96 protein-coding genes, 1 tRNA gene and 2 pseudogenes (2 of these 99 only partly in view) are annotated in these 115,343 nt (G+C 62.4%); 45 read left to right on the plus strand and 54 right to left on the minus strand.

Annotated elements, in window-relative coordinates; translation table 11 throughout:
- Positions 1-1,274 carry the 3' portion of a winged helix-turn-helix domain-containing protein gene (locus IHQ72_RS03535; protein ID WP_258121197.1) on the plus strand. It extends 760 nt beyond the left edge of the window, so 1,274 of the gene's 2,034 nt are visible here — the last part of the coding sequence; its start codon lies off the left edge, out of view; its stop codon occupies positions 1,272-1,274.
- 17 nt (positions 1,275-1,291) lie between these two features.
- On the opposite strand, the gene IHQ72_RS03540 is transcribed toward IHQ72_RS03535, so the two are convergent.
- Positions 1,292-1,618, minus strand: coding sequence for a hypothetical protein (locus IHQ72_RS03540; protein WP_258121198.1), 327 nt, complete (start codon positions 1,616-1,618; stop codon positions 1,292-1,294).
- 144 nt (positions 1,619-1,762) lie between these two features.
- Positions 1,763-2,647: a LysR family transcriptional regulator gene (locus IHQ72_RS03545; protein ID WP_258121199.1), complete on the minus strand. Its 885-nt coding sequence runs from the start codon at positions 2,645-2,647 to the stop codon at positions 1,763-1,765.
- Between the two features lie 177 nt (positions 2,648-2,824).
- Between IHQ72_RS03545 and IHQ72_RS03550 the strand changes: the two genes are divergently transcribed.
- Both IHQ72_RS03550 and IHQ72_RS03555 read left to right on the plus strand, forming a co-directional pair.
- Complete coding sequence (locus IHQ72_RS03550; RefSeq protein ID WP_258121200.1) at positions 2,825-3,883, plus strand: class I SAM-dependent methyltransferase; 1,059 nt, start codon at positions 2,825-2,827, stop codon at positions 3,881-3,883.
- 150 nt (positions 3,884-4,033) lie between these two features.
- The gene (locus IHQ72_RS03555) at positions 4,034-4,255 is read left to right on the plus strand and encodes an antibiotic biosynthesis monooxygenase (protein ID WP_258121201.1); all 222 of its coding nucleotides are present in this window, start codon (positions 4,034-4,036) and stop codon (positions 4,253-4,255) included.
- Positions 4,256-4,378: 123 nt separating this feature from the next.
- On the opposite strand, the gene IHQ72_RS03560 is transcribed toward IHQ72_RS03555, so the two are convergent.
- Positions 4,379-5,185 (minus strand): undecaprenyl-diphosphate phosphatase, encoded by an 807-nt coding sequence (locus IHQ72_RS03560; protein ID WP_258121202.1) that lies wholly within the window; start codon positions 5,183-5,185, stop codon positions 4,379-4,381.
- A 162-nt stretch (positions 5,186-5,347) separates the two neighbouring features.
- Between IHQ72_RS03560 and IHQ72_RS03565 the strand changes: the two genes are divergently transcribed.
- The 10 genes from IHQ72_RS03565 (at position 5,348) to IHQ72_RS03610 (ending at position 14,933) form a co-directional block, all read left to right on the plus strand.
- Positions 5,348-6,040 carry a glutathione S-transferase family protein gene (locus IHQ72_RS03565; RefSeq protein ID WP_258121203.1) on the plus strand — a complete coding sequence of 231 codons (693 nt, stop codon included), beginning with the start codon at positions 5,348-5,350 and terminating at the stop codon, positions 6,038-6,040.
- Complete coding sequence (gene queG, locus IHQ72_RS03570) at positions 6,021-7,181, plus strand: tRNA epoxyqueuosine(34) reductase QueG (RefSeq protein WP_258121204.1); 1,161 nt, start codon at positions 6,021-6,023, stop codon at positions 7,179-7,181. The genes IHQ72_RS03565 and queG overlap by 20 nt, the downstream gene beginning before the upstream one ends.
- A complete protein-coding gene (locus tag IHQ72_RS03575; protein WP_258121205.1) occupies positions 7,178-8,083 on the plus strand; it encodes an SDR family oxidoreductase in 906 nt (301 codons plus the stop codon). Before queG ends, IHQ72_RS03575 begins: the two co-directional genes overlap by 4 nt.
- A 59-nt stretch (positions 8,084-8,142) precedes the next feature.
- A complete protein-coding gene (gene mepA / locus IHQ72_RS03580) occupies positions 8,143-9,234 on the plus strand; it encodes a penicillin-insensitive murein endopeptidase (protein ID WP_258121206.1) in 1,092 nt (363 codons plus the stop codon).
- 368 nt (positions 9,235-9,602) lie between these two features.
- Positions 9,603-10,622 (plus strand): glucokinase, encoded by a 1,020-nt coding sequence (locus tag IHQ72_RS03585; protein WP_258121207.1) that lies wholly within the window; start codon positions 9,603-9,605, stop codon positions 10,620-10,622.
- Positions 10,623-10,749: 127 nt separating this feature from the next.
- Positions 10,750-12,603: an ABC transporter ATP-binding protein gene (locus tag IHQ72_RS03590; protein WP_258121208.1), complete on the plus strand. Its 1,854-nt coding sequence runs from the start codon at positions 10,750-10,752 to the stop codon at positions 12,601-12,603.
- The gene (gene dapB, locus IHQ72_RS03595) at positions 12,600-13,442 is read left to right on the plus strand and encodes a 4-hydroxy-tetrahydrodipicolinate reductase (RefSeq protein WP_258121209.1); all 843 of its coding nucleotides are present in this window, start codon (positions 12,600-12,602) and stop codon (positions 13,440-13,442) included. Before IHQ72_RS03590 ends, dapB begins: the two co-directional genes overlap by 4 nt.
- A gap of 32 nt (positions 13,443-13,474) precedes the next feature.
- Positions 13,475-14,095 carry a 2,3-bisphosphoglycerate-dependent phosphoglycerate mutase gene (locus IHQ72_RS03600; RefSeq protein WP_258121210.1) on the plus strand — a complete coding sequence of 207 codons (621 nt, stop codon included), beginning with the start codon at positions 13,475-13,477 and terminating at the stop codon, positions 14,093-14,095.
- 81 nt (positions 14,096-14,176) lie between these two features.
- Positions 14,177-14,261 (plus strand) — tRNA-Leu (locus IHQ72_RS03605).
- Between the two features lie 249 nt (positions 14,262-14,510).
- A complete protein-coding gene (locus tag IHQ72_RS03610) occupies positions 14,511-14,933 on the plus strand; it encodes a site-specific integrase (protein WP_258121211.1) in 423 nt (140 codons plus the stop codon).
- A 1,060-nt stretch (positions 14,934-15,993) separates the two neighbouring features.
- On the opposite strand, the gene IHQ72_RS03615 is transcribed toward IHQ72_RS03610, so the two are convergent.
- The 7 genes and pseudogenes from IHQ72_RS03615 to IHQ72_RS03645 all read right to left on the minus strand — a co-directional run.
- Positions 15,994-17,268, minus strand: a complete 1,275-nt coding sequence (locus IHQ72_RS03615) for an RNA polymerase sigma factor (RefSeq protein WP_258121212.1) — start codon at positions 17,266-17,268, stop codon at positions 15,994-15,996.
- Between the two features lie 31 nt (positions 17,269-17,299).
- Positions 17,300-17,650 (minus strand): YciI family protein, encoded by a 351-nt coding sequence (locus tag IHQ72_RS03620; protein WP_027156019.1) that lies wholly within the window; start codon positions 17,648-17,650, stop codon positions 17,300-17,302.
- A gap of 404 nt (positions 17,651-18,054) precedes the next feature.
- The gene (locus IHQ72_RS03625) at positions 18,055-19,125 is read right to left on the minus strand and encodes an adenylate/guanylate cyclase domain-containing protein (RefSeq protein WP_258121213.1); all 1,071 of its coding nucleotides are present in this window, start codon (positions 19,123-19,125) and stop codon (positions 18,055-18,057) included.
- Between the two features lie 3 nt (positions 19,126-19,128).
- A complete protein-coding gene (locus IHQ72_RS03630) occupies positions 19,129-19,620 on the minus strand; it encodes a Rab family GTPase (protein WP_258121214.1) in 492 nt (163 codons plus the stop codon).
- Positions 19,621-19,636: 16 nt separating this feature from the next.
- The gene (locus IHQ72_RS03635) at positions 19,637-22,702 is read right to left on the minus strand and encodes an OmpA family protein (RefSeq protein ID WP_258121215.1); all 3,066 of its coding nucleotides are present in this window, start codon (positions 22,700-22,702) and stop codon (positions 19,637-19,639) included.
- A gap of 7 nt (positions 22,703-22,709) precedes the next feature.
- On the minus strand, positions 22,710-23,375 hold the full coding sequence (locus IHQ72_RS03640; protein WP_258121216.1) for a coiled-coil domain-containing protein: 666 nt from the start codon (positions 23,373-23,375) through the stop codon (positions 22,710-22,712).
- Between the two features lie 607 nt (positions 23,376-23,982).
- Positions 23,983-24,134, minus strand: a pseudogene (locus tag IHQ72_RS03645) (IS110 family transposase); the annotation flags it as partial.
- 157 nt (positions 24,135-24,291) lie between these two features.
- Between IHQ72_RS03645 and IHQ72_RS03650 the strand changes: the two are divergent.
- A complete protein-coding gene (locus tag IHQ72_RS03650; protein ID WP_258121217.1) occupies positions 24,292-27,264 on the plus strand; it encodes a trifunctional glycosyltransferase/class I SAM-dependent methyltransferase/polysaccharide deacetylase in 2,973 nt (990 codons plus the stop codon).
- A 45-nt stretch (positions 27,265-27,309) separates the two neighbouring features.
- Here the strand turns inward: IHQ72_RS03650 and IHQ72_RS03655 are convergent, their stop codons facing one another.
- From IHQ72_RS03655 to IHQ72_RS03675, 5 genes are all read right to left on the minus strand, one after another.
- Positions 27,310-27,990, minus strand: coding sequence for a redoxin domain-containing protein (locus IHQ72_RS03655; RefSeq protein ID WP_258121218.1), 681 nt, complete (start codon positions 27,988-27,990; stop codon positions 27,310-27,312).
- An 18-nt stretch (positions 27,991-28,008) separates the two neighbouring features.
- Positions 28,009-31,308, minus strand: a complete 3,300-nt coding sequence (locus tag IHQ72_RS03660; RefSeq protein ID WP_258121219.1) for an ATP-binding protein — start codon at positions 31,306-31,308, stop codon at positions 28,009-28,011.
- A 288-nt stretch (positions 31,309-31,596) separates the two neighbouring features.
- On the minus strand, positions 31,597-32,982 hold the full coding sequence (locus tag IHQ72_RS03665) for a hypothetical protein (protein ID WP_258121220.1): 1,386 nt from the start codon (positions 32,980-32,982) through the stop codon (positions 31,597-31,599).
- Between the two features lie 193 nt (positions 32,983-33,175).
- Positions 33,176-33,700, minus strand: coding sequence for a GNAT family N-acetyltransferase (locus tag IHQ72_RS03670; RefSeq protein WP_258121221.1), 525 nt, complete (start codon positions 33,698-33,700; stop codon positions 33,176-33,178).
- Between the two features lie 74 nt (positions 33,701-33,774).
- The gene (locus IHQ72_RS03675) at positions 33,775-34,599 is read right to left on the minus strand and encodes a hypothetical protein (RefSeq protein WP_258121222.1); all 825 of its coding nucleotides are present in this window, start codon (positions 34,597-34,599) and stop codon (positions 33,775-33,777) included.
- A gap of 205 nt (positions 34,600-34,804) precedes the next feature.
- On the opposite strand from IHQ72_RS03675, the gene IHQ72_RS03680 reads away from it, so the two are divergent.
- Complete coding sequence (locus tag IHQ72_RS03680; protein WP_258121223.1) at positions 34,805-36,220, plus strand: adenylate/guanylate cyclase domain-containing protein; 1,416 nt, start codon at positions 34,805-34,807, stop codon at positions 36,218-36,220.
- Positions 36,221-36,272: 52 nt separating this feature from the next.
- Here the strand turns inward: IHQ72_RS03680 and IHQ72_RS03685 are convergent, their stop codons facing one another.
- The 8 genes and pseudogenes from IHQ72_RS03685 to IHQ72_RS03720 form a co-directional block, all read right to left on the minus strand.
- Entirely contained in the window at positions 36,273-36,752 is a 480-nt protein-coding gene (locus tag IHQ72_RS03685) for a class I SAM-dependent methyltransferase (RefSeq protein ID WP_258123720.1), read from the minus strand.
- 211 nt (positions 36,753-36,963) lie between these two features.
- Positions 36,964-38,145, minus strand: coding sequence for an ABC transporter permease (locus IHQ72_RS03690; RefSeq protein ID WP_258121224.1), 1,182 nt, complete (start codon positions 38,143-38,145; stop codon positions 36,964-36,966).
- Positions 38,142-39,140: an ABC transporter permease gene (locus IHQ72_RS03695; RefSeq protein WP_258121225.1), complete on the minus strand. Its 999-nt coding sequence runs from the start codon at positions 39,138-39,140 to the stop codon at positions 38,142-38,144. Before IHQ72_RS03695 ends, IHQ72_RS03690 begins: the two co-directional genes overlap by 4 nt.
- Before the next feature lie 2 nt (positions 39,141-39,142).
- The gene (locus IHQ72_RS03700) at positions 39,143-41,041 is read right to left on the minus strand and encodes an ABC transporter substrate-binding protein (RefSeq protein ID WP_258121226.1); all 1,899 of its coding nucleotides are present in this window, start codon (positions 41,039-41,041) and stop codon (positions 39,143-39,145) included.
- Positions 41,038-42,933, minus strand: a complete 1,896-nt coding sequence (locus tag IHQ72_RS03705; RefSeq protein WP_258121227.1) for an ABC transporter ATP-binding protein — start codon at positions 42,931-42,933, stop codon at positions 41,038-41,040. Before IHQ72_RS03705 ends, IHQ72_RS03700 begins: the two co-directional genes overlap by 4 nt.
- Before the next feature lie 148 nt (positions 42,934-43,081).
- Positions 43,082-44,422 carry an adenylate/guanylate cyclase domain-containing protein gene (locus IHQ72_RS03710; RefSeq protein WP_258121228.1) on the minus strand — a complete coding sequence of 447 codons (1,341 nt, stop codon included), beginning with the start codon at positions 44,420-44,422 and terminating at the stop codon, positions 43,082-43,084.
- 206 nt (positions 44,423-44,628) lie between these two features.
- A pseudogene (locus IHQ72_RS03715) lies at positions 44,629-46,012 on the minus strand (nucleotide sugar dehydrogenase).
- Positions 46,013-46,081: 69 nt separating this feature from the next.
- Positions 46,082-47,242 carry a DUF3095 domain-containing protein gene (locus IHQ72_RS03720; protein WP_258123721.1) on the minus strand — a complete coding sequence of 387 codons (1,161 nt, stop codon included), beginning with the start codon at positions 47,240-47,242 and terminating at the stop codon, positions 46,082-46,084.
- A gap of 92 nt (positions 47,243-47,334) precedes the next feature.
- On the opposite strand from IHQ72_RS03720, the gene IHQ72_RS03725 reads away from it, so the two are divergent.
- Both IHQ72_RS03725 and IHQ72_RS03730 read left to right on the plus strand, forming a co-directional pair.
- Positions 47,335-48,423 (plus strand): glycosyltransferase family 4 protein, encoded by a 1,089-nt coding sequence (locus tag IHQ72_RS03725; protein ID WP_258121229.1) that lies wholly within the window; start codon positions 47,335-47,337, stop codon positions 48,421-48,423.
- On the plus strand, positions 48,420-49,184 hold the full coding sequence (locus IHQ72_RS03730) for a polysaccharide deacetylase family protein (protein WP_258121230.1): 765 nt from the start codon (positions 48,420-48,422) through the stop codon (positions 49,182-49,184). Before IHQ72_RS03725 ends, IHQ72_RS03730 begins: the two co-directional genes overlap by 4 nt.
- A gap of 1 nt (position 49,185) precedes the next feature.
- On the opposite strand, the gene IHQ72_RS03735 is transcribed toward IHQ72_RS03730, so the two are convergent.
- From IHQ72_RS03735 to IHQ72_RS03745, 3 genes are all read right to left on the minus strand, one after another.
- Positions 49,186-50,040, minus strand: coding sequence for an MBL fold metallo-hydrolase (locus tag IHQ72_RS03735; RefSeq protein WP_258121231.1), 855 nt, complete (start codon positions 50,038-50,040; stop codon positions 49,186-49,188).
- Between the two features lie 122 nt (positions 50,041-50,162).
- On the minus strand, positions 50,163-50,612 hold the full coding sequence (locus IHQ72_RS03740) for a cyclic nucleotide-binding domain-containing protein (protein ID WP_023675957.1): 450 nt from the start codon (positions 50,610-50,612) through the stop codon (positions 50,163-50,165).
- A gap of 305 nt (positions 50,613-50,917) precedes the next feature.
- The gene (locus IHQ72_RS03745) at positions 50,918-53,632 is read right to left on the minus strand and encodes an ABC transporter transmembrane domain-containing protein (RefSeq protein ID WP_258121232.1); all 2,715 of its coding nucleotides are present in this window, start codon (positions 53,630-53,632) and stop codon (positions 50,918-50,920) included.
- Positions 53,633-53,661: 29 nt separating this feature from the next.
- Here IHQ72_RS03745 and IHQ72_RS03750 point away from each other — a divergent pair, with 29 nt between their 5' ends.
- Positions 53,662-54,099 (plus strand): hypothetical protein, encoded by a 438-nt coding sequence (locus IHQ72_RS03750; RefSeq protein WP_258121233.1) that lies wholly within the window; start codon positions 53,662-53,664, stop codon positions 54,097-54,099.
- Entirely contained in the window at positions 54,099-54,770 is a 672-nt protein-coding gene (locus IHQ72_RS03755) for a class I SAM-dependent methyltransferase (protein ID WP_258123722.1), read from the plus strand. The genes IHQ72_RS03750 and IHQ72_RS03755 overlap by 1 nt, the downstream gene beginning before the upstream one ends.
- Positions 54,771-54,892: 122 nt before the next feature.
- Here the strand turns inward: IHQ72_RS03755 and IHQ72_RS03760 are convergent, their stop codons facing one another.
- The 3 genes from IHQ72_RS03760 to IHQ72_RS03770 are packed head-to-tail and all read right to left on the minus strand — an operon-like array spanning position 54,893 to position 58,546.
- Positions 54,893-56,089 carry a glycosyltransferase family protein gene (locus IHQ72_RS03760; RefSeq protein ID WP_258121234.1) on the minus strand — a complete coding sequence of 399 codons (1,197 nt, stop codon included), beginning with the start codon at positions 56,087-56,089 and terminating at the stop codon, positions 54,893-54,895.
- Positions 56,086-57,330 carry a glycosyltransferase gene (locus tag IHQ72_RS03765; RefSeq protein ID WP_258121235.1) on the minus strand — a complete coding sequence of 415 codons (1,245 nt, stop codon included), beginning with the start codon at positions 57,328-57,330 and terminating at the stop codon, positions 56,086-56,088. The genes IHQ72_RS03760 and IHQ72_RS03765 overlap by 4 nt, the downstream gene beginning before the upstream one ends.
- A 1-nt stretch (position 57,331) precedes the next feature.
- The gene (locus IHQ72_RS03770) at positions 57,332-58,546 is read right to left on the minus strand and encodes a glycosyltransferase family protein (RefSeq protein ID WP_258121236.1); all 1,215 of its coding nucleotides are present in this window, start codon (positions 58,544-58,546) and stop codon (positions 57,332-57,334) included.
- Positions 58,547-59,022: 476 nt separating this feature from the next.
- Between IHQ72_RS03770 and IHQ72_RS03775 the strand changes: the two genes are divergently transcribed.
- From IHQ72_RS03775 to IHQ72_RS03790, 4 genes are all read left to right on the plus strand, one after another.
- A complete protein-coding gene (locus IHQ72_RS03775; protein WP_258121237.1) occupies positions 59,023-59,985 on the plus strand; it encodes an ABC transporter substrate-binding protein in 963 nt (320 codons plus the stop codon).
- Positions 59,986-60,000: 15 nt separating this feature from the next.
- Positions 60,001-60,714 (plus strand): L,D-transpeptidase, encoded by a 714-nt coding sequence (locus IHQ72_RS03780; protein WP_258121238.1) that lies wholly within the window; start codon positions 60,001-60,003, stop codon positions 60,712-60,714.
- Between the two features lie 152 nt (positions 60,715-60,866).
- Positions 60,867-61,085, plus strand: a complete 219-nt coding sequence (locus IHQ72_RS03785; protein WP_374120331.1) for a hypothetical protein — start codon at positions 60,867-60,869, stop codon at positions 61,083-61,085.
- Between the two features lie 245 nt (positions 61,086-61,330).
- The gene (locus IHQ72_RS03790) at positions 61,331-61,570 is read left to right on the plus strand and encodes a PA2433 domain-containing protein (protein WP_258121240.1); all 240 of its coding nucleotides are present in this window, start codon (positions 61,331-61,333) and stop codon (positions 61,568-61,570) included.
- 106 nt (positions 61,571-61,676) lie between these two features.
- Here the strand turns inward: IHQ72_RS03790 and IHQ72_RS03795 are convergent, their stop codons facing one another.
- Positions 61,677-63,734 carry a BTAD domain-containing putative transcriptional regulator gene (locus tag IHQ72_RS03795; RefSeq protein ID WP_258121241.1) on the minus strand — a complete coding sequence of 686 codons (2,058 nt, stop codon included), beginning with the start codon at positions 63,732-63,734 and terminating at the stop codon, positions 61,677-61,679.
- 230 nt (positions 63,735-63,964) lie between these two features.
- On the opposite strand from IHQ72_RS03795, the gene IHQ72_RS03800 reads away from it, so the two are divergent.
- Both IHQ72_RS03800 and IHQ72_RS03805 read left to right on the plus strand, forming a co-directional pair.
- Positions 63,965-65,053 carry a PLP-dependent cysteine synthase family protein gene (locus IHQ72_RS03800; RefSeq protein WP_258121242.1) on the plus strand — a complete coding sequence of 363 codons (1,089 nt, stop codon included), beginning with the start codon at positions 63,965-63,967 and terminating at the stop codon, positions 65,051-65,053.
- Positions 65,054-65,074: 21 nt separating this feature from the next.
- Complete coding sequence (locus IHQ72_RS03805; protein ID WP_258121243.1) at positions 65,075-66,571, plus strand: pyridoxal phosphate-dependent decarboxylase family protein; 1,497 nt, start codon at positions 65,075-65,077, stop codon at positions 66,569-66,571.
- Positions 66,572-66,832: 261 nt separating this feature from the next.
- On the opposite strand, the gene IHQ72_RS03810 is transcribed toward IHQ72_RS03805, so the two are convergent.
- From IHQ72_RS03810 to IHQ72_RS03865, 12 genes are all read right to left on the minus strand, one after another.
- Positions 66,833-68,137 carry an IS4 family transposase gene (locus IHQ72_RS03810; RefSeq protein WP_258117880.1) on the minus strand — a complete coding sequence of 435 codons (1,305 nt, stop codon included), beginning with the start codon at positions 68,135-68,137 and terminating at the stop codon, positions 66,833-66,835.
- Positions 68,138-68,346: 209 nt separating this feature from the next.
- A complete protein-coding gene (locus IHQ72_RS03815) occupies positions 68,347-69,987 on the minus strand; it encodes an ABC transporter substrate-binding protein (RefSeq protein WP_258121244.1) in 1,641 nt (546 codons plus the stop codon).
- 314 nt (positions 69,988-70,301) lie between these two features.
- Positions 70,302-71,279 carry an alpha/beta hydrolase gene (locus IHQ72_RS03820; RefSeq protein WP_258121245.1) on the minus strand — a complete coding sequence of 326 codons (978 nt, stop codon included), beginning with the start codon at positions 71,277-71,279 and terminating at the stop codon, positions 70,302-70,304.
- A gap of 19 nt (positions 71,280-71,298) precedes the next feature.
- Positions 71,299-71,979 (minus strand): isochorismatase family protein, encoded by a 681-nt coding sequence (locus IHQ72_RS03825; protein WP_258121246.1) that lies wholly within the window; start codon positions 71,977-71,979, stop codon positions 71,299-71,301.
- Between the two features lie 268 nt (positions 71,980-72,247).
- Positions 72,248-73,552, minus strand: coding sequence for a M24 family metallopeptidase (locus tag IHQ72_RS03830; RefSeq protein WP_258121247.1), 1,305 nt, complete (start codon positions 73,550-73,552; stop codon positions 72,248-72,250).
- A gap of 296 nt (positions 73,553-73,848) precedes the next feature.
- On the minus strand, positions 73,849-74,826 hold the full coding sequence (locus IHQ72_RS03835) for a GlxA family transcriptional regulator (protein WP_258121248.1): 978 nt from the start codon (positions 74,824-74,826) through the stop codon (positions 73,849-73,851).
- 200 nt (positions 74,827-75,026) lie between these two features.
- Entirely contained in the window at positions 75,027-75,215 is a 189-nt protein-coding gene (locus IHQ72_RS03840; RefSeq protein WP_258121249.1) for a DUF1059 domain-containing protein, read from the minus strand.
- 128 nt (positions 75,216-75,343) lie between these two features.
- On the minus strand, positions 75,344-76,525 hold the full coding sequence (locus IHQ72_RS03845) for a cystathionine gamma-synthase (RefSeq protein ID WP_258121250.1): 1,182 nt from the start codon (positions 76,523-76,525) through the stop codon (positions 75,344-75,346).
- Positions 76,522-77,961, minus strand: coding sequence for a pyridoxal-phosphate dependent enzyme (locus IHQ72_RS03850; RefSeq protein WP_258121251.1), 1,440 nt, complete (start codon positions 77,959-77,961; stop codon positions 76,522-76,524). Before IHQ72_RS03850 ends, IHQ72_RS03845 begins: the two co-directional genes overlap by 4 nt.
- Positions 77,962-78,332: 371 nt before the next feature.
- Complete coding sequence (locus IHQ72_RS03855; protein WP_258121252.1) at positions 78,333-79,682, minus strand: FAD/NAD(P)-binding protein; 1,350 nt, start codon at positions 79,680-79,682, stop codon at positions 78,333-78,335.
- A 37-nt stretch (positions 79,683-79,719) separates the two neighbouring features.
- Complete coding sequence (locus IHQ72_RS03860) at positions 79,720-80,172, minus strand: RrF2 family transcriptional regulator (protein ID WP_258121253.1); 453 nt, start codon at positions 80,170-80,172, stop codon at positions 79,720-79,722.
- 511 nt (positions 80,173-80,683) lie between these two features.
- Positions 80,684-80,866, minus strand: a complete 183-nt coding sequence (locus IHQ72_RS03865; RefSeq protein WP_258121254.1) for a hypothetical protein — start codon at positions 80,864-80,866, stop codon at positions 80,684-80,686.
- Between the two features lie 305 nt (positions 80,867-81,171).
- On the opposite strand from IHQ72_RS03865, the gene IHQ72_RS03870 reads away from it, so the two are divergent.
- The 3 genes from IHQ72_RS03870 to IHQ72_RS03880 all read left to right on the plus strand — a co-directional run bounded on the left by IHQ72_RS03870 (position 81,172) and on the right by IHQ72_RS03880 (position 83,820).
- Positions 81,172-81,525: a septal ring lytic transglycosylase RlpA family protein gene (locus IHQ72_RS03870; protein ID WP_123148705.1), complete on the plus strand. Its 354-nt coding sequence runs from the start codon at positions 81,172-81,174 to the stop codon at positions 81,523-81,525.
- Between the two features lie 231 nt (positions 81,526-81,756).
- A complete protein-coding gene (locus IHQ72_RS03875) occupies positions 81,757-83,034 on the plus strand; it encodes a polyhydroxyalkanoate depolymerase (RefSeq protein ID WP_258121255.1) in 1,278 nt (425 codons plus the stop codon).
- A 168-nt stretch (positions 83,035-83,202) separates the two neighbouring features.
- Entirely contained in the window at positions 83,203-83,820 is a 618-nt protein-coding gene (locus tag IHQ72_RS03880) for a transglutaminase-like cysteine peptidase (RefSeq protein WP_258121256.1), read from the plus strand.
- 7 nt (positions 83,821-83,827) lie between these two features.
- Here the strand turns inward: IHQ72_RS03880 and IHQ72_RS03885 are convergent, their stop codons facing one another.
- From IHQ72_RS03885 to IHQ72_RS03900, 4 genes are read right to left on the minus strand one after another with little or no spacing between them, the layout of a single operon-like run.
- On the minus strand, positions 83,828-84,196 hold the full coding sequence (locus IHQ72_RS03885; protein WP_258121257.1) for a helix-turn-helix domain-containing protein: 369 nt from the start codon (positions 84,194-84,196) through the stop codon (positions 83,828-83,830).
- Positions 84,197-84,221: 25 nt separating this feature from the next.
- On the minus strand, positions 84,222-84,755 hold the full coding sequence (locus tag IHQ72_RS03890; protein ID WP_258121258.1) for a Smr/MutS family protein: 534 nt from the start codon (positions 84,753-84,755) through the stop codon (positions 84,222-84,224).
- Positions 84,752-85,873 (minus strand): murein transglycosylase A, encoded by a 1,122-nt coding sequence (mltA, locus tag IHQ72_RS03895; RefSeq protein ID WP_258121259.1) that lies wholly within the window; start codon positions 85,871-85,873, stop codon positions 84,752-84,754. Before mltA ends, IHQ72_RS03890 begins: the two co-directional genes overlap by 4 nt.
- 24 nt (positions 85,874-85,897) lie before the next feature.
- A complete protein-coding gene (locus IHQ72_RS03900) occupies positions 85,898-86,599 on the minus strand; it encodes a Tim44/TimA family putative adaptor protein (RefSeq protein WP_095495711.1) in 702 nt (233 codons plus the stop codon).
- 199 nt (positions 86,600-86,798) lie between these two features.
- Here IHQ72_RS03900 and IHQ72_RS03905 point away from each other — a divergent pair, with 199 nt between their 5' ends.
- Positions 86,799-87,293: an FxsA family protein gene (locus IHQ72_RS03905; protein WP_258121260.1), complete on the plus strand. Its 495-nt coding sequence runs from the start codon at positions 86,799-86,801 to the stop codon at positions 87,291-87,293.
- Between the two features lie 292 nt (positions 87,294-87,585).
- Entirely contained in the window at positions 87,586-88,086 is a 501-nt protein-coding gene (gene secB, locus IHQ72_RS03910; RefSeq protein ID WP_258121261.1) for a protein-export chaperone SecB, read from the plus strand.
- Between the two features lie 269 nt (positions 88,087-88,355).
- On the opposite strand, the gene dnaQ is transcribed toward secB, so the two are convergent.
- From dnaQ to IHQ72_RS03935, 5 genes are all read right to left on the minus strand, one after another.
- Entirely contained in the window at positions 88,356-89,075 is a 720-nt protein-coding gene (gene dnaQ / locus IHQ72_RS03915; RefSeq protein WP_258121262.1) for a DNA polymerase III subunit epsilon, read from the minus strand.
- 87 nt (positions 89,076-89,162) lie between these two features.
- Entirely contained in the window at positions 89,163-89,765 is a 603-nt protein-coding gene (gene coaE / locus IHQ72_RS03920; RefSeq protein WP_258121263.1) for a dephospho-CoA kinase, read from the minus strand.
- 5 nt (positions 89,766-89,770) lie between these two features.
- Positions 89,771-90,625 carry a shikimate dehydrogenase gene (locus IHQ72_RS03925; protein ID WP_258121264.1) on the minus strand — a complete coding sequence of 285 codons (855 nt, stop codon included), beginning with the start codon at positions 90,623-90,625 and terminating at the stop codon, positions 89,771-89,773.
- Complete coding sequence (locus IHQ72_RS03930) at positions 90,618-91,217, minus strand: Maf-like protein (protein ID WP_258121265.1); 600 nt, start codon at positions 91,215-91,217, stop codon at positions 90,618-90,620. Before IHQ72_RS03930 ends, IHQ72_RS03925 begins: the two co-directional genes overlap by 8 nt.
- A gap of 392 nt (positions 91,218-91,609) precedes the next feature.
- Positions 91,610-92,431, minus strand: a complete 822-nt coding sequence (locus tag IHQ72_RS03935) for a pyruvate, water dikinase regulatory protein (protein ID WP_258121266.1) — start codon at positions 92,429-92,431, stop codon at positions 91,610-91,612.
- Between the two features lie 403 nt (positions 92,432-92,834).
- On the opposite strand from IHQ72_RS03935, the gene hemE reads away from it, so the two are divergent.
- From hemE to rho, 3 genes are all read left to right on the plus strand, one after another.
- Entirely contained in the window at positions 92,835-93,863 is a 1,029-nt protein-coding gene (gene hemE / locus IHQ72_RS03940; RefSeq protein ID WP_258121267.1) for a uroporphyrinogen decarboxylase, read from the plus strand.
- Entirely contained in the window at positions 93,860-94,411 is a 552-nt protein-coding gene (hemJ, locus tag IHQ72_RS03945) for a protoporphyrinogen oxidase HemJ (protein WP_258121268.1), read from the plus strand. The genes hemE and hemJ overlap by 4 nt, the downstream gene beginning before the upstream one ends.
- Before the next feature lie 261 nt (positions 94,412-94,672).
- Positions 94,673-95,938: a transcription termination factor Rho gene (rho, locus tag IHQ72_RS03950; protein ID WP_027153631.1), complete on the plus strand. Its 1,266-nt coding sequence runs from the start codon at positions 94,673-94,675 to the stop codon at positions 95,936-95,938.
- A gap of 198 nt (positions 95,939-96,136) precedes the next feature.
- On the opposite strand, the gene IHQ72_RS03955 is transcribed toward rho, so the two are convergent.
- Complete coding sequence (locus IHQ72_RS03955) at positions 96,137-98,164, minus strand: thioredoxin domain-containing protein (protein ID WP_258121269.1); 2,028 nt, start codon at positions 98,162-98,164, stop codon at positions 96,137-96,139.
- Between the two features lie 64 nt (positions 98,165-98,228).
- Between IHQ72_RS03955 and mnmE the strand changes: the two genes are divergently transcribed.
- The 5 genes from mnmE (at position 98,229) to IHQ72_RS03980 (ending at position 104,404) form a co-directional block, all read left to right on the plus strand.
- Complete coding sequence (gene mnmE, locus IHQ72_RS03960; RefSeq protein ID WP_258121270.1) at positions 98,229-99,551, plus strand: tRNA uridine-5-carboxymethylaminomethyl(34) synthesis GTPase MnmE; 1,323 nt, start codon at positions 98,229-98,231, stop codon at positions 99,549-99,551.
- A 542-nt stretch (positions 99,552-100,093) separates the two neighbouring features.
- On the plus strand, positions 100,094-101,968 hold the full coding sequence (gene mnmG, locus IHQ72_RS03965) for a tRNA uridine-5-carboxymethylaminomethyl(34) synthesis enzyme MnmG (RefSeq protein WP_258121271.1): 1,875 nt from the start codon (positions 100,094-100,096) through the stop codon (positions 101,966-101,968).
- Complete coding sequence (gene rsmG, locus IHQ72_RS03970) at positions 101,965-102,600, plus strand: 16S rRNA (guanine(527)-N(7))-methyltransferase RsmG (RefSeq protein ID WP_258121272.1); 636 nt, start codon at positions 101,965-101,967, stop codon at positions 102,598-102,600. Before mnmG ends, rsmG begins: the two co-directional genes overlap by 4 nt.
- A 36-nt stretch (positions 102,601-102,636) precedes the next feature.
- Positions 102,637-103,437, plus strand: a complete 801-nt coding sequence (locus tag IHQ72_RS03975; protein WP_084646769.1) for a ParA family protein — start codon at positions 102,637-102,639, stop codon at positions 103,435-103,437.
- 82 nt (positions 103,438-103,519) lie between these two features.
- Positions 103,520-104,404 (plus strand): ParB/RepB/Spo0J family partition protein, encoded by an 885-nt coding sequence (locus IHQ72_RS03980; RefSeq protein WP_258121273.1) that lies wholly within the window; start codon positions 103,520-103,522, stop codon positions 104,402-104,404.
- 308 nt (positions 104,405-104,712) lie between these two features.
- Here IHQ72_RS03980 and holA read toward each other — a convergent pair whose 3' ends face one another.
- The gene (holA, locus tag IHQ72_RS03985) at positions 104,713-105,759 is read right to left on the minus strand and encodes a DNA polymerase III subunit delta (RefSeq protein ID WP_258121274.1); all 1,047 of its coding nucleotides are present in this window, start codon (positions 105,757-105,759) and stop codon (positions 104,713-104,715) included.
- Between the two features lie 431 nt (positions 105,760-106,190).
- On the opposite strand from holA, the gene IHQ72_RS03990 reads away from it, so the two are divergent.
- The 4 genes from IHQ72_RS03990 (at position 106,191) to lpdA (ending at position 111,504) form a co-directional block, all read left to right on the plus strand.
- Positions 106,191-107,423: a 3-methyl-2-oxobutanoate dehydrogenase (2-methylpropanoyl-transferring) subunit alpha gene (locus tag IHQ72_RS03990; RefSeq protein ID WP_258121275.1), complete on the plus strand. Its 1,233-nt coding sequence runs from the start codon at positions 106,191-106,193 to the stop codon at positions 107,421-107,423.
- A 2-nt stretch (positions 107,424-107,425) separates the two neighbouring features.
- A complete protein-coding gene (locus tag IHQ72_RS03995; protein ID WP_258121276.1) occupies positions 107,426-108,439 on the plus strand; it encodes an alpha-ketoacid dehydrogenase subunit beta in 1,014 nt (337 codons plus the stop codon).
- Between the two features lie 2 nt (positions 108,440-108,441).
- Entirely contained in the window at positions 108,442-109,827 is a 1,386-nt protein-coding gene (locus IHQ72_RS04000) for a dihydrolipoamide acetyltransferase family protein (protein WP_258121277.1), read from the plus strand.
- A 279-nt stretch (positions 109,828-110,106) separates the two neighbouring features.
- Positions 110,107-111,504, plus strand: a complete 1,398-nt coding sequence (lpdA, locus tag IHQ72_RS04005; protein ID WP_258121278.1) for a dihydrolipoyl dehydrogenase — start codon at positions 110,107-110,109, stop codon at positions 111,502-111,504.
- Positions 111,505-111,676: 172 nt separating this feature from the next.
- On the opposite strand, the gene IHQ72_RS04010 is transcribed toward lpdA, so the two are convergent.
- Complete coding sequence (locus tag IHQ72_RS04010; RefSeq protein ID WP_258121279.1) at positions 111,677-112,780, minus strand: saccharopine dehydrogenase family protein; 1,104 nt, start codon at positions 112,778-112,780, stop codon at positions 111,677-111,679.
- Positions 112,781-112,985: 205 nt separating this feature from the next.
- Between IHQ72_RS04010 and IHQ72_RS04015 the strand changes: the two genes are divergently transcribed.
- The 3 genes from IHQ72_RS04015 to IHQ72_RS04025 form a co-directional block, all read left to right on the plus strand.
- Complete coding sequence (locus IHQ72_RS04015; protein WP_128285146.1) at positions 112,986-113,414, plus strand: Lrp/AsnC family transcriptional regulator; 429 nt, start codon at positions 112,986-112,988, stop codon at positions 113,412-113,414.
- Positions 113,415-113,771: 357 nt separating this feature from the next.
- The gene (locus IHQ72_RS04020) at positions 113,772-114,161 is read left to right on the plus strand and encodes a RidA family protein (RefSeq protein WP_258121280.1); all 390 of its coding nucleotides are present in this window, start codon (positions 113,772-113,774) and stop codon (positions 114,159-114,161) included.
- A 29-nt stretch (positions 114,162-114,190) separates the two neighbouring features.
- Positions 114,191-115,343, plus strand: partial view of an amidohydrolase/deacetylase family metallohydrolase gene (locus tag IHQ72_RS04025; protein WP_258121281.1) — the 5' portion only. 83 nt of this gene lie beyond the right edge of the window; the window shows 1,153 of its 1,236 coding nt (coding positions 1-1,153); it begins with the start codon at positions 114,191-114,193; the stop codon falls past the right edge of the window.

The following is a 115,343-nucleotide window of genomic DNA, read 5'->3' on the forward strand; positions in this document are numbered from 1 at the left end:
CGACGGTTGGCCAGATCTGGGCCGAGCGGTTCGAAGGTCCATTCACCGATGTGTTCAAGCTCCAGGATCAGGTGACCGGTCAGATTGTCGCCGCGCTGCAGCTAAAGCTCGTCCCGGGAAAAGCAAACCTGGCCGTGTCCGGCGATACTGACGATCCGGAAGCTTACCAGGCTTTTCGGCGCGCTATCGAGGCGCGACGAACGGATACACCATCAGGCACGGTGGAAGCATCTGGCTACCTACGCCAGGCCTTGGCGCTGGATGCCGATTTCGGCGCGGCGGCCGCGGAATTGGCGTGGCTCCACTGGGATGCCGACGAGGTAAGGAGACAAGCTCTCGGACTCAGTTGGACCGAAATTGACGACGAGCTCTACGGCAGTCTGGCCATCGCTGCCGGAAATCCGTCTCCCGGTTACTATCAGCTGAATTCCGAGCTTCTGGTCCGGGAGCATAGGTCCGACGAGGCGGTGGCTGCCCTGCAAAAGGCGATAGCGCTCGACCCAAGCGATTCCTGGACCTACGAAGGGCTGAGCCAGGCCCTCAACTTCAACGGCAGGCCGGCCGAGGGGCGAACCTTTCTCGATGCGGCCTTACGCGTCGATCCCGGATGGACGGAGTGGCGACACTACCAGGCTGGCTTGGCGGCGTTCGGTCAAGGCCGCTACGAGGAGGCGGTCGCGCAGCTTGAGCAGGTCGATGTCCGCTCGCCCAATCCGTGGACGAAGTTCTACGGCCTGCATGTTCTTGTCGCGGCGCTTGCGCATCTCGATCGCCTGCCGGAAGCGGCCTCTGCCCTGGAGCAGCTCCGAAGCGTGCTGTCGGAAAGGCAGGAGGGGCAGCCGAACCTGCTAATCGCGCAGCAGTTCTTCGTCTACAAGCAACCGGAGGACATCGCTCGCCTGCTCGACGGCTTGAGGAAGGCGGGGGTTTCCGAGCTTCCCACCGGAATGGAACCGGGATCCGCTGAACGGATGAACGGCATCGACATCGGCAATCTCATATTCGGACACGAGTTGACGGGACGCCAGATTCTGCCCAATGTCTCAGCCTACCATGCTGTGATTGCGGCAGACGGCAGCGTGACCAGAACAGTTGGTGCGGAGGTCGTGACCGGTCGGATGTGGGTGCAGGGCGACAGCCTGTGCAGCGCCTATCCGCGTAAGCTGACGGGCTGTGCCGCTGTGTTCCGCAACCTGAGAGGCACATCTGGAGCCACAAACGAATACATCCTTCTGTCTCGCTTCAAGCGTTACGAATTCTCGGTGACGAAGTAGCAGCGACTTCGCTGCGCTTACAGCGGCCATGAGAGATTGAGGTCCATTTCGCTCATGCCTTCGGTACCGTACGGGCCACACTGCTTCAATGCGTTCGCGAAATCCTTGGCCAAGGCCTTGAACGTCTCGGTCTGTGGCGCAACGTCGACGATTTCGATGACACTGACGTGACCCTCGCTCGTGAAGCTGACGTGGACATCTGCGCTGAAGCTGATTCCGCGCATCGCCGTCTGCGTAGGCCAGCAGCTTGCTGCCCGCTCGAGAATGTGGCGGTTCAGACTATCACCAGCGGACGCGGTGGTCGCCGCGCCGATCACGAGAATTCCCAAGACGCGGTTGATCATCTTTTATCTCCTCAGTTCGACGCCCGAAGCGTGTGGGGACGGCGTGTGAGAGAGAACGCGAGGGGTCGTTCGAAGTCATGAAATCAGCATGAAAAAGTTCTGAAGAGTGATGAACGCAGTCGATTTTGGCTACGACCGGAGCACCTATTGGACCGTTTGCCAGTCGTGCTCCTTCACCGCCTTGGCAAAAGCCGAGACAACAGGTGAAGGCAAGCGGTCGGCCACTGAAACGAGCGACACCTCGCGTATGATTTCAGGGTCGACGACGGGCCTGTGACAGACACCGGGATGGCTGGCCGAGTACTCCGCGATGAAGCAGACGCCCATGCCCGCAGCGATCATCGCCAGAATCCAATCCTCGCGCTCGCTGCGAAAGGCGCTGCGGATATCGAAGCCGATATTCCGGCAGAGCCCGTCTATGTGATCGCCATATTCGCAATTGATGCGCTCAAGATAGGCTTCGCCGCGAACGTCGGTAAGATGAAGCGTATTGCGCATCTCGAAAGGATGGCCGGTCGAGAAGGCGAGTCCGAAGCGCTCCCGGTAAACAGGATCCGCCTTCAGACCATGGTCGAATGGTTCAGGCCTGGCCAGCAGGGCGACGTCAAGCTTGCCCTCGGTCAGAAGGTCGGTGAGATGGCTTGCTGGGCCCTCGATCACTGTCACTTCTATGCCTGGATAGCGCTCTCGAAAAGCATTGAGGAAACCGATGAAGCGCAGCGGGCCTATGGTGCACATCACACCGAGCGTCAGCGACGCGGTTTCCAGAGAGAGGAAACTCCTGGCCGTCCTCTTCGCAGTCTCCGAACGCTGGAATACTTCGTCCAGATGGGTCCGCATCAGACAGCCAAAATCGGTGAGCCGGACGCGGGTTTTCTCGCGGTGGAAAAGATAACCGCCAAGTTCCGCCTCCAGCTTCTGTATGGCCCGCGTCAGCGCAGGCTGGCCGACGTGAACGAGATCCGCCGCGCGATGAAAGTTGAGAGTCTCGCTGGCCGCCAGAAAATAGCGGATTTCGTGCATCTCCATGAAACGCCCCTCGCCGATGTCTCGTCTGCATCGTCGCGATGATAATTCGGCATTATCCGCCGCCCTCACGCTCAAGTAAACTTCACCAGCCTGTATGGCCGCTGCCGGAGCCGATCTGAAACCAGGATCGGGGTCACCGAACGCGGTTGGAGAGATCGAGCCCAAAGGGAGATTCCGATGTCTGAAGCGAGTCAGGAAAAGTTGGACGCATTCTTGGGGAAGATGGTCGGCGATCTCGGTGCGATCGCTACGGGCGCGGGGGTCTTGCTGGGAGACAGACTCGGCCTGTTCAAGGCATTGCGCGAAGGCGGCAAGATGACGGCCGCCGAACTTTCGACACGCACCGGCACCCAGGAACGCCTTGTAAGGGAATGGCTTTCCGGGCAGGCGGCTGCGGGCTACGTCGACTACGATGAAGCCAACGACGAGTTCTATCTCAATGCCGAGCAGGAGCTGGTGTTCGCCGATGAAGATAGCCCGGCCTTCATGGCTGGCGCATTCGAGGTTCTATCCGCGCTGTGGCTCGATGAAGAAAAGGTGAGGCAGGCATTCCAGTCCGGCAAGGGCGTTGCATGGCACGATCATAGCGCATGTCTGTTTCGCGGCACGGAACGGTTCTTCCGTCCAGGCTATAATGCCAATCTGATCGGCTCCTGGCTGCCGGCTCTGGAGGGCGTCGTCGAGAAGCTCGAACGCGGCGCGAAGGTCGCGGATGTCGGATGCGGTCATGGCGCATCGACCGTGCTCATGGCACGTGCTTTCCCCAATTCGCGCTTCGTCGGCTTCGACTATCACGCCCCTTCCATCGAGCGCGCCCGCAAGGCCGCCGAGGAAGCCGGCGTCGGCGCCAACGCGCGCTTCGAGGTCGCGGCCGCCAAGACCTATCCCGGCACCTATGACCTCGTCGCTTTCTTCGATTGCCTTCACGACATGGGCGACCCAGCCGGCGCCGCCACCCATGTCCACAGGTCGCTCAAGCCGGATGGCACGTGGATGATCGTCGAGCCGTTCGCGCATGATCATCTAGCGGCGAACCTCAATCCCGTCGGACGCGTCTACTATGCCGCTTCCACGTTCGTGTGCACGCCCGCGTCGCTGTCGCAGGAAGTCGGGCTCGGGCTTGGCGCCCAGGCCGGCGAGGCGAGGCTACGCAAGGTGGTGACCGGCGGCGGCTTCAAGCGATTCCGTCGCGCCGCGGAGACGCCGTTCAACATGGTGCTGGAGGCCCGCCCCTAGCGCGGCCGTCGCTAATGCATGTCGCCCAAAAGTGCGCAGCGGTTTTGGGACAACGACATGCATAAAAATAAGAACTTAAAGCGCGTTGCATGAATCGCTTCAGATGCGACGCGCTTTAGAATATTGCGCTCAAAGTGATCGGAGGAAGCTATGACTGCCTACAACGTAGTCCGCTTTCGTCCGAAGCCAGGCAAGGAACAGGCCTTCATCGAGGCGCATGAGAATATCTCCCTTGACGCGACGGGCTTTCGTAAGGGCGCCTTGATCAAGACCGGCGACCGCACATTCTGTATGATCGGCGAGTGGAAGGACATGGACCGCCGCGCCGCCGCGCGGGCCCTCCATGATCGCCATTCTCGACAGGTTCCGTGATCTGCTTGAAGACCTCGGTGGCGATCTCGGCGTGACGGAACCGTCTCGGGGTTAGTTGTTGCGGAAGTGGCTTAAGGAGCCCAATCAGCGACGGCCGAATGGCGATAAACTAACTGTGCCGCCTCACCCCCAGACGAACAGCGCCGCCAGGCCGACGGTGCCAATGACCAGCCGCCACCAGCCGAACAGCGAATAGCCGTGGCGCGAGACGTAGTTGAGCAGGAAGCGCACGACGATAAGCGCCGCGACGAAGGCCGCGATGAAACCGGCGGCGATGACCGGCAGATCGGCGCTGGTCAGCACATTGCGGTTCTTGAAGAGGTCGAAGGCGAAGGCGCCGACCATCGTCGGCATGGCGAGGAAGAAGGAGAATTCCGCAGCCGCCCGTTTGTCGACGCCCAGAAGCAGCGCGCCGACGATCGTCGAGCCGGAGCGCGACGTGCCGGGGATCAGCGAAAGGCACTGGAACAGTCCGATCTGCAGATAGAGCCTGAGCGGAAACCGCTCGACGTCATGGTAGAGCGGCTTCGGCTTGAAGCGATCCACCCACAGCAGGACCAGGCCGCCGATGATCAGCATGACGCAGATCAGCCTCGGCGATTCAAACAGCACCGTCTTGATGAAGCCATGCGCCAGCGCGCCGATGACGGCCGCCGGCAGGAAGGCGACGAGGATGCCGAGGACGAAATGCCGCGTCACCCGATCACGCGGCAGATCAATCAGCATCTGCCACAGACGATGGAAATAGACGCTGAGGATAGCCAGTATGGCGCCGAGCTGGATCAGGATCTCGAAGGCCTTGCCGGTCGAATGGAAGCCGAGAAAATGGCCGGCAAGCAGGATATGGCCGGTTGACGAGACCGGAATGAACTCAGTCATGCCCTCGATCATCCCGAGCAGCAGCGCTTCGACGATGGTCTGGCTTTCCATGGCAACCTCGGCGTTCGAGTGAGGGCTTGAAGAACGGCTTGCTTGTCATGGCGCGGAACTCCTCCTATAGGTCGCAGCACCCTGACGTCCCTCTGAATCGGGGCGGCCAAGACTTACCGGCGCAGCCGGCGATTTGCCAGTGCGCTCTATTATCGCGGGACCATGCTGACGCTTTTCCACCACCCGATGTTCGCCACCTGCCGATTCGTGCGCCTCGCTTTCGGCGAATATGGCGAAGAGCTGGCGCTGATCGAGGAAAAGCCGTGGATGCGGCGCAAGGAGTTCCTGGCGCTGAACCCGGCCGGCACGCTGCCGATTCTGCTTGCCGAGGGCGACGTGCCGGTCGTCGGCGCCATGGTCATCGCCGAATATCTCGATGAGACGCGCGGCGTGCTCAAGCGCGACAAGCGGCTGTTCGCCGAGGACCCGATGGGGCGCGCCGAAATCCGCCGGCTGACCGACTGGTATCTCAGCAAGGCGGATAGCGAGGTGACTCGGCACCTGGTGCGCGAACGGGTGCTGAAGCCGGTCATGCCGGAAACGGCGGGCGGCGGCTCGCCCGATTCGGCGGCGATCCGTGCCGCCCGCGCCAATATCCGCCAGCACATGAAATACACCAACTGGCTGGCCGGCACACGCCATTGGCTGGCCGGCAACAAGGTCACCTATGCCGACCTCGCGGCTGCGGCTGCGCTGTCCGTGCTCGACTATCTCGGCGAGATCGACTGGCACGAACACGCTGCCGCGCGCGAATGGTATGCACGAGTGAAATCACGGCCATCGTTCCGGCCGCTTTTGTCCGACCGGGTGCGCGGCCTGTCGCCGGTGTCACATTATGCGGACCTCGATTTCTAGAGCGCAAAACCTGCGCGCGCTGATCGACCGCGAGGCGCGGCGCGCCGGTTTCGATGCCGTTGCCGTCACCACGCCAAATGCCATCCCGCAGGCGCCGGCCCGGCTTGCCGAATTCGTCGCCGACGGCTTCCATGGCTCGATGGGCTGGATCGCCGAGACGCTCGAACGCCGCGGCGAGCCGACGGCACTTTGGCCTGAGGTTCGCTCCATCATCGTGCTGGCCATGAACTACGGCCCCGAGCACGACCCGCGCGCGGTCCTAGTGAAGCGCGACCGCGGCGCGATCTCCGTCTATGCGCAGAACCGCGATTACCACGACGTGATGAAAGGCAGGCTGAAAGAAATCGCCGGCAAGATCGTGGCGCGTGCCGGCGGCGACGTAAAAGTGTTCGTCGATACTGCTCCGGTGATGGAAAAGCCGCTGGCAGAAGCCGCCGGTCTCGGCTGGCAAGGCAAGCACACCAATCTGGTCAGCCGCGAGCACGGCTCCTGGCTGTTCCTCGGCACCATCTTCACGACCGCCGAGCTTGCGCCCGATTTGCCGGAGGACGACCATTGCGGCTCGTGTCGCGCCTGTCTCGACGTCTGCCCGACCGACGCCTTTCCGGCACCCTACCGGCTCGATGCACGACGCTGCATCTCCTATCTCACCATCGAGAACAAGGGCCTGATCCCGCATGAATTTCGGGAAAAAATCGGCAACCGCATCTATGGCTGCGACGACTGCCTGGCCGCCTGCCCGTGGAACAAGTTCGCCCAGGCGGCATCCGAGGCAAAGCTCGTCGCCCGCGCGGACTTGCGCGAACCGCCGCTCGCCGATCTCTTGGCGCTCGATGACGCTGCCTTCCGTGCACTCTTTGTCGGTTCGCCGATCAAGCGCATCGGTCGCGACCGCTTTGTCCGCAATGTGCTGATCGCCGCCGGCAATTCCGGCGATGCCTCGCTCGGCAACGCCGTGCGTGCACTGCTCGGCGATGCCTCGCCGCTGGTGCGCGGCGCGGCGGTGTGGGCGCTGTCACGGCTTGTACCTGAGACCGAATTTGCCAGATGTGCCACCGCTGCATTGAAAGCAGAAAGCGACGAGACCGTGCAACGCGAATGGCGCCTGGCGCTGGCAGATCAAATCGAGGCGCATGCATGAGCCAGAAGCAGATCTTCATTTTCGGCGCCGGCTATTCGGGCAAGGCATTTGCCCGCGCCAACAGGGATGCCGTCACGATCCTTGGCACGACACGCGCGTCGGAGAAATTCGAAGCGCTGCGGCAGGCCGGAATCCAGCCGCTGCTTTTCGACGGCGCGCTGACGCCCGAAATCAGCGACGCGCTCAAAAAAACAACCCATCTCGTCGTCTCGGTGGCGCCGGAAGAGGCCGGCGATCCAGTGCTGAATGCGGCGCGCGGGACAATCGCGGCGGAGATGCCGGCGCTCGAATGGATCGCCTATCTCTCCACCGTCGGCGTCTATGGCGACCATGGCGGCGGCTGGGTCGACGAGACTGCCGCATGCCAGCCGGTGTCGAAGCGCTCGGTGATGCGTGTCGCCGCCGAGCAGGATTGGCTGAAGCTGGGTCGGGACATCGGCCGGCCGGTGGCGATCCTGCGGCTTTCCGGCATTTACGGGCCGGGCCGCAATGCCCTGGTCAATCTGGAAAATGGCACCGCGCGGCGGCTGGTCAAACCGGGCCAGGTGTTCAACCGTATCCATTGTGACGACATTGCGGGAGCGCTTTGGCATCTGACCAGAGTCAATCGCGGCGGCATCTTCAACGTCACCGACGACCTGCCGGCGCCGCCGCAGGACGTCGTCGCCTATGCCGCAGGGCTGATGGGCGTCACACCGCCGCCGGAAATTCCGTTCGAGACCGCCCAGCTTTCGCCCATGGCGCGGTCCTTCTATGGCGAGAACAAGCGTGTCGCCAACGCAGCGATCAAGGCGGCCGGCTATCGCTTCCGCTTTCCCGACTACCGCAGGGCATTCGACCGTATGTGGGCTGAGGGCAACTGGCGCGACGGCGAGGCGCGCAGCCCGATGAAGCGGTCGTGATCGAAACCGCGCGCCGGGCGTGATATGATTCGACTTAATTCGCAGAGGGGTTCTGCCTCATGAAAACGTTGAAGCGATCGTTGCCCGGTAGAAGGCTGCTGCTGACAGCAGCACTCGCCGTCCTCGCCCTGACGGGGCTTGCAGCGCGACCTGCGGCGGCCGAAGAGCTGGCGAAAAACCTGTTCGGCGCCAAAAAGCTGCCGGCCGTGGCTGCGCCGCAGTCCATCGGTTTTTATTCCAAGGGCTGCTTTGCCGGCGGCGTCGCCATTCCCCTGGACGGCCCGAAGTGGGAGGTGATGCGGCCTTCGCGCAACCGCCGCTGGGGCCATCCGACAATGATCGCGCTGATCGAGAAACTGTCGCGCGACGCCGCGGCCGACGGCTGGCCCGGCCTGCTGGTCGGCGACATTTCGCAGCCGCGCGGCGGCCCGATGCTGACCGGCCATGCCTCGCACCAGATCGGCCTCGACGCCGACATCTGGCTGACGCCGATGCCCGACCGCAAGCTTTCGCTCGAGCAGCGCGAAAACATGAGCGCCACCTTGCTTGTCGACGAAAAGACCCACCTGGTGAAAGATGCGCTCTGGGTGCCGGCGCATATGCGGCTCCTGAAGCGCGCGGCAAGCTACGCGGAAGTCGAGCGCATCCTGGTCAATCCCGGCATCAAGAAGAAGCTCTGCGACACGGTGAAAGGCGACCGCGCATGGCTGCGCAAGGTCAGGCCGTTCTGGGGCCACGACTATCACTTCCACATCCGCATCGGCTGCCAGCTCGGCTCGCCCAATTGCAAAGCGCAGGAAAACACGGCGCCCGGCGACGGCTGCGACCAGTCGCTGGCATGGTGGTTCACCGAGGAACCGTGGCGTCCCAACAAGAACCCGGATAGGCCGAAAGCGCGCGACGTGATGACCATGGCGAGCCTGCCCGCAGCATGCCAGGCCGTGCTCGATGGGCCAGATCCGGCTTCGGCGGAGGCGGTCACCTATTATGGCGACGGCGTGCCGGTCGCGGCTGCACCCGTTCTCACGAAGGCTCCGGCGCCGGCGCGGGCATCCGCAAGCGGCGCGGCAGCGCTCCCGGCCTCGGTCAACGCCTTCGCGGCAACGCCCGAGATTGGCATTCCATTGCCGCGACCGCGACCGGGGAACTGAGGCGTTCGATCGAGCGCCTTGCCCCGGCCTGCGGGAAGTCCACGCCGCGAGGGACGGTTGAGGCCAGAAGAGCCGGGTGAAGTACCGCCATGCCGTTCAACGCAGCAGCGCTCGAAAGTCACGGCATGGATCCTAGGGTCTACGCGACGTCGCTTCGCTCCTGCTCCGCCCTAGGATCCATGCCGTTACAGTAGTCGAGGAGTGCAGCGATCCAGTGGTTGCTTGCGCGTCCGTCTAAGCTACATCTGACCCCATCTTGCTCTGAATCTTGGGCGCCGCATTTCGAAAACCGATTTCCCTTTCCCGGGTCATGCGCTAGTCAACGAAAGAACGGCGGAACGCCACTGGGAACCGGGACGGACGAGAGCATGCCAGGCGACGACGACACAGCGCTGCAGTTTCCGGTCCTGATCGGAGACATTGGCGGCACCAATGCGCGCTTTTCGATCGTGCTCGACGCTAACTCGGAACCAACCGAACCGCAGATCGTCCAGACCGCCAATTTCAACACGATCGACGAGGCGATCCAGGCGGCGGTGCTCGACCGCTCGTCGGTCCGGCCCAACTCCGCGGTGCTGGCGGTGGCCGGTCCGGTCGATAGCGACGAGATCCCGCTCACCAACTGTCCGTGGATCGTCAAGCCGAGAAAGATGTTTGCCAGCCTCGGCCTCAGCGACGTCGTGGTGCTCAATGACTTCGAGGCGCAGGCGCTGGCCGTCGTGGCGCTCGGCGAAGAGCATATGGAAAAGATCGGCGGCGATGCCCCGGAGCTTAATGCCGGACGGGTGGTGCTCGGTCCCGGAACCGGGCTTGGCGTTGCCGGCCTGGTCCACGCGCTGAACCACTGGATTCCGGTGCCCGGCGAGGGGGGGCACATGGACATCGGGCCACGCTCTCCGCGCGATTTCCAGGTCTTTCCGCATATCGAGAAGCTCGAGGGCAGAATCTCCGGCGAACAGATCCTGTCCGGACGCGGCCTAGTCAATGCCTACCGGGCGGTGGCCAAGGCGGACGGCAAGCCGGCGCCCTTCACCACGCCGGCCGAGATCACCGCGGCGGCACTGGCGAAGTCAGATCCGGTGGCCGAGGAAGCGCTGTCGATGTTCGTCACCTGCCTCGGGCGCACCGCCGGCGACCTCGCGCTGGTGTTCATGAGCCGCGGCGGCGTCTTCCTGACCGGCGGCATCGCGCAGAAAATCCTGCCGGCGCTGAAGACAGGCAATTTCCGCGCCGCCTTCGAGGACAAGGCGCCACACAGCGAGCTGATGCGCACCATGCCCGTCTATGTGATCACCCATCCGCTGGCAGCGCTTTCCGGCCTTGCCGCCTATGCCAGAAACCCGTCGCTATTCGGCGTCCAGACCGCGGGGCGGCGCTGGCGGGCCTAGATGACGACCGAAGCCGCGGCGAAGTTTTGCCGGCCTCTGCCATAGGCAAGCCGCCGCCGGGGCGCTAAGAGGATTGCCGAATTGGCCCGGCCGCGGAGCCGAACCGACATCACGGAACGATCCCGACTTGAACCAGTCGCCAAACCACCAAGCCAAAGCCCGGCCCGGCGAGATCGTAGCGGTGATCCGCCGCATCATCGCCGAGAACAGCCGCGACTATCGCTGGTATTATGTTCTGGCCGTTCTGTGCCTGGTGACGGTTGCGGCCACGACCGCTTTCACCGCCTGGATCATGAAGGATGTCGTCGACCAGATCTTCTATGAGCAGCGCGGCGATCTCATCGCGCTGATCTGTCTATCGATCCTGGGCGCCTTCATGCTGCGCGGGCTGGCCACCTACGGCCAGGCGGTGACGCTGGCCAGGATCGGCAACAATCTGGTGGCCCGATACCAACGCCGCATCTTCGCTCATCTGATGAAGCTCGGCATCGGTTTCTTCAACGACACGCGCTCGGGACGGCTGGCCGCACAGATCAACGAGAACGTCAACGGCATCCGCGACCTGCTGTCGATGACGCTGACATCAGTGGCACGCGACGCCGTATCGCTCATCGCGCTGATCGGCGTCATGATCTGGCAGGATCCGATGCTCTCCTTGATGTCGCTGCTGATCGGGCCGCCGCTGATCTACACCGTCGTCTACCTCACCCGCAGAATAAGGCGCGCCACGCGCGAAGCCGTGCAGATAAACTCGCGGCTGATCGGCGCCATGCAGGAAGCAACGCAAGGCATCGCCATCGTCAAGGCGTTTACGCTGGAGGACGAGCTGTCGCGCCGCGTCAGCGGCCTTGTCGACGGTGCCGAGCAACGGGCAAACCGCATCGCCCGCGTCTCGGAACGGTTGACGCCGATCTCCGAAATGCTGGCCGGCTTCGCCGTCGCCGGCGTCATCGCCTATTCAGGCTATCGGGCGGCCGTCGGCGGCCAGCCGCCTGGCGCGGTCTTTGCCTTCATCACCGCATTGCTGCTCGCCTACGACCCGGCCCGGCGGCTGGCGCGCATGCAGGTCGGCATGGAACGGGCGCTGGTCAATGCACGCATGATCTACGAGCTGCTCGACCTCGAGCCGCAGCAAGGCGACGCGCCCGGAGCGGCCGAAGCGAAGATCACCAGGGGCGAGGTGCGTTTCAACAATGTGTCGTTCGGCTATGTCGCCGACGCTCCGGTGCTGCAGGATCTCAGCTTCGTCGCCGCCGCCGGCAAGATGACGGCCATCGTCGGCGCCTCGGGCGCCGGCAAGTCGACGCTGGTGGCGCTTCTGCAGCGTTTCCACGATGTCGAGGCGGGCAGCATCGAGGTCGACGGCCAGGACATTTTAGTGGTGACCAAGCAGTCGCTGCGCCGCTCCATCGCCTATGTCTCGCAGCAGCCCTATCTGTTCGAAGGCACCATTCGCGACAATATCCGCTACGGACGGCTGAGCGCCAGCGACGCCGAGATCGAGCTGGCCGCACGACAGGCCGAGGCCGATGGCTTCATCCGCCAGCAGCCGCTAGGCTATGACACCCCTGTCGGTGAAGGCGGCCTGACGCTGTCGGGCGGCCAGCGCCAGCGCCTGTCGATCGCCCGCGCCATCGTGCGGCAGGCGCCGATCCTGCTGCTCGACGAGGCGACCTCGGCGCTCGACAACGAGGCCGAAGCGCGCGTCCAGCAGGCGCTGACCAAGGTGATGCGAGGGCGCACGACCATCGTCATCGCGCACCGGCTGTCGACGGTTGTCAATGCCGACCACATCATCGTGCTGGAACAGGGCCAGTTGGTCGAGCAAGGCACGCACGCCTCGCTGATGGCCGACCCGCACAGCGTCTATGCCCGTTTCCACCGGGTGCAGGGCAACAAGGGGCTGGGGCTTGTCGACGACGGCAAGCCAATCCAAACTCCGCTGCGGCGCGCGAAAAAAGCGATTGGGAGAAATTTATGAGCGGTACGGCCACAAACGACCCCCCCGTCAATGAAATGGGCCTGGTGGTGGTCGGCGCGGCCGGCCGCATGGGCCAGGCGCTGATCCGCGCCATCCACACCATTCCGGGGGCACGTGTCGCCGGCGCGATCGAGCGGCCCGGCTCGCCACATCTCGGCAAGGATGCCGGCGAGCTTGCCGGCATCGGCACTATCGGCGTGGCGATCGGCGACGATCCGCTGCCGGCCTTCGCCAAGGCCGACGGCGTGCTCGATTTCACGAGCCCGACAGCAACAGTCGAATTCGCTGGCTACGCGGCGCAGGCGCGCATCGCCCATGTCATCGGCACCACCGGCTGCTCGGCGGACGACAATGCAAAGATAGCGGCGGCGGCGCGCCACGCGACGATCGTCAAGTCAGGCAATATGAGCCTCGGCGTCAATCTGCTGGCGGTGCTGGTGGAGCAGGCGGCGCGCGCGCTCGATGCCGACGATTTCGACATCGAAATCCTCGAAATGCATCACCGGCACAAGGTCGACGCGCCCTCGGGAACGGCGCTGCTGCTCGGTGAAGCCGCCGCCACCGGGCGCGGCATCGATCTTGACGGGAACAGCGTGCGGTCGCGTGACGGCCACACCGGCGTGCGAAAGGCGGGCTCGATCGGCTTCGCCACACTGCGGGGCGGCTCGGTGGTCGGCGACCATTCCGTGGTGCTGGCCGGCACCGGCGAGCGCATCACGCTCGCCCATCATGCCGAGGACCGGGCGATCTTCGCCCGCGGCGCGGTCAAGGCCGCACTGTGGGCACGCGGCAGGAAGCCGGGACTGTATTCGATGCGGGACGTGCTCGGACTCGCCTGAGACGATCTGATCCACAAACTGAAGGAGCAAAAATGTCGGGAACTCTCGTGCTCGTGCGCCATGGCCAGAGCGAATGGAACCTGAAGAACCTTTTCACCGGCTGGCGCGATGTCGACCTGACCGAATTAGGCCACGCCGAGGCCAAGGAGGCGGGCGCCAAGCTGAAGGCGCGCGGCATGAAGTTCGACATCGCCTTCACGTCGTCGCTGATCAGGGCGCAGAAGACCTGCCAGCATATTCTCGATGCCGTCGGCCAGAGCGATCTCGAGACGATCCGCGACCAAGCGCTGAACGAGCGCGACTATGGCGACCTCTCCGGCCTCAACAAGGACGACGCGCGCCAGAAATGGGGCGAGGAGCAGGTGCATGTCTGGCGCCGCTCCTACGACGTGCCGCCGCCCGGTGGCGAAAGCCTGAAGGACACCGGCGCGCGCGTCTGGCCCTATTATCTGCACGACCTGCAGCCGCATGTGCTGCGCGGCGGCACCGTGCTGGTGGCGGCGCACGGCAATTCGCTGCGCGCGCTGATCATGGCGCTGGACGGCAAGTCGGGTGAGGAGATCGTCAGACTGGAGCTCGGCACCGGCGTGCCGGTCATCTACAAGCTCAACGCCGATTCGACCGTGGCTTCGAAGGAAGTGCTGGAGGGGTGAGCCGGCGCGCGGGCGTGTTTCTTGATTGAGCAAAAAAGCGCGTTGACACTCGCCCCTTGCCCGCCTAAAGAGCCCGCACCAGCCCAGATGGCGGAATTGGTAGACGCGCACGGTTCAGGTCCGTGTTCCGCAAGGAGTGGAGGTTCGAGTCCTCTTCTGGGCACCATCTATCTGCTAAGAGCCTGATTTCTTTCAGGTTCTGATTTTTCTGATCCAGTTCGGCCCAGTTGTAACAGTGACTGTTATAGTCAGGGCTCGAACAGGATGTCGAAACTCCCCGAACGGATGATGAGGCGAAGCGGCACCCTCTACTGCCGAATTTGGGCGGGCAATCGGTGAGGGGCAGCCTGATCTTTCGCTGGGCGATCTTCGTGCAGGCAATTTTCGGCAGGCGGAGAATCCTGAGGCGTCTGGCTTGGGCAGTTCCCTGCCGACGGCACCAGCCGCCAAGCCGATCTCGCTCGACGAACTCTTCGAGCGCTGGGAGGCGGAAACCGATCCGAGTGGCCGCACACTGTCCAGCTGGCGCGGCATCATGCGCGACCTCAAATCATTCGTCGGGGACAAGGCGGACGACATTACTCGCATCGCGGCCGAGGGTATCGTCGGCTGGAAAGACAAGCTCGTCAAAGCCAACAAGGCGGCGGCAACCATTGCGCGAGGCTATCTCGGCAGCGCCCCTGCGCTGTTCAGGTTTGCCGTGGCGAACAGGCTCGCGGCCTCCGATCCCTCCCAGGGCATCAAGGTCGCGCGCAAGACGAAGGCGGGCAAGAAGATGCTCGGCTACAGCGGCGAGGAGGCGGCTCGTCTGCTGGACCTGGCCAGCAATGCTTCCTAGCCCTCGAAGAAGTGGCTCCCCTGGTTGGCCGCCGCGACAGGCTCGCGGATTGGGGAGGTGGCATAGCCGCATGGTAGCCACGTATTTGCGGAAGACGGATTTCAAGTCGTCAAGATAACGCCTGCCAGCGACGCCAGCAGCCTCAAGAAATGTAGAAAGTGCAAGGACCGTGCCGATCCATCCCGCACTTATCACAGCTGGATTCCTGGAATTCGTGGCGGAGAAGGGAACAGGGCCCACTCTTCTATGGCCGCTCCTCAGGCGATCCAAAGCGAAAGCATGCCTCGAAAGGCGTTGCCAACCGGCTGGCCACATGGATTCGAGCGAACGGGTTTTCCGATCGACGCAAAGCGCCGAATCATGCGCTCAGGCACTGGTTCAAGACCGAAGCGTCAAGGGTTGGCATTTCTGACAGCGTGGCCGACGCCATTCAGGGCCACACCGACAGCAGTTCCTCGGGTGTCTACAGTCATATCGGCTTGGCCCTGATGGCATCAGCGCTCGAGAAGATCGAACTGCCGCCGCGCCGCAGCGTGTCCTTAGACGCTTAGAGAGCTACACGTCCGCGCTGGAGCAAGCTCGTAACCTCCTGATTGCGCAAGAGCGGTCATCGCCGAACCACTACTCAGACGTCGCATTTAGGGCCGTTCTCGTTGCCGGCCAGCCTCGACTGAGGCGACACTTCGCGGGATGGCGCGAATGTTTGGTACGACATGAGGCGGCACCCCAGCGAAGATCCGCAAAATACTAGAAATTTGGATCTTCGCTTAGTCGCATTATGGAATGTCGGTTTTTGTCCTCAATCCCGCCACAGATGACAATTCCTGGTACTTCCACGTCTCACCGATGCTGACCTTGCAGCATTACAAAACGAAGGTCTGGAACGGGCCGATTTGCGGACGGGCGGCTTCAGGCTGCGGATCTTCAAGAGCGGACATTCACCGGGTCGGGTGGGACAGCGGACGTTCAGCGATATCCACGTCAGACCTTACACAGGGAAATGACAAAAGCCCCGGAAGCGGTCGATCCGGGGTCGACCATGTCCTTGTCTGATCAGGGATTATGATGACATCGCTGCGTCGGCCGCCTCGGCGGCGCGCCGTCTCAGCAGGTCATGTTCCCGCCTGTTGCCCGCCAGCGTCGCGGCCGCTTCGAACGCGGCGCGCGCCTCCTCGTAACGGCCGAGCTTGTGGAGTAGGTCGCCGCGAACGCTCGGCAGCAGGTGATAGCCTTTGAGCGCCGGCTCGCGCGCAAGGCGGTCCACGATCACCAGCGCCACTTCTGGGCCCTCGGCCATACCGACGGCAACCGCGCGGTTGAGGTCGATGATTGGCGAGCGCACGACAGCCGCCAGTTCCGCATAAAGTCCGGCGATGCGCGACCAGTCGGTATCGCCCGCCGTCCTCGCCTGGGCGTGGCAGGCGATAATCGTCGCCTGGAGGACGTAAATGCCGCCGGCTCCGCCTAATTCGCGTGCTCGCCCGAGCGCCTGCATCCCGCGCCGGATCTGGAGATGGTCCCAGAGTGCGCGGTTCTGGTCCAGCATGAGGATTGGCTCGCCCCCTGCATCAGTACGCGCCGCCGTGCGCGAGGCGTTCAGCTCCATCAGAGCGAGCAGTCCATGGGCTTCCGGCTCGTGTGGCACGATGGAGGTGAGCACGCGGCCCATGCGAAGCGCTTCATTACAGAGCTGGGGGCGCAGCCAGTCCTCGCCGCTCGCCGCGGTGTAGCCTTCGTTGAAGATGAGGTAGACGACCTCCAGCACCGAGGAGAGCCGCTTTGAGAGCTCCTCGCCGCTTGGGGTCTCGTAGGCCAGCCCCGATTCCGAAAGAGTCCGCTTCGCGCGCACGATGCGCTGGGCGATCGTCGCCTCCGGCAGCAGGAAGGCCCTGGCGATCTCCTCGGTTGTCAGGCCGCAGATCATCCGCAGTGCCAGCGCCGCGCGCGCCTGGTGCGACAGTCGCGGGTGACAGGCGGTGAAGATGAGCCGAAGCAGTTCATCGCCTATGTCGTCGTCCAGGGCCGAGTCGAGGTCGGGCATGGCCTGCTGCTCCTCCTCCATGTCCCAGGTGATAATGTCGTGCTTGCGCGCGAGCATCCGGCTGCGGCGCAGATGATCCAGGGCCCGGCGCTTGGCGGTCGCCATCAGCCAGGCGCCGGGTTTTTCTGGAACGCCTGTGGCGGGCCACCGCTCAAGGGCGGCCAGCAGGGCTTCCTGCGTCAAATCCTCGGCCAACGGCACATCGCGCAGCATCCTCGCCAGACTGGTGATCAGCCGGGGCTGCTCGATCCGCCACACGGCGAGGATCGTGCGATGGGCGTCGGCGACCGTCATGGCCGCCGACCACGTCTGCAGGAACGTCACCTCAAGGGCCGGCAAACGCGCGGACCTCGCACGTGCCCTCCCAATCCGGCATGAAATCCTTGTGGAGCTGCATGAACTCGACCGCCGACGCCACAGCCTCTTCCTTGTTCCGGAACTCCATGATCGCGTAGCCCCCGATGACCTCCTTCGCCTCGACGAACGGGCCATCGATCACGCTGAGCTTCCCATCGGCGATGCGCACCTGCGCGCCCATCGCGACCGGCGTGAGCCCGCCCATGTCGACCATGCGGCCGGCCTTGATTTCCCGGTCGGCGAGCTTGTTCATCGCCTCGATGAGTTCCGCCGTTGGCGGTCCGGCGTGGGCGGAAGTGACGAACGACATGAAGCGCATTTGAGAACTCCTCCTGAGGCGAGCCGCGGACGTGATGGCCGCTGAACAGTCTCGCTAATAAGTCGACGAACCAGCCCCCCGCGGATCGACATGCGCTTTGAATAAAATCACGCCCGGGCTCTAAAGACGATGGGCGAGTGAACAGGCCCGATTGACCAACCCCATCTAACCCCGACAACTCGTCCAGTGTCGTGAGTTGCGTTGCCGCGTCAATTTTGGCGGCTAGGAGGCTGCTTGCGCATTCTTACGGGGCAGTGGTTCTAACTTCCGCTGAATGGCCGGTTCTGACCCAGGACAGACCTTTGGCGGTCGCTCGGTGGTCGACTGCACCTCTGCGGACATTCGAAACCATGATGTTGCTTGAGATGCAATGCGCTCCAGGGTCGGCACTGCCAAGCGGCAAATCAGGCCGGGAGCCGCCACATTCGCACACGACCTGTACCACGCAATTCCGTTTCCGCGAGTGGGTCGCAAGCAAAATCTGGTCCAAGCAGTTTGCGAGTTGCATCCGAAATACGGATTTCATCGGGCTCTGCGGACGTTTGAATACGTGCGGCGAGATTAACGGTCTCGCCCCACAGGTCATAGGCAAACCGCCTTTTGCCTATGACGCCCGCGACGATTGGCCCTGAGTGAATTCCAATTCTGAGTCTTATCGGTTCTCCTGCGAAGCGTTCGCGCTTAACCGCCTTCCGCAGTTCAAGTGCATAGTGCGCAAGGGCTTCAGCATGATCGGATCGCGCGACGGGCAGGCCAGCGACCACCATCACACAATCGCCGATTGTCTTGATCTTTTCGCAGCCGTATCGTTCCGAGAGCAGATCCGCCGCCTTGAAGAAGTAATTTAGAATAGCGAGCGTTGTCTCGGCTCCGACGCTCCGCGCTCTTTCCGTAAAGCCGACGATGTCGGCAAAAAGCACACTCACGTCAGCATGGTTGTCTGCAATTTGTTCGTCCGCTTTTAACCGCTCCGCGATCGACGCCGGAAGAATGTTGAGGAGTAGGCTTTCGGCGCGCTGGTATTCACGCGACAATCCCTCTTGGCTCTGCCTCAACGCCTCGTTCGTCAATTGTAATTTTTCGTTGAGTTGACGCTCCCTCTCTTGCAGGAGTGTCATTTCATAAGCCTTCTGTTGAAGCCGCTGCCTATTGTCGCGTTCGGCAGTGGCGTCAAGAAAGAGCAGCCATACGCAGGCATTGTCAGCAAAAAGATGAAGGTCCGCGACACGCCCGCTGGGCAGTTCGACCATGGCCATATGATATGGAAGCTCCGGGCAAGGCAGCAAACCTTCCATGAATTCAAGCTGCTCGGCAACAGGCTTACCAATGCGAAGTGATGAGAGGCCGTAATGTTCAACACTACCGCCCTTCGCAGCTATGCAATGCTGGGCGTCAATTTTCAGATATGCGACAGAGTGCTCGTTGTAGAAGAAATTGTAAATCCAGCTTCTGACTTCTCTTGGCAATCCATGCATGGTCTATTTGGTGACCATCGAAGCAAGCTGACGAAACGCATCGTCAACATGTTCACCCGAAAGCGCACTTGTTAGATAGATTTGCCATCCAAGTTGCCTCAGTTCGTTAATCTCATTATCCGATATTGCCCACCGATCGGCCAGATCGGATTTGTTCAACAGCAATACGAACGGCATAGCGCCGAATTCGGCCTCGGCCCGCTCGCGCAGCGTGAGCGCCACCGCTAGGGTAGCGGCGCGGGTTCCATCGACGACAAGCACAAGCCCGCTCGCGCCTCGCACATAGCTGACGCGGAACGAGCCGATATCGTCTTCGCCGGCCAAATCCCACAAGATCAGATCCACGGTTTTATCCGGCAATACAACACTCTTCTTGTCGATTTTCACTCCCACCGTGGTCAAGTAGGTTTCTGAAAAGATGCTTTGCACAAACCTGCGAACCAGACTCGTCTTTCCGACAGCGAACCCGCCCAACATGCAGATCTTCTTTTGCAATATCCTGGGCTCCGCCCTAGTGGAAGTTTACCGTAACCGAAACTCTGCGATTGGCGGAGCTCCCGGTTCGGCTATTTTCAGTCTCCGCTGGCTCAAAGGTGCCCGCGCCGCGAACCAAGAGCAATTCCGGATCGACGCCGCGCTGCTTGAGAAGCGCACGAACTGTCTCCGCGCGGGCGGCGCTGATCGACAACTTGGCCGTTTCACGGCCCGTCGTGTCCGAATGGCCGGTCAACATGAACTGTGCTGTTACGCCTGCCTTGCGGGCGTCCTTGGCCAATTCCTTCAACTGATTCGCCAATTTGTCGAGAACCGGCAGTTGCTCTGGTCCCGGTACAGCCTTGCCAGAATCGAAGAAAATGTCGACCGCTTGAATAGCCTCCCTCAAATGAGTGAGTTCCTGAGGGGTCAACTCACGCAGCTCGGAGATTTCTAGAGTGAGTCCGTCCGCGGACAGCTGTTGGGCGGCGACCCGCGCCCGGTTTATCCAGGCGGCAGGAGCTTCACCCACGACAACGATGCGATCCTTGATGATCATAAGCCGAACCGATTTCGGCGGAGTCAGCGACGCCACCAGCCGCTTCAGCACGAACTTCGGATCAAGGCTCTGATAGAATTGCCACTGCGAATGAACGCGAGCAGGATCAACCCCTGTTCCGGACAGCAGAGCCTGCGGGTCGGCGGCCTGTGGGTCTCTCAGGCCGGAAATATAGAAGTGTCCGCCCCTCGCCGTTTGTTGGGCGACGATGATTCCCGGTTGGGCCTCAAGTCGCGACACATAATGCTGCCAGTGCTCCGCCGCGCGTGCTTCGGGGCTCACATCACGAACCTTGGAGATGTCGAATTCCGGTCCGCCTGCCGAAAGCTGTCGGGCCGCTGCGCGCGCCCGATCTATCCAGGTGTCGGGAGCCTCACCCTCGGCAACGATGCGATCCTCGACGATCGAAAGCCGAACCGATTTCGGCGGAGCCAGCGACGCCGTTAGCCGCTTCAACACGAACTCCGGCTCAAGGCTCTGATAGAATTGCCACTGTGAATGAACGCGGGCGGGATCGACCTGCGTTCCGGACAACAGCGACTGCGGGTCGGCGGCAAGCGGGTCTCTCAGGCCGGCAATATAGAATTGTCCGCCCCTCGCCGTTTGTTGGGCGACGATGATTCCCGGTTGGACCTCAAGTCGCGACACATAAGTCTGCCAGTGCTCCGCCGCGCGTGCTTCGGGGCTCACATCACGAACCTTGGAGATGTCGAATACCGGTCCGCCTGCCGAAAGCTGTCGGGCCGCTACGCGTGCCCGATCTATCCAGGTGTCGGGAGCCTCACCCTCGGCAACGATGCGATCCTCGACGATCGAAAGCCGAACCGATTTCGGCGGAGCCAGCGACGCCGTTAGCCGCTTCAACACGAACTCCGGCTCAAGGCTCTGATAGAATTGCCACTGTGAATGAACGCGGGCGGGATCGACCTGCGTTCCGGACAACAGCGACTGCGGGTCGGCGGCAAGCGGGTCTCTCAGGCCGGCAATATAGAATTGTCCGCCCCTCGCCGTTTGTTGGGCGACGATGATTCCCGGTTGGACCTCAAGTCGCGACACATAAGTCTGCCAGTGCTCCGCCGCGCGTGCTTCGGGGCTCACATCACGAACCTTGGAGATGTCGAATACCGGTCCGCCTGCCGAAAGCTGTCGGGCCGCTACGCGTGCCCGATCTATCCAGGTGTCGGGAGCCTCACCCTCGGCAACGATGCGATCCTCGACGATCGAAAGCCGAACCGATTTCGGCGGAGCCAGCGACGCCGTTAGCCGCTTCAACACGAACTCCGGCTCAAGGCTCTGATAGAATTGCCACTGTGAATGAACGCGGGCGGGATCGACCTGCGTTCCGGACAACAGCGACTGCGGGTCGGCGGCAAGCGGGTCTCTCAGGCCGGCAATATAGAATTGTCCGCCCCTCGCCGTTTGTTGGGCGACGATGATTCCCGGTTGGACCTCAAGTCGCGACACATAGGCCTGCCAGCGCTGCCCGGATTGCCAGGAAAGAAGGAGCCAACCGCCTGCCGGAATCAAAACCAGCAGGACAGCAGCCACCACCAGCCACGGAAATCCCTGGTTAGAGTCCTCCTGCTTCAGTTCAACGCAGGTCTGCAACTGCGTCTCTACGCCGGCCAACTGCGAACTGTCGCCGTCAAACTGCTCTAAAGCCTGTGAGCATTCATCATGGATGCGAAGCAACACATCGCGAACTATTTCATGTAATTCCTCTGGCGGATTTCCCCGGATCACCGCAACCAAGGTCGCAAACGGTCCAACTTCTGACCAGAGACGAAGCTCCCCAAAACGGATAGTGTCCAGGCCGCTCTGTTCTTTCTCGTTAAATGAGTCTTTCACAAAATCTTGAATTGCGCTAAGCATCGAAGAAATGAGTTGCGGATCTTCGCTCGTTGCATTATCGGCAGTTACATGCGCTATCAAAAGCCCGGAATTGCGGTTAATCAGAAAGACATGCTCTACACGATAGACAAGCGAATGCTTAAGAACAACTTCTGAGAAGCTTGCACCCGTTCTCCAAGCTTCAAATCTCCACTTGAGCCCATGCCAGGTAAATATATGTCTTAAAGTTTCATTCAGCGACTGAAAGGTCTGATCGATCTTTTCCCCGATCGACTTGCGAATTGCCGGCAGAAACACCGGGTATAATATATCCGTAAGCGTACGCGGGCTCTTCTGGATGGACCGTTGCACGGCCCTCTCGACAGCTGGCGCAAGTGCCTCGCCGAGTTGCGCATGAGGCGCACGTGCGGCTGCACTGGGGAGAACACCCCCCACTGCAGCCGCAAGCTGCTCAGGTTCGTCGAGCAGCTGCGTAACTCGTGAAAGCTCCGAAATTTCGCGGCCGACCAGCAACTGGCGCAGCGTTTCCATGCGAGGATCGGCGGTTGGAACTCCGTGGAAACGCGCACGATAGTCCGGATCGACGTTCCGGGCAATTTCGACCAAAAGACTAGCCAGCGCCTCGCGATCAATCTCTGTATCGTTCGAAGCTGCTCTTTGAGGAAGGCTGATTGGGTCGACGGTCGACGTCAAGTTCCGATCAACTCACTTTCCAACTACGTTCCGAGTTGCTCTTGCTGCCGGCGGGATCCTGATTTAGACATTTTGCAACCTCGACAAACAGGCCAGCCAAAAGATTTCGGTCGGTCTTTACGTTGCTGAGATCGGAAAACATTTTCTCCATTAGCATCTGAATGCTTTCATTCTTTTGCTTGATTTCCTCACGCAGCAATTGATCGCTTCGATTTATCCGGTCCGCAACTTCGCGCTCAAGCTCGCTCAATTGATCCGACAACGCGCGCACCTGCTTTTCAAGCGCCTGATTTTGCTCGCGAAGATTCCGGTCAATCTCCTTGTCGGCCTCGGCTCGTGCATCTTTTTCGTTCCGCAATTGCGCCGCGAGCGATTCGACCTGCTTCTTTGCATTTGACTCGTACATTTCAAGATTGCGCTTGGCCTCGGATTCGACATCCTTGAAGCGCTGCAAGAACCGTTCTTCAAGCTTGGAAAAACGGCGGTCATAGTCCTGCATCTGGTTGCCGAACAGCAGATCACGTATCTTGTCGACACCTACAGCGTCGCCGGAGACCCCGCTCTCGCGAGCCTGGACCCCCATGAAGGCCAGCCCGTTTCCGTCTGCATTACTTATCAGATTTTCGTCCGCTTTATTTGCTGAAGAAGCGGTACTCGAAGATTCCTTAGCCATCCTTATGCCCCTTCATTTGAACACCTGCGACAGTGCAAAACTCAAAAACGCCCAAGCATGTCAGCAAAATACCCGGCTCGCAAGCCGGAATCTTCTTGACTTAAGCCAATTCGTGCGTCCCTTTTACATCTCTTCGACTAGCAGCAAATGCACGAGTTCCGATTGGTGTCGCTCTCGCATCTCTTTGTGATAGCAGCCATAACCGCCTAATCTAATCGACCATTTGACGCAATCTACTATCGAAATGAGTAATACAATGTCCGGCTATAGCTACTGGAGCGCAATTAAGTAGCGCGGACTCATTAGAAGTATCTAAATTAGCTGATCTGGCGGTGCACATACTGTCTCGCACCCGACTGTATACTGCGACGATCCGCTTCCGATGCGGGCCCAACGGTAGAAGGAAGGTCTTCTTTCGCACGGAGAATGGCTGTTCGAGAATGCACCTCGGAATCGAGGCGTTTCGGTCGACAGGAGGGGAGCAATAGTCCCAATAACTGCAGTCATTCACACCAAAGCTTCAGTGGGCTTGCATTCATTGCGCCCCCGATTGCAAAAGACGTCAGTTTGCCGTAGCTGTTGCACTCATACGGTGCCAGGGACCGCAGCTTGTGGTCATGGCGCCGACTCCGGGGATCAAGATGAATATGCGGCATGCTTGGCTTTGACGGGCATCTGCGACAGCTGGCGCCCAAGCTCGGCGGCACGGATGCGACTGCTGCGCCAGGCTTCCAACATCGGTAGCACGACAGGAGCAAGCTCGCTCTGCAGCCAAATGGCGTCGCGGCGGCTCGGAAGAGTTCGCAGGAGACTGGTTGGACGCAGCGTCCCTGAGGACCGTTCCCTTTGGCAGGAAATCGCTGGCTATGTTTCGGGACTCTTGTTCTACCTTCGAACCAGGCGCGGGTAAGGCGGCGTGGCGCATAATCCCTTGGTTTCAATCGTGGTTCCTGCGCACAACGCGGAGGCAACGCTGGCGCGCGCACTCGATTGCCTTCTCGATCAGGAAATAATGGACTGGGAGGCGATCGTCGTCGACGACGCCTCCACGGACGCCACCGCCGCGATTGTTGTCGGTTATGTGGAGCACGATGCCCGGTTTCGGACGTTGAGCTCTTGCGCGTATAGCGCCGCCGGCGCGCGCAATAGCGGGATTTCGACAGCGCGCGGACGCTGGCTCATGTTCCTGGATGCGGACGATTGGGTTGACGCCGGCTTCCTTGCGAAAATGCTGGCCGCACTTGAAGCCGCGCCCGATGCGGTCGCCGCCTATTGCGGTTCCCGGCGCGTGATGCCCGATGGCGAACTCACCCCGTCGAGCATCCCGACGGAGGTTGCTATCCAGCCCTTCGAAACATTCGCGCGCCGGTGCGCCATCCGCACTCACGCGCTGCTCGTCGACCGGAAGACAATTGTCGAGTTGGGCGGCTTCGATGTTTCGCTGCGCACCTGCGAGGACTGGGATCTGTGGCAGCGCCTGTCACGTCTAGGCAAACGTTGGGTGATGGTCGACGAGCCGCTCGCTTTCTATCGAACCAGCCCCAACTCGCTCACCCGCAATTCGACGCAGATGCTGGCCGATGCGGAAATCGTGATCGCCCGCGGCTTTTCTCCTGATCCCAGGGTCAAACAGCCAGCATCGGCTCACGCCAATGGAGCGATCGAGGCGAACGGCCGCACCGCTTCCGAAGCACTCGCGTGGTTCGCGTTGTGGAACGCCGCGTCGGATTGCGGCTGCGGCCGCCGCTCGATCAGCCCGCAGACCCTGCGCGCGCTCCCGGCAGGACGTAAGTGGGCGCGTGAGATCGCCAAGGTGGCCTTCGATGGCCTTATGGTAGGAAGCCTATCGGTGCCAGCGCAATTGGCTGCCAGGTGGGACAGGTTCGGCGGCTCCCTCACCGAGTTGATCACCGAACTCGGCAAGGTCTGGGACGATCCCGTCGCGGGCCGCCGCGTCCAGTATCACCTTGAGGAAATGCTTCTCGACTTCGACGATCTTGCCGCGCCGCGCAGGCTGGCGCGGACGCTTGGAATTCGCGTCGATATTCGAAATCCGACCTCGATCGAACTTCCGGAAGGAATCGATCAAATTTATGCCTATCTGATGATGGATGGTCAGATCGAGGCTGTCGTGCAGTTCGGCGTACTCGGGAAAGTGACAAGGCGCCATTGGATTGAATTGACCCGGGATTTCGTGCCCCCTGGGCGGCTTATACACAGTGCCGCGCGGCTTGCGAGGCGATCTCCTGTACATGCCCCGCAACAGGGCGCCGGTGCCGACAACTCAAACATGTTTGCAGCCGAGGCATTGTTGTCCATCGCGGGACGCCGGTCTGATCGGGACAGCCACTTCGGCAAACTCGCGCGGTTGGCCGCGGAAGCGCGGGGGCTGGTTCGGTCGAGCGCCGAAGCTACAGAGCCGCTTGCAGCGCCGCGCCGTGCATCGGCCGCGGATGGGCACGACAATGATCGCACGTCGTTCTGGAATCGCCGTTTCGCGACCGAGGATCCCTGGAACTACGGTTCGTCCTATGAGCAGGAAAAATATGAGCGGCAGCTCGAAATTCTGCCTGCCGGTCCGATCGGACGGGCGCTTGAGCTGGCCTGCGCGGAGGGGCACTTCACGCGGCAGCTGGCGCCGCGAGTGGGCCATTTGACCGCAACTGACATCTCCGCCGTAGCCATCGGGCGAGCGGGCGCGCGATGCAGCGATCAGCCGAATGTTGAGTTCGGCGTACTGGATTTCATGGCGGATACGCTGCCGGGTGAGATGGATCTGATCTTCTGTTCGGAAGTGCTCTACTACCTGGATGATCTCGCCGAGTTGCAACGCTTCGCCAAAAAAGTCGTTGAGGCGTTGGCGCCTGGCGGCAGCTTCATCAGCGCGCACGCATTCGTGCTACGTGACAATCCTGAGAGGACGGGCTTCGACTGGAACACATTCGGTGCACAAGCGATCTCGGAGACGCTCGCAGGGACCGAAGGCCTCGTCCTCGAGCAATCGATCCAGACCGAGCTCTATCGCATAGACCGCTTCCGCCGCCTGTCACCAGGCGACGTGGCGACGGAACCGAAGGTTGATCATGTGCCAATCCGCGCGCGCATCGAAATGGGGGTCGCGCGAAAAATCGTCTGGGGCGGGGCGCGGGCCTTGCGCCGCGACGTCGCACGCAGCGAGCGGCGGCAGCGTATCCCGGTCCTCATGTATCACAGCGTCGCCGATGATGGTCCGGCCGCGCTCGCCCGTTTTCGGTGCACGCCCGCCTTATTCGGCAGCCAGATGGCATGGCTGCGCGCCAATGGCTTTCACGCGATTGCGTCCGAGCAGCTGGAAGGGTCTATCGCCAACCGCCAGCCTTTCGTTGGCCGCCCGGTGCTCATCACCTTCGATGACGGCTTCCAGAACTTTGCCGACCATGCCTGGCCGATCTTGCGCGCGAACGACCTGACCGCGGAAGTGTTCCTGGTGACGGACTTGGTGGGTGAAAGCGCACAGTGGGACGCCCACAGCGGTCCGCCGACGCCGCTTATGGACGCCGGGACGGTGCGACGCCTCGCCGGCGAAGGTGCGTTCTTCGGAAGCCATATGGCGACGCATCGCGCGATCGATGGTCTGTCGAGCTCTGACTTGGCCGCCGAGCTCCTGCGCTCTCGTATGTTCATCGAACGGTGGACCGGTCGGCCAACCACGGCGTTCGCGGCACCCTTTTCTGTCACCGACCGACGGCTTGGCAGGCTGGCCAAGGAGTGCGGCTATCGAATCGGCTTCGGCGGCAGACACGGGCCGGCGGACCTCGATTGCGATCCCATCGACCTTCCGCGCATCGAGATTCGCGGGGATCGCTCGCTCGATGACTTTGTTGCCAGGGTCGAGGCCGTGCTCGAATGAACGGTGAACTTGTCAGTGTCCCGCCCGTTTACCTCGTTCGCAAGTCTATTGGGCGACTTGGGACACCGCTGACATCAGCTCCTGCGGGTTTGGCGCCCCAAACATGTATCGCCCACCCTCTGGAACCTCCGTGAAGCTCCAGCGGACGATCCCCTGCCGGTCCAGCAGGAACTGACCGACCAGTTGTCCGTGTCCCGTTGCCATCATCTGCTCGTCGGCTTCGGTCATTTCGTAATTGTCCTTCTTGTCGAGGATTTCGCCGGCCGCAATAGGATCCATAGGACCGGGCAACTCGCTTGGTATGTCGACCCGCATATCCTTTACCGCTGCCATCGAGACCTTGTACGGCCAGTTCGTCTCGTTTTGGGTGAATTCGAGATTGGGCAGTCCAAAAGCACGATGTGAAGCGCGTTCAGGGTCGGAGGCCGCGAGCAGATTCGGTATCGGGTGGTAGCGGAAATAGAGACGCGCCCGTTCGATCGGCGTGTTGACCACCGTCAGGCTCTCCACGCCCTTTTCGCGCAGCTCCGGATCAAGCCGCGCCTGGGCGGCGATATGGCGCCGGCAAAACGCACAATGCAGACCTCGAAACAGGCCGACCAGAACCGGTTTTTGTCCGCGAAAGTCGTCAAGCGCGATCTTGCCTTCGTGGGTAATGGCGTCGAGTACCAAGTTCGGCGCACGGTCGCCCGGTTGAAGCGGTACCAAGTCACTACGCGCGGACATTTCCACCCTCCAACCCGGCTAGTCGAGAAAAGGCAGCACCACAAGCGCTTCCGGGTCGAGCCCGTGCTGGGCGCATATACCCTGCGCCAGGGAAAAGTAGCGTTCGGCCTCGGCCAGATTGTCGAGGTCGAGATTAAGCGTTGCAAGACCATCATAGCACGGAAACAGCAGTTGCGGTTCGCCCGTTTCGCGGGCTACGTCCAGTGCTTCGTGGAACAAGCCAACCGCCAGTTCCGGACGGCCGTTGCACTGATGGATCTGCCCAAGCACGATCAACGGCACCGGCAGGTGCTCGCGCTGGTCGAGCGCCCGGTCGATCTCGATGGCCTTCTCGGCAGCAGGCACGCCCTCCGTTGGACAGCGATCCGTGAAAGTACAACAAGCGACCGCCAGATTGGCGAGAAGGCGCGCCTGGAAACCCAGATCACCAATATGGCGCGCCACTTCAAGACCGCGCCGACAGACCTCCATCGCCTGTGCCGGATCGATGGTCGTGTAAAGCACGCCGAGATTGGTGTAGCCGCGGCAGGCCGCGCCCAGTAGACCGGCGGCTTCGGCCAATTCAATGCTTCGCTCAACCTGACGCACGGCTTCACGGTTTCGCCCAAGGCGAGCCAGCGCAACAGCCTTGGTATTGAGTGCCTCGGCGGTCACAAGAGTGGCATCACGCCCTACCTCGGAGACATGCTCCGTTGTCAGAGTGCGTACGCAATCCAACGCCGCGTCCGCCCATTTTGCCGCGAGAGCGTGGTCTCCGCTACGGAACGCCTGTCGGCCACGTTCTTGCCACAGATGCGCCTGCTCGATCGGCGCATCCGCTCCATCGAGGAGCGCTGCCGCTTCAGCATAGCGGGATTCTGCGTTGTCCCGCTTGCCGACGTCCCAGAGCAGCCGACCGATCTTACGCAAAACCCGCGCCGAAGCGACACGATCGGCTGACTCGCGGTATGCCTGCAACACCGTCTCGTAGTGGTGGTGCGCGATCTCGCGGCGGCCTACCGGCCCGCTCAAATCGGCAATGCGCTCTGCAATTGCCAGTTTGAGCGGTGTTTGCCCGATCGCGTCCAACGCAGTCAGTGCTCGCTCGTAGAAACGAAGGGCGTCGTCGTTGGCGTATATTGTGCGAGCGCGATCGCCCGCCGCCTGCAGGTAATGCGCGCCCCTCTCCCGCTCGGCGCTCTGTGCGAAATGATGACCGAGCACGGTCAAATCCTCGAGCCGTTCCGGCTTGTCGCCGCACAGTTGCTCCAAGGCAGCACCGACCCGCCCGTGGATGTCGGTCCGGCGTTGCAGGAGCAGATTCTGGTAGATCACGTCCTGCAGCAACGTTTGCGTAAAGCGGTAGCTTTGCGACGAGACCGAGCCTGATCCGGCAACTTCCTCGATGATTTCCGCATCGCAAAGCAGTTCGCAGCCGGCTTCTAGCCGGCCGGGGTCGGCTGTCACGGCTTTCAAAAGTGTGGCATCGAAGCGCGGGCCGATTACCGCGGCTTCCTGGGCCAACCGGCGTACCTCTTGGGGCAGCCGGTCGACGCGAGCAAGCAACATTGCCTGGATAGTGGCGGGAATGCCGGTTGCGACTTCGCCCGCCACAGTCCGCCATCGCTGGCCCTCGCGCACCAGTACACCGCGATCGATAAGGCCGCGAACGATCTCCTCTACAAAAAGGGGGTTGCCGCCGGCGCGCTCGAGGATCTGGTCGAGAAGCCTTCCTGCGGAGTTTACCCAGCTCTCGCCGAAAAGCGCCGACAGCAGGCTGCGTCCGTCGTCACTGTTGAGCGGCGAAAGCCTGAGCGCTGTGTGACTGACCCTACTTGAGTCGAGCTGGTCGTTGTCCGGAGCCGGACGATGCGTGACCAGCAACATCAACCGCGTGCGTTCCAACCTGTCCATCACGAAACGCAGTGCCTCGAGCGACACGGCGTCGGCCCAGTGCAGGTCTTCGACGACAATCAACAGCGGCGACAACGCAAGCCGCCGTTCGATGATTGTGCGGACTGCGTAGAGAATTTGCCGCCGCAGCTGCTCGGGCTCGACATGCTGCAAGGTGGCATCGGGGTCGCCAAGGCCAAGCACATGGTAGAGCAAAGGCATCAGCCGCTTCGCCTCCTCGCCCTGCAGGCCGAGATCGGTAAGCAAGCCTGCGAGCTTCCCCCGCATTTCGTCCCCATTGTCGTTTTGCATCATCCCGGCAGCGCTGCGCACCACTGCGCCCAAGGCGCCAAATGATTGTTCGCCCAGCGGTGAGCACGTGGCCTGCCGCACGGCGACGTTGCGAAAACGATCCTCGTCGCCGACGCGGGCGACGAACTCCTTCACCAGCCGCGATTTCCCGATACCGGCTTCTCCGACGAGGCGGACAAGTTGGGCCGAGCCGCCGCAAGCCTGGTCAAGACTCGCCAGCATTCTATGGAGCTCCGCACTACGACCTATTATCGGCGCGCTGAGGCCGAGCGCCTCGAGCCCACGCGCTGCACGCGGCGCCGCAAGCGGTGCATCCAGTCGATGGACGAGCACGCTGCCAGCCTTGCCGCGAAGCACGACATCACCCAGCGACTCGTAAGAGAAGGCATGCCGGGTCAACCTGTGAGTGAGCTCGCCTACCAGCACCTCACCCGGTGCGGCCAGCGATTGCAGGCGTTGCGCCGTATTCACTGTGTCGCCGGTCACCGAATAGGATTTGGCGGTACCGATGCCCAATCCGCCAGTGACGACCGGACCAGTGTTTATGCCGATGTGGAGTAACAGAGGCGAGCCGGAGTGGGAGGCGCTTTCGCCGAGGCGCGCCGTCCGGGCGATCATCTCGAGAGCGGCGCGAAGCGCACGTTCCGGATCGTCCTCATGCGCGACCGGCGCACCGAACAAAGCGAGCAGTGCATCGCCGATGAATTTGTCGACGAAACCACCAAAGTTTCGCACGGCCGCCGTCAATTCCTTGAACAGTTCGTTCTGCAGCGCTTGCATCACCTCGGGGTCGAGTTGCTCGCTGAGTGTCGTGAAGCCGCAAAGGTCGGCGAACAGGACCGTTACCGTCCGGCGATCGGCGTCAGAGACGGGATGCAGCCCATCTTCGCTTTCGACGTTCGGAAGCAGCGACGGAGTTCGAGAAGGCGGCACAATGGTCCGGCTCGGTGTCGGAGCAGGTCGTTCGACGGCTTTTGCGGGCGCACCGACGCTTGCCCCACATTTCGGACAGAACTCGAAATCAGGTGCGCAGGGGTAGCCGCAACTGGCGCATGGCACGGGCTGGCGCCTGCCACACCTCGGACAGAAAGCGTAACCGCCCTCAACTTCGAAACCGCAGCCCGAGCAGTCCATAGGACAAGACCTCACTAGGGGCCGTGACAGCGTGATCTCGCTACGCCTTCACGGCCAGGGTGTTGACAAGGATGAACCGATAGCTGTCGACCAGCAAGCGGCAGCGCAAATCGGCATCTAGCGATCAGTGTGGGTCCTGTGGCAGAGCGCTGCCGATCGAGGCGGAAGCCGTCGTCGAAATCCCGAAAGGCATCAGCGTCAAGGAAGCGGCCGGATCAGACGCCAGAGGCTCACCGACAGATCGCCGTCGCTTGCGGTTGCGCACCAGAAAATCAACCCGAAGCAGGCTCAGGTCGCCTTGATCTCAGCCTGGCCGATCTTGCGCCATCGGGCGTTTTCGCGAACCAGTTTCAGGTCGTCGGTCGTCTCGGCAAATGTCCGCAAACGGTATTGCCGGAGCAGGTCCGGGAAGAGCGCCCCTTCCGGCAGGCCGGCAAGCTGCTCGCGGACCGAGATCTTTTCATCGATGACCCGCATGCCCCAGGCATTTTCCCGAACCTGCAGCTCCGCAGCCAGATCGCGCTCTTCCGGCGCGTTTTCGTCGAGCGCAGCCAGCAGGATCGAGTGGAAAAGCGCTACATAGCCAATCTGTCTCAGGCCGCCCACAACCCGCACGCGCGGCAATATGGCAAGAACGAGGAACACCAGGAACGCGTTCGGCAGCAGCACGCCCTCCAGCAGCGCCTGCCTGAGATGCGGCCGCTCGAACGGGATGGAAAGGCCATGCGGCCTGTCGGGCTCGACCAGGTGCCCGTTCTCGAGGACGAGCTTGCGCACGCGCTCCTCGCGGATGCCCCAGAAATAGGCCGTGGCATTGGGCAGGAAACGGCCAAATGGGCTCGATGCGGCCTCTTGCAAGGCACGTTCGAGACGCTGGCGTCTTGCGGGCTCGAGGAGCAGCCTGGAAAGAAGGCTGCCGTCATATTCCAGATGCCGCGCCATGGCAGCCGCGGCGAGCCGGTCATCGATGAAAACCGGCAGGGCCATGCCGGAACGATCCCAATCGGCGACCAGATCTTCGTTGAGGGCTGTCAGCGCATCGGCGGCGGTTCCAAACACCTTGTCCTGACTGGCAAGCAGCATGCCCAGCCAGCGGCTGGCATCCGTTTCGTCGCCCACCGCTTCGAGCGCGCGCTTGTTGAGGGTGACAGGACCGGCCGCGCAGGCGCTTTTTTTGCACAGTTTGCGGCGACCTATGCCAAACAGGTTGACCTTGTCGTCACCGACATCGAGCCATCCCGGCCCCTCCCGGCCAATTGTCTCCATGGTCATCGTCGTCCCCATGAAAGCGAAGAAGGCCGACAGCCCGTTTTCGACCGCCCCGAGCCAGGCAAGCAAGAGGGCATCGAAGGTGATCCGGTCCATCAGAAGCAGGCAGTGCAGGCCGGACTGAATCACCGGTCTGTGCTCGAACTCTTCGAGGGCCTTGCCGATCTCTTCAGGCTGCATGATCGCACCAAGGCGCTGATGCAGGACTTCGCGCAGGATCGAGCGGGCAGCGATCGCCGGTCCCGATGCAGGCCTTGCCACCGGCCGCCACAGATGGCGGGCGTAATCGGAAACCGGCGCGTTCCAGTTCAGCTCGATGTCACGCACGACTTCCGGGCAGAGCAGCGACAGCACAGCCAGAATTTCGACTGGAGGCGTAGGGGTTGGGTCAAAAACGGCGGTCATTGGTCCCGTCTAGCCGCTTGCGGTGCAAACGCCAAGGGAGGCCAGACTTGCTGGATGCGGCCGGCCCAGCTCGTCAACTCGATCAAATGGTGTGAGACGCAATTGAGCGTATCCTATGGAGTTCTCCATTGGCAATCGCCGACTCGGCACGAATTGTCAGATTGGCTAAACAGCCAAGGCCAAACAGCGGATCTTAGAACCGCAGCCGGGCCATGCTCAGGAGGTCGTGGTACTGCCCGTCAGTAAAACCAGCCTTCACATGCCGGCCTTCGACCTCGAAGCCGTGACTTGTGTAGAGACGGATGGCCGGCTCGTTGTCGGCATAGACGGTCAATTCGACGCGCTTCAGGGCGCGCCAGTTGTCGGCCACGTCAAGCAGCGCGCCAAGTATGGCAGAGCCGATGCCCTTGCCAACAAAGGCATCGTCAAGGCCGATATTGATCTCGCCGATATGCGAACGGCGCGGCGAACCCTGCACGACCAGGCTGCCATGGCCGACGACCTTGCCGTCCAACTCCGCCACGATCCAGGTGGTTTCCTGGCCGGACTTGGCGATGCGCCGCTCCACCTGCTCCACCATCTCGAAGGGCATCCTCAACGTGCCCCAACGGAAGCCCGGCATGTTGAAGATAGCGCAAAGCGCCTCCGCATCGCTTGGCCGGACGGACCGGAGCTGCGGCTGGATTTTCTCGGAGGATGGCGAGGTCGTGCTGGTCATGGCGTTCCCGGCGAAGGCAATCGGCCTGGTACGATGCACCGGACGGCAGCTGAAAATCCAGCCGTCTCTGCAACCTATGATGCCGATTGCGAGCTAAAATACCGGGAAGCGGCGTAGAGTTTGAAGACGCCGCTGATGCCGATCCAGCCGAAAAGGGCGAGCCAGCACAATGTCCCGGTCGCCGTCCAGTCGATCCGGTGCACCGCAGCATCGGTGATGACGAGGCCAAGGATGGCAAGCAGGCCAACCATAAACTGCGCCAGGCCGAGCACCAGCAGTTCCTCGCGCGGCGCGCTTCTCCAGACGAGATAGATGCCGCCCGCACCGGCGAGGAAGATGGCGCTGTAGACCTGAGCGTGGAAGGCATCGACCGGCCATGGCCAGATGCTGCTGAATGTCAGGGGGAACAGCAACAGGCCGACGCCATAGAGCCCGAGGATCGCCGATTCCACCTGCATGTAGCCGCGCCATGCGGGGTTTAAGATCACGCCTTTTGCAGAAGGACGGGCCCTGGCCCGCCACAAGAACAGCCCGGATACCGCGACCGAAGCAAGATAGACCAAAAACCAGAGCCAGGGCGCTTTGCGCTCAAAGTTGAAATAGCCGAGATTGATGAACGAAGCCACCGACACGATGACGGTGAAGATGAAGGCCATGACGAGCACGAGCCTGCCGGGCGACCAGCGATTCCAGAACAGCAGCGCCGCCATCACGACCATTTCGGCGGTGTAGAAGCCGCCGAGGAAGCGGGCATTGAACGGCGTGACGGCCCAAGGCCAGCGCGGCTTGACCAGCGTAGGCGCGAAAAACAGGCCGGCGCCTACGATCAGCACGATGATGACCACCACAGAGAAAAGGCGCAGGGCCGCGGGAAATGGCGGGTTGTTGGATGTCGGCATGGGAGAGAGTCCCAAAGATGAATACCCCATAGACCATCATAGTGCCGCTAGCGGCCGGTGAAAATCCGCCGAATGGAAATTGAACTGTCACCAGGCTTGTCCATTCGAATGGCCGTACGGTCCGTTTCGAAGTAAGATGGAGCGCTCGGACCGAAGACCGGTCCGGTCAACACGCCCCGGGGGCGCATTTTCCGGAGCCTGCACGATGAACGAAGCTCAGGATCTGTTCTCGCTTCTGCGGCAATCGACCGATGTCGATCCGCAGGCAATCGACGCGATCAAGCGAACCATCGCGGAGGGCAAGGACCGCGAACTTTGCCGCATCAATGCGCCAGCCTTCGCCAGCAAGCATGGCCTCGACGAGGAACGCGCCATAAGCGCCTTTCTCCATGCGGCACGGGTGGGCATCTTCGACATTTCCTGGAATGTTCTGTGCCCCGGCTGTGGCGGCGTGCTCGACACCAACGCCACGCTGAAGACCCTGCAGAAGGACGAATACACCTGCGCGCTGTGCTCCGAGGGCTATTCGCCAACCCTCGACGAGATGGTCGAGGTGACATTCACCATCAGTCCCCGCGTGCGCAGGATTGCCGCCCACAATCCACACGAACTGCCGTTGGTGGAATATTTCCGCCAGATCTACTGGGCGTCCGGCGTCGATCTGCCGGAAGAGGATTTCGCGAAAAAGATAGAAGCGTTCTCGCTGGAGGATATCGAGCTTGCCCCCGGTGAAAAGGCGGTTCTGCCCATACAGCTTCCGTCTGAATTCATCATCGTCTTCGAGCCGGTCACCCATTCAGCGCAGTTCATCGACGGGAAGGGCGAACCAACAAAAGAGCGCCGAAGCCTCTCTTTGGTCTTCGATCGCGACCATGTCCAGAACCAGACGCTGGAGATGCAACCCGGCCCGTTGCGCATTTCGCTGGAGAACAGGACCGACACCCGCGTGCTGCCGACGGTCTTCATCGCCGGCCAGCTATTGCATGATTTCCTGGGTAAACGCCGGCCCTTCCTGACCGCCAAGCGCCTGCTCACCAACCAGACGTTCCGCGATCTCTATCGCACGGATACACTCGACATCAACCAGCGCCTGAAGATCACCAGCCTGACCTTCCTGTTCACCGACCTGCGCGGATCGACCGAGCTTTACGAGCGGGTGGGCGACCTTTCAGCCTTCGATCTCGTGCGCGAGCATTTCCAGGTTCTGCACGAGATCGTCGCGGCGGAGGCAGGCGCGGTGGTGAAGACGATCGGTGATGCGGTGATGGCGACCTTCGCGACGCCTGATCGTGCGATTGCTGCGGCCCTCAGGATGCGCGATGCCATGCGTGCGCTCAATGACAAGAGCGGGCGCGACGATCTGCTGCTCAAGATCGGAGTCCATGCCGGCCCCTGCATCGCGGTGTCTATGAACGAGCGGCAGGACTATTTCGGCCAGACGGTCAACATTGCTTCGCGGGTCCAGAACCTTGCCAACGCACAGGCGATCTTCGCCACTCGTGCGGTGGTCGACGACAATCTCACCGCCGATCTGTTGCACAGGAACGCGCTGACGCCCGTGCCCCACGAGGTCTCGCTGCGCGGCATTGAGCGGGAGATAGCAGTGTATACGATCCCCTGAAGATTTGGCCCCTTAAGATTTGGCCCCCGAAGATTTGGGTCGGCTCGGCCCCTCACACGCGCCTGCAGACAAAATAACGATCGGCGGGCACCGAAGGCGGTGGCGGGAGGCGTTGCAACAGCGGGTGATCGAGCGGCGTGCCGCTGACCGCGATGCCACCGACGCGAAGCAGGCGCGCGATCAGATCGGGGAGCCAGGTAGAGGTCACTGCATCGCGATCTTCATAGCCGGTGCCGATGTCGGCATGAACAAGAGCCGCGTCGATGCCAATGAACCTCTTCGCCGTCTCGCGTATTTCGCCGAGCACGAGGTTTTCAGCTTCGGGAATTGAGCTGGCGTGTGCGCCAAGTTCGCGGTCGAACACCACGATCCGGCGTCCGGGCAGGCGCTCGCGCAGATGGTGGAACGTCCGGCCATTGCCGAGGCCGAGCTCGAGCACCAGCCCTTCCATCTTCGCCACCTCGGGGCAAACTTGATCGAGAATGTCGCGCTGTGCGGTCATCCTGCTGATGAAATTCTCGAGGCGAGTCATATGCGTTTGTGTGTCCTGAAACCAGCTCAAGAGATCGGCAATGCCCGCGACCATAACGGTTCACGGGTGAAACCCGAGGGCCCGTGTTAAACCCCGATCGCGTCTCGCCACATATAGAGGCGAACGATGAACACGGCAATAACCGAACAGGCTGCCGACAAGGATCATACCGGGTGGAGTCGGCGGCCCGGCGCGCGGCGGAATAGCGATCTCACTTGTAGGGGTCTGCGGCGTCCCGCAGGCCGTCGCCGAGGAAGTTGAACGCCAAGATGACGAGAATGACGGGGAGCATCGGCAAAAGCAGCCATGGATAGAACGCGATGACGCTGACGCTGCGCGCCTCGGTGAGCAGGATGCCCCAGCTGGTTATCGGCGCCCTCAGGCCGAGCCCGAGGAAGCTCAGCGCCGTCTCGCCCAGGATCATGCCGGGTATGGAGATCGTCGCCGTCGCGATCAGATGCGACATGAAGCCGGGAATGAGATGCCGCCCGATGATGCGGCTGCTTTTGGCGCCCATCAATTGCGCGGCCAGAACGTAATCCTCCTCGCGCAAGGCTAGAAGCTTTGAACGCACGGCCCGCGCCAGTCCGGTCCAGTCGAGCAGCCCGAGAATGACGGTGATGCCGAAATAGATCAGGATCGGACTCCAGGTTATCGGCATGATCGCCGCCAGAGCCAGCCATAGCGGAATGCTGGGGATCGATTGCAGAACTTCGATTATCCGTTGAACGATCAGGTCGAAGATACCGCCGTGATAGCCGGCCAGTCCGCCGATCACAATGCCGAGCAGGAAGCTGAAACTGATGCCGACGAGGCCGATTGTCAGTGAAATGCGTGCGCCATAGATGATGCGCGAGAGCACATCGCGCCCCAGCCTGTCAGTGCCGGCTAGAAAGAGCTGGCCGTTTTCGGCAGGGCAGACAAAATGCCTGTCACCTTCGATCAGGCCCCAGAACTGATAACTGTCGCCCTTGCAGAAGAAACGGATCCGCTGAACATCATCCTGATTCTCGATGTAGTTCCGCTTAAGCGTGTCCATATCCAGCGTCATCTGGCGGCCATAGACGAACGGCCCGACGAGCTGGCCGTTGTGGAACAGGTGCACCCGCTGCGGCGGCGAATAGATGTAGTCCATGTTGCGCGTGTGCAGATTGTAGGGCGCCAGGAACTCGCAAATCAGTATCCCGAAATAAAGCGCTGCCAGGAATATGCCGGATATAACGGCAAGCCGGTGCATCCGGAATTTCCACCACATCAGCCGTAACTGCGACGCCTGAAAGACCTTCGACTGCTCCGGCGTCATCGCCTCGACCGACTGCAGGTCAATGGGCGCGGTGGAAACGTAGTGTTGAAGTGGAGCACCCGGAGCGGGCAGCGGCGAATGCGTGTTCATTTGGTGCTGCCGCCCTGCAAACGAATTCGTGGATCAAGCAGCGCCAGCGCCAGGTCGGAAATCAGGACACCGATGACCGTCAGGAAGGCGAGAAACATCAGGAACGACCCTGCCAGATACATGTCCTGGCTTTGCAGCGCCTTGATCAGCATCGGCCCGGTCGTTTCCAAAGACAGCACGATCGCAGTGATTTCGGCGCCGGAGATGATGGCCGGCAGGATAGAGCCGATGTCGGAAATGAAGAAATTGAGCGCCATGCGCATCGGATATTTGACCAGCGCCTTGAACGGATGAAGTCCTTTGGCGCGCGCGGTCACGACATATTGCTTGTGTAGCTCGTCGAGCAGATTGGCGCGCAGCCGCCGGATCATGCTTGCCGTGCCCCCGGTGCCGATGATCAAGACCGGAATCCAGAGATGGGCGAGGATCGACTTCGCCTTGGCCAAGCTCATCGGCTCGCCGAGATATTGCTGGTCCATGAGATGGCCGATGGATGTGCCGAACCAGATGTTGGCGAAATACATCAGGATCAGCGCCAGCATGAAGTTCGGAATGGCAAGGCCAAGAAGGCCGAGGAAAGTCAGGCCGTAGTCGCCCCAGCTGTATTGATGCGTGGCGGAGTACATGCCGATGGGAAAGGCGATGAGCCAGGTGAAGATGATCGTGACGAAGGAAACCAGCACCGTCAGCCACATTCGGTCCCCGACGACGTCGCGAACCGGCAGGTCATATTCGAAGGAATAGCCGAAATCGCCGTGTAGCATCCCCCCGACCCAGTAGAAGTAGCGAATGACCGGTGGCTGGTCGAAACCATATTCCTTGCGCATCATCTCGATGCGATCGGAATCCACCGCTTCGCCCTGAGCCCGAAGCTCGGCAACATAGCTGTCGAAATAGTCGCCTGGTGGAAGTTCGATGATCGTGAACACCAGTGCCGATATGACCAGCAGCGTTGGAACCATCACGGCGATGCGCCAGACAAAATATCGAAGCACGCTCAGGACTCTCCAAGCCAGAATGTATCCGGCATGTAGACACCGAAATAGGCGGTCGGGTCGTAGCCGTAGAGCGCCTTGTCAGGCAGATTGCGCAACCGCGAGGACGCCAGAACCGGCTGATGCGTTCCGTTCACCGTGCCGATCGAAAACACCTGATCGGTGTAGATCGACAGCATTGAATTCCAGATTTCGGCGCGCTCCGTGGCTTCGGTCGATGCGTTCCAGCGCTTGAGTAAAGCCATCAGCTCGACCACAGGCGGAAGATCGGGCGCCTCACCGACCTTGCCGTGAGACAAGTAGTAAGCACCCCAGAGCGGCCATTGCAGCTGGTCGTCGATGGTGGGGGCCAGCTGGTACGGGTTCATGTCGGCGGTCGGCACGCCATTGTCGATGCCCGACCACATCGACATCATGATCTGGCCGCCAAGCGCGCGGCTGCGGAAGATGTCGCGCTGCGAAGTCCGGATGAACAGGGCGATGCCGATCTTGCGCCAGTGATCGGTGATGAGTTCGAGCGCGTCGGTTTCCAGCGTGCTTTCGCCGGCCGTTTCCACTATGACCTGCGCAGGGCGTCCATCGGGAAGTATCCGCAGGCCGTCATCGTCACGCGTCTGAAGCCCGGCCTCGTCGAGCAGGGCATTGGCCTGGTCGGGATCATGGGCGACCCAGGCTTTCGCGAATTCCGGCCGGTAGAGCGGGCTCTCCGGCAGGACCGTATCGGCACTTTCCTGCGCCAATCCGTAGAACACGGCCAAATTGATCTCGCGCCTGTCCACAGCGAGCGAAAGGGCGCGGCGCACGCGCACGTCACGAAGAAGGCCACGCCACACCTGGTCGGAACAATTCAGATTGGGCAGCAGCGCCAGCCGCGAACCCTGTGTGCGTTTCCAGAGATGCATCTTCACCGGGTAGCGCTTCTCCGCGTCCTTCAGGAAGGAGTAATCGCTGAAGTCAATTCCCATGGATTGCAGGTCGCTCTCGCCCGCACCGGTCTTGGCGGAGATGATCGCCGGCGAGCTGACATTCATGACGATCCGGTCAACATAGGGCAGTTGCCGGCCATTCTCGTCTATTCGATGAAAGAACGGGTTGCGCTCGAAGACGAATTGCTCGGCCGGCGGCTTGGTCCGGTTCCGCCAGGGATCGAGCGTCGGCAGTTCCGGGTTCTCCGGGCGATACTGCCGCGACATGCGGATATGCAGGAGCGTCCATTTCCGGGCCCGGTTCTCCTTCATTAGGCCGGCGAGCCGGGATGGATCCTGGTATTTCTTGTGGAACTGCTTGAGATAGGCGGCCGGCAGAGCAAGCGATAGCGGCGAAGCAGCAGCAAGCTTGGGCAGGAAGTCGGGATTGGGCGCATCCCAACTATAGCGGACCGTCGACGGATCGACGATCTCGAAGCGTGGCGGCTTGCCGTCCGCCAGCAGGGCCGGGGCAAGCCCGCCTTGCGAAAGCTCATCGTTCAGCCAGACATCTTCCCAGCAATAGCGAAAATCCTCCGGCGTCAGCAGGCTACCGTCAGACCATTTATGCCCTTCCCGAATCTTGAAAGTGAAGACGCGATCATCCGCTACGTCGAAACTTTCGAGGATGTCGGGTTGCAAGTTAAGCTTTTCGTCATAGCCGACCAGGCGAGCATACCCGTAGATCGTCATCATCCGGATATCTTTCTGGCTGCCGATGATCGTGCGCAGCGTGCCGCCATACTGGCCGGGCTGCCGGCCCATCGCGGCGAGGTTCAACACGCGCGGGCTCTTGGGCAGGCGTTCGGCGAGTGCCGGCAGCGCCTTGGCCTTCAGCTGTGGCTGAAGAAATTCCGGCTCCAGATCGCCGGCGCGCGACGTGCCCGGCAGAAATGCCGAAGCCATGAGGCCAAGGACGGTGCGCCGGCTGATCAATGGCGTAGCTCGCTGACATCGGCCGAACGTCGGGCCAGCACGAGGTGGCCGCCGCCAAGATCGAGCGGCGACAGCATATCCTCGTCGCCCTCGTCGCGGAATTGCGGTCCCCATGCGCTGGTGTCGGAACCACCGCTGAGCTGCAGCGTCTTGAAATCCATCGGCCTGTCGAGATCGGGGAAAGGTACTGCGGCAACCAGTGAGCGGGTGTAGGGGTGGACCGGTTTCCTAAGCAGGATTTCGCGCGGCGCAAGCTCGACGATACGCCCGCCGCACATCACCGCGATGCGGTCTGCCATGTAGTCCACCACCGCCAGGTTGTGGGATATGAACAGGTAGGTCAGGCCCAGTTCCTTCTGCAGATCCTTCAGCAGGTTCAGGATCTGCGCCTGGACAGAGACATCGAGCGCCGAAACCGGCTCGTCGCAGATCAGGAGTTCAGGCCCCAGCGCCAACGCGCGCGCGATGCCGATACGCTGACGCTGCCCGCCGGAGAAACTGTGCGGATAACGCTTGATGAAGCGCGGATCGAGCCCGATTGCCTGCATCAGGCTCTTGACCGTGGCGAGTCGGGACGCGGCATTGCCACGTTGATGGATTTCCAGCGGCTCGCTCAAGATGTTCTCCACCGTCATGCGAGGTGAAAGCGACGAAACCGGATCCTGGAAGACCATCTGGATTTTCGCGCGCAGCATGCGCAGGGCGCCTCCCTCGGCTTCCAAGACGTCGATCGGTCCATCGCCGCCGTTGAAGATCACCGAGCCGCCGCTAGGGGTGACAGCCCGCATGAGGATCTTGCTGACGGTGGTTTTGCCGGAGCCGCTTTCGCCGACCAGACCCAGGCACTCACCCCGCCTGATATCGAAGCTCACGCTTTCCACGGCGCGAACAGAGGTTTGATGACCCCCGCCGAACCATCCGGACTTGCGGGTGGTGAAGGTCTTTTTCAGATCCCTGACCGACAGCAGGACGTCGTCCGGGCCCTTCGACGCCGGCGCCGTCTGCTTGCCGAGCAGGTTCCCGACATTCACCGGCACCTCGCGGAGCGCTTTTAGCCTTTCGCCAGGCTTCAGATCGAAATGCGGAACGGCTGCCATCAGGCCCTTCAGGTAAGGGTGACCTGGCCGGCGGAATATCGCCTCGACAGGTCCCGCTTCCATGATCTCGCCATGGTAGATGACCACGACCTCGTCGGCAACATTGGCGACCACGCCGAGGTCATGGGTGATCAGTAGCATCGCCATGTTCAGCTTGGTCTGAAGCCCGCGCAGCAATTGCAGGATTTGCGCCTGGATGGTGACGTCCAACGCCGTCGTCGGCTCGTCGGCGATCAACAAGGCGGGCCGGCAGATAAGCGCCATGGCGATCATGGCGCGTTGACGCAATCCTCCCGAAAGTTCAAAGGGATACATGTCATAGGCGCGCTTGGGATTGGGAAAACCGACAAGGTCGAGCATTTCCTCGGTCCGCGCCTTGCGCTCCGCTCGAGCCATGGGCGTATGAATCTGCAGGGATTCGCTGACCTGGTTGCCGATCGTGTGCAGCGGCGACAGCGATGTCATCGGCTCCTGGAAGATCTTGCCGATGCGGCTGCCTCTCAACGCCCGGATATCGGGTCCGTCACGCGGCATCTGGAGGATATCCTGCGTCGTGCCGGGCTTTTCAGGATCGGAAAACAGGATACGGCCGCGAACATGGGCTGTGTTCGGCAAAATGCCCATCACTGCCTGGCTGATAACCGATTTTCCGGAACCGGACTCGCCCACAAGCGCGGTAACCTTGCCGGGCAGGACGCGAAGATTTGCACGCCTGACGGCATGCAACGGTCCCCCGATAATGGCAAAAGAGATGCCAACATCCTCGATCCGCAGCAGATCAACGCCCGAATTCATTCTCACACCAGCCCCACTCTGGCAGGTCCAAAAGGCGAGACTAGCGCATTGCCAGCCTAGAGCAACTTGGATTCGAAACAATCGCCAGTTCCCTGGCGGAACGGCGACCGGACTGCATACCAAAGGCGTCCGGATCAGATCTTGGCGGTTACTGGAGCTTCCTCGCGGCGCCCGCCGACAGCCGCGCGGCATCGCGATGAAGCAGCATGACCTGCTCGGCGTCGGATATTCGGTCGTAAATCGGCTCCAGCGTGCCGTCCTCATCGAGTGCGAGAGCACCCGACAGATCGGGTGAAAGCACCGTCAGCTTCTGTTTGATACCCGCCAGTCCCTCCTTGCCGAGCGTCAGCCAGCTGTTGGCGCCGCAATAGCCGGCGAAGTCCTTACTGGCGAGAACGCTGTGCGGATATTTCTTGGTCAGGGTCTGGAGGCGCTGGACCTCGTTTACAGCCGAGCCGAAGACAGAGAATGTGAGCCGGTCGGTAAGTCCGACATTGCCGAACATCACATTGCCGACATGCAGGCCGATGCCAAATTCTATGTCGCCCAATCCCTGCTCCTTTCTGCGCAGATTGAGATCCATCATGCGCGCGGTGGCCTTGTGCGTTGCCGCAAGAGCAGCCTGGCAGGCGATCTCGGACTGCGCACGGTGCCTTTCGCAAGGGTAGACGGCAATAAAGCCATCACCTATGAAACTCATGATCTGCCCGCCTCTGCGATTGAAAGGTGCAGCAATGGCATCGAAAAACTGGTTCAGCGTATCGATGTAGATTTCGCGGCCGGAAGTTTCGGCAAGCCTTGTCGACCCGCGCATATCGGCCATGACCAGTGCGGCCCGGATTGTGTCGCCCTCGCCGCGCTTGATCTGGCCGTCCAGCACGCGCCTGCCGGCGTCGCCGCCGAGATAAGTGGTCATCATGTTGTCGGCCAGCTTGGTGAGCACCGCCATCTTGGTTGCGATAGCGAGATGATTCTGGATGCGCAGCAGCGCTGAAATCATGCTGTCGCTGAAGCCTGAAGCGCTGTCGGTGGACCAGGACCCGATCATGCCCTGACTGGTATTGCCGTTGAAGGGATGGACGAAAGCCATGTAATCGGTCACGCCCATAAGCCTGAGTTCATCGAAAACAGGAAATTCCGACGGCACCGACGTTTCGAGCCGGCGCCGCAGATGGTCGAGCTTGTTGCTGAGCAGATGGTAGTATGGGCTGGTCAGGAATCTGTCAGAATGAACGCCGTCCTCTTTGCGGAAGCCTTCCACTTCCATGCCCTGGCCGCGAAGCCAGGTGAAGCCAAGCGCGTCATAAAGCGGATGAAGCATCGAAAAGCTCAAATGCACCCGCTTCAGCGGCAGGCCGGCAGCAGCCAGCCGTTCACAAAAGCCCTTTACCAATGTTTCCAGGTCGTTGCCCGCCAGCGCCGATTGGGTCAGCCAATCGGCAACCTTATCCATGAGAATGGTGGAAATTTCTGCTCGCGCTGTGCTCATGCTATCTTGAGACCCGTCGAAGACGAGCCATTCTCCTTTGATCCGCCACAACACGGTCCGCTAACGACCCAAAGACAAGACCCTCGAAGTCAATGAAGCCGGCTTCGGCGGCAAAAGCCAGCGAAGGGGCATTATGTGGCGAGGCTGCCGGCGGAGTGCAATCACGATCCTGACATCAGGCAAAAAATTCGCCGGCTCAGACGCCGTCAGGCCTTCACCACCGTCTCTCGGGCTAGCCCGAGGCGGCCAAAAACGTTGTGTGTGTCGACGATCAGAAGAGCGTGATCAGCGATCGCCTGATAGTCGATCGCGTCGTGGTCGGTTGCAACGACGACAGCATCGAAATCCTTCAAGGCCGTCTCGGTCAATTCGACCGAGCGACGCCCCTTGATCGCCATATGCTCCCGTGTGGTCGGGATCTCGGTAACATGCGGATCGTGGAATTCCGCCTTGCCGCCCCATTCCTCGATGAGTTCAATGAGCCGCAATGAAGGGCTTTCGCGGATGTCGGGCACATTCTTCTTATAGGCGAGCCCGATGATGAGAATGCGCGAGCGGCTGAGCGCCTTGCCGCAGCGCCGGTCCAGCGCCTTCGCCAGTTCATCGACTACATGACGTGGCATGGCCGTGTTGATCTCTGCCGCCAGCTCGATGAAGCGGGTCGGCAGTTCGTATTCGCGCGCCTTCCACGTCAGGTAGAAGGGATCGATCGGAACGCAGTGCCCGCCAAGTCCGGGGCCAGGATAGAAAGGCATCTAGCCGAAGGGCTTGCTCTTTGCCGCCTCGATCACCTCCCAGATGTGATGCCCATCGCACCGAGCACGACCTTCAACTCGTTGACCAGGGCTATGTTGACCGAGCGGAAGATGTTTTCCGTCAGCTTGACCGCCTCGGCGGTCGCCGTGGTGGAAACCGGAACGACGGTCTTGACCACGCCCTGGTAGAAAGCCTGCACGAGTGTCGCCGCTTCAATGCCGTCGCCTGCCACGACCTTGGGGATCGTCGCGACTTCAAAGCTGCGGTTGCCGGGATCCTCGCGTTCGGGCGAGAAGCCGAGGAAGAAGTCTATCTTCGACTGCAAGCCGGTTTCTTCCAGTATGGGCTTGATCACGTCGTCGGTGGTGCCGGGATAGGTGGTCGATTCCAGCACAATCAACTGGCCGCGACGCAGATGCTTCGCGATGGTGCCTGCCGTGTTCCTGACAAGGAGAGGTCCGGCTCACGGTTTTTCGTCAGCGGTGTCGGAACGCAGATGATGATGACATCGCAGACGGCCAGTTCGGCAAAATCCGCAGTGGCGCGGAACCGTCCGCTCGCCACCTGGCCGGCAAGGGCTGTCGACGTCACCGCCTCAATGTAGGATTGGCCGTTGTTCAGGCTCTCGACCTTCTGGGCTTCGATGTCGAAGCCGGAAACCGGGAAGCCGGCGCGTGCGATCGCAACCGCCAGCGGCAACCCGACATAGCCCAGTCCGATCACGCCGACTTGCGCGGCGCGCGTCGAAATCCGGTTCAGAAGACGGTCATATGTCGATCGTGAGGCGTCCAAAAATCTGCTTTCAGTCAATTCGGACAGCCCGTCCGCTCCCATGGCGAGGCTCACCTGGTTCCCCAAGAACCCCGAGGCATATTGCGGAAAATCGATTTCCGCAAGCCGTCGTCAGACCGGCACCTTCGCCTTCAGGCTTGCGGCGGCCATCGCATAGCCGCCGGCGGCGCCATCGATGAAATGAACGTGATCGCGCTGCAGCGGCGAGGCGACGAGGCATGTCATCAAGGCCGATTTCTGGCGGTGCAGGCCATAGTTGCAGATGCCCGCCTCTTCCGCCTGTTTCAGCCGGTTCTCGATCCGTTGCAACACATCCGCGTCAATGTCGATAGTCATCTTCAAGCCGTCGTCGAACTTCCGGAAATCCGAATTGCTGGCCACGTCGCGTTTGTAGATCTTCGGATCGAAACTGCCGATCGTCCAGCCATATCTATCGGTGACAGCTGTAAGCGTCAGCTGGAACAATATCCACAGCTTCGACAGCCACCGCCATCCTGCCGGCGCCATGGCCCTCGCCTCGATATCGAGGCCGGCGGGCGAAAAACTGTAGGCCGGCCCGTTCACCGGCAACGGGTGGCCATCGCGTTCCTGCCCGCCGGCAAGGGCGATGATGTCGGAAGCCAGAAACTGAAAACCGCGCAAGTCGCGCGACGCCCCAGGTATGGCTATGATCGAGACGATTTCGCCATGCCGGGCTTCGATCGGGTTCCAGCGGCAGGAGAGGCCGGTCAGATCCGGCCGCGCGCCGGCCGGCGCAGGATCGATGCGGTAGCGCCCCGCTTTCATCTCGGCTTCCGCCCAACTGCCGCCACCGCCGGCGAACATGGCATAGAAGACCGCTTCGGAGGCCCGGAACCTCGCCACGCGAACGTCGAGGCCTTGCGCTCTTATATCCTTTATCGGCACGATTGCGGCACGCAAGGTCAGGTCCAGTTCGTCCGCCACCCATCTCTGGACAGCCGCCAGCGCGTTGCGGGTGATCTCCAGCGCCGAGCCGGGAAACGCCACGAGCGCGCCGTCGCCGCCGAAGACAAAGGGAAGATCTTTCCGACCCAGCGCATTGAGCAGCGCCGAAATGACGCTGGCGCCGGCCATATTGACGGTTTTATAGCGCCCAGCCTCGATCGCCTTGGTCGAGCCGACGATGTCGGCGGTGGCCAGCGCCCAGCCATCCGGGAGAGGCCGATAGTTATCGATATCGGCAACGCTTTCGAACTTTGCGAAGACCGGCAAAGAAGCGACAAACGGGTCGGACGCGGCAGCTGTTTCCATGAGCATCAGATAGCACATTCCACTGCTTGAAGGTGAAGTCGATCATGCTTCGAAATTGACTTGCGCAGGCTTTCCGATAATAGGGTCCGGCGATGCGAATTGCCTTCTACGCGCCGCTGAAGTCGCCCAATCATCCCGTTGCCTCCGGCGACCGCCAGATGGCACGGATGCTGGTCAAGGCGCTGGAGCATGGAGGGCATAGCGTCGAACTAGCATCCGAATTGCGCCTCTATCTACGCAAACCGGAGTCGAAAAGTTTCGATGCTCTCAAGATCGAGGCCCGAGAGGAAGCCGCGCGGCTGACAAAGCTTTGGGATCGTGACGGCAAGCCCGATCTCTGGTTCTCCTATCATCCCTATTACAAGGCGCCCGACCTGATCGGACCCGAGCTGGCGTCGGCCTTTGCTATCCCCTATGTGACAGCGGAAGCCTCCTATTCGAGGCGGCGCAACGCCGGTTTGTGGGCCGATACGCAAGCGTTGGTGGCGCGAGCCGTCGAACAGGCAGCGCTGAACATCTGCTTCACGCAAAGGGATCGTCAGGGACTGACAGATGCGATTCCCGACGCCGCTCTCGGCATGCTTTCGCCCTTCATCGACACATCGGTATTTCGGGAAATGCCGGCACGGGGTTGTCCGACGCGCCTCGTTACCGTCGCCATGATGCGCCCGGGCGACAAAGTCGAAAGCTATCGCATGCTGGCGCAGGCGCTCGGTCCGATCGGCCACCTGCCCTGGACCATGTCGGTGGTCGGGGATGGGCCTGCCCGTGACGAGGTCAAAGCGCAATTCGCCGGCTTGCCCGCCGACCGTATCGAATGGCTTGGCGCGATTGAGCCAGCCGCCGTGCCGGATGTCCTCTACAGTGGGGGAATTTACGTCTGGCCGGGTTACGGCGAGGCCTATGGCGTTGCCTATCTTGAAGCACAGGCCGCCGGCCTTCCGGTGGTGGCTCAGGACATCGCCGGCGTGCCGGAGGTCGTGCGGGATGGTCAGACCGGGTTTCTCACCCCGCCGGGCGATGTGGCGGCGTTCGCTTCTGCCACTGAAAGGCTTCTGGCCCGTAACGACGAAAGAACCATCATGGCCGCGGAAGCCAGACGTTTCATCCTCGAAGAACGCTCCCTCGGTGTTGCAGCGGCGCGTCTGGCCGAACTTCTTGCGAAGATCCCGGATTCATGACATCCGATCCGATCTGGCAGCCCTTGGTGGAAGAACTGGCGTGCCGGCAACGGGCGGACCGTAAGGCAGAGTTTTGGCTGCGCGACGACGACGCCGTGGATCCGACGCCTGCGCTTGATCGGCTGCTCGACCTCACCGGTGAATTCGCGGTTCCGGTCACTCTGGCCGTCATTCCGGCCCTGACCGATGAGAAGCTTGTCGTCCGGCTTGACGAGGCGCCGCATGCCACGGTCGCCATCCATGGCTGGGCGCACCGAAATCATGCGCCCGAGCACCAGAAAAAGCAGGAGCTCGGCGCGCATCGGCCACGCGAGGCGGTGCTCGATGACCTGGCTCGCGGGCTGACGCACGTAACCGACCTGCACGGCGCACGTGCCGTTCCGATGCTGGTGCCACCCTGGAACAGGATCGACGCCGGCTTGGTATCCGACCTTGGATCGATAGGATTTTCGGCATTGTCGGTCTATGGGCCGCCGAGGCCGGCTTCACTTGCGGTCATCAACAGCAATGTCGACATCATGGATTGGCATGGCACGCGCGGCTGCCGCGATCATGGCCTATTGGTTCAGGCTATCATCGCGCAATTGCAGCATGCAATCGACGGCGGCGAACCGGTCGGCCTGCTCACCCACCATCTCGTACATGATGAATCGGCCTGGCTCTTCCTCGAACGGCTGTTCACAGTCACCGCACATTGTGAAGCCTGCGCATGGCTTCCGATCAGGACATTGATCGGGCGCAGCGCCGGTAGAGGAAAATAGCTCAGCGCTTTTTGCGCAATGAGACTGGAAATTTGAGCGTCTGGCCATCCCGCGCGGCAAAAGCGCCGGTAAACCTGTCTTTGGCCAGTTTCTCGATCTCGTCCAGTTCCGCGTCGGTCCGTGTCGGATCGTGGTGAAACAGCGCAAGCCCCCGCGCACCGGCCACCTCACAGAGCTTGACGCCCTGTTGCCATGTCGAGTGCCCGTAACCGCGGCGGCGTTCCATTTCCTCCTCGGTGTAGGTGCAATCGTAAATGACGAGGTCGGCATCTTCGATCAGGCCGAGCACCGCCTGATCGAGTTTGTCCGGTTCGTGCTCAGTGTCTGTGATCACCGCCACGACGCGGCCGCCCCATTCGACTCGGTAGCCTATGCAGCCGCCCGGATGGATAAGACTGCCGGTTCGGACCACCACCCCTTCGCGCGGCCGAAGCACGTCTCCGGATACGAAATCGCGATAGTCGAGGCTTGCCTTGCAGATCTCCAGTTTCACCGGAAACCACGGCGGCCGCATGAACTCATCGACCATCTGCCGGGTCGTCATGTGTCCTGCAAGATGCCCGGACCAAAGCGTAACCTTGACGCTCCGGTCATAGATCGGCGCAAAAGACGGCAGCCCGATGATGTGATCGTAATGGCAATGGGTGAAAAGCAGGTCGAAATCGGTCACGGCCAACGCCTGAAGCGCCCCGCCGGCAGGCCGTAGGCCAGAGCCTGCGTCGAACAGAAGCGTATGCTTACCGCATCGCATCTCAATGCAGATTGTGTTGCCGCCATAGCGAGAGAATTCTGGCCCTGATACCGAAATGCTGCCGCGCACACCCCAAAACCTGACCAGGAAAACGTCGTCGTCCATGCTACCTCTTCGCCCATCTTAGCCAAACAACTGCTGCTAGGCGAGACAGGCATTCTCCGGGTGACCTTCTCAGCAAGAGGGCAGTGCCATCACGACGGCGAGGATCGAGCGCACGTCATTCGTTATTTGGCGCTTCGTGCGTCGATCAGATCCGCGGTCGTATGGCTTAGGCGATCGGCAAGAACCCGCAATATCTCGATGGTCATTTCCGGGAACTCCCTCATAAGCCTCAGGAAATGATCTTTGCGGATTCTCAAGGCTTCCAGCGGACTTGCCGCTCTGACGGTGGCAGTGCGGGAGCTGTTGCACAATATGGCGATCTCGCCAACAATCGAATTTGGCTCCAGTTCGGCAACTTTTATCGGTCCGCTGTCGGAATCGACCAGAATATCCGCCCTGCCTGAAAGGATGACATAGGCGGCGTCTCCCTCGTCGCCCTGCCGGAAAAGGATCTGACCGGCGCTGTAGCTCACACGATCGGATGTGAACGCAAGCAGCTTGAGCTTTGTCGGCTCGATGGCAGAGAACAAGGGAACGCGTTGCAGCATTCCAACTTCATCCTTGAGCAGCATTGTCGCAAACCTTCCCAAAATTCGCGTTTGCCAGACTAGAGCAACGGACGCCCAGATGGAATGAATTCTGTTTCCGGGATGGCGAGACGAACCACGCGAAAGGTGCGAGCCCGATGTCGTGCGATCGGGCGATGCCGCCTGACAAATGGGCGTCCGCCACCGGAAACCCGAAGAGCCGGGTGAATTTGCGGCAAACCCCTTCGGGATTTCGGCGCGGATGTGGTCCCGCTACGCCCTTCGCCGAATCCCTTGACCTTGCAGTAAATTCCCACCGGCAGAATGATCCCATCTGAATGTCCGTTGCTCTATGACAACAGTTCCTTGAAGATACCGTTCCCTGCCAACAGTGTCTCGGGTGTTCCGTCTTCCACCAATTTACCCGAGTCGAAGACGATAACGCGATCGAATATCATCCCCATCGCCGGATTCGTCACGACCCACACAATTGCCGGCGAATGGTCGTCGCGCCTGGCTTCCTCGAGCACGTTTCGCAGCACCTTATCCTGCATGCGCTGGTCGATCGCCGACAGCGGCCGGTTGAGAATGAGAAAATCAGGACGCTTGAGCAGGGCCCGGGCAACATCGAGCTTCTGTCGCTGTCCACCGGTCAGCCGCCTGCCGCCGGAGCCGACGTTGAAGTCCAGGCCGACATCCAGAAGTTCGGCATAAAGCCCCAGTTCGTCAAGAATGTCATAGACGATGGAGCGTATGCGGTCCGGCGCGTCGGGATGGTTGTTGCCCACACGCCCGAACAGGACATTATCCATGACTGTGGCCGCGGCAATGTATTTGGCAGGATCATACCGTTCGATCGCATTTTGCAGCTCGGGCGGCAGGTTTTCATAGAAGCGGTTGCGTGCAGCGACGATCTTGCTCATCAGCTCGTCGCTCAGCAGGCCGAAGCGGTGCCGGGGCTCGATATAGGCAAAGCTCAAGGTGACGATCATGGCGCGGTCGTTCTCCGAAACCGCCTCGTGGGGACGGTTCTTGAGCCGTTGCAGCAAGGTTTTGTAGGTGGGTATCTCCTCGGCGCTCATGAAGGCGAGCTGCTGGAAGAACGGGTGATCGGGCGGCAGGTCGGCAAACAGCTCGATCGCCTGTTCGGCGATCTCCATGCCCATTTCGTAGAGCGTGTGGTCGAGGCCGGCCTGCCTCAGCACAGAAGCAAAATAGGGATTGGCCGCTAGAGCCCTGTCGGCCAGTTCGGGGCCGGCGGCAGCGCCGAAGAGCAAGTTTTGGCCGATCGTTGCTTCCTTGTTATAGGCGCCCGGTTCGAAAGGAGCCACCAGTCCGCTCAGCCCTTCGTGTTCCAGCCGGGTTCGCAGCGCCGCACGCAATTCGACGATCCGCCTGGCAAGCTCCGTGTGACGCGTGAGGTCGGCCGTAGAGCGCAAGCCAAGATCCAGAATGTCGCGCGATAGAACAACCGCGTCGAGCACCCGGCGTACGGCTTCAAAGAGGTCGTGCGGGCCGGTAGCGCCGGCGGAAGCATAGTTGATCCAGTCGCTGTGGATATCAAAATCCGGATTGCCCGACCGGCGCGCCTCGTGGATGTTCCAGCGGTGCTGGTCTGCCGCAGCACCGTCATAAGGCACCGATGTCAGCGGCGCATGCTTCAACCCGTAGAGCAGGTTATCGCGGAGGCTTGCCTGGAACAGGAAAACATCCGACGAGGCATAGGACATGCGCCGGCCGGTCACTGATTCGGGGAGTTCAAGCAGGTCGTCGGCGCCCGAAGCGACCCTTCCGCTGCCCGGCCAGTTCAGCCGCGCGAAGGCTTCTGCAAGCGCCTCGGCTCCACCTGTTGCGGTACTGACCAGCGCCACCGTCTCACCCGGCTTGACCTGGAGGGAGATACGGTCGAGGAGCATTGCACCGCCATCGTCTGCTATGGACAGACTGATCGCCGACAGGGGGTTGGTCATCGGATCGGGATCGTCGATCGTCAATGCCCCGATTCTCGGCGCAATGAGACCCTCGGCGGTGAACTGTTCAACGACCTGCTGATATTTGACCTGGATATCCTGCCGCGCCTGATCCCAGTCGATCAGTTCTTTCATCGGTCCGGGCAGGTCCTTGTAGGCGCCGATCACGGCCACGAGCTGACCGACGTCCAGCCGCCCCTGGATGACCAGATACCCGCCGATCATGTAGAACAGAAAGGGCGTGACCTGCGCGAGAAAATTGTTGAGGAACTTCACCATGAATTTCCATTGGTAAAGATCGAAGCGGATCTTAAAGATGAGCCCGAGCCGGGCAGCTATGTCGGCGCGCTCGTAGTTTGATGTGTCGTGGACGTGAACCGCGCCGATGCCGTCGACGATTTCGCCAACCCGGCCCGAAAGCGCGCGCGCCGTCAACTGCCGTTCGCGCCCGAGCACGATCAGCCGCCGCCGCATTCGCGGGATGAGCACGATCTGGATCGCCACGATCACGGCCGCTATCATTCCGAGCCAGAAATTCTGGACCACGATGAACAGCATGGCCGTCAGCGCCTGGCCGCCGAGCAGCACCGGCTGCACGAAGGCATCGCCGATGAAGCCGCCCAGCGGCTCCACCTCGTCCTTCACCATGGTCGCCACTTCGGCGGATTTCACCCGCTTGAAGTAAAACGGCGGAAACCGCAGCACACGATCGATCAGATCGAAGCGGATACGCCGCAGCATGCGTTCGCCGAGGCGGCCCTTGTAGGTGTTGATGTAGAGTTTGAACAGGCCGTTGATGACGACCAGCAAGAGGAACACAAGGCTCAGGGCAAACAGCGTCGCCTTGCGGTCGAGCTCAAAACCGGAGAAGAACTGGACCTCTCCGATGAACGGCAGGTTATAGTGCAGCCTCATGAATGGCTGGGTCGCGCCCGGTTGCTCGAAGCCGCTACCTTGGATCGGGCCGTTCACGATCAGCTTCGGCAGGTCGAAGGACATGAAATACGGGATCATCGAAAGCACGACGATCATCAATATCCAGAGCTGCTGCTTCTTGGTGTGCGTCCAGATATAGCGGGCTATGCTGGGTTCCATATGCGGCTGTGGACCCTTCAGTTGGAAGGATGCAGGATGTAAAGGCACCTGCTGGCGAATGGCGTATCGGCAATTTCTTCGTCGCCAACGACAAGCTCGAAGCTGCAGCGCACGGAGATTGTCCTGCGCTCAACGATGGAAGGAACCTGCGAGGCGGCGCGATCCAGTTCCGGCGCATGGTCGATGACAACGACATGGGCATTGTTGATCAGCGAAGAAAGCAGCTGGCCAAACGGTTCGCGGCTTCCGTAGTGTTTTGGCGAATAGCCGAGCAGCACGAGGCCGCAGCTGCGCCGCTGGTGCTGGCGGATGGACGCCGATGGTCCGGACAGATGCAACAGGCTCTCTCCGGCACCGGGCAATGGCGAAGCCGCTTGCAGCATAATCACGTCCGCGAATCAAACAGCCTTGCGGGAGGCAAGATTGCGTTGTGTCGCCCGAAATCCCAACATACAAGACCAATATGATGGATGTCACGCAACCACGCAATGCCGGCATGGACTGGCACGAGCAAGCCTTGGACCTCACGCGGGGAATTGCTGCCTATGTCAACTGCCCTCTGGTGGCAGGGCTGGCGCGCGTCATCACCAAGCATCCGAAGGCCGATATCGCCAACGCCTTCAACCACAAGCAGGTCGCCTGCAAGATGTGGGCGCTCGACAGGCTGTTCGAAAGCTGCGGCGGCCGGTTCGGGCGCATATGGGTTCTGGGTGGATGGTACGGCGTATTGCCGGCGATGCTTTTCAACGACGCCCGCTTCGACATCGCGGCGGTCGATAGCATCGACATCGATCCCGAAGTCGCGCCGGTCGCCCGGACCCTCAACCGGGAAGCCGGCGACCGGTTCCGGGCGCTGACGGCAGATATGTACGCACTCGACTATGCGGCCGGGCGGCCCGACCTGATGGTCAATACGAGCTGCGAACACATAGCCGATCTGCGCGCCTGGCTTGCTCTGCTTCCGCGGGGCACGAATGTACTGCTGCAATCGAACGATTATTTCAGCGAGCCGACGCACATCAACTGCGTGGCTTCACTTGCAGCCTTCGAAGCAATGGCGGCGCTACGGGAGGTGCGGTTCTCCGGCGAACTGCCGACAAAAAATTATAGGCGCTTCATGCTGATTGGAACTGTTTAATGCATTTCGCCCAAAAGCATGCCCTCGAGCCTGACCCGAGGGTGCGTAGCGGTTTTAGGACAACGACGTGCATAAAACAAGGACTTGAAGCGCGTTGCACGAATCTCACCAGACGTGGCGCGTTAGCATCTATCGTCTGTTTGGTCATGAACTTTTCCGAAACCAGGCCCCACTTTTAGGGACCATGTTCGATACCTCTCGCGCAGGATTTGCGCCGAGCGGCGCGCGCCTTCCAGATCGAGACGATGCGCGGCTGGCGTCGGTCCCACAAGCGCCTGTTCGATCGCTTGCGCCAAACCTTCAGGCGTTAGGTCCTTTTCCATCAGCACCGTTGCAAGACCGAGTTCTTCGAGCATCAGGCTGCGAACCGTCTGTTCGGTTTCCCCGCCGGCTGCAAATGGAACGAGCAGAGAGCGACAACCCGCGCGCAGGACATCGCAGACCGTGTTGTAACCCGCCTGCGAGACTGACAGGCGGGCGCCGGTCAGCAGGCTGGCGAAATCCTCGCGGAACCGGAAGATGGACAGGACCGGCGTGGCATCGCGTGCGATCGCGTCAAACTCGTCTTTCGGCAGGTTTGGGCCGGTGATCAAACACCATTTCCAAGCGTTGTTGGCATTCCGCGCCGCTGCGATGGTGGAGCTGACAAGGCTCTTTCCGGCAGCCCCGCCGCCAACCGACACCAGAACGTCGAAGCGCTCGGAGGCCGCGGGCGATGGCGGCGCGGCAACGAGCCCTGTGTAGGTGACCTCGGCCCTGATCGCCCCAGCCAGTGGAAATGTCTTGTCGATGGTTGCGAAAGCCGGATCGCCGTGGACCATGACAAGGTCGAAATGCCTGTTGACCAGATCGACCGTTTCCTCGTTTCGGCCCGGCTTGACGCGCTCCTGAAGGATATCACGGACGGACGTCGCCAGCAGCGGTCTGGGCGACGTCGCGTCGATGGCCTCGATCAGCGGCAGGAGTTCGAAACGCATCTGCCGGCGTCCAAATGGAAACGCCTCGACAATGACGATATCAGGCCTGCAATCCCGGAATGCCTGCAGCAGCATCTCTGAACGCCATGTCTTGAAATCATCGTCGATGGGTTTGCCCTGCAGGTCGACAAGTCCGGAAAATCCTTCATCACCGGAGGTGACAGGTGGCAGGGTTACAGATTTTACACCCAGTCCCGGAAACCCCGCGATCGGCGCTCCGCCGGTCACGACGGTTACGTCAAACCCGTCATCAACCAGAGCCGCCGCAATGCGGCTGGCGCGCGCGAGATGGCCGATACCGAGCAGGTGCTGGACATAGAAGAAAGCGCGCAGCCGCTTCATTCGGCGGCCTGCCACTCCCGCTCGAACAGTTCCTTGAGCTGTCCAATGCTTGCCATATGATCGAAATTGCCGCGCACGCGCCGCTCTGCGGCGTCGCCGAGGCGGGCGCGCAGCACGGGATCACGGATCAGGCGCTCCAGCGCCTGTGCCAGGGCAATTGGGTCTTCCGTCGGAACCAGCAGCCCGGTTTCATCCGGCGATAAAAGCTCCGGCACGCCGGAAATATCGGTCGACACGCAGGCAAGCCGCTGGCTAGCCGCCTCCACCAGAACATTCGGCAGACCGTCCCGGTCGCCATTTGCGGCGATCCTGCAGGCCAGGGCGAAGATGTCGGCGCAGCGGTAGTGCTCAAGCACCTCCTCCTGCGCAAGCGCGCCTTTCCAAGAGACGCGACCATCCAGGCCGAGCTTTTGCGCCAGCGCCCTGAACCGTTCCAGTTCCTCGCCGCCGCCGATATGCTCGAAACGCCACGCCAAATCACCAGGCAAGAGGGCAAGGGCCTCCAGCAAGGTATCGTAACCTTTCTTTTCAACGGCGCGCCCGACACTCAGAACGATAACCGGTTCATCCGGCGCCGAGCCGTCATGCTGATTTCGCGCCTCGCCGAAACCGCCGAAGCGATCAAGGTCGAGCCCATGATAGCTCAGATGCACAGACGAGTTGCCGTTAGCGAGTTTTTTCAGACGGTCGAAGCCGGCTTTCGTGCAAGTGACCGTCCAGCGCGCCGAGGAAAGCTTGCCAGCCAGATCCCAGTCCGCCGAAGTCCAGATGTCCTTGGCATGGGCCGAGCAGCTCCAGGGCAGGCCACGAAGCTGGCTGGCATAGCGCGTCACCGATGCCGGTGTGTGCGCGAAATGTGCATGCAGCCAGCTCGCGCCTTCCGGCCATTCGGCCGCCAGCACGAGCGCTTGCCCGAAGCGGCGCGCGCGATTGCGCGTAAAGTCGCGGCGGATATCGGTAGCCAGCGATCCGAGCGCGCGCCAGAAGCCCGGCCGCAGCAGATAAGCAAACAGCGAGCGAACCACGCGCAGCGGCTCTTCATGCAGATATTCCGGCAGATAATGGACGGGCGCTTTGATCTCGTCATGCACGGGGTGGCGTTTTGCGTCGGTCGGCCGCCTGAGCGCGACGAGTATCAGGTCGAACCCCGCACGCTCCAGACCGAGCAGTTCCTGCGCGATGAAGGTTTCCGACAGCCGCGGATAGCCCTTCAGAACCACGACGATCTTGCGATGTTGCAACTCAGTTCATGCCTTCAATGACCGAAAGGTGATGGCCGCCCCGCCGGTCGAGCAGTTCCGCGACGATTTCGGAAATGTGAGGCAGCCCTTCCAGCGTCAGATGCGGATGGCTCTGCGATGGGCCGGGCCGGTCCGGCAGCACCTCCAGTGCATTGGCAAACCGCTGGGAATCCTCGGCTTCTTCCGGCAAAAGCATCTCGATGAGGCCGAGTTCGGCTGCGCGCCGTGCTCGGATCAGTTGTTCCTCGCGGGGCTTGACGCGCGGCACGATCAGCGCCGGCTTGTCGAAAGACAGTATCTCGCAATAGGTGTTGTAACCGCCCATCGCCACTACCGCCTTGGCGCCGGCAATCAGCTCTTCCATGCGGTTGTCGAACTCGATGATCTTGATATAGGGGATCTTGGACCCCTTCTTGAGCAGCTTGTTGCGCTTGCGCGCCGGCATGTAAGGCCCAAGCACGATCAGCGCCCTATGCTGCAATTGCGGATCCTGCTGATAGGCATCGATGACGCTGTGGATCAGTTCGGCGCCGTCACCGCCGCCACCGGTGGTAACGAGGATATAGTCGCCCTCGGGCCGGTGGCCGGGCAACTCGTTCTTCTGCAGGCTCCGTTGCAGGAAACCGACGAACTTCATCTTTGCCCTGACCGCCGGCGGCACATCCAAGCCGGTCAACGGATCGTAGAAATCCGGCGGACCATAGACCCAGACCTTGTCGTAGAACAGGCCTATCTTGCGCATCACATCCCTGCGTGCCCACTCCGCTTCGAGCAGATGCGGCGCGTCCATCACCTCGCGCAGGCCAAGCACGAGCGTGGTGCCCCGCGTCTTGAGGTAGGACAGCGTGTCCTCGATCTCACCGCGCAGGCCGAGCGGTTCCTTGTCGACGATGAAGATATCCGGCCGGAAGGTCTCGGCTGTGTGGCGGATGATCGACTGGCGCATCCTTAGCGTCTCATGCAGATCGATATCCTTTTCCAGCGAGGTGTATTCGCCGTTGCGCAACTTGATGACGCTGGGGATCTTCACGAAGTCGACACGGGCGCGGTAGTCGAAGGCGCCAGCGATAGTCGCACCCGAAATGATAAGCACCTGAAGTCCGCGGAAATCCTCAACCAGCGAATGCGCGATCGTCCGGCAGCGCTGCAAGTGGCCGAGCCCGAACGTGTCGTGGCTGTACATGAGAATTCGAGCATTTTGTACGTGCTGGGTCATTGTTGAAAGTCTTTTAGAATTCTCGGCTTGAGGACCGTCGGTGACCCGCACGAAACCATTCTCGCGAATCTACCGACCTGTTTTGAAACATGAGGGCGCAATTTTCAATTTGTATTACCCAAGAGGGTCCATATGCTGAAACCAGGAAGCTGCGTCTACTTAGCGGCCTGCTTGCCACGTGGTCCAGAAGAACCTGCATCATTTCACTGGTATTGGCCATCTCGGATTCTCGGCGGCCTTGACCGCCACCGCGGACATCCTAAACATTGGCGGCCGCGTTTTGAGCATCTTCCCATACGGAATGTCATCGCGTAGCGTGCAGGGGCGGCATGTGACGGCGCTCTCTTTGGCGAATGCACTGCCGCACCTTCAGCAGTTGCCGTCGGCAGATGGGGGCTGGTGTCACAACCCGGTGCTTGCCGTGACAGATTGTTCCCGTCCCGGTTAGTTTCAGCACCGAAGCGAGGGGGAAGAAAATGCACAACCGATTTCGGCAGTGCCTGCGCAGAATGTCGCTGGCCGCATTGACGATGCTGGCGGCCCCGCTCCACGCGGCTGATCTCGTCATTGCGATGCCGAACTGGCCGTCGGGCCAGGCGACGGCAAACATTCTCAAGGTCAGCCTGAAGGAACATTTCGGGCTCGATGCCGATGTGCGCGAGATGGGGACGCTTATTGCCTTTGCCGGCATGGATAGGGGTGAGGTCGACATCTATCCGGAAGTCTGGCTTCCCAATTTCGATTCACTCGTCAAGAAGTACGTCGACGGGCGCAAGACCGTTGACCTCAGCCCCAAGGGTGTGCCGGCCGCGCAGGGCATATGCGTCACGCGCGAGACTGCGGACAAATATGGCATCAAGGACATTTCAGATCTGGCGGATCCGAAAAAGGCGACCGTGTTCGACACCGACGGCGACGGCAAGGGCGAAATGTGGATTGGCGCGCTGGGCTGGTCGTCGACGAGCATCGAGAAGATACGGGCAAAGAGCTACGGCTATGAAAAAACGATGACGCTCCTTCAAATGCCGGAAGATATGGCAATGGCTGCAGTCGATGCGGCCGCGGCAACCGGGCAACCGATCGCATTCTACTGCTACAGTCCGCACCACATTTTCGAGCTCCATGATATCGTCGAATTGACTGAGCCGAAATATGATCCCGCCAAGTGGCACATAGTGATGCCGAGCGACGACCCTGACTGGCTGTCGAAATCGGAGGCGCCGGTGGCGTGGGACGCATCGCATTTCTACATCGGGTTTGCGTCCTCGACGGCTGCGCGCCTGCCGAAGGTGGCGGCCTTCCTCTCCAATATCGACTTTACCGCAGAGGAGGTCACCGAGATGAGCTACGCATTGCAGGTCGATCGGCAGGATCCCGCCAAATACGCGCAGGCCTGGGTTGCAAATCATCAAGACCGGCTGAACGCCTGGTCGAAATAAGGGACAGGGACGAACATGACCCTTTCGCTCGCAAACCGGTCCGTCACTCCGAAAAGCAATGATCGCAGAATAGCTGGTCGCCGCCTGGTTCTTGGCACAGCGCTTGCCTTGACCGCGATCGGCGCGACACTGGTGTATGCCGCTCAGACGCAGGTATTCGATCCGCAGACCCATAAGTGGGTCGAATACGACAAGAAGAAAGCGCGCAAATACTATGCCGCGCATAATGAAGTCCCCGAGGCGTTTCGCCCGCAGATGGTCAAGTTCCGCACCGCGGAAGTGCCGGGTACGATCATCATCGATGGCAACCAGCATTTTCTCTACCTTGTGCAGCCGGGTCAGCGCGCCATGCGCTACGGTATCGGGGTGGGCCGGGAAGGGTTTGGATGGGCCGGCATCGTGCGCGTCGGCCGCATGGCGGAATGGCCGACCTGGACACCTCCGGCCGAAATGATCGCTCGTGATCCGAATGCGGTCAAACATGCGGCAGGCATGCCGGGGGGGCCTGACAATCCGCTCGGCGCCAGGGCGCTCTATCTGTATGAGCGCGACCAGGACACGATCTATCGGATACACGGCACGCCGGAGCCCTGGACGATCGGGCTCGACGTGTCATCAGGGTGTATCCGGATGAGGAATGACGACATCACCGATCTGGCATCCCGCGTCAAGGTTGGGGCCAAGGTCATCGTTCTCATGCAGGGGGCGGCACTTTACAAGGGTGTGTGAAGCCGGAGTGTGTGAAGCGGCATTTGGAGAGGGACCAGGCAATGTCGACAAAACGTGCAGTGAGAACTTCGATCCGGGCAATAGCAATTGGATTCCTGGTGGGGCCCTTGAGCGCTTGCGTCAGCGCGCCGCCGCCGCCTCCTCAGGACCAGATGTCCAGGACCCAGGTCGAGACGGCCCCGGCGGACCTTCAGCTGCTTTGCGCCGACGCGGTCGCCAAGGCGAGCGGCGCCGATAGCACCAAAATACTTCCGGTTTCATCGAGCAAGATCGATCCCAAAACCTATCAGGTCGAACTCGATGCCAGCGGCAAAAAGACAAGCTGCCTTGTCGATACGGACGGCAATGTTAAATCCGTTCAGCCCACCTGATCCGCTCTGCCTGAGGAATTTTGCGACGATCTGACGATTGCCGCGAACCTGGCGTCGGTTTCGGGCGTCACGATGTCGGTGGCGACCAGCTGTGGTGAAAGGTTCAGAAACCCCGAGAAAAAGCCCGGCCGGCCGCAGCTTGCCTCAACCCGGCGCCATCATCGTCATTGGCACATTCGGGCATTGGCTGTACCATTCCTAGGCCGGTCGTCGATGCGGCGTGTTCCGGCAATGGAGAAACGTCCATGTTACGATCAATTTCGCTTGCGGTTTTCCTGGCGGTCGTTCCTGCGACAGCCTTTGCAAATAAATGCCCGACCATCATGGCCGCGATCGACGCGGCGTTGCCGACCGCGACGCTGCCCGAGGCCGATATGACCAAAGTCAAAGAACTGCGCGCCCAAGGCGAGACATTGCACGCGGCCGGCGATCATGCAGGGTCAGAGGCTGCGCTCAACCAAGCCAAGACGATGCTCGGCATATAGCTGCAAAGAACGCGGCTTTCCTGGCCGATTGCGGGGCTTTTGTTCGGTTGTCGGTCGGTGAGGATCACGGCCTTGACCGCTTGAAGCAGGCCCGAGCTGGGTTGGATCAGCCCAGCCCGATCCGCTTGGCGCCCTGCCGGAACATAGCCTCGGCGTCCGGCTCGAACCGGAAGGTGCCGATGAAATCATCGGCACAGTAGTTCGGCAGCGTCTTGCGCAGCGCGGCGGAAAAATTTCGCGCCTCGTCAAGCCGCCCCGCCAGCGCGAGGCAGTGAGCTGCGATCGCCAGGATGATGGCATGGGCATTGGGCCGGGCGGCTGCCTTCAGCGCCCATTCGGCGGCCTCATCGAACTGGCCGAGCCGGACATGCGCCATCGCCCTGGCGCCGAGCATGCCGAACAGCAGCGGATCGAACGGGCTCAGATGGCGCGAATGGTCGGATGAACCGATCGCCGCGTTCGGATCACCCGACTGGGAATGGACGAAAGAGAGAGCGTAGTGGCCGAGCGCGAAATTCGGGCTGAGGTCGACGGCCCGTTCCAGCTCGATGAGAGAGCCGTCCTGCTCGCCGCGCAGCCACAGCGCCCGGCCCATGGCCCAGTGGGCGGCCGGATTGTGACCGTCGACCAGAAGACTTTGGCCGGCCGCCTCGAAGGCGAGCGCGCTTTCCTGGTCGCGGTCTCCCCAGCGCTGAAAAGCGTTCTGCCAATGGGTGAATGACAGGCCGGCATAGGCGCGGGCGAAGGTCGGATCGAGCTTCAGGGCCATGCCGAAGAAATGCCGGGCCTGTTGGTTTTCGGTGCGGGTGAAGCGATACATATGCCAGAGACCACGATGGTAGGCCTCCCAGGCATTCAGCGAGTTGGGGGCTTTCAGCATGGCGCGGTTGCGCTCGACCATCTCGATCTCGGCTGAGATCGACGAGACGATGCTGTTGCCGATATCGTCGAGGACGGCAAAGATATCGTCGGGCTTGCGTTCGAACGTCTCGGCCCAGACGATCCTGGCCGTGCGGACCTCTACAAGTTCCACGCTGACCACGACGCGGCCTGCCTGGCTGCGCACCGTGCCGGTGGCGACATAATCGACGTTCAGCCGCCGACCGGCATCTTCCGGCGCGATGTTTTTTTCCGCCAGCGCAAAGACGGAGCCGCGGGCGATGACGAAGAAATCCCTGAGCTTGGCCAGGCGGGTGATGATGTCGTGGGTGAGGCCGTCGGCCAATCCACCGCGAGAGGGGCCGCCGCGAGGGTCGCCGACAGCCGCCTCCTCGACAAACGGCATTATCGCGAGCGAGGTCTTGCACGATGCAACAACACCGGAATCGGGAAGCATAATTTCCGCTTGCGGGACCACGGGCAGGAGTGCCGGTCGCGCCCAGAGCGTCGCGGCAGGTCGCTCGCTGCGGATCGTCCGCCATGCCTCACGAACGGGTTCGAAATCCAGATCCTCCGAAGCAAACAGCTGCGCTGTGGAAGCGAGATGTTCCTCGCAGGCGGCGATCTGGCCGCGCTGCGCCAGCCTTGTCAGAAGAGCCAGATGCGCACGCCCGTCGAAGGGAGCGAGTTCCACCCATTTCTCCAGGTGCGCGGACATTTCGTCGGCATCCGCCGGAAGCTTGTTGACGAGATGTTCCAGGATGGCGGCATGCCACGAGCTGAAGCGGCGGCGTTGCGCGATCAGCCAGCTGTTGAAATGCGGGCTGCGGTCGATCTCCAGCCCATCGAGGAAATCGCCGACGAACAGTCCGGACAGGGCCTGCAGCCGCTGCAGATCGAGCGTCTCGATGCCTTTAGCGGCCGCCGAGGCGATGTCGATCGCGTCGACGGAAACACCTTTCAGATGAAGCGCGATCGTGTCGCCAGGCGTTTCGATCCTGCGGCGATCCGGTTCGTCGAGGACGCCCCTGAGCTTGCTGAGGCACCAGCGAAGCTCGCCCCTCGGATCGTTCGGCACATCCCACAGCAGCTCGCACAAACGGCTGCGGCCGACGGCATGCGGCGCAAGCGCCAGATAGGCGAAGAGCGCGCGCAGCTTGCGCGATGCCGGCAGTTGCAGGGTGGCGCCGTCGCGGATGACCGTCAGCGGTCCGAGCAGCCGCACGGACAGCCCGGCCGTTGCGCCGTCCAGGCTCGATCGAGCGGATTCCACGTGCGTTTCCACGCTTGCTCCCACGCTGGCCAGTTGTCCTCTGTTCTACCATCGAAAGCGATAGAGTGCATCCGGCAACGAATTTCCGCGCCGGCTGCTAGCATCGCCCTTTTCCGGGCCACATGCCGGCAAAGCAACCGTACTGCGGCAAGGTCTCGAAACCTCGCCGCCCAAGCCGCCGGTTTGTAACCGGCTCGTGACAACAACAACTCGTGACAACAATAAAAAAGAGGAGAGCAGACATGTTGCAGCAACGGAAAATCAGAACCACGGCCGGGCGCGGCCGCCTGTTCGACAGCATTATCGACACGGTCGGCGATACGCCGGTGATCAGGGTCAACAATCTCGGCCCCGATCATGTGACGATCTATGTGAAGGCCGAGTTCTTCAATCCGGCAGCGTCGGTGAAGGACCGGCTGGCGCTCAACATCATCGAGGAGGGCGAGCGCAGCGGCGCCTTGAAGCCGGGCCAGACCGTCGTCGAGGCAACCAGCGGCAACACCGGCATCGGGCTGGCCATGGTCTGCGCGCAGAAGGGTTATCCGCTGGTGGTGACGATGGCCGACAGTTTCTCCATCGAGCGCCGCAAGCTGATGCGCATGCTGGGCGCCAAGGTGGTGCTGACGCCGCGCGCCCAGAAGGGTTTTGGCATGTACAACAAGGCGGTCGAGCTCGCCGGGGCCAATGGCTGGTTCCTGGCCCGCCAGTTCGAGACCAAGGCCAATGCCGCCATTCACGAGGCGACGACGGCGCGCGAGATCATCAACGATTTCACCGGATCGCGGCTCGACTGCTTCGTCACCGGCTACGGAACCGGCGGCACCGTCGTCGGCGTCGGGCGCGTGCTGCGCCGCGAGCGTCCGGAGACCAGGATCGTTCTGGCCGAGCCCGCCAATGCCCAGCTGATCGGCAGCGGCAAGGCGCAGGAGCGCGGCGCCGACGGCGCGCCGGCCGCCAGCCACCCGGCCTTCGAGCCGCACCCGATCCAGGGCTGGACCCCGGATTTCATCCCCAACGTCCTGCAGGAGGCGGTCGACGCCAGTCTCTATGACGACGTCGTGCCTGTTCCCGGGCCGGAGGGCATCAAATGGGCCAAGGCGCTGGCGCAAAAGGAAGGGATTTTCACCGGCATCTCCGGCGGAGCCACTTTTGCGGTGGCGCGCCAGATCGCCGAGAAAGCCGCACCCGGCTCGGTGATCCTGTGCATGCTTCCCGACACCGGCGAACGCTACATGACGACGCCGCTGTTCGACGGCATCGAAGCCGAGATGGACGCGGAGGAGATTGCCCTCTCGCGCTCGACGCCGGGCTGCCAGTTCCCGGCCGAGTAACGGCATACGGGAGCGACGCAGATGGACGCAGTGCTGAAAGCCGCCAGTACGGCCGGTATGGTTGCCGAAGAAACGCTCGACCCGATCGACTGGGCCGATGTTCAGGCGCTGTCGCACCGGATCGTCGACGATGCCGTCGACTATCTGCGCGATGTCCGCGAACGCCCGGTGTGGCAGGACATGCCTGAAGAGGTGAAAGCCTTCTTCACGGGAGCGCTGCCGCGGTCGCCTCAACCGCTTGCCCAAGTCTATGACGAGGTCGCCGAGAAGGTGATGGCCTATCCGATGGGCAACATCCATCCGCGCTTCTGGTCCTGGTACATGGGGTCGAGCAATTTCACCGGGGCGCTCGGCGATTTCCTGGCGGCGATCCAGGGCTCCAACCTCGGCGGCGGCAACCATGCCGCCGCTCTGATGGACAGCCAGGTCGTCGACTGGTGCAAGCAGATGATGGGTTTTCCCCAATCGGCCAGCGGCACTCTGGTCAGCGGCGGCTCGATGGCCAACATCATCGGGCTGACCGTGGCGCGCAACGTCAAGGCCGGCATCGACGTGCGCGAGCATGGCGTTGCCGCCATGGCAAAGCCGCTGCGTTTCTATGGCTCGGACCAGCTTCACTCCTGCCACCGCAAGGCGATGGAGGCGCTCGGCCTCGGTAACCGGGCGCTTCGACGCATCCCGACCGATGCCGGACTGCGGATCGACATCGACGCCTTGCGGGCGGCGATCGCCGAGGACCGCAAGGCGGGTTTTCGGCCGGCCTGCGTGATCGGCACGGCAGGCACGGTGAACACCGGGGCGATCGACGATCTGCAGGCGCTTGCAAGACTGGCGGCGCAAGAGGACCTCTGGTTCCATGTCGACGGCTGCATCGGCGCGCTGATCGCCATTGCACCGGAAAATTCCCATCGTGTTGCCGGCATCGAGCACGCCGACTCGATCGCGCTCGATCCGCACAAATGGCTGCACGCTCCGTTCGAGGTCGGCTGCGTGCTGATCAGGGACGCCTCGGCGCATCGCAGCACGTTCGCGGTGACACCGGAATATCTGGAGTCGACGCCGCGCGGCCTAGCCTCCGGACAATGGCTGCATGATTATGGCCTGCAGACCTCACGCGGTTTCAGGGCGCTGAAAGTGTGGATGGCGCTGAAGGAGCACGGCATCGAAAAATTCGGCCGTCTGATCGACCAGAACATCGCGCAAGGACATTACCTCGGCGCGCTGATCGAGGCCGAGCCGCTGCTGGAACGGGTCGCGCCACCGAACATCAACATCGTCTGTTTTCGCTACCGCGGCGACGGGCTGACGGGAGAGTGGCAGAAGGCACTCAACACCGAGATCATGCTGAGGCTGCAGGAAGAAGGCATCGCAGCCCTTTCGGATACGACGGTGCACGGCCAGCATTGCCTGCGTGTGGCGATCAACAACCACCGCACCCGGCGCGACGATCTGGACCTGCTGGTGCGGGAAACGGTGCGTCTCGGACGAGAGGTTTCAAAATCGGGCGCCGCTCGCTAATCCGTGTGGCGCGGAGATCGTCAATGTTCCGAGGTTGGCGGTACAGGCGATGTTCTTGCCATTCCGGGGTTAGGCTTCACGCGGCTCTTCCTTCTCCCCTTGTGGGAGAAGGTGGCCGAGCGAAGCTCGGTCGGATGAGGGGTGTTCCAGCTTGGCATCAACCGCGCCCCGGCCAGCACCCCTCAACCGTCTTGGCGCTGCGCGCCAATCCACCTTCTCCCACAAGGGGCTAGCGTGCGCACACATCTGATTTGGCGGGGATTAGTTTGGATTTGCAAGAGCGAAGCCCTCGGCGATGGCGTGGAAGCGTTTGAGGCCGTTGCTGAAGGTGACGGGACCTGGCGGCCGCTCCTTTGCGTAGCCGTTCCACCCTCCCAGCCGGGCGATGCACCAAGCGGCCCAGGCGAGCGTGTGTTGCGGATGCGGGTTGTTCTGCTTTTGGGTCTTGCCTTCGAGCCTGGCAATCAGCGCCTCCAGCACGGTGATCTCGGCGGGGCTGAAGAGGCGTGCAGCCTTGAAGGCCTGGCCGGCGGCATCGCGCCCGTGCACGAGTTGCATGACCCTGGTGGCGACGATCAGCGCGGTCGCGGCCAGCCGTTCGAGTGCCTCACCATCGGCAAGCAGGCTTTCCTCCAGATCGATGGCCTGCGACTTCACGGTTCGGAACAGCTGTTCGACGGTCCAGCGCAACCGGTAGAGATCGACCATGCGGCAAGCGTCGGCGAGCGTTTTGACCGCGTGAGTGGTCAACAGCCGCCAGATCACCGCTTCCTTGGGCGAAGGCGGATCGATCTCGCGCACTTCGACCATGTTGAGCGTGATCTCGCGCGGATCGCGACAGTCGGCACCAAGGCGCGGCTGGCGCAAGGCGACCGCGGCGAAGCGAACGGCCAGTTGCACCTTGCGCGCCGGTCGGCCGGGACGCGCCTGCAGTTCGAAGGCGGTCCGGCCGGCTTCCGGCGTTTTGGCGATCTCGCCGAACAGACGGCCGCCCTGCTCACCCAGAGCCCGGTCGCGCACGGCGCGGATGAGCACATGCGTGCGCTCGTCAGGCAGCCTTGCCAGCACTTCGTAGATGTCGGCCTCGCGGTCGCCGATCACGGTAGCCAGCGGCGTGTCGGTCAGCGCCTGGCGGGCCGCCTTGGCGGTGGCGATCCATTTGTAGCTTTCCTTGGCTTCGATCGGCAGGGCTTGGTAGTCGTGCGCCTTCTGCCCCCGGCGCCGCCAGATCGTGGCAGCCGCAAGCCCCAGCACCGAGCCGTCGGCGGCATCCACGGCCAGCGCCGGGTGGACGAACAGCCCGACATCCTTGCCGTTGCCGACATGCCCGAGGCCGCGCTTGCGCGAGGCCTTGGCCTCATAGTTGATCTCGCTGCTGTCCTCAATGATCAGCACATGGCGGCCGGCCGCCGCCTCGCCCGTTCGCGCCGCCGCCGTGCGCACGATCTCCGGCACCGTCACTTGGGGATTGCGAAACAGCCGCGTGAACGCAATCTGTTCCGCCCGCGTATCGGCCAGCCTGCGCAGGCCCGCGCTGACGCGCGTGCACATGCGCTCCAGCACCATGCTCCCCTTTTTTGCAGGCGCAGGTCGCCGAAGTATCCAAGCAGCAAAGCCATCGTCGAAATCTCCCGAATCAACAATGGCAGCTACAGAATCACACATGATTCCAACCCCACAAGCCAAACCTGCTACCCGACCAAACTCCCTTGACACCTCTCCGAAGCAGATGTGTGCGCACGCTAGCCCACAAGGGGAGAAGGAAAGGCCCGCGATCACGCCTCGAGCCAAACCTTTTCGAAATGCTGCTCCAGCGACTGGTGCTGCTCGCAGCCATGCACGCCCTTGCGGAACGTCCGGTAAACCGAGCGCCAATAGGGCTGGATGATGATGCCGGAGTCGCGCAGATTCTGCTCGATCTTGGCCATGATCTCCTTGCGGGCGCCGGCGTCGGGTGTGGCCAGCGCCTTGTCGAGCAAGGCGTCGAACTCCGGATTGGCATAAGCGCTCTCGTTCCAGGCAGCACCCGATCTGTAGGCCAGCGCCAGCACCTGGACGCCCAGCGGCCGGCCAAGCCATTCGGTGCAGGAGAACGGATATTTGCTCCAGTCGTTCCAGAACGTCGCCGCCGGCAGCACGGTGCGTTTGACCTTCAGCCCGGCGTCGCGCATCTGCGCGGCGATGGCATCGCCGGTGTTCTTCTGCCAGTCGACATCGACGGAGATGAGGTCGTATTCGTGGTCGGATTTGCCGGCCTCGGCAAGCAGCGCCTTGGCTTCGTCGACGTTGCGGACGGCCGGACCGATATCGGCGTATTCGGCATGCATCGGGCCGACATGGTGGTTCTCGGCCGGCTTGCCGCGGTCGTCCATGCCGATCTTCAGGATCGCGGCATTGTCGACGGCGAGCTGGGCGGCGCGCCGCACCCTGATGTCGTCATAGGGCGGATTGCCGACGTTGAAGCGCGCGACGATGGTCGAGCCGGTGGCAAGCTCCGAATTGCTCAGATCCATGGCGTCGGTTTGCGAAACCGTATCGGCGGCGGTTTCGTGGTTGGTGTCGATCTCGCCCGATTCAAAGGCCGAGAACATCGCATTGGGATCGGAGCCGTAGTCGACCCATTGGATGCCGTCGAGCCAGAAGTCGCCTTTCCACCACGGCTTGTCCCTGCGGCGAACCTCGGCGCCGACCTCGGCGTCCCATGCCACCAGTTCGCAAGGTCCAGTGGTGATCGCCAGCGCCTTCAGCGGATCGCCTTCGCCGTCGTAGCTGCGATGCATGATCAGCGCCGGATAGTCGGTCATGCCGGCAATCAGCGAAATGTCGGGCTTCGGCAAATTGAGCAGGACGGTAAAGTCGTCGACACGCTCGATGCCGCCGTCGACCGGTTTCTTGGTGGCGGCGTCGACCAGCGCGCCCATGCGCTCGGCGACCGAATTGCCGGCAACGCTTGCATCGCACCAGCGCGTCAGATTGTGGACGACATCGTCGGCATTGAATGTGTCGCCGTTCGACCAGGTGATGCCCTTGCGGACGTGCAGCGTGAGCACGCGAGCGTCATCACTGGTCTCCCAGCTCTCAAGCAGCCACGGCTCGAAGGTGAAATCGCGGTTCCAGCGCACCAGATATTCGTTGCACTGGCGGGCGACGTTGGACATTTCGACGCCGTCGAAGGTGCGCGGGTCCTTCCAGCCCTTGACGTTCATGGCGACGCGCAAGACGCCGCCGCGCTTCGGCTCCTGCGCCCTGGCCGGGGAGGGCGCAAGGCCGCCAAGCGCCAGCGCGCCGGCGGCGCTCACGCCGAGCGCGGCCATGGTGGCGAGATATTCGCGCCGGTTCATGCTGCCCTTCTTGAAGCCGTCGGCGACGGGCTCGGCCTGCGGATGCAACGCTCTGTCGGTCAACATGAACTTCATCGTCGAATCCTCCCTGTCGGCGCCCGGTCGACCGCTTCGCGGGGGCGGATGCGGCCGCCGGGCGCCTTTGGCCATAGGTGATGATAGTGCGGGATTCAGCGGAAAAGTGTTCGCGTTTCCGCAGTTGTTGTGCGCTGTTCCGCAGAGGTGGAAGTGGGGGCGGCTCGGGCTCAAGAGAGGGATTGCGGTTCTTCGGCTGATGTAACGGCATGGATCCATGCCGTGAATTTTGAGTACCGCAGCGGTGCAGAAGACGATGGCGCCAGCGTTGGCGAACTCCTGAAGGTCGAAGGAGCAGCAAAACGGAACAGCCTCTAAAACCAGTCGCCCTTGCCGAGCGTGGCGATGGCGGCGACGATGCGGATGAACGCTTCGCCGGCCCGTGGCACGGTTTTGCGGGCGCGCAGGAAACTGTGCACGAGGCGCTGCTCCTCGTACCACCAGGCGCGGCCGCCGGCGGCGAGGATGCGGTCGCGATAGGCCTCGCCGTCCGATGACAGCGGATCGCATTGCGCAGTGACGACGACCGTCGGCGGCAGGCCGGAGAAATCGCTGTCGCGCAGCGGCGAGAAGGTCGGGTCGTCTGGCGACTGTGCCTTGCCGGAGCGGACCTGGCGATAGAATTCGATGTCGCTGAGCGTCAGCAGCGGCGCCTCGGCGTGCTCGACATAGGAGCCGGCGCTCTCGTCACCTCCCAGCTCGGGATAGATCAGCACCTGGCCGATTGCAGGGCGAGGGTGGCGGCGCGCCGCATGCGCCACCGCGGCGGCGAGATTGCCGCCGGCGCTTTCTCCGCACAGCACGATCGATAGCCCGCTTGCCGCCGCCGCCCATTCGAACACCGCCAGCGCATCGTCGAAGGCGGCCGGATGCAGATGTTCGGGCGCCAGCCGGTAGTCGGCGGACAGCACGGCAAAGCCGGTGCCGGCGCAGATCTCGGCGCAGATGTCGTCATGGCTGTCGAGCCCGCCTAGCACGAAGCCGCCGCCGTGATAGTAGACGACCAGCGCCTGCGGCGCCTTGTCCACCAGCTGGTAGCGCCGGATCGGGATCGCATGGCCGCCGCCAGCAACCGCGCCGTCGCTGGTCTCAACGCCTGCGGGATAACCTGCGTGGAACGCCCGGCACATCGCGTCATAGATTTCGCGCTGCTGGTCGACCGGCAGGTCCATTTCGGGCGGATACCATGCATTGACCCGGTCGATATAGGTCCACAGCGCCGGATCAAGCAGCGTCGCGTATTTTCCCCGTTTCGCTGTCTCGGGCTTTTCCGCGTCACTGACCATCGCCATACGGTCCCACCTGGAAGCGTCAGAGTTCGTCGTATAGCCGGGCGGCGTTTTCATAGGTGAAGCGCAAAGGCACCGAGCCCACGACCTGCCATGCATCGACCGTCTCGCCTGCCATCAATCGGCACGCGCCGTCGGTGGTGGTCACGGCGCCGCCATAGAGCCGGTTGGCAAGGTTGAGGATTGCGGTCTGGTGCATTGCCGTGCTGCCGCTGCCGCAGGCATCCTTGACCAGCAGCACCCGAAAGCCTGATGACACCGCATCCCTGACGGTGGCGTCGATGCAGGCCTCGGTCCACACACCGGCAACGACCAGCCACTCGATCCCTTCGGCCTTGAGCCGGCCTGCGGCAGGGCCCGCCCCGAAAGCGCTGGCCTCAGTCTTGACCAGCATCATCTCGCCGGCGACCGGCGCCACGTCCGGACAGATCGCCGTCAGCGGATCGTCCTTGTCGGAGAAAGCCGACCTGCCATTCGCATCGACCGGATGGAACCGCCGCGCCTCCCTGGTGAGGTCGACGATATAGGCCGAATGGTAGAGCAGCACATCGTTGGCCCGCGCCGTTGCCTGCAGGCGCTGGACGTTGGCGAGGATGTCGGCAAAACCCTCGACCAGGTAACGCTTGTCCTGCCGATGCTCCTCCTGGAGATCGACGAACACCGCGGCCACGGTGCCGCGCTCGATCGAGACCGGGCCCTTCATTCGGATACCTGAACTTCGTCATTCCAGGGCGTAGCAGCCGCGAAGCGGCGTCGCGAAGACCCTGGAATCCATGCCGTTACCTCTAGCGAAGAATGCAGCGGAACAGAGTTCTGCACCGTCTCGAAGCCTAGATGTAACGGCATGGATCCTAGGGTCTGCGCGGCGTCGCTGCGCTCCTTGCTCCGCCCTAGGATGACGAAAGCATGAGCGCTGCGGTTAGTCCCGAAGATTTGCGATACCGCACCGCGACCAGTGGTGGATGCTCGGATCAAACTTGTTTCTCCAGAAAATCGTCCTCATAGGGAAAGCGCGACAGAAGCTCGGTGCCGGTCTCGGTGACCAGGATCTCGTCCTCGAGCTTGACGCCCTCGCGGCCGCCTTTCTCGCCGATATAGCTCTCGACGCTGACCACCATGCCGGGCACGACAAAGCCGTCGCGGCCATAGGTCTCGTAGTCCATGGCGTGCGCGATGAATGGCGTCTCGCCATGCATGCCGACGCCGTGCATCACCGACGTATAGCGCTGGTCGACGAAGCGGTCCGGGATCTTCCAGGCTTTTTCGGCAATCTCGCGAAACGCCATGCCCGGCCTCACGATCGAGATGTTGTGCTGAACCTGATCGTGTGCCATGCGGTAGAGCGACTTCTGATAATCCGTCGGCTTGCCCGGCCCGCAGCGAAAGGTGCGCGAGAAGTCCGAATAATAGCCGTAGCAGCCGATCGTATCGGTATCCAGCGCCAAAAGTTCGCCCGGCCTGATCTTGCGGCCGCTGGCTTCGTTGAACCACGGGTTGGTGCGCTGACCCGAAGTCAGCAGCCGGGTTTCGATGAACTCGCCGCCTTGCCGGATCACCTCGTGATACATGATGGCGAACAGGTCGTTTTCGGACACACCGGGCTTGATCGCCTCGCGCACCGCGTAGACGGCGGCTTCGGCGCCGGCCATCGACACCTGCAGGCATTTTACTTCTTCGGGCGTCTTGACCGCGCGCACGGCGAGAATTTCACCCTGGCAATCCCGGACCTCGCAGCCGCGCTTTTCCAGCGCCAGCGCCTGCAGATGGCCGCAGCGATCGAGCCCGAGCTTCATCGAGCCGCCGCCATGCGCCTTGAGCAGCTCGGCAATCTCGTCGGCGAAGGGACCTGATGTTTCGTCGTCGCGGCCCGACACCGAAGACCAGACCAGCTTGGACGGACGCGCCTCGTCGATCGTGTCGAGCACCATCGAGACATGATAGCTCTGCGGATATTCGAACAGCACGATCGGCCCTTCGGTCGGGATGAAGAAGTAGCGGGTCGAATTGCGCAGGAAGTAGCCGAACATGTTGCGCGAGCCGGTGGCGTAGCGCTGGTTATAGGGATCGAACAGCACGACGGCGCCATAGCCGGCCTCGCGCATCCAGGCACGCAGCTTGGCAAGCCGCCCCTTGCGCAGCGCGTCCGCATCGATGAAGGACGGCTCGGTGTCGGACAGCCACATGCCGCCGGCCGGATCGGCCGTCGCCGGGTGGCGCATGCGGTCTTTGAAGTCGACGTCCTCGGTGCTGTCGGGGTCGAACACGACAATGCTCATGGGTGCCTCCTGGAAGAAGCCCTGAACATAGCGGTGCGCCGCGATGAGCTTGTGCGGAACACCGCAGATGTTATGCGAAATACCGCTTGACGTCGTTGGGTAGCGCTCTACGGCGCCCCCCTCTGTCCTGCCGGACATCTCCCCCTCAAGGGGGGAGATTGGCTGTCATCGCCGCTTTCGTGAATTTCCACCGTCGCAGGAAGAGCAGAGCATCGAAGCTGCCAACCTCCCCCCTTGAGGGGGAGATGCCCGGTAGGGCAGAGGGGGGGCGCTGTCCCGCCAACGTCCGAAAGGACCTAATGCCTCCGCGCCACCTTCGGCGCATGGCCGTGCTCTTCCCTGAAAGCCCGGGCGAAGCTCGACATCGAGGCAAAGCCGCAGGCGAGCGCCACGTCGCGGACCATCAGCGTGGAATGGGCCAAGAGGTCGGCGGCGCGCTTCAGCCGCAGGCGGCGGTAATAGCCATTGGGCGAGATGCTGAGCTCGGAGCGGAAGTTTCGTTCGAGCTTGTCGGAGGAGACGCCGAGCTTTTCCGCCAGATCCGCCATGCCGAGCCGCTCCTCCACCGCATCCTCCATGATGGCGATGGCCGACAGCACCAGTTCGTTCTGGACGCCGGTGCGTAACCGCAGCGGCATCAGCTTGCGGTCGACGCTGGAGCGCAGCGGGCTGTGCACGAACCATTCGGCGACGCCGGCGGCAAGCTCCGCGCCATAGTCGTTGGTGATAATCTCCAGCATCATGTCGAGGCTGCCGACGCCGCCGGCCGAGGTGAAGCGCTTGCGGTCGATGACGTAGAGATCGCGCCTGAGCTCGATGTCCGGGAACGCCTCGGTGAAGGCCGCCTGGCTGGTCCAGTGCAAGGTGCAGGCATGGCCGTCGAGCAAGCCGGCCCGCGCCAGAAAGAAGGCGGCGTCCGCCACCGCGCCGATATGGGCGCCGCCGCGCAGGCTCCTGCGGATCCAGCTCACGGCATCGTCGGCGACAAGATGATCGGCATCACCGCCCGAACAGACGACGATGCGGTCGACCTTCGGCGCATCGCCGGCAAAAAAGCCGGGCTGGATAACGACGCCGTTCGAGGCCTCGACCGGGCCTTCGGCGGCGCCGACGATGATCCAGCGGTAGCAGTCCCGCTTCGCCAGCACATTCGCCGCACGCAACGGCTCGATGACCGAACTGAACGCCATCATCGGAAAACCGGGGAAGACCAGCACCGCGAAGGTGAGCGGGGCGTCGTTTGCCGTCGGCTGGTCTCGCTCTCGAGTGGTCATGACTTCAACCGTGCCTGTGGGCAATTGCAGGGAAGGCCACAATTCCGCCGGATGCCACTCAGGTCAACGGCGGTGGGTCAGTTTGAAAATTCCATCGCGCCTAGGCGTTGTCGCCTATCTGGCCGAACTCCTAGACTAAATGCTTGCCGAGCATTGGAGATAGTGGTGGGGGCGCTGCGCGGCTCGTGCAAGCAGCGGATTTAGGTAGCTACAATTAGCTTCATGACCTGTTTACGGTCTTCCGGCGACCATTGCTTCGGGTCTTCCCCATGAGCGAACGCGCCGTGAAGTTCGACATGCTTCATCACTTCCGCCTCGGTCTCTGCCGTGAACGTCGCTGGACAAGCCTCGTTTCCCGGATAGTTCCTGCAACGATACGAGTAAGCCATGACTTTCCCTCCCAGGTTGCCCCGATAGCAAAGCGAGGGTACGTCGCCTTTGTCAATTCACAGTTGGATGCGCCAGTCAGCCGGGAAATTTCAAACCGACGCCACTATCCAACAGGGCACGCCCCCCTTCAACTCGCCAGCGCCTGATCCAAATCCGCGATCAAATCGTCGCCATCCTCGATCCCAGCCGACAACCGCACCAGCGAATCCGAAATCCCGATCTCAGCCCGCTTTCCCGCCGGGATCGAGCCATGCGTCATCAGCGCCGGGTGCTCGATCAGGCTTTCGACGCCGCCGAGGCTTTCGGCCAGGGTGAACAGTTGCGTGTGTTCGAGGAAGCGTTTGGTGCCGGCGAGGTCGCGGTCGAGCTCGACCGTGATCATGCCGCCGAAGGCATGCATCTGCCGCCCGGCGATGGCGTGCTGCGGGTGGCTGGGAAGACCAGGATAGATGACGCGGCGGATGTCGGGGCGGCTTTCCAGCCAGTGCGCGATCTTCTGGCCGTTCGAGGAATGGCGCTCCATCCTCAGCGCCAGCGTCTTGAGGCCGCGCAGCGCCAGGAAACTATCGAACGGCCCTGATATGGCGCCGATGGCGTTCTGCAGGAATTTCAGGCGGTCGGCGAGATCCTTGTTGTCGCCGACCACGGCGACGCCGCCGACCATGTCGGAATGGCCGTTGAGGTATTTCGTCGTCGAGTGGACTGATATGTCGATGCCGAGCTCCAGCGGCCGCTGCAGATAGGGGCTGCAGAAGGTGTTGTCGGCAACCGAGAGCACGCCTTTGCGCCTGGCCAGTGCGGCGACGGCTTCGAGATCGACGACACGCAGCAGCGGGTTGGTTGGCGTCTCGACCCAGAGCATTTTGGTTTCCGGGCGGATCGCCGCCTCGACCGCGGCCAGATCGGTGAAGTCGACGAAGTCGACCTGCAGGTTGGCCGAGCGCTTGCGCACCCGCTCCAGCAGCCGGAAGGTGCCGCCATAGATGTCGTCGGTGGCGACGACATGGGCGCCGGAATCGAGCAGTTCGAAAATGGTGGCGATCGCCGCCAGCCCCGAAGCGAAGGCGAAGGCGGCTGCGCCGCTTTCGAGATCGGCCACCGCGCGCTCGAAGGCGAAGCGGGTCGGGTTCTGGCTGCGGGCGTATTCAAATCCCTTGTGCACGCCCGGGCTCTGCTGGCCATAGGTCGAGGTCGCATAGATCGGCACCATCACCGCGCCCGTCGTCGGGTCGTGGCTCTGGCCGCCATGGATCGTGCGCGTCGAGAAGGCCAGACGGTTCCTGCCCGATAGGGTTTCTCTTACGGTCATCGGGCGCGCCTCAGATGGTTGATCAGGTCGATGCGGGTTATCAGGCCGATGAATTCGTCGCCATCGAAGACGATGGCGACTTCGTTGCGGTCGAACACCGGCAGCAGCGCGTCCAGCGTCTGGCTGGCCTGCAGCGTGTGCAAATTGGAAGTCATCGCCGTGCGCACCGGGGCCTTGAAGCGGTCCCAGCGGCTGTCATAGGGGCCTTCCACGTGGGCGAGGATATCGCTTTCGTCAACGATGCCGACCAGCTTGCCGTCGTCCAGCACCGGCAGTTGCGAGACATCCGAACGGCGCATGCGGCCATAGGCGTTGAGCAGGCTTTCGTCCGGGCCGACAGACACGATGTCGCCGGTGCGGAGCGTGCGCATCACCAGATCGCGCAGATCGCCATGCTGCTCCTGCTCGGCCAAGCCTTGCTCGGCCAGCCAGAAGTCGTCGAATACTTTCGACAGGTACTTGTTGCCGCTGTCGCAGACGAAGGTGACGACGCGTTTCGGCACGGTCTGCTCGCGGCAATAGCGAAGGGCGGTCGAAAGGAGCGTGCCGGACGACGAGCCGGCGAGGATGCCTTCCCGCGAAAGCAGGTCGCGCACGGCCAGCATGCTCTGCTTGTCGGTGATGGAGTAGGCCTTCTTGACCAGCGACAGATCGGCATTGGGCGGGACGAAATCCTCGCCGATGCCTTCCACGGTCCAGCTTCCGGCCTCTATCATCTTGCCGGTCTTGATCAAGGGCGCCAGCACCGAGCCGACCGGATCGGCGAGAATCATCTCGGTCTTCGGCGAGACATCAGCGAAATAGCGGCCAAGCCCGGTCAGCGTGCCGCCCGAACCGACGCCGACGACCACCGCGTCGACGTCGCCATCAAGCTGTTGAAAGATTTCCGGACCGGTCGTGGTTTCATGGGCCAGCGGGTTGGCCGGATTGGCGAACTGATTGGCATAGAAGGCGCCGGGCAGCTCGGCGGCGATCTTCTCGGCCATGTCCTGGTAGTATTCGGCGTGGCCCTTGCCGACATCGGAACGCGTCATGCGCACTTCTGCGCCGAGCGCGCGCAGATGCTGGATCTTTTCGCGCGACATCTTGTCGGGCACGACGAGAATGATGCGGTAGCCCTTGGGGATGCCGACCTGGGCGAGGCCAAGACCGGTGTTGCCGGCGGTCGCCTCGACGATCGTGCCGCCGCGCTTCAGCTTGCCCTGTTCTTCGGCGGCGGCAATCATCGATAGCGCAATGCGGTCCTTGATCGAGCCGCCGGGATTCTGGCTTTCGAGCTTGATGAACAGCCGGCACTTACCGATGTCGAATTTTGTCAGCTCGACGACCGGCGTCTGCCCGATCAGGTCGAGAACCGATGCATAGGGCGGACGCAGGCGGGACCTTGCACTATCGGAGGGGGCGATCTCGGGTGCGGCGATCTTGGGCTTGCTCATATCAGATGCTCCATGGTCAAGCGACCGCCTTGGGCAGGCTGTCAGCCTATCTTCTTTTCCAGCCGTTTGCAGTCTGAAAGAAGATAGATCGTGCCAATCCATTGGCCAGTCGGGGAATGGGATTCCAGTTGTTCGGCCGTAGGGCCGCTCCGTCACGCTAATCACGATAAGGCCGCGGGACAGCACCCCCCCTCTGTCCTGCCGGACATCTCCCCCTCAAGGGGGGAGATCGGATCTCACATCGGCTTTCGCCAATCTCCAACGTTGACGAGACGTGGGGCGTTGAAAACTGCCAATCTCCCCCCTTGAGGGGGAGATGTCCGGCAGGCCAGACGGGGGCGCCGTAGAGCGCCGACCTCACCAGTCATATCCTAACCCAGCAGCCGCCGGCTCAGCCGCGCGCACTGGATGCGAATATCGGGAATGGCGTCGATCTCGAAGAAGGTGCCGCGCGTCAGCGGCCCGACCGCTAGGATCTTGGCCGATGCGGTACCGTCGCTGGCGATGACCTCGCAACTGTCTGATACGTCGAGGCCAAGGCGCAGCGGGTCCGGCCGGGCCAGCCCGCGGTCGACCAGCGACCGCACCACGCTGTTCGAGGTGGTCGAGATGTCCCTGGCGATGCCGGTGCAATCGTAGATGCGGGCGACTTCGAACGTCTCGATGTTTTGCGTGTGCCGCGACTGGACCTGCACGGTGAATTCGTCGCCCGCCTTGATGCCGACGACACGCCCGGCGGCAAGCCGGATGCGGCCCGATTGAACCGCTTCGGTGACGCGGCCATAGACTTCCGGCGCCATGCGATGGCGGTGGATGTCCCACCACGCCTTGGTATGCTCGACAAAACGGCGCTTGGCCGAAGACGGCCAGTTCTGCCAGATCTTCTGGTTGAACGGCCTGAGACCGTCGACGACGTCGCGCCAGTCGATGCCGGCCTTCTGGTTTTCCCGGATCAAGTCACGGAACCAGCCGACAAAATAGGAAAGCTGGGTGCCGAGCGGAATGTCGGCGACGTCGAGCTTGATCGGATTGCCCTTGCGGTGCGGCGAAGGCAGCAGGCCGCGCCGCGACACCGCAACGATCTCGCCGCGATGACCGCGCTGTTCGAGCGACAGGAAGGCATCGACCATGCTCAAGCCGGTGCCCAGCACCAGGACTCGGGCTTCGGGGTCCAGCGCGGTGTCGGCCTCCGATCCCATCCTGATCGCGTGGCCCTGGCCGGCGCCCGGCTCCTCGTCATGCCCGGTCGCCAGCACGGCAAGGTGGGCGACGACGCTGGTGCCGTTGGCCAGCGCCACCTCGACCCCGGACGCGGTCGGCGAGATCGACAGGCTCTCCTCGCGGATCAGGCGAAGACGCCCCGTCTCGCGGGCCTCGAGTTCGTCCAGCAGTTCCTTCAGATAGCGGGCATAGACACTGCGCGGTGCGTAGACCGGCGCCTGCTCTACGGTAGCTAGGCGGCGCTCAAGCAGCCAGCGCCAGAAATTGCCGGGATCGTCGGCATAGGCGCTCATGCCGGCCGCGCTGACATTCAGCACATGCGCCGACAGCAGCGTGGAATAGGCGATGCCCTGTCCGAAATGCGGACGCTTTTCGATCAGCGTGACGCGGAGATCGGGATTGGGCGACTTCAGGAGATGCGCGGCAAGGACGACGCCGCTGGCGCCGCCGCCGACGATAACGATCGAATTCGGGACGATCGAATTTGCGCGGCCGGTCATGCGCGCACCAATTGCCTTAGGAGCCGTCGGTTCCGGCTCAGGCCTGGATTTTCAACGCAGCCGAAAGGTCGTCGTCGCCGGCGATATCGCGCATCTCGGCGAGGCTGCGCTGATCCAGCACCTCGGCGATCGCTTGCCGGACCTCCAGCATCAGATGTCGGACTTGGCATGTCGCCTCGTTGCAGTCTTCACAGCGCTGATACCGGGTGCGGCTGGCGCAGGGAATGGGGGCAAGCGGCCCGTCGAGCACGCGCACGACGTGGCCGATCTTGATTTCATCCGCCGGCCGCGCCAGGCGATAACCGCCCTCCTTGCCCTTGCGGCTCTGGACAAAACCGGCATTGCGCAGCTCGACCAGGATGGCATCGAGAAATTTCTTCGGGATGTTGTTTCCGGTGGCGATATCGCCAACGAAGGCGAGCTGTCCAACCGGCAGCCGCGCGAGATGGACGAGCGCCTTGAGGCCGTACTTGCCCTTTTTCGTGAGCATAGACCGAACGTTTCTCTGTTGTGCGATGGCGCAGGGCCACCGGTTGTGAAACGCCTGGCGTGCGTCCCCACCGCGTCCAAGCTTACATGACACATAAATTTTAGTGACATGATATACAAGCCGAGCACCGTTGATTTTGCTTCGTTTTCAAGCGGCTGCGGCCATTTTGACTGGCGTTGTGCCCTTGAGGGCACATCCGCCAATGAGGCAGCCAGCGCGCCCGACATTGAAGATCTAGGCGTGTTGCGGGCGATCGCCGCGATAGGGACGTCGTCCATCGTCCTCTCCAATTTCTTCAATGTCGATAAGGTTACTATACTTAGCCCCGAATACAGGGGACCAGTTTTCAAATCCCCAGCCATCCGCAGCATGGATTTGCCGAAAGAGGCCGCAAAACGAGAAACGCTTGTTTGCAGCGGGCCGTGCCTTCGCCGGGCACTCGAAGTCCGGCCAAGCGCTGACGATTGCTGTACCCGGCCCGAATCAGCGCCTGCCCGTCCCGATGTGACTCTCAGCCGCGCGGGTTCGCCCATACCAGTCCGGCCAGGCCGACCAGAGCAGTGACGATACCGACATAGAGCCATTGCGACTGGCCGGTCATGAAGCTGCCGCCGACGAGGCCGATGCCTTGCAGCGACCACAGCGCACCGATGGTGAGCACAATTAGTGCCAGCAGATTCTTGATCAATCTCATCGCCGGAATTTCCTTCCTAAGTCGATCGTCAATTCAGCCATGACCGCGATGACAAAGCGAAAGGAAGCGACCCGATCGCTCTCACATCTACTTGCATGATAAGGCCGGTTCTTGCCGGCAACACCCGGGTGCGGGTGCGAAGACCACCAGACATACATCGGTACAATCTCAACATTCCCTGACAGACTGTTTCCCGCCGACTCCAAACGTGTACAGTAGTCATGGAACCGCCAGACGACTGCCGCATTTCGTGCCACATTCGATCCGTAACGGCCGGGTCTGTCAAACGGAGCCATTTGCCGCAGATGAAGAAACCAAACCAGACCGCGCTTGTCGCGGTGACGATCGCGGCTGGCCTGATGGTCGCCGCATCCCCTGCCGCCGCTCAATGCGGCCGCGCCTCCTGGTACGCGCTGCACTCGAAGACCGCTTCCGGCGAGCGGATGAACCCGTCGGCGCTGACCGCCGCGCACCGCACCTTGCCTTTTGGCACAAAGCTGAAGGTCACCAATCGCAACAACGGCCGCAGCGTCGTCGTGCGCATCAACGACCGCGGCCCGTTCATTAGAGGTCGCGTGATCGACCTGTCGAAGGGCGCCGCCAGACGGCTCGGCTTCATCAGTTCGGGCCATACCGCTGTGTGCACCGACCGCGTGTGATGCCACGCGTCTGAGATTATGCTGTAGCGATTGCCCGTTGCCGGCCCTTCGCAGTCGCACAATAAGCCGGCTCCGCCGTTCAAAGCCGATTCTCAACGCCTTAGACGAAAGTATCAGCATAAATCACTTCACTTGACGTATTGCATCGCAGCAGTTTGTTGTTACCCTTCCCGCGAGAGATTCAAGGCTCGGCGCTGCGTCGTCCCTTCGGTCGCAGCAGCGGGGTTGTCGATGTTCTACCAGTTCTACGAATTGAACCACGCCGCCGTGCAGCCGGCCCGGCTGTATGCCGATGCGATGCGGATGCTCTACACCAATCCGCTCAATCCATTCACGCACACGTCCTGGGGCCGTTCGATCGCGGCAACGGCCGAATTGTTCGAGCGCACGACGCGCCGCTACAGCAAGCCGCAATTCGGCCTGACCAAGACCGTGGTCGACTGGAAAAGCGTCGATGTCACCGAAAAGACGGTGTGGTCGCGGCCGTTCTGCAATTTGCTCCGTTTCGAGCGGGCCGTTCCCGCCGGCCGCCGGCCTGATCCGAAGCTGCTGATCGTGGCGCCGATGTCGGGCCACTACGCGACGCTGCTGCGCGGCACGGTCGAGGCGATGCTGCCCCATGCCGACGTCCACATCACCGACTGGGTCGACGCCCGCATGGTACCGCTCAGCGAGGGCAGCTTCGACCTCGACGACTATATCGACTACATTGTCGACATGCTGCATGCGCTAGGCCCCGACACCCATGTCATGGCAGTGTGCCAGCCTTCGGTGCCGGTGCTGGCGGCGGTGGCGCTGATGGAAACGCGCGGCGACCCGTTCGTTCCCTCGACGATGACGCTGATGGGCGGGCCGATCGACACCCGCCGCAATCCGACCGCGGTCAACCTTCTAGCCGAGGAAAAGGGCGTCGACTGGTTCCGCGACAACGTTATCATGCAGGCGCCGTGGCCGGTACCGGCCTTCGGCCGCGAGGTCTATCCCGGCTTCCTGCAGCTTTCGGGCTTCATGAGCATGAATCTCGACCGCCACATCATCGCCCACAAAGACTTCTTCATGCATCTGGTGAAGCATGATGGCGACAATGCCGAGAAGCACCGCGACTTCTACGACGAATATATGGCGGTGATGGACCTGACGGCGGAGTTCTACCTGCAGACGGTCGACACCGTGTTTGTCCGCCACGCCTTGCCCAAGGGCGAAATGACGCATCGCGGCGTCGCCATCGATCCCTCTGATATCCGCAATGTCGCCCTGTTCACGGTCGAGGGCGAGAACGACGACATTTCCGGCCTCGGGCAGACCCAGGCCGCGCACGACCTCTGCATCAACATCCCCGCGGACAGGCACGCTCACTACATGCAGCCGGCGGTTGGCCATTACGGCGTCTTCAACGGCTCGCGCTTCCGCTCCGAAATCGTGCCGCGCATCGTCGACTTCATCACCAGCTATGGCCGCCAGACCCGCGTTGCCGTGAAGCCGAAGCTGGTCCGCATCGCCAGAAAGTAAAGGAGCGGCCCGTGGAACGGCGGTCTCGTGTCCGCTCTCGATCTGTTGCACAATAGCCGCTGTTTCGGCCGCGCGGGTAACCATGTCGCAAAACTGGCCGTTGGTATAATTGACAGGGACTGTCAATCGCCCTTAACCTTTCGTTAACAACAAGGGACGAGGGGGACAATGATTTCCTCACCACTGGCGAGAACGCTACGCGTGTGCGCACTGTTTGGGCTGGCACTTGCGGCAGGCTGGTCGACGACGGCATCGGCGGCCGGACCAATGGCAACCGGCGGGCCGACATCGCAGCCGATCGGCCACTATGATTTCTGCAAGACCAGTCCGGCCGAATGCTCGATCCACCCGGGCCATCTCGCCCCCGCCACCATGACCGGTGCGCTCTGGCGCAAGATCCTCAGCGTCAATGCCAGGGTCAACACCGCCGTCAAGCCGATAAGCGACATCGACATCTATGGCAGGGACGAGGTCTGGGCCTATCCCGTCAAGGGCGTTGGCGACTGTGAGGACTATGTCCTGGAAAAGCGCCGCGAATTGAACCGCTTGGGGGTGTCCTACGCCAATCTTCTGATGACCGTCGTGCGCAAGCCGGACGGCGAGGGCCATGCCGTGCTGACGGTGCGCACAAGCAAGGGCGACTACATCCTCGACAATCTGGACGGAAAGGTCCGCTCATGGGACCGGACCGGCTACCGCTTCCTCAAGCGGCAAGCGATCGACAATACCGGCCGGTGGGTCTCGATCCGTGATGGCCAGCCGGTTCTGGTCGGCGCGGTTCACTAGCAGGCCGTCACTTTGGCTGCTTCAGCGCGGCGCGGATCGATGCGGTGATGCGGCGAAGCTCCGCTTCGTCGAGTTTTTCGATGTTTTCGGCCAAAACATTGGCAAGCTCGGTGGCGGCGGGGCTGAGGCCCGACGTGTCGAGCTTCACCCGTGGGTGCGAGGTCTCGGCCAGCCGTGCGAGTTCCTCGGCATCGTCCCATATGACGTTGAAATAGCCGATGATCTTCTGGATCAGCGTCCAGGTCGGCGCGCCGCGGCGACCATGCTCCAGCGCCGACAGATAGGCGGCGCTGACGCCGATTGCCTCGGCCATCGCCTTCTGACTGATGCCGCGTTCGCTTCGCAGGGCGCGAAGCTTTTCGCCGAGCGGGGTCACAAGTGCATCCTCATGGGGTGCATCCTTATGCGCGCGCCCGCCGCAGGCGGACATAGAGCGCGCCCGAGCCGCCATGGTTGCGGGCGGCGTGATCGTGGCTGGAAACGAGCGGCCTGAATGCGGGTGTCGACAGCCAGGCCGGCACGGCGCGCCGCAGGATGCCGTCGCCGCCCGACGAGGAGCCTTTGCCGGTGATGACCAGCACGTAGCGAATGCCGCCGGCGTGCGCCCGGTGCAGGAAGGAAAACAGCAGCGAATAGGCTTCGTCCTGGCTCAGGCCATGCAGGTCGACGCGGCCTTCGATCGGCAGCCGGCCCTTCGACAGTTTTTCCAGCGTCGGTTCGTCGAGCGCATGCGAAACATGCTGCGTCTTGGCTTTCGCCGCCGCAGCCGGAGCCATCGCCTCGACACGCGGCGGTGGCTTCGTGTCATCAGCGATGCCCGGGCCGATGTCCGGACTGTCGATGGCGGACTTGCCCTTCAGCGGCTTGGCGGTGCGCGCCACTAGGTTCCACAGGACCCGATCGTCCTCGCTCAGCCTGTCGATGCGCCGGGTCATCGCCCCGCTCCCGGCACAAGCGGACGCGGTATCAGCGCGTAGAAAACGGCAGGGTTGCGGACAACGCCGGCGATCTCGCCGGCCGCATGTCCCGTTCCGGCGAACAGGTCGCCACGGGCCGGCCCGGTAATGGCCGAGCCGGTATCCTGCGCAATCATCAGCCGCCGGAACGGCTTGTTGTCGAAAGCGGTCAGCGACGGCGCGTCGATGTAGAACGGCGTGCCGAATGTATGTAGCAGACGGTCGACAGCGACGGAGCGGCCCGGCGTCAGCGGCACTTTGGCGGCAGCGATCGGCCCGAGTGCCGGGTCGTCGACAGCCGCCTCGCGGAAGAAAATATAGGAGCGGTTGCCCCACAGGATCTCGTCAATGCGCTCCGGATGCGCCTTGAACCAGGCGCGGACCGACTGCATGGTCACCGCTTCGAGCGGGATTTCGCCTGTCTCACTCAGGATCTTGCCCGGTCCGGTAAAGCGCTGGCCGGATTTGGCGGCATAGGTGACGCGGCAAAGCCGGCCGTCGGTCATGGTGAGCCGCGCAGCACCCTGTACGTGGATGAAGAAGGCGTCGACCTTGTCGGCGAGCCAGGCGATTTCCAGGCCCTTGCCAGCCAAACCCTTGCCGGCAAGTGCGCCGCGCTCGATCTCGCCGCGGGCGAAATACTCGACCGGTCCGTTCGGCGTGGCGCGGCCGAAGGCGAGATAGGGATCCATGCCGTGCGGCCGGTTGGCGTCGTCGATGTCGACGAGATCGGCCGGACGCGACAGCAGCGGCACCGCAAATCGTTCGGTTCGCACCGGCGAGGCGTCGACCACGGGTTCATAGAAGCCGGTGACGAGGCCGGCGCCGCCGCTTTCGGCTCCTGTGTGCGCCGGGATGAAATGCCGCTCGAAGAAGGCGCGGGCTTCGCGCCGGTCGGTTGGCGACACGGTGCGGGCTGCAGCGTAGACTTCGGTGAAGGCATTGAAGTCGACGCCGAGCCCGCCGGAGCGATAGGGTTTCGTCAGGACATGAAAAGCCGAGCGCCGGAAAGCGGCGAACGCAGCCAGATGGTCGTCCTCGTCCCAACCGGGCAGATCGTCAAAGGATTTTTCGCTGAACGCCTGAGAAAGCAACACGACAGACCCCGCCGTGGTCCGGCCTCAGTCTTCTTCTTCGGTGGCGACGAGCTTCCAGTTCGGGTCGCGCGAGCGCGTATCACGGGCGAAGGTCCAGACATCCTTGACCTCGGCGACGGTCTCGGGATCGCCGTCGATGACAGCGCCGGCCTTGTCGCGCGTCGCCGAAATCAGTTCGCTGACGATGCGCAGCGTGATATGCGCCTCGCTGCCCTTCATCTCGGCGGAAACGATGTCGGCCTTGTCGATGCCGACGAAGGAGGACTGGATCTTTTCCGATTTCGCCTCGCGGTCGCCGATGGCCGCGACAAAGCCGTCATAGACCTCGCGCGACAACAGGTTCTTCAGCGTCTTGCGATCGCCATCGGCATAGGCCATGACGATCATCTCATAGGCCATCTTGGCGCCGTCGACGAAGGTCTTAGGGTCGAATGCCGGATCATTGTCCTTGATCGTGCGCAGGCCCTTGTTGAGATCGGTGTCAGGCTTGGCGAAGGCGTCGATCGCCGCATAGGCGTCGATTGCCGGCTCTCCCGGCGCTCGCTTGCGCGGCAGCGAGACCACATTCTCGGGCTTCTGGGCGTCCTCGCGCGTGCGGCCCGCCGTATAGGGATCGAAGGGCGGGCGTTCGCTGCCGGTGCGGCGGCCGAGCACATTGCGCAGCTGGAAAAAAATCACAACCGCCGCAACCAGAAAGAAAATCGTGCCGAAGTCGAAGAATCCCATATCTTCCGCCAATCAATCCCTACTCCGGCCGGACCGCCCGGCCAGGCAATGGCTGCGGTCGCATAGCGTTCAACATCCAAAGCATATAGAACGCAAGCTGCAATCATTCAAATTAAAGGCAGCCATACCTATCTAAAAGGTTCAGTGCCAGCGGCGATTGCTCGCCGGCCGGCAAAACATCGAAACGATCGGTCAAGATTTGCGCATTTCGCTGCTTCCCCTGTTCATCCTCGCGCTTCCGCTGCTGGAGATCGCCGGTTTCGTCATTGTCGGCCGCCAGGTCGGCGCGCTGGCGACCGTCGGCCTGGTGCTGGCTTCGAGCATCGCCGGCGCTCTGTTGTTGCGATACCAGGGTTTCGGCGTCATGACCCGGGTCCGTGCCGAAATGGACGCGGGACGTGACCCAAGCCGCCAGCTCGCGCACGGCGCCATGATCGTTCTGGCCGCGATCCTGCTCATCATTCCCGGCTTCATCACTGACGTTTTCGGCATTCTGCTGTTCCTGCCGCCGGTCCGCGACCTCGCCTGGCGCCTGTTGAAAGGCCGCATCGTGCTGGCCACCAGTTTCGGCACAGGCGGATTCCGGGCCCGGCAACGCGACAAGACCATCGACCTCGACGACAGCGACTATTCGCGCGGCGACGAGCGCGGCCCGGATCACAATTCCCCCTGGCGCCGCCTCAAGGATGAGTAGGGTCGGCAATCACCTCAAGGACGAGTAGGTCGGCGCGGCTCTTCCTTCTCCCCTTGTGGGAGAAGGAAGATTGGCGCGCAGCGCCGAGACGGTTGAGGGGTGCTGGACGGAGTGCAGCCGGCGCCAAGCTGGAACACCCCTCATCCGACCGAGCTTCGCTCGGCCACCTTCTCCCACAAGGGGAGAAGGGAGAGCAAAGCGGGCAAACCTTGTCTTGTCATGCCGACCATGGTAGCGAACGCCCGATTTCAATCCGGTCAGCAACGCTGCCGAGGCAAAAGGACAAAGGCTTATGGCCAGCAAAGACGACGCGCCGACCGGCGCGGCCAGTGGCAACGGCGACGCGACGCAGCCTTCGCTCAACGTGCTTGCCCAATATGTGAAGGACCTTTCCTTCGAAAGCCCCGGCGCGCCAAACTCGCTGCGCGGCCGCGACAAGGCCCCCGGCATAGCCATCAACGTCAATGTCAACGCCAACCCGCTTTCGGACAAGCAGTTCGACGTCAATCTGACGCTGAACGCCAAGGCATCCTTCGATAAGGAAGTGCTGTTCAACGTCGAGCTGGTCTATGGCGGCGTGTTCGCCATCAGCGGCTTCCCGCAGGAACACATGCTGCCGCTGCTGTTCATCGAATGCCCGCGGCTGCTGTTCCCGTTCGCCAGGCAGATCATCGCCGAGGCCACCCGCAATGGCGGCTTCCCGCCGCTGATGCTCGACCCAATCGATTTCGCGCAAATGTTCCAGCAGAAGCTGGCCGAGGACCAGGCCGCCGGCAAGGCCAAGGTGAGCTGAGGCGAGTGTCGCGCAGACATTGAAAAACCCGGCCTCGCGCCGGGTTTTTTCTTTGGGACGCCGGAGGGACAGCGCCCCCCTCTGTCCTGCCGGACATCTCCCCCACGAGGGGGAGATTGGCAGCCCAAGCGTCTCGCTCATTCCTGCGACGATGAAGATTGGCGAAGGCCGATGTGAAGTCCGATCTCCCCCCGTGAGGGGGAGATGCCAAGTTTTGGCAAAGAGGGCAGGACAGAGGGGGGCGCGACGGATCGCTCCAGTCAAAATCACTATGCCGCGGAACTCGCTTCGGGGGCGACGCGCAGCCAGAGCGCCTTTTCGCCCAGCGTGCCGACCATGCTCGCGTGCGCGGTACGCTCCGCGTCGGTCAGACGAGACGGCAGCGCTATCGGCCGCACGCCGATGCTGATGTCGATATCGTCGACACTTCTCCTGCCGCCGGCCGGCGCCGTGGCGCTGTCGAGGATCAGCGCCGCCTGCTTGCCGCCGATGAGCTCGATATAGACCTCGGCCAGCAATTCCGAATCGAGCAGCGCGCCGTGCTTGGTGCGACGGGCATTGTCGATGCCATAGCGCCGGCACAGCGCGTCCAGCGAGTTGGGGCCCATCGGATGCTTGCGGCGCGCCAGCGCCAGCGTGTCGACGACAAGTCCGGGGTCAACGACCGGGTGGCCAAGCCGGCCAAACTCGACATTGAGGAAAGCGATGTCGAAAGTGGCATTGTGGGCGACCAGCTTGGCGCCGTCGATGAAGGCAAGAAACTCCTCGGCGATGTCGCTGAAGGCCGGCTTGCCCGTGAGGTCGGCGGAGCTGATGCCATGAACGGCCTGCGCCTCCGCATGAATTGGTCGTCCTTGCGGATTGATGTAATGGTGGAAGGTGCGGCCGGTCGGGAAACGATTGACCAACTCGATGCAGCCAAGCTCGATGACGCGGTCATCACGGAAATCGAGACCGGTGGTTTCCGTATCGAAGATGATCTCGCGCATCGAATCAGTCCGTTGGGTTCCGGCGTTATTCCAGCCGAATCATGATGGGAACAAATTGGCAACATATTACGCCGGACGCAAGCGCCGTTAAGCAGGCTTGCTGGCTTTATCCCCGACCAGTTCGGCGACAATCGCATTGACCGCCGCGCGCGCCGCATCAAAACCTTGTCCGGTGTCGATGACGAAATCGGCGGCTTCACGCTTTTCGGCGTCGGGAACCTGCCTGGCCAGGATCGACGCCAGTTTCTCCTCGCTCATGCCCGGCCTTGCCAGCACCCGGGCGCGCTGGATGTCGGGCGAGGCGGTGACGACCACGACCTTGTCGACGCGGTCGCGGCCGCCGGTTTCGAACAGCAGCGGGATGTCGAGAACGACAAGCGGTACGCCGGCAGCGCGGTTCCTGGCCAGGAAGGCGTCGGCGTCGGCGCGGACCAGCGGGTGGATGATCGCTTCCAGCCGTTTCAGCGCGGCTGCATCGCCGAGCACCCGCTCGGCCAGCTTGGTGCGGTCGACCGAGCCAGATCTGGTGGTTCCGGGAAACGCCGCCTCCACCAGCGGAGCCGCCTTGCCGGCATAGAGGCGATGCACTGCCTCGTCCGAATCGTGGACGGGTACGCCGGCTTCGGCAAACATCTTCGCCGTGGTCGACTTGCCCATGCCGATCGATCCGGTGAGGCCTAGCACGATCATGCTTTTCATTCCCTGGTCATTGCTTGGGCGCCAAGATCGGCGACAATCATCTGCCGCAATTCGGCAGTGACGTCAGGCCTGATGCCGAACCAGCGCTCGAAGCCGGGCACTGCCTGGTGCAAAAGCATGCCGAGCCCGTCGACGGTCTTCAGGCCCCGCGCTTTGGCTGCGGCCAGCAACGGCGTTTCCAGCGGCACATAGACAATGTCGGTGACGATGGCATGATCCGGCAGCCTGGCCGGATCGGCGGACAGGCCTTCATGGCCGTGCATGCCGAGCGCTGACGTGTTGACCAGCAGGCCGGCATCGGCAAGCAGTTCGCCGGTCGCGACCGTGCCGTGGGCGGAGACCCCGCCGCCGAAGCGGTGGCGCAGCTCCTCGGCTCGGGCGAGCGTCCGGTTGACGATGCGGATATCGTCAACCCCGCGCTGCTTCAGCGCCTGGATGACCGCGCGCGAGGCGCCGCCGGCGCCGAGCACCACGGCCGGGCCATTGTCTGCCCAGCCCGGCGCATGCTCGTCCAGATTGGCGGCAAAACCATGGGCGTCGGTGTTGCCGCCCCACAGTTTTCCGCCCTCGAACCACAGCGTGTTGACGGCGCCGATCTGTTCGGCCGCGTCATCGCGGCGCGCCGCCAGCGCGAAGGCGGCCTCCTTGTGCGGGATGGTGACGTTGCCGCCACGGTAGCCATTCGCCTCGAGCGTTTTGACAAATTCGGCAAAAGCCTCCGGCGCGACATCGATCGCCCGATAGCTGCCGTCTATACCGTATTTTGCCAGCCAATAGCCGTGGATCTTGGGCGACCGGGAATGCGCGACCGGGTGGCCGGTGACGAAGGCTTTTTTCGCGGCCTCAGCCATCGATGGCTCCGAGGTCGCGCAGCTTGGCCAGAACGGGCAGAAGCGGCAGGCCGACGACGGTGAAATAGTCGCCTTCTATTCTTTCGAACAGTTGGATGCCCTCGCCTTCGATCTGATAGGCGCCGACGCTGGACAGCGCCTTGGCGCCGACCCGCGCCAGATGGCGGCCGATGAAGGCCGGATCGAGCTTTCGCATGGTCAGGCTGGCGATGCCGACATGCCGCCACAGAACCGCGCCGTCGCGGGCGAGCACGACTCCACTGTTGAGCTGATGGGTCTTGCCCGACAGCGCCAAGAGATGGCGGCGCGCGGCTTCCATGTCGGCCGGCTTGTGGAACACTTCGTCGCCGAGCGACAGCGTCTGGTCGCAGCCGAGCACCAGAGCGCCGGGCTTTCGCTCGCTGACCTCGGTGGCCTTGGCCTCGGCAAGCACCAGTGCGATGTCCTCGGGGGAGATACCGCTGCCCTGCAAAGGTGCTTCGAGCGCGCGCTCGTCGACTTCCGCCGGCACCGCCTCGATGGCGACGCCGGCGTTGACGAGCAGCGCCTTGCGAAACGGGCTGCCCGAGGCAAGAATGATTTTTTCGGCCATTATCTGTCGCTTAAGGTTGGTTGAGATTCCGATCGGGAGACGGGCGCGCAAGCAACTGCTGTATCGTTGCGCTCTTCGGGCCACAGTAACGGCATGGATCCTAGGGTCTCCGCTACGTCGCTTCGCTCCTGCTCCGCCCTAGGATGACGAGGGCTTAGTGGTATAAGGCCAATCGCAGATGTCCGAGATTGGCAGTTGCGTCGCGCATAGCGGGTGGCGGCTGATGCCAAATCGCGATCCTTCGAGATTGGCTGAAACGCTCCTCACTTCGTCATCCTAGGGCGAAGCAAGGAGCGAAGCGACGCAGCGGAGACCCTAGGATCCATGCCGTCACCTTCGACCTTCGCAGCGCTGAATGGTTGGGCAACACCTCGCCCAACTCCTTGGCCTCATTATCTTGTCTTTCCCCGCAGGGCAACGATGGCCGCCGCCGTCTCCTCGATCGAGCGGCGGCTGACGTCGATCATCGGCCAACCATGCCGCGTGCAGATCTGGCGGGCGTAGGCGAGTTCCTCGGCGATCGCGGCGCGGTCGACATAGTCGGTCGGCTCATAGGCGCTGGTGTTGCCGAGGATGCGGTTCTGGCGGACCTGCGAGATGCGCTCGGCGGTGGCAATAAGCCCGACGATCAGCGGCTTCGTGGCGTTGACCAGGCTTTCCGGCACCGGCACGCCGAGCACGATCGGGATGTTGGCGGTCTTGATGCCACGATTGGCGAGATAGATGCTGGTCGGCGTCTTCGAGGTGCGCGAAATGCCGACGAGCACGATGTCGGCGTCGTCCATATTGGCCGGCAGCTGGCCGTCATCATGCTCCATGGTGAAGTTGAGCGCGTCGATGCGGCGAAAATATTCGGCGTCTAGAACATGCTGGGCGCCGACGCGGCGACCGGCCGGCGTGCCGAGATAGGACTGGAACACGGTCAGCACCGGTTCCAGCACGGAGACGCAAGGCAGGCCCATAACCGCGCAGCGCTCGTCGATGCCGCGGGCGAGCTTCTGGTCGACGACCGTATAGAGGATGATGCCCGGCTCCTCCTCGATGTCCTCGAACACTTTCGTTACCTGCTTTTCGGTGCGGATGAGCGGGTAGATATGCTCGATGGCGCGCGCATCCTTATATTGCGCCGAAGCCGCGCGGCCGGCCGCCAGCAGCGTTTCACCGGTGGCATCGGAAATCAGGTGAAGGTGAAAGAAGCTCTGGGGTTTGTTCACAGGGGTTCGTTCCAAGCTGTGGGCCGATGTGGATAAGGTCGGTCGGAAAGATCGGCCGGTTCGGGGCGACTGTATCAGATGTCAGTTTGTCCACAATTCGATGCGCTGTCGGCTTCGTCGGGCGGCTGGGGACAAGTTCGGGGACGTGCTTTTTTGACTAAGCGTCATCCACAGGTCGGTTTTCTTTGCGCGGGCGGCAACGCATTGACTCCAGTCGGAAATTTCCAACTGTCCCCAAAGTCCTCCTATCCGGCAGAAGAAGCACGCGACAATATGCTGGCTGGTCTTTTCCGGGGCAAAGCGGGACAGGAGAAAACCACCGATACCAACAGACTCTTAGAATCATAAGATTCCTAGAAATAGAATATTTAATTATAGAGAAGCCTGGAGAGGCGAGCGCTGAATGCCCGAAAGCCGGATCATGCTGGACGTGTTGAAGGGCAAGGCTGCGTTTCCGCCGCCGCTCTGGATGATGCGCCAGGCTGGCCGCTATCTGCCGGAATATCGGGAGACACGCAGGCGGGCCGGATCGTTCCTCGATCTTTGCTACGATCCCGATCTTGCCGTGGAAGTGACGCTGCAGCCTATCGAACGCTTCGGCTTCGATGCATCGATCCTGTTCTCCGATATCCTGGTCGTGCCGCATGCGCTGGGCCGCGACGTGCGCTTCGAGGAGGGACGCGGGCCGCTGTTGACGCCGATCTCGGCGGCAGAGATTGCGGCTCTGGACGGCGAAACGTTTCACGTGAATCTCGAACCGGTCTACGAGACGGTCAGACGACTGCGGGCAAAACTGCCTGATGAAACGACGCTGATCGGCTTCTGCGGCGCGCCGTGGACGGTGGCGACCTATATGATCGCCGGCCACGGCACCTCAGACCAGGCGCCGGCGCGGCTATTCGCCTATCGCGAGCCGGCGGCTTTCCTGCAGCTGCTGAACGTTCTTGCCGATCATTCGGCCGCCTATCTGATCCGCCAGATCGAAGCCGGCGCCGATGTGGTGCAGATCTTTGACTCGTGGTCCGGCGTGCTCGATGAAGTTTCTTTCGACGCCTTTTGCGTCGGGCCGGTGGCGGAGATCGTCAGGCAGGTTCGGGCCGTCCATCCGAACGTTCCGATCATCGGCTTTCCCAAGGGCGCCGGCGCCCACTATCGCAGCTATCGCCAAAAAACCGGCGTGACCGGGCTGGGGCTCGACTGGACCGTGCCGTTGACGACGGCGAAGGAACTGCAGCGCGGCGGCGCCGTTCAAGGCAATCTCGATCCGTTGCGGCTGGTGGCCGGCGGCAAGGCGCTAGCCGACGGCGTCGACGCAATCCTGAAAGCACTGGGCGATGGGCCGCTGATCTTCAATCTCGGCCACGGCATCACGCCGGAGACGCCGATCGCGCATGTCGAGGCGATGGTGAAGATGGTGCGGGCACCTCGATGACCGACACGAATACGACCGGCAGGAGCGCGGGTAACAGCGGCGGTGCAGCGATGCGTCGAGCAGCGATCGCCATCATCATCTTCCTCGTCCTGGCTGGGCTTCTGTTCCTGTTCGGGCCGGATGATTTCTTGCCCTGGGCGAAGGCGATCCATGTTATCGCCGTCATCTCCTGGATGGCGGGCATGCTCTATCTGCCGCGGCTGCTGGTCTATCATGCCGATGCTGAGAAAGGCTCCGTCCAGTCGGAGACCTTCAAGGTGATGGAGCGCCGGCTGCTGCGTGGCATCATCAATCCGGCCATGATCATCACCTGGGTATTCGGCCTCTGGCTGGCCTGGAAAGGCTTTGGTTTTCAGGGCGGCTGGCTGCATGCCAAGATTGCCGCGGTGCTCGGGCTCTCGGCCGTTCATGGCTATCTGGCCGGCGCGGTCCGCAAATTCGCCGAGGACCGCAACGAAATGCCCGCGAAGCACTGGCGGATCGTCAATGAGATCCCCACATTGCTGATGATCGTCATCGTCGTGCTGGTCATCGTGAAGCCTTTTTGACGCCGCCGCATCGGCCAGAAATCGGAATCGATTTTCGGAAAGTACGATGCGGGACTCGAAAAGTCTTACAGCGTCCCTTTGCGCGTCAAGAGAGACGCGCAGCGGCCACAAAAGGCGGCTTGCTCTTTTAGTCGACCGACGATAAAAGACGGGTCTTCCTTCCCGTCATGCGCCGTCCATTCATCGCTTCGGCCGCGCCCGGCATTTGTCGCATCCCGCCGATATTTTCCCCATGCTTACTCACTCAGAGTCCGTCTAATGATGCAAGAAATGAAACTCACCGAGTTTAAGAACAAGAAACCGCCAGAGCTGATCGCTTATGCCGAATCGCTCGAGGTCGAGAACGCCAGCGTGATGCGCAAGCAGGAGCTGATGTTCGCAATCCTGAAGCGGCTAGCGACGCAGGATATCGAGATCATCGGTGACGGCGTGGTCGAAGTGCTGCAGGACGGTTTTGGCTTCCTGCGCTCGGCCAATGCCAATTACCTGCCGGGTCCGGACGATATCTATATTTCGCCGTCGCAGATCCGGCGGTTCTCGCTGAAGACCGGCGATACGGTCGAAGGCCCGATCCGCAGCCCGAAGGAAGGCGAGCGCTATTTCGCGCTGCTCAAGGTCAACACGATCAATTTCGACGACCCGGAAAAGATCCGCCACAAGATCCATTTCGACAATCTGACGCCGCTTTATCCGACCTCGCGACTGAAGATGGAAATGGACGTTCCGACCTCGAAGGACATCTCGGCGCGCGTCATCGACCTGGTGGCGCCGCTCGGTAAAGGCCAGCGCGCCCTGATCGTGGCGCAGCCGCGCACCGGCAAGACGGTGCTCTTACAGAACATCGCCCACTCGATCACCACCAATCATCCGGAATGCTATCTGATCGTGCTCTTGATCGACGAGCGGCCGGAGGAAGTCACCGATATGCAGCGCTCGGTGAAGGGCGAGGTTGTCTCCTCGACCTTCGACGAGCCGGCGGTGCGCCACGTCCAGGTCGCCGAAATGGTGATCGAGAAGGCCAAGCGCCTTGTCGAGCACGGGCGCGACGTCGTCATCCTGCTGGATTCGATTACCCGCCTCGGCCGAGCCTACAACACCGTGGTGCCGTCATCCGGCAAGGTGCTGACCGGCGGTGTCGACGCCAATGCCCTTCAGCGGCCGAAGCGCTTCTTCGGTGCGGCTCGCAACATCGAGGAAGGCGGCTCGCTGACCATCATCGCCACCGCGCTGATCGATACCGGCAGCCGCATGGACGAGGTCATCTTCGAAGAATTCAAGGGCACCGGCAACTCGGAAATCGTGCTCGACCGCAAGGTTGCGGACAAGCGCATTTATCCGGCCATGGACATCCTCAAGTCCGGCACCCGCAAGGAAGACCTGCTGGTCGCCCGCCAGGATCTGCAGAAGATCTTCGTGCTGCGCCGCATCCTGGCGCCGATGGGAACGACCGACGCCATCGAGTTCCTGATCGACAAGCTCAAGCAGACCAAGACCAATGCGGATTTCTTCGATTCGATGAATACGTAAGAGGGCAAATGCGCGGCCCCCTCTTACCTTCTCCCCCTTGTGGGAGAAGGCGGATTGGCGCATAGCGCCAAGACGGTTGAGGGGTGCTGGGCGGATCGCCGTCGGTGCCAAGCTGGAGCACCCCTCATCCGACCGAGCTTCGCTCGGCCACCTTCTCCCACAAGTGGAGAAGGGAGAACCGCGCCGCAGCCCCGTCACCTATCCGCGCCGCAACCGCCGCTCAAGCTCCTCAGCGTCCGCTATCACTGGCAGGCAGACCTGCCCGGTGCACAGCCAGGCGCCAGGCTTGTCGGTTGGCGGCAGAGCGCCGTCTGGCAGCATCGGCAGGTTCGTTGCTGAGCCGACCGGCACGATAATGTCAATCCGGCGCGGGTCGGGATTTCGATTCGCAACCGGAACAAGCCCGGGATTCTCTGGGTTGTCCACCAGCACCAGTTTCAACGGGTCGATTGCCAGCGCACAGGCGTTGACGATGCCTGCCTGGCCATAGGCCTGATGCGCCGCCCGGCCCGCCGCGTGTTCGGCGACCTTCCAGGTCTTTTCATGCAATTCGAGAGCGCCCGAAAGCGAACACAATCGAACCATGGCCTCGATGATCTGGCCGGTGGCTGAAGGAATGGCCTCGTCGACATCGCCCCTGATGCGGATCGGCACGTCGCTGCTGTCCGATGCGGTGAGATAGTAGCCGGTGTTGTTCTCATCGCTATGCCATTGATCGAGCTGCGCGATGAATTGGCCGGCCAGCTCTGCATAACTCGATGTGCCGGTAGCCTCGAACAATGAGATCGCGGCGTTGGCCATGGCGGCGTAGTCGCTCGACAGTGCCGGAAACAGCTTCTTTGCTCCAAGCATCGAATGCGGCAAGCGGCCGTCTCGAGCAGCGCCGGCAATGGCGGCAAAGGCCTGTTCCGCCGCCTCGATCCAGTCGATCCGTTTCAGGGCGCGCCCGGCTTCGGCGACAGCCGCGATGACCAGGCCGTTCCAGTCGGTCAGGATTTTTCCGTCACGCCCGGGTCTGACACGCCGCTCCCGGGCTGCCAGCAACTTTTCTTTCATCGGAATGAGCCGGTCGCGATCGGTGACGCTTTGTGTTTGCTGGGCCTCAGTCTGGTGAATGATGGGCTTGCCTTCCCAGCCATGCGGACTGGAAAGCGTGAAGTAGTGGAAAAATAGGGACAATTCGTCGCCGAGCGCGGCTTCTATCTCATCCCGGCCCCAGGTGTAGAACAACCCCTCCTCGCCCTCGCTGTCGGCGTCGAGGCTGGCAGCGAAGGCACCGCCATCGACGCGCATCTCGCGCAAGAGCCAGTCGATCGTCTCTTCGATTCGCACCCGGAACAATTCATTGCCGGTCGCTGCATAAGCCCAGTTGCACAGCCGGATGAGCTGGGCGTTGTCGTAGAGCATCTTTTCGAAATGCGGCACCAGCCACTCGGCATCGGTCGAATAGCGGCTCAGCCCGCCGCCAATATGGTCGTAGATGCCGCCCGCCAGCATCTTTTCGAGGCTGAGCAGGACGGCGTCGCGATGGGCTGTGGCGCCGTCACGCAGCCAGGACAGCCAGAGCGTCTGCATGAATGGCGCATTGGGGAACTTGGGCGCACCGCGCATGCCGCCCAGCTCCCGGTCGATCATGCCGTCGATGCCGTTGGCGAGCGTGGCGAGCGTGTCGCGATCGAGCACGGTTTTGGCATGCGTGCCCGCCAGCCGCGCCTCGACATGCGTGGTCAGGCCGTCGGCGCTTTGGTTAACGCTTTCTGTCTTCTCCCGCCACGCCTTGTCGACCGCCTCCAGCACCTGGACGAAGCCCGGGCGGCCGTAACGGGCTTCGCGCGGAAAATAGGTGCCGCCCCAGAAAGGTTTTCCGTCCGGTGTCAGGAACATTGTCAGCGGCCATCCGCCCTGCTCGCCCATCGAGGACAGTGCGGCCATATAGATCTGGTCGATGTCCGGCCGCTCCTCGCGATCGACCTTGATATTGACGAAGAGACGGTTCATGACGGCGGCGACGTCGTCGTTCTCGAAGCTTTCGTGGGCCATGACATGGCACCAGTGGCAGGCGGCGTAGCCGACCGAGAGCAGGATTGGCCGCTGCAGCGCCCTTGCTTCGGCGAGCGACGCTGGCGACCATGGCCGCCAATGCACCGGGTTGCCGCTATGCTGCTGCAGGTAGGGGCTGGCCTCTTCGGCAAGTAGATTATGCGCGGGCAGATTTTGCGCGGTCACGGTCGGGCACTCGGCGAATTGTCGATGAATAAGCGAAGCTAGGGCGGTTGTGCTGGGTCGGCAAATGATTTCAGGTGATTCCATTGTTGCCCTGTCAAGCGGCCGCCTGCCCGCCGGTGTTGCCGTGATCCGCATTTCCGGCGCGCAAAGTGGATTCGTCCACGAAACGATTGCCGGTTCGATTGTTCAGAACCGTGTTGCCGCCTATCGCAAGTTCAGGGCGCCCGACGGATCGGTGCTCGACAGCGGCCTGGTCGTCTTTTTCGCCGGGCCCAACAGCTTTACCGGCGAGGACATCGCCGAATTCCATGTCCATGGCGGGCGCGCCGTGGTGGCGAAGATGCTGGAAACGATCGCCGGCTTTGACGGCGTCAGGCATGCCGAACCCGGCGAGTTCACCCGCCGCGCCTTTCTCAACGGCAAGGTCGATCTGGTCGAGACCGAGGCGCTGGCCGATCTCATCAACGCCGAAACCGAGGCGCAGAGGCGCTTTGCCGTGCAGAATGCCGAAGGCGCGCAGAGCGAGCTCTATCTCAACTGGCGCCGTCGACTCATTCATGCACGGGCGATGATCGAGGCCGAGATCGATTTTGCCGACGAAGACGATGTGCCGGGTTCCGTTGCGGAGACGGTCTGGTCGGACGTCTGCGCTATGATCGACGAGATCGAGCGTCATGTCCAAGGGTTCCGGGCCGCCGAAATCATCCGCGACGGGTTCGAGGTCGTCATCCTCGGCGCGCCGAATGCCGGCAAATCGAGCCTGTTCAACGCTCTGGCCCGGCGCGACGCGGCGATCGTCACCGAAGAGCCCGGCACCACCCGCGATCTGCTCGAAGTGGTGCTCGATCTGGAGGGGATGCGGGTAAGAGTGACGGATACCGCCGGCTTGCGCGAAACGCCCGGCAGGATCGAGGCGATTGGCATCGAAAGGGCGAGGAGCAAGGCCGGGACTGCCGATTTGTTGCTGGTGCTGGAGGATATGGTGGAGCCGGTCCCGATCGGGGCAATACTGGCTGATGTCCCGTCATTGCAGGTTGGAACAAAGGTCGATTTGCTGCGGGATGAATCGCTTGTGGCGCGCTACGACTCGGTAATCTCGACCCGGGACGGGACAGGGCTGGCGGAGCTGCTGGCGGAGATCGCCCGTCGCGCTGCCGCGCAAATCGGCCAGGCCGGCGATATCCTGCCGTCGCGGCTGCGGCACGTCGAACTTCTCAACGAGACGAAGCGCTTCCTGCTTGCGGCAGTGACAGGGAGCGAACGCGGGCAGGAACTGCGGGCCGAGGAATTGCGGCTGGCAGCGGATAGGCTTGGCCGGATCGTTGGGGCCGTCGATGTCGAGGACATGCTGGACGTCATCTTTGCGCAGTTCTGCATTGGCAAGTGACTCACGTGAAACACTTGGGAAACGGAGATGTGGATGATTCACGTGAAACACCACGCGATTAGGTCGAAGGCATTGTTTCACGTGAAACGATTCGCTGGGCAATCGCTTTAGGTTCGCTCCTACCGATTCCGGGGCGAGCCGTGTCGCGCCGGCGCCAGAGTTTTGTGCTGCCCTCCCTTCTCCCCTTTGTTTGGACTGGGGACATCCCGAACCCCCCCGCGCACAACGCGCAAAACTGTTCGCGATGTCCTCGCACACCTGTTCGCGATGTCCCCAGTCCAAACACCCTTGTGGGAGAAGGTGGCCGAGCGAAGCCCGGTCGGATGAGGGGTGTTCCAGCTTGGCACCGACAGCACTCCGTCCAACACCCCTCTTCCGTCTTGGCGCTGCGCGCCAATCCACCTTCTCCCACAAGGGGAGAAGGAAAGAAGGCGCCGGTTTCGTCAGTTCTCCGAAGAGATTTGCCCGCCAAGCGCCACGTATTCTTGACACCACGTCCTGACGGGCACATGTGTCGGTCCACTTGAATTCGGGATTCTAAAATGACCGATCACTATGATGTGGTTGTGGTGGGCGGCGGCCATGCTGGTTGCGAGGCGGCCAGCGCTGCCGCGCGCGCTGGCGCGAAAACGGCTTTGGTGACACTGCGCTTCGAGACGATCGGCGTCATGTCGTGCAATCCAGCGATCGGCGGGCTCGGCAAGGGGCATCTGGTTCGCGAGATCGACGCCATGGACGGGCTGATGGGGCGCGTCGCCGATGCGGCTGGCATCCAGTTCCGTTTGCTCAACCGCCGCAAGGGCCCGGCAGTTCGCGGGCCGCGCACGCAAGCGGACAGAAAACTCTATCGGCTCGCCATGCAAGCGGCGATTCGCGAACAGGCGGGTCTCGACGTGGTCGAGGGCGAGGTTCTGGATTTCGAAATCGCCAATGGGCGCCTAGCGGCGGTGCTGCTGGCGGATGGCCGCCGGCTTGCCTGCGGCGCTGTGGTGCTGACCACCGGCACCTTTCTGCGCGGGCTGATCCATATCGGCGAGAAGAAGATCGTTGCCGGCCGCATGAACGAGCAGGCCAGCCTCGGCCTGTCGGCGACGATGAGCCGTGCGGGTTTCAAGCTCGGACGGCTGAAGACCGGCACGCCGCCACGGCTGGACGGACGAACGATCGATTGGGCGTCGCTGGAGAGCCAGGCGGCGGATGACAATCCCGTGCCGTTCTCGCTGATGACCGACCGCATCGGCAATCCGCAGATCCTTTGCGGCATCACGCGAACAACTGGAGCCACGCACGAGCTGATCCGCGCCAATCTGGGCCGTTCGGCGATGTATTCCGGCTCGATCGAAGGGGTGGGGCCGCGTTACTGCCCGTCGATCGAGGACAAGATCGTCAAGTTCGGCGACCGCGAAGGCCACCAGATTTTTCTGGAGCCGGAAGGGCTGGACGATGACACCGTATACCCGAACGGTATTTCGACCTCGCTGCCCGAGGACGTGCAGCTCGACATTCTAAAAACCATTCCTGGGCTTGAGCGTGCCACCATGCTGCAGCCCGGCTATGCCATCGAATATGACCATGTCGATCCGCGCGAACTCAAGCCGACGCTGGAAACCAAGCGGATCGCCGGTCTTTTCCTGGCCGGGCAGATCAACGGCACCACCGGTTACGAGGAGGCCGGGGCGCAAGGGCTGCTTGCTGGCCTCAACGCCGCGCGTCAGGCTTCGGCGCGCGACCAGATCGTGCTCAGTCGCACCGAGGCTTATATCGGGGTCATGGTCGACGACCTAACCAGCCGCGGTATCGCCGAACCTTACCGGATGTTCACCTCGCGGGCCGAGTTCCGGCTGTCGCTGCGGGCCGACAACGCCGATGAGCGGCTGACGCCGCTGGCGATAAAGCTCGGGATTGCCTCGCAGGAGCGGATGCAACGGTTTAGCGACGTCGTGCAGGACCTTGAAAAGGCGCGGGACCTTGCGCTTGGCACGACCATGACCCCCAACGAAGCGGCCCGCCATGGGCTCGAGATCAACAGGGACGGTGTGCGCCGGTCCGCCTATGAGTTGCTGGCCTATCCCGGTGTCGATGTCGCCTGGCTGGCCCGGATCGCTCCGCAGTTTGCAGCAATCGACACCAAGACGGCCGAGCGCCTCGAAACGGAAGCGAAATATTCGGTCTATCTTGATCGCCAGCAAGCCGACGTCACGCAGATCAGGCGTGAGGAGAGCCGATTGATCCCGGCTTCACTCGACTTTGCTTCTGTTCCGGGGCTGTCCAACGAGCTGAAGCAAAAAATGCTGGCGCGCCAGCCGCGCTCGATTGCCGATGCGCAGCGTATGGAGGGCATGACGCCGGCTGCATTGGCCATCATTGTCGCGCATGTCCGCAACGCCGAGGCTGCTGCGCGAAGGAATGTTGCGTGAGCGCTGCCTCATGGGCGAGCCTGCAAGAGGCTGCCGGTCCGGTTTCACGTGAAACATTCGAACGGCTGGTAGAGTTCGAGACGGTCTTTCAGAAATGGAACCGCCGGATAAACCTGGCGGCGCAGTCGACGCAGGACGATGTCTGGCGCCGCCACATCCTCGACAGCGCCCAGCTGGCGCGAATCAAACCAGACACGAAGCGCTGGGTCGATCTCGGCTCTGGCGGCGGTTTTCCCGGCCTTGTGCTTGCGTTCCTGCTTGCCGAGCGCGACGGCGCCAGCATCGATCTGGTTGAAAGCAATCGGAAAAAAGCATCGTTCCTGCAAGCGGTCGTCGGCCAATTCAACCTGCCCGCCAGGGTCGTCGCGCGTCGCATCGACGACGCCTATCCGTTTGTTTCAACACCTCAAATCGTCACTGCCAGAGCGCTGGCGTCGCTTCCGGTCTTGCTCGAACTGTCGGCGCCGTGGCTGACGGCCGGCGCGCGCGGCCTGTTCCACAAAGGCCGGGATTACCGTACTGAGGTGGCAGAAAGCGCTCAACGATGGTCATTCGATCTGGTAGAACATGCTAGCGCGACCGACGTTCAGGGCGTCATCCTCGAACTGTCTGATTTGCGCCAACTGACTTAGATCGGCGACCTCGGAATGAATTTCTGGCATAGACCCATGATGAAGAATGGCCCCCGAATCATCACCGTAGCCAACCAGAAGGGCGGCGTCGGCAAGACGACGACGGCCATCAATCTGGCCACGGCGCTGGCGGCGATCGGCGAGCGGGTGCTGATCGTCGATCTCGATCCGCAAGGCAATGCCAGCACGGGCCTCGGCATCGACCGGCGCGACCGCACCGTTTCCTCCTATGACGTGCTGACCGGCGAGCTCGATCTGGAGGCGGCAGCGATCCCGACGGCGGTGCCGGGCCTGTCGATCGTGCCGTCGACGCTCGACCTGCTCGGCATCGAAATGGAGATCGCCTCGGCGCCGGACCGGGTACTGCGGCTGCGCAACGCCTTGCGCGCCTCGGCCGAGCGTTCGGCGAATTTTGGCTATGTGCTGATCGATTGCCCGCCGTCGCTCAATCTTCTGACGCTGAACTCGATGGCGGCGGCCGATTCGGTGCTGGTGCCGCTGCAATGCGAATTCTTCGCGCTTGAAGGCTTGAGCCAGTTGCTGGAGACGGTCGAGCAGGTGCGCCGGTCGATCAATCCCGAGCTGACGATCCAGGGCATCGTGCTAACCATGTTCGACGGGCGCAACAACCTCGCCAACCAGGTGGTGCAGGATGTGCGAGCGCATATGGGCGACAAGGTCTATGAAACCGTGATCCCGCGCAATGTGCGTGTCTCCGAGGCGCCGTCCTACGGCAAGCCGGCGATCCTCTACGACCTCAAATGCTCCGGCAGCCAGGCCTATCTGCAGCTTGCCTCCGAGGTGATCCGCCGCGAGCGCAAACTTCGCGCCGCTTAATGCAGTCGCCCAAAACTGGTAACTGGTATCGGGATAACGACATGCAGAAGCTGATTCGATACCGAAACGATCTGGACAGACGATGAGCGAAGACCTTTCAAGAAAAAGACTGGGGCGGGGGCTGGCGGCGCTGATCGGCGAAATCGATCGTCCGGCAGCGCCGGAAAAGCAGAGCATGAATGCCGACGGCAAGGTTCCGATCGAGTTCCTGAGCCCGAACCCAAAGAATCCGCGCCGGCATTTTGGCGACGCCGACCTGACCGATCTTGCCCAGTCGATCCGTGAACATGGCGTGGTGCAGCCGGTGGTGGCACGGCCGTCGCCGACCCAGCCCGGCCGCTACGAGATCATCGCCGGCGAGCGGCGCTGGCGCGCGGCGCAGCGCGCCGGGCTGACCGAGATCCCGATCATCGTGCGCGATGTCAACGATCGCACCGCGCTCGAACTGGCGATCATCGAAAACGTCCAGCGCACCGACCTCAACCCGGTCGAGGAGGCGATGGGCTACCAGCAGCTGATCGACGATCACGGCTACACCCAGGCCGATCTCGGCCAGGTGATCGGCAAGAGCCGCAGCCACGTCGCCAACACGCTCAGGCTGCTGAAGCTGCCGGACGTGATTCGCGACATGCTGGTCGATGGCGCGCTGTCGGCCGGCCACGCCCGCACATTGGTGACGGCGCAGGATCCGGCGGGCCTGGCCAAGCGGATCGTCGAGGACGGGCTTTCGGTGCGCCAGGCCGAAGCGCTGGCGCAGATGCCGACCGGCGCTCCAACGGCAAAGCGACAGACTGCAGCACCGGCACAGAAGGATGCCGATACGCTGGCGCTGGAAAAGCTGATGACCGGCACGATCGGCATGATCGTCACGATCGAGCACAAGGAACGCGGCGGCGTGATCAGCGTCGCTTACCGGACGCTGGAGCAGCTCGACGAGCTTTGCCGGCGGTTGAAGCAGGAGCGGTAGGTGCTTGAGGCACTCATGTTTTTAGCCGGCAAATGATCTTCTGGTTTAGGATTAAGCACGGCCTAGGCGGACATCCTCGTCCTGGAAACACAACGAAGCCTGGCGATTGCCAGCCCTTCCTTTTTTCAGCGCTGGTGATGGCGAAATCGCCGAGGCTGCTGATCTCCCCTTGAGCGGGAGATGGCCGGCAGGCCCAGAAAGGGTCGCCTAGCATCGAGCGCCGGCGCCTTGCGGAAGAAGAAGATGTCGGCGTTCCACGCGTTGCGACCCCCTCTGTCGCCTTCGGCGACATCTCCCCTCAGGGGAGATCAGGTGCGCTGCGCCAGTCGGGCGCTTTCCACAGCAATGCCTAGCAGGGCCTGCCGTGCCAGCGCGACCGAGAGGTCAGGCCGCCGGCGGGTCTGCAGGACCGCAGTCTGAAGTCTGGTCAAAGCGCGGCCAAGCGCCTCGTTGTTCCAGCGTTCGAGCGCCTTCTCGACCAGCTTTCGCCTGGCGAAAAACACCGGCGGGCGCGCCGTGGCGACGACCGAAGCGGCGTTGCGGCCGCCGGTGTCCATCAGGCCGCGCATCGCCTGGATCGCCTGCAGCTGCCGCATCGCCGACGAAAGCACCAGAAAAGCCTGGCCGCCGGATTGGCAATGGCGGGTGAAGGCCATGTCGAAGTCGCCGACCTTGCCTTCGAGCAAGGCGTCGACGGCGTCGTCGAAGGAGAGACCGGAAACGTCGCCCGATGTCGCCTTGACGTCGTCGAGGCCGATTTCGGTCTGGCCGTGGGCATAAAGCACCAGCTTTTCGATCTCGCCGCGGGAGGCCAGCCGGTCACCACCGAGGTTACGGCGCAGCGCCTGACGGGCCTCCAGCGTCATCGACATGCCGGCCTTGCGCAATTCGTCGTCGATGACCGTATCGATGTCCCGGGCCTCGTCGGCGTAGCACGGCAAGGCCATGGCAATGTCTGCCGCCTCGACGATGGAACGCAACCCGACGCCTTTCTTCAGGTCGCCGGCCTCGATCAGGATGATGGCGTCACGCGGCGGCTCTGATGTCAGCGCCTTGACGTCATCGGCAAGCGCCTTCTGGCCGGAGGCATTGCGCACCCAGAGCAGGCGCCGGTCCGAAAACATCGGCACGGTGCGCGCCTCGTCGAGCAGGCGGCCCTCGTCGCGGTCTACTTCCGAACCGTCCAGCCTGACCACCGAGAACGGATCGTCGAGCGGCAGGCCGGTTTTGCCGGCAAAGGCCCGTGCTCGCTCGGCGACGAGCCCGCGATCGGGACCGTAAAGCAGGACGATCGAGATGCGCGGGTCCGGCCGCGCCAACCACGCATCGACTTCGTAACCCTTCTTCTGTGCCATGGGTTCTGGTTAGCATGATGCGGGTGCGGGGTGAACGGTGCCGCTCCTCCTTCCTTCTCCCCTTGTGGGAGAAAGTGGATTGGCGCGCAGCGCCAAGATAGAAGAGGGGTGTTGGACGGAGTGCTGCCCTTGCCAAGCTGGAACACCCCTCATCCGTCGCCTTCGGCGACACCTTCTCCCACAAGGGGAGAAGGAAAGGGGCGCCGCGCGAGGCCTCAATGCGACGCATTGTCTTATCTGGCGGGAAACCCGGCGCAATCATGCGCCAAATTGCGCGTGGCGGCGGAAGATCGACAAGAAATTTCGCCGACATATCTTCATCTTGGCTAGTGCTGGCCGGCGCGTCGCCGGCCTGAAGCCCTGCCGGACGAATTGGCACTGGTCTGGCGGTGTGCAAATATCGCGCCGGGCTACATTGGAGGACGAAGGTCATGGCTGATGCAGGAATGTTGCGCTTCCATGTGCCGGAGCCGGAGGTGCGGCCGGGCGGGACGCCGGATTTCTCTGATGTGACCATTCCCAAGGCCGGCTCGGTGCCGCGCCCGGAGATCGACGTCGATCCGCGCACCATCCGCGACATGGCGTTCTCGATCATCCGCGTGCTGAACCGCGCCGGCGAAGCCGTCGGTCCGTGGGCCGGCCTGCTTTCCGACGACGAACTGCTGGAAGGGCTGCGCCATATGATGACGCTGCGCAGCTTCGACGCGCGCATGCAGATGGCGCAGCGCCAGGGCAAGACCTCTTTCTACATGCAGCATCTCGGTGAAGAGGCGGTGAGCTGCGCCTTCCGCAGGGCACTGGCGCCGGGCGACATGAACTTTCCGACCTATCGGCAGGCCGGGCTGCTCATCGCCGACGGCTACCCGATGGTCACCATGATGAACCAGATCTATTCGAATGAAGCCGATCCGCTAAAGGGCCGGCAGCTGCCGATCATGTATTCGTCGAAGGAGCATGGCTTCTTCTCGATCTCCGGCAATCTGGCGACGCAATACATCCAGGCGGTCGGCTGGGCGATGGCTTCGGCGATCAGCAATGATTCGAAGATCGCCGCCGCCTGGATCGGCGACGGCTCGACCGCCGAGTCCGACTTCCATTCGGCGCTGGTGTTCGCCTCGACCTACAAGGCGCCGGTCGTGCTCAACGTCGTCAACAACCAGTGGGCGATCTCGACCTTCCAGGGCATAGCCCGCGGCGGCTCCGGCACTTTCGCCGCCCGTGGTCTCGGCTTCGGCATTCCGTCGCTGCGGGTAGACGGCAACGACTATCTCGCCGTCCATGCGGTGGCGAAATGGGCCGCCGAGCGGGCGCGGAAAAACCTCGGGCCGACGCTGGTCGAATACGTCACCTACCGCGTCGGCGCGCATTCGAGCTCCGACGACCCGTCGGCCTACCGGCCGAAGGCAGAGTCTGACGCGTGGCCGCTCGGCGACCCGATCGTCAGGCTGAAAAACCATCTCATCCAGCGCGGCGTCTGGTCGGACGAGCGCCACACCCAGGCCGAGGCGGAGATCCTGGAAACGGTGATCGCGGCGCAAAGGGAGGCCGAGCGCCACGGCACGCTGCATGCCGGCGGCAAGCCCTCGGCGCGCGACATGTTCGAAGGCGTCTATGCCGAGATGCCGCCGCATCTCAGGCGCCAACGCCAGCAGGCAGGGGTCTGACCATGCCAAGGCGGACTATGATCGAAGCGATCCGCGAAGCCATGGACGTGTCGATGGCACGCGACGAACGCGTCATCGTGTTCGGCGAGGATGTCGGCTTTTTCGGCGGCGTTTTCCGCTGCACGCAAGGTCTACAGGCGAAGTACGGCAAAAGCCGCTGCTTCGATACGCCGATCAGCGAATCCGGTATCGTCGGCTCGGCTATCGGCATGGCCGCCTACGGCCTGAAACCTTGCGTCGAGGTGCAGTTTGCCGACTATGTCTATCCGGCCTATGACCAGATCGTCTCGGAGGCGGCGCGGCTGCGCTACCGCTCGAACGGCGATTTCACCTGTCCGATCGTGGTCAGGATGCCGACCGGCGGCGGCATTTTTGGCGGCCAGACCCACAGCCAGAGCCCGGAGGCTCTATTCACCCATGTCTCCGGCCTGAAGGTCGTCGTGCCGTCCAACCCGCATGACGCCAAGGGCCTTTTGATCGCGGCGATAGAGGATCCCGACCCGGTGATCTTCCTGGAGCCGAAGCGGCTCTACAACGGCCCGTTCGACGGCCATCACGAGCGCCCGGTGACGCCGTGGTCGAAGCATGAGCTCGGCGAGGTCGCGGACGGGCATTACACGGTCCCGCTCGGCAAGGCGGTGATCCGCCGGCCGGGTGCCGATGTCACCGTGCTTGCCTATGGCACGATGGTCTATGTCGCGCAGGCGGCGGCGGAGGAGACCGGCATCGACGCCGAGATCATCGATCTGAGAACGCTGCTGCCGCTCGATCTCGAGACGATCGTCGGCTCGGTGAAAAAGACGGGCCGCTGCGTGGTCGTGCACGAGGCGACGCTGACATCCGGGTTCGGTGCCGAACTTTCGGCGCTGGTACAGGAGAACTGCTTCTATCATCTGGAAGCGCCGGTGGCGCGGGTCGCCGGCTGGGACACGCCCTATCCGCACGCGCAGGAGTGGGACTATTTTCCCGGTCCGGCCAGGCTCGGCCGCGCGCTCGTCGAAACGATGGAGGCCTAACGATGGGCGAATATGTGATCAAGCTGCCCGATGTCGGCGAAGGCGTCGCCGAGGCCGAGCTCGTCGAATGGCAGGTCAAGGTCGGCGATCTCGTGCGCGAGGACGCGGTGCTGGCCGCAGTCATGACCGACAAGGCGACGGTCGAGATTCCTTCGCCGGTCGACGGCGAAATCGTCTGGCTGGGTGCGGAGATCGGCGACACGGTGGCGATCGGCTCGCCCATTGTACGCTTGAAAGTGGCCGGCGAGGGCAATGTGAAGGCAGGTGCGGAGTCGTCGGGAGGTGAGGCGAAAGCTACCGGCGCTACCCCCACCCCTAGCCCCTCCCCACAAGGGGGAGGGGGACGCGCTTCGGCTCCCAAGGCTGATGCCAAACCAGCGCCACCTTCGGGAAGCGCGTCCGTGCGTGGAAGTGAAATGGCGACGGAATCCCCCTCCCCTTTGTGGGGAGGGGTTAGGGGTGGGGGTACCCTTTCTCCCCGTTCGGCTTTATCCGCCGCTCCTCGTCCCGAAGGCGAAAAGCCGCTGGCGTCGCCGGCCATCCGCCTCAGGGCAAAAGAGGCTGGCGTCGACCTTCGGCAGGTAGCGGGCAGCGGCCCGGCCGGACGCATCCGACATGAGGACATCGACGCCTTCCTGGCTAGCGGACCACAACTTGCGAAGGTCTCCGGCCTCGCCCGCAACGAGGCCGTCGAAGACATTAAGATCATCGGGCTCAGGCGCAAGATCGCCGAGAAGATGGCGCTGGCCAAGTCGCGTATCCCGCACATCACCTATGTCGAGGAGATCGATGTCACTGCGCTCGAGGAATTGCGCGCGGCGCTCAACAAGGAGAAGCGCGCGGGTGCGGAGAGGTCGAAGCTGACGCTGCTGCCGTTCCTGATGCGGGCGATGGTCAAGGCGATTACCGACCAGCCCAATATCAACGCGCTGTTCGACGACGAGGCCGGCATCGTCCACCAGCATGGCGGCGTTCATATCGGCATCGCCGCGCAGACGCCTTCGGGGCTGGTTGTGCCGGTGGTCAAGCACGCCGAGGCGCGCGACATCTGGGACTGCGCCGCCGAGCTCAACCGGCTTGCTGAGGCGGCCAGATCAGGCACGGCGACGCGCGACGAGCTCTCGGGGTCGACCATCACCATCACCTCGCTCGGTGCCATGGGCGGTGTGGCGACGACGCCGGTGATCAACCATCCGGAAGTGGCAATCCTCGGCGTCAACAAGATGATGGTGCGGCCGGTATGGGACGGCACCCAGTTCATCCCGCGCAAGATGATGAACCTGTCCTCCAGCTTCGACCACCGCGTCATCGACGGCTGGGATGCCGCAGTGTTTATTCAACGGATCAAGATGCTGCTGGAGACCCCGGCGCTGATTTTTGTGGATTGAGGTAATGAGGTCAAAGCGCGCGCCCACCCGGATTGAGTCGAATTGCAGAGGGCAGTTAGGGGCGCCGGGACGCTGGCTCCCCCTTCTCCCCTTGTGGGAGAAGATGTCGCCGAATGCGACGGATGAGGGGTTCTCCAATTCGGCACCGACAGCACTCCGTCCAACACCCCTCATCCGTCTCGGCGCTACGCGCCGATCCACCTTCTCCCACAAGGGGAGAAGGAAAGGCGCGCAGTGGCCGGATCAGGAGGCAATCATCCCCGAAAGGATGCAGCTGACATGAAGGAAATATCCTGCAAGCTGCTCGTCATCGGCGCCGGTCCTGGCGGCTATGTCTGTGCCATCCGCGCCGGCCAGCTCGGCATCGACACGGTTATCGTCGAGTTCGGCAAGCCGGGCGGCACCTGCCTCAATGTCGGCTGCATTCCGTCCAAGGCGCTGATCCATGCGGCCGAGGAGTTCGAGAAAATCTCGCACATGGCCGGCGGCAAGAGCCCGCTTGGCATTTCAATCGCAATACCATCCATTGATCTCGAAACGACCATCGCATGGAAGGACGGCATTGTTAGCCGGCTGAACAGCGGCGTTGCCAGCCTGCTCAAGAAGGCCGGGGTCAAGACCGTGCATGGCTGGGCGAAATTCCGTGACGGCAAGACTGTCGAGGTCGAGACCGAGACCGGCACACAGGTCGTCCGCGCCGAGACGGTGGTGATCGCCACCGGCTCGGCGTCGGTCGAGCTGCCGTCACTGCCGTTCGGTGGGCCGGTGATCTCGTCCACCGAAGCGCTGGGGCTGAGCGAAGTGCCGGAAAGGCTTGCCGTCGTCGGTGGCGGCTATATCGGGCTGGAGCTCGGCATCGCCTTCGCCAAGATGGGCGCCAAGGTGACCGTGGTCGAGGCTTTGCCGCGCGTACTGGCGCAATATGATGCCGAACTGATCCGGCCGGTGGTGAAGCGGCTCACTGAGCTCGGTATCGAAGTGCTCGTGAATGCCAAGGCCAAGGGGCTGTCGACCAAGCGCGATGCGCTGCTGGTCGAGACGGCCACCGGCAAGAATGGCAAGATCGTTGCCGACAGGATTCTGATCACCGTCGGGCGCAAGCCGGTGATCGAAGACTGGGGGCTGGAGCAGATCGACCTCGACATGGCGGGAAAATTCATCCGCATCGACGACCAGTGCCGCACCTCGATGCGCGGCATCTTTGCCATTGGCGACGTCACCGGCGAGCCGATGCTGGCGCACCGGGCGATGGCGCAAGGCGAAATGGTCGCCGAGATCGTCGCCGGCCACAAGCGCAGCTGGGACAAGCGCTGCATTCCCGCCATCTGCTTCACCGATCCGGAGCTGGTCACTGCAGGCCTTTCGCCGGAGGAGGCAAAGGGGCTCGGTGGTGAGATCAAGGTCGGGCTGTTTCCGTTTGCCGCCAATGGCCGGGCAATGACCAAAATGGGTGAAGATGGATTTGTCCGGGTCGTTGCCCGCGCGGACAACCATCTGGTGCTCGGCATCCAGGCGGTCGGCCAGGGCGTGTCGGAACTGTCGACGGCGTTCGGCCTGGCGCTGGAGATGGGCGCGCGGCTGGAGGACATCGCCGGCACCATCCATGCACATCCGACACAAGGCGAGGGTTTTCAGGAAGCCGCGCTGAAGGCGCTTGGGCACGCGCTGCATGTTTGAGGGCTGCTAGCGCGATCTTCCTTCTCCCCTTGTGGGAGAAGGTGTCGCCGAAGGCGACGGATGAGGGGTGTTCCAGCTTGGCACCGCGCCGCTCCGGGCAGCACCCCTCAACCGTCTTGGCGCTTCGCGCCAATCCACCTTCTCCCACAAGGGGAGAAGGAAAGAGGCTCGATCACCCCGCCAGCCGGCTAACCATCTCGTGCTGCGCATAGGCGTGGCCGAAGCGGTTGGCGAGGAAGGCATCGAGCGCAATGTCCTCCTGCTTGATGAAGCCCTTCGCCGGCAAGGTGCCGTCGGCCAGCATGTCGAGCACCGCGCAGATGGCTGAGGCCGTGGTGATCTGGATGGCGCTGCGCACCGTATCGCCGACACGCTTGGCATAGATCTTGTTGGCGTAGGTCTCCTGCAGCAGGCGGCCGTTCTTGCGGCCGCTGACTGTGACGAAGACGATGACCACGTCCTGCAGCGTTGCCGGCAGGGCGCTCTCAAAAATGTCCTTCAGCACGTCGCGGCGGTGGCGCAGGCCGAGATCGTTGAGCAGCGCCTTCATGATCGCGGCGTGGCCGGGGTAGCGGATGGTGCGGTAGTTCAGCGTGCGCACCTTGCCCTTCAGCGTTTCGGCCAGCGTGCCGAGCCCTCCGGACGTGTTGAATGCCTCGTAGGTGACGCCGTCGAGCGAGAATTCCTCGCGCTCCTCCAACGGCGGCACTTCGATCAGTTCGCCTTCGACGATCGCCTCGCAGGGCTCGCAATATTCGTTGATGACGCCGTCCGTGCTCCAGGTCAGATTGTAGTTCAGCGCATTCGAGGGGTACTGCGGCAGCGCCCCGACCCGCATGCGCACGCTCTCCAGCGTGTCGAAGCGGCTGGCGAGATCGTTGGCGACGATCGAGATGAAGCCCGGCGCCAGCCCGCATTGCGGGATGAAGGCGCTGATGGCGGAGCGCGCCAGTTGCTTGACGCGTCGGGTCGCGACGACGTCCTCGGTCAGGTCGAGATAATGCACGCCGGCGCTGGCTGCCGCTTCGGCGATGCGCGTGGTCAGATGGAAGGGCGCTGCGCTGAGCACCGCGAACTTGCCGGCCAAGGCCGCTTCGAGCGTTCCGGCGGCTTCGATGTCGAGTTCCAGCGTCTCGACCGTATCAGGCAGTTCGGCCGCGCCGAGCTGTGCGGCCGAGCGGTCGACGAGGGTGACATGATAGTCGCCGGTGGAAGCCAGCATCTCGGCAATGGTCGAGCCGATCTTGCCGGCGCCGACAACGATGATTTTCTTCATGACAGTTCCCTCGCCCCTGAAGCGCGTTGCGCTGCAGGTCTTTGTTTTATGCATGTCGTTATCCCAAAACCGCTGCGCACTTTTGGGCGACATGCATTGCGTTGATCACGAAGCATAGAATCGCAGCTTGCCTGTCGAAAGGAAGCGTGGAATTGTTCGAAACGAAGTGTCCTTCTGATCAATCTGCCTATGAGGTTCGTCGAAAGTGCTTAGCAACGCCGAACAGGCCCTGCTCTCCCTGCTGCGCGCGAATGCGCGCGCCTCGACGGCCGAGCTGGCGCGTCGGCTCGGCGTGTCGCGGACGACGGTGCAGAGCCGGATCGAGCGGCTGGAGCAGCGCGGCATCATCACCGGCTATGGGGTCAGGCTTTCGCCCGATTACGAACAGGGACTGGTGCGGGCGCATGTGCTGCTCACCGTCACGCCCAAGCTCGCCGACAAGGTGGTGCGCAGCCTGCAGGCGCTGCCGCCGGTGCGGACGCTGCATTCGGTGAGCGGCAATTTCGACATGATCGTCATCGTCGACGCGCCGTCGATCAAGGATCTCGACACGCTCCTCGACCAGATCGGCGCGATGGACGGGGTCGAGCGGACGTCGTCCTCGATCATCCTGTCGACGCGGATCGACCGCTGAGCGGTTTGGCAGAGCATTGCTCGCCCTGCCAAGGTGGGGCAAAAATCTTGGGGTCATGTTCCTTCCAAATGCTGCTGTCGAGCGGAACCTTTCGGGGCGTCGGCGGGACAGCGCCCCCCTCTGTCCTGCCGGACATCTCCCCCACTTGGGGGGAGATCGGCAGTTTCGGCGCTCCGCTCACGCCTCCGATGCTCCTGTAATAAAGCAACATGAATTCTAAAAAATGTTGCTTTCCAACACGGCCTGTATGAGAATCGCCGGGAGGCATAGCCTTCCGCCGGGAAAAGGGCAAACCGGCGCAGCGAAGAGCCCGCGCGGAGCTTCGCGGCGATTGCCGGACAGCACGGCAACGCACCAATGCTTTTTGAAGGAGAACAGTCCTTGCCCAAGCAGTGTTTTGGAACATCGCATGTGCCGCTGTCGCCGGCAGTCCGGGCTGGCGATATGGTCTATGTCTCCGGCCAGGTGCCGGTTGGCAGCGACGGCGCGGTGGTCACGGGCGGTATCGTAGAACAGACCGAGCAGGTGCTTTCGAATGTGCAGGCAGCCCTGGCGCTGGCTGGCTGCACCATGGACGACGTGGTCAAGACGACAGTCTGGCTCGAGGACGCACGCGACTTCGGCGCCTTCAATGCCGTCTATGCCAGGCATTTTGCTAAGGATCCGCCGGCGCGGACAACGGTCGAGTCGCGGCTGATGATCGACATCAAGATCGAGGTCGAGGCTGTCGCCTACAGACCGGTTTGACGAGAAGACGGGAACGGAGCCGGACGCCGATGCAATTTGATCTTCTCCTGAAGGGCGGCCGCTTCATCGATCCGGCGTCCGGCCTCGATGCGCAACGCGATCTGGCCATCGCCGGTGGCCGCATCGCCGCGATCGATGCCGACATTCCCTTCGATCGCGCCGCGCGCGTCATCGATGCCACCGGGTCCATCGTCGCGCCTGGCCTCATCGATCTGCACAGCCACGTCTATTGGGGCGGCACCTCGCTCGGCGTCGATGCCGACCTCCTCGCCGCAAAGAGCGGCACCACCACGTTCATCGACGCAGGAAGTGCTGGCGCCGGCAACTTCCTCGGCTTTCGCCGCCATGTCATCGAGCGCTCGAAAGTCCGCATCCTGGCCTATGTCAACATTTCCTTTGCCGGGATTTTCGGCTTCTCGCAGACCGTTTCGGTTGGCGAGTGCAGCGATCTCCGGCTCTGCGAACCGCGCGAGACGGTGGCGGCGGTGCGCGAGCACGCAGACATGATTGTCGGCGTAAAAGTCCGCTCGGGTCGCCATGCCGGCGGCAGCAGCGGCATCGCGCCGGTCGATCTGGCGCTCGAGGCTGCCGACCAGGCCGGCCTGCCGCTGATGGCGCATATCGACGAGCCGCCGCCGGGCCGCTCGGAAGTGCTGCCGCGCCTGCGCAAGGGCGATATTCTCACCCATTGCTTCCGGCCGTTTCCCAACGCGCCGATCTTCGCATCCGGCGCGGTGCGGCCCGACATGCGGCTGGCGCGCGAACGCGGCGTCATCTTCGATATCGGCCACGGCATGGGTTCGTTCGATTTCGAGGTCGCCAAGGCGATGCTCAAGGAGGGGCTGGCACCTGACGTGATCAGCAGCGACGTGCATCTCTACTGCGTCGACGGACCGGCCTTCGACATTCTGGTGTGCATGTCGAAACTGCTGGCGCTCGGCATGCCGCTGGTCGAGGTTTTGCGCGCGGCAACACAGCGGCCGGCCGAGGCGATCGCAAGGCCCGATCTTGGCGCACTTGCGGTCGGTGCCGTCGGCGACATCGCGGTGCTGCGGCTGCGTTCGGGCAGTTTCACCTTTGTCGACGCGGTCGGCGCCTCGCTGGTCGCCGAGCAGAGGCTGGTCTCGGACGGTATCGTGATCGGCGGCACCTGGTGGCCGAACGAGGCGGCTAACGATTTTG

Origin of the sequence: Mesorhizobium onobrychidis (assembly GCF_024707545.1) — a bacterium.
GTDB lineage: Bacteria > Pseudomonadota > Alphaproteobacteria > Rhizobiales > Rhizobiaceae > Mesorhizobium > Mesorhizobium onobrychidis.

Excerpts from the sequence above, each read along its gene's own strand:
- IHQ72_RS03540 (WP_258121198.1), bottom strand. The coding sequence starts at position 1,618 with ATGATCAACCGCGTCTTGGGAATTCTCGTGATCGGCGCGGCGACCACC.
- IHQ72_RS03545 (WP_258121199.1), bottom strand. The coding sequence starts at position 2,647 with ATGGAGATGCACGAAATCCGCTATTTTCTGGCGGCCAGCGAGACTCTC.
- IHQ72_RS03550 (WP_258121200.1), top strand. The coding sequence starts at position 2,825 with ATGTCTGAAGCGAGTCAGGAAAAGTTGGACGCATTCTTGGGGAAGATG.
- IHQ72_RS03555 (WP_258121201.1), top strand. The coding sequence starts at position 4,034 with ATGACTGCCTACAACGTAGTCCGCTTTCGTCCGAAGCCAGGCAAGGAA.
- IHQ72_RS03560 (WP_258121202.1), bottom strand. The coding sequence starts at position 5,185 with ATGGAAAGCCAGACCATCGTCGAAGCGCTGCTGCTCGGGATGATCGAG.
- IHQ72_RS03565 (WP_258121203.1), top strand. The coding sequence starts at position 5,348 with ATGCTGACGCTTTTCCACCACCCGATGTTCGCCACCTGCCGATTCGTG.
- queG (WP_258121204.1), top strand. The coding sequence starts at position 6,021 with ATGCGGACCTCGATTTCTAGAGCGCAAAACCTGCGCGCGCTGATCGAC.
- IHQ72_RS03575 (WP_258121205.1), top strand. The coding sequence starts at position 7,178 with ATGAGCCAGAAGCAGATCTTCATTTTCGGCGCCGGCTATTCGGGCAAG.
- mepA (WP_258121206.1), top strand. The coding sequence starts at position 8,143 with ATGAAAACGTTGAAGCGATCGTTGCCCGGTAGAAGGCTGCTGCTGACA.
- IHQ72_RS03585 (WP_258121207.1), top strand. The coding sequence starts at position 9,603 with ATGCCAGGCGACGACGACACAGCGCTGCAGTTTCCGGTCCTGATCGGA.
- dapB (WP_258121209.1), top strand. The coding sequence starts at position 12,600 with ATGAGCGGTACGGCCACAAACGACCCCCCCGTCAATGAAATGGGCCTG.
- IHQ72_RS03600 (WP_258121210.1), top strand. The coding sequence starts at position 13,475 with ATGTCGGGAACTCTCGTGCTCGTGCGCCATGGCCAGAGCGAATGGAAC.
- IHQ72_RS03615 (WP_258121212.1), bottom strand. The coding sequence starts at position 17,268 with ATGACGGTCGCCGACGCCCATCGCACGATCCTCGCCGTGTGGCGGATC.
- IHQ72_RS03620 (WP_027156019.1), bottom strand. The coding sequence starts at position 17,650 with ATGCGCTTCATGTCGTTCGTCACTTCCGCCCACGCCGGACCGCCAACG.
- IHQ72_RS03625 (WP_258121213.1), bottom strand. The coding sequence starts at position 19,125 with ATGCATGGATTGCCAAGAGAAGTCAGAAGCTGGATTTACAATTTCTTC.
- IHQ72_RS03640 (WP_258121216.1), bottom strand. The coding sequence starts at position 23,375 with ATGGCTAAGGAATCTTCGAGTACCGCTTCTTCAGCAAATAAAGCGGAC.
- IHQ72_RS03655 (WP_258121218.1), bottom strand. The coding sequence starts at position 27,990 with ATGTCCGCGCGTAGTGACTTGGTACCGCTTCAACCGGGCGACCGTGCG.
- IHQ72_RS03660 (WP_258121219.1), bottom strand. The coding sequence starts at position 31,308 with ATGGACTGCTCGGGCTGCGGTTTCGAAGTTGAGGGCGGTTACGCTTTC.
- IHQ72_RS03665 (WP_258121220.1), bottom strand. The coding sequence starts at position 32,982 with ATGACCGCCGTTTTTGACCCAACCCCTACGCCTCCAGTCGAAATTCTG.
- IHQ72_RS03670 (WP_258121221.1), bottom strand. The coding sequence starts at position 33,700 with ATGACCAGCACGACCTCGCCATCCTCCGAGAAAATCCAGCCGCAGCTC.
- IHQ72_RS03675 (WP_258121222.1), bottom strand. The coding sequence starts at position 34,599 with ATGCCGACATCCAACAACCCGCCATTTCCCGCGGCCCTGCGCCTTTTC.
- IHQ72_RS03680 (WP_258121223.1), top strand. The coding sequence starts at position 34,805 with ATGAACGAAGCTCAGGATCTGTTCTCGCTTCTGCGGCAATCGACCGAT.
- IHQ72_RS03685 (WP_258123720.1), bottom strand. The coding sequence starts at position 36,752 with ATGACTCGCCTCGAGAATTTCATCAGCAGGATGACCGCACAGCGCGAC.
- IHQ72_RS03690 (WP_258121224.1), bottom strand. The coding sequence starts at position 38,145 with ATGAACACGCATTCGCCGCTGCCCGCTCCGGGTGCTCCACTTCAACAC.
- IHQ72_RS03705 (WP_258121227.1), bottom strand. The coding sequence starts at position 42,933 with ATGAATTCGGGCGTTGATCTGCTGCGGATCGAGGATGTTGGCATCTCT.
- IHQ72_RS03710 (WP_258121228.1), bottom strand. The coding sequence starts at position 44,422 with ATGAGCACAGCGCGAGCAGAAATTTCCACCATTCTCATGGATAAGGTT.
- IHQ72_RS03720 (WP_258123721.1), bottom strand. The coding sequence starts at position 47,242 with ATGGAAACAGCTGCCGCGTCCGACCCGTTTGTCGCTTCTTTGCCGGTC.
- IHQ72_RS03725 (WP_258121229.1), top strand. The coding sequence starts at position 47,335 with ATGCGAATTGCCTTCTACGCGCCGCTGAAGTCGCCCAATCATCCCGTT.
- IHQ72_RS03730 (WP_258121230.1), top strand. The coding sequence starts at position 48,420 with ATGACATCCGATCCGATCTGGCAGCCCTTGGTGGAAGAACTGGCGTGC.
- IHQ72_RS03735 (WP_258121231.1), bottom strand. The coding sequence starts at position 50,040 with ATGGACGACGACGTTTTCCTGGTCAGGTTTTGGGGTGTGCGCGGCAGC.
- IHQ72_RS03740 (WP_023675957.1), bottom strand. The coding sequence starts at position 50,612 with ATGCTGCTCAAGGATGAAGTTGGAATGCTGCAACGCGTTCCCTTGTTC.
- IHQ72_RS03745 (WP_258121232.1), bottom strand. The coding sequence starts at position 53,632 with ATGGAACCCAGCATAGCCCGCTATATCTGGACGCACACCAAGAAGCAG.
- IHQ72_RS03750 (WP_258121233.1), top strand. The coding sequence starts at position 53,662 with ATGCAGGATGTAAAGGCACCTGCTGGCGAATGGCGTATCGGCAATTTC.
- IHQ72_RS03755 (WP_258123722.1), top strand. The coding sequence starts at position 54,099 with ATGGATGTCACGCAACCACGCAATGCCGGCATGGACTGGCACGAGCAA.
- IHQ72_RS03760 (WP_258121234.1), bottom strand. The coding sequence starts at position 56,089 with ATGAAGCGGCTGCGCGCTTTCTTCTATGTCCAGCACCTGCTCGGTATC.
- IHQ72_RS03770 (WP_258121236.1), bottom strand. The coding sequence starts at position 58,546 with ATGACCCAGCACGTACAAAATGCTCGAATTCTCATGTACAGCCACGAC.
- IHQ72_RS03775 (WP_258121237.1), top strand. The coding sequence starts at position 59,023 with ATGCACAACCGATTTCGGCAGTGCCTGCGCAGAATGTCGCTGGCCGCA.
- IHQ72_RS03780 (WP_258121238.1), top strand. The coding sequence starts at position 60,001 with ATGACCCTTTCGCTCGCAAACCGGTCCGTCACTCCGAAAAGCAATGAT.
- IHQ72_RS03785 (WP_374120331.1), top strand. The coding sequence starts at position 60,867 with ATGTCCAGGACCCAGGTCGAGACGGCCCCGGCGGACCTTCAGCTGCTT.
- IHQ72_RS03790 (WP_258121240.1), top strand. The coding sequence starts at position 61,331 with ATGTTACGATCAATTTCGCTTGCGGTTTTCCTGGCGGTCGTTCCTGCG.
- IHQ72_RS03800 (WP_258121242.1), top strand. The coding sequence starts at position 63,965 with ATGTTGCAGCAACGGAAAATCAGAACCACGGCCGGGCGCGGCCGCCTG.
- IHQ72_RS03805 (WP_258121243.1), top strand. The coding sequence starts at position 65,075 with ATGGACGCAGTGCTGAAAGCCGCCAGTACGGCCGGTATGGTTGCCGAA.
- IHQ72_RS03810 (WP_258117880.1), bottom strand. The coding sequence starts at position 68,137 with ATGGTGCTGGAGCGCATGTGCACGCGCGTCAGCGCGGGCCTGCGCAGG.
- IHQ72_RS03815 (WP_258121244.1), bottom strand. The coding sequence starts at position 69,987 with ATGAAGTTCATGTTGACCGACAGAGCGTTGCATCCGCAGGCCGAGCCC.
- IHQ72_RS03820 (WP_258121245.1), bottom strand. The coding sequence starts at position 71,279 with ATGGCGATGGTCAGTGACGCGGAAAAGCCCGAGACAGCGAAACGGGGA.
- IHQ72_RS03825 (WP_258121246.1), bottom strand. The coding sequence starts at position 71,979 with ATGAAGGGCCCGGTCTCGATCGAGCGCGGCACCGTGGCCGCGGTGTTC.
- IHQ72_RS03830 (WP_258121247.1), bottom strand. The coding sequence starts at position 73,552 with ATGAGCATTGTCGTGTTCGACCCCGACAGCACCGAGGACGTCGACTTC.
- IHQ72_RS03835 (WP_258121248.1), bottom strand. The coding sequence starts at position 74,826 with ATGACCACTCGAGAGCGAGACCAGCCGACGGCAAACGACGCCCCGCTC.
- IHQ72_RS03840 (WP_258121249.1), bottom strand. The coding sequence starts at position 75,215 with ATGGCTTACTCGTATCGTTGCAGGAACTATCCGGGAAACGAGGCTTGT.
- IHQ72_RS03845 (WP_258121250.1), bottom strand. The coding sequence starts at position 76,525 with ATGACCGTAAGAGAAACCCTATCGGGCAGGAACCGTCTGGCCTTCTCG.
- IHQ72_RS03850 (WP_258121251.1), bottom strand. The coding sequence starts at position 77,961 with ATGAGCAAGCCCAAGATCGCCGCACCCGAGATCGCCCCCTCCGATAGT.
- IHQ72_RS03855 (WP_258121252.1), bottom strand. The coding sequence starts at position 79,682 with ATGACCGGCCGCGCAAATTCGATCGTCCCGAATTCGATCGTTATCGTC.
- IHQ72_RS03860 (WP_258121253.1), bottom strand. The coding sequence starts at position 80,172 with ATGCTCACGAAAAAGGGCAAGTACGGCCTCAAGGCGCTCGTCCATCTC.
- IHQ72_RS03865 (WP_258121254.1), bottom strand. The coding sequence starts at position 80,866 with ATGAGATTGATCAAGAATCTGCTGGCACTAATTGTGCTCACCATCGGT.
- IHQ72_RS03870 (WP_123148705.1), top strand. The coding sequence starts at position 81,172 with ATGAAGAAACCAAACCAGACCGCGCTTGTCGCGGTGACGATCGCGGCT.
- IHQ72_RS03875 (WP_258121255.1), top strand. The coding sequence starts at position 81,757 with ATGTTCTACCAGTTCTACGAATTGAACCACGCCGCCGTGCAGCCGGCC.
- IHQ72_RS03880 (WP_258121256.1), top strand. The coding sequence starts at position 83,203 with ATGATTTCCTCACCACTGGCGAGAACGCTACGCGTGTGCGCACTGTTT.
- IHQ72_RS03890 (WP_258121258.1), bottom strand. The coding sequence starts at position 84,755 with ATGACCCGGCGCATCGACAGGCTGAGCGAGGACGATCGGGTCCTGTGG.
- IHQ72_RS03900 (WP_095495711.1), bottom strand. The coding sequence starts at position 86,599 with ATGGGATTCTTCGACTTCGGCACGATTTTCTTTCTGGTTGCGGCGGTT.
- secB (WP_258121261.1), top strand. The coding sequence starts at position 87,586 with ATGGCCAGCAAAGACGACGCGCCGACCGGCGCGGCCAGTGGCAACGGC.
- dnaQ (WP_258121262.1), bottom strand. The coding sequence starts at position 89,075 with ATGCGCGAGATCATCTTCGATACGGAAACCACCGGTCTCGATTTCCGT.
- coaE (WP_258121263.1), bottom strand. The coding sequence starts at position 89,765 with ATGATCGTGCTAGGCCTCACCGGATCGATCGGCATGGGCAAGTCGACC.
- IHQ72_RS03925 (WP_258121264.1), bottom strand. The coding sequence starts at position 90,625 with ATGGCTGAGGCCGCGAAAAAAGCCTTCGTCACCGGCCACCCGGTCGCG.
- IHQ72_RS03930 (WP_258121265.1), bottom strand. The coding sequence starts at position 91,217 with ATGGCCGAAAAAATCATTCTTGCCTCGGGCAGCCCGTTTCGCAAGGCG.
- hemE (WP_258121267.1), top strand. The coding sequence starts at position 92,835 with ATGCCCGAAAGCCGGATCATGCTGGACGTGTTGAAGGGCAAGGCTGCG.
- hemJ (WP_258121268.1), top strand. The coding sequence starts at position 93,860 with ATGACCGACACGAATACGACCGGCAGGAGCGCGGGTAACAGCGGCGGT.
- rho (WP_027153631.1), top strand. The coding sequence starts at position 94,673 with ATGCAAGAAATGAAACTCACCGAGTTTAAGAACAAGAAACCGCCAGAG.
- mnmE (WP_258121270.1), top strand. The coding sequence starts at position 98,229 with ATGATTTCAGGTGATTCCATTGTTGCCCTGTCAAGCGGCCGCCTGCCC.
- mnmG (WP_258121271.1), top strand. The coding sequence starts at position 100,094 with ATGACCGATCACTATGATGTGGTTGTGGTGGGCGGCGGCCATGCTGGT.
- IHQ72_RS03975 (WP_084646769.1), top strand. The coding sequence starts at position 102,637 with ATGATGAAGAATGGCCCCCGAATCATCACCGTAGCCAACCAGAAGGGC.
- IHQ72_RS03980 (WP_258121273.1), top strand. The coding sequence starts at position 103,520 with ATGAGCGAAGACCTTTCAAGAAAAAGACTGGGGCGGGGGCTGGCGGCG.
- holA (WP_258121274.1), bottom strand. The coding sequence starts at position 105,759 with ATGGCACAGAAGAAGGGTTACGAAGTCGATGCGTGGTTGGCGCGGCCG.
- IHQ72_RS03990 (WP_258121275.1), top strand. The coding sequence starts at position 106,191 with ATGGCTGATGCAGGAATGTTGCGCTTCCATGTGCCGGAGCCGGAGGTG.
- IHQ72_RS03995 (WP_258121276.1), top strand. The coding sequence starts at position 107,426 with ATGCCAAGGCGGACTATGATCGAAGCGATCCGCGAAGCCATGGACGTG.
- IHQ72_RS04000 (WP_258121277.1), top strand. The coding sequence starts at position 108,442 with ATGGGCGAATATGTGATCAAGCTGCCCGATGTCGGCGAAGGCGTCGCC.
- lpdA (WP_258121278.1), top strand. The coding sequence starts at position 110,107 with ATGAAGGAAATATCCTGCAAGCTGCTCGTCATCGGCGCCGGTCCTGGC.
- IHQ72_RS04010 (WP_258121279.1), bottom strand. The coding sequence starts at position 112,780 with ATGAAGAAAATCATCGTTGTCGGCGCCGGCAAGATCGGCTCGACCATT.
- IHQ72_RS04020 (WP_258121280.1), top strand. The coding sequence starts at position 113,772 with ATGCTTTTTGAAGGAGAACAGTCCTTGCCCAAGCAGTGTTTTGGAACA.